Below are 110992 nucleotides of genomic sequence, written 5' to 3' on the forward strand. Positions count from 1 at the left end.
GTGCATCAGGATCCGCCAAAGGTTCAAGAGGCTGGTTCGGATCGATCGTACCGGTCACGGTCGGGTCGGGCGTCGTCGTGGTCGTTGAGTTGGGATCCAGTGTGCCCGAGGTCGAAGAGGCCGGCTGGCTCGTTCCAACAGTTTGCGTGCCGCTCGACTGGCTCGACTGTAGCGGCGTTGTCTGCTGAGCCGCCAGAAGGGCAGGGTGGGCACAGATGGAGAGCGCCAGGGCGCCTGCAAAGGCGCGCAGCCCGAGGCGGCACTTGCCGCGCATATCCCGATTATCGACTGAACTCATTCCTGCGCCCGGCAAACTGCAATGCTTACCCAAACGTAAAGCCTGATGGTTAATGTTTGGTTGTCATCACTCTCCCTGAGAAGGACAGTCCTCCGGCCTGCCCGGGGCAAAGGAGAATTTACAGCGACCGGCAAACGCAGTATGGGACGGCATGATCAAGCGCGCAGTGAACCTCGTCGAAGCCAGTGCCACCGAATCCGCTCTGAAGGTCATCTCGACCGAGCGGGAGGGACTTCGCGTCCTGGAAGAAGCGCTGGCGGGGCCGCTGGCGGCTCCCTTCTGCAATGCCGTCAAGATGATCGGCGATATCGGCGGGCGCGTCATCGTGACCGGCGTCGGCAAGAGCGGCCATATCGGCTCGAAGATTGCGGCGACATTCGCCTCCACCGGCACGCCGGCATTCTTCGTGCATCCGGCCGAAGCCAATCATGGCGATCTCGGCATGATCGCGCAGGATGATGCGATCCTCGCGATCTCCTGGGGTGGTGAAACCGCGGAACTGCAGGGCATTCTCGCCTTTTCCCGCCGCTTCTCGATCCCGCTGATCGCTATCACGGCGGGCGTGAATTCCACGCTTGCGCGCAATGCCGACGTGGTTCTGCTGATGCCGAAGGTCCAGGAGGCCTGCCCGCACGGGCTCGCACCGACGACGTCCGCCGTGCTGCAGCTCGCGATCGGCGATGCCATCGCGATTGCGCTTCTCGAGGCGCGCGGCTTTTCGCCATCCGATTTCCGGACCTTCCACCCCGGCGGCAAGCTGGGCGCTGCCCTGACGCATGTGCGCGACATCATGCATACCGGCGACCGTCTTCCGCTGGTCGCGGTGGGCACGTCGATGCCTGACGCGGTGAAAACCCTGTCGCACAAGCATTTCGGTTGCGTTGGCATCACGGACGAGGCCGGCAAGCTCTGCGGCATTGTTACCGAAGGCGATATGGCCCGCAATCTCGCCCGGGACCTGTCGATCCTCAATGTCGAGGACGTGATGACCCGCAACCCCAAGGTCATCAAAGGTGACGCGCTTGCCACCACCGCAGCCGCCATGATCAACAAGCATGGAATTGGGGCGCTGATCGTGGTGGACGACGAGAACACGCCGATCGGCCTTATCCACTTCCACGACCTGCTTCGCATCGGCGTGGCGTAAAAGTTACGCCTCTTCCACCCTGAGGTCTTGGCCGTTTGCGGAGACGATCCGGACGCGTGCGCCGCCGGGCAGGTCGGGGCCTGAAACCAGCCAGAATGTGTCGTCCAGACGGATCCGGCCGCGCCCTTCGCGGATGGGCTCTGCCAGCACCGCCGTGCGGCCGACGAGACTGGCGCCTCGCTGGTTGAGGAGCGGCTGGTCGCTCTCGGTTTCCAGGCGCGAGAAATAGCGCCGGCCGGCGAGGGTGAAGACGATGGCGCTTGCGGCAAAGACCAGCGCTTGCAGCTGCCATGTCCAGAACCCTGTCTCCCACAGCAGGAGCGAGATTGCCCCGGTCAGGATCGCCCCGAGCCCGATCCAGACCAGAAAGACTCCGGGCATGACGAGTTCGGCCGCGAGAAGCAGCATGCCAAGCACCCACCAGCTCCAGGGGCCGAGTTCGGCAATGATGCGACCGATCATGTCGCTCACTCGCCGTTCGGATTGAAGGAGGAGATCGGCGGGGTGGTGCGGGGCGGGGTGGCCGGGCGCGGCGGGGTCGGGCGCTTTTCGTCACCGAAGACTTCGCGGGCAATGGCCCCGATGCCTCCGAGCGAGCCGATGAGCGAGGTGGCTTCCATGGGCATCAGCACGACCTTGGAATTGCTGGAGGTGCCGATCGAGGCCATCGCTTCAGTGTATTTCTGCGCGACGAAGTAGTTGATAGCGTTGACGTCACCAGCGGCGATCGCTTCCGAAACGAGCCGGGTTGCCTTGGCCTCGGCTTCCGCCAGACGTTCGCGCGCCTCTGCCTCGCGATAGGCGGCTTCGCGCTGGCCCTCCGCCTCGAGGATCGCCGACTGCTTGGCCCCTTCGGCGCGCAGAATCTGGGCATTGCGGAAGCCTTCCGCTTCCAGCACCTGGGCGCGCTTTTCGCGCTCTGCCTTCATCTGGCGACCCATGGCGTCGACGAGATCTGCCGGAGGCTGGATGTCCTTGATCTCCACGCGGGTGACCTTGATGCCCCAGGGACGCACGGCTTCATCCACCACCCGCAGCAGGCGGTCATTGATGACCTCGCGGTTGGAGAGAAGTTCGTCGAGATCCATCGAGCCCATGACCGAGCGGATATTGGTCATGGTGAGGTTGAGGATCGCATTTTCGAGATTGGCGACCTGATAGGCGGCCTCTGCGGCGTTCAGGATCTGGTAGAAGGCGACGGCATCGGCGGCGACGGAGGCGTTGTCCTTGGTGATCACCTCCTGGGTGGGCACGTCGAGGACCTGCTCCATGACATTCATCTTGGCGCCGATCTGCTCGAAGAACGGGATGATCAGGTTGAGGCCCGGCTCAAGCGTGCGGGTGTAGCGGCCAAAACGCTCGATGGTGTAGCGATAGCCCTGCGGCACCGTCTTGATCCCGGCGAAGAGGACGAGAATGACGAGCGCGACGAGGACGATGACGACGATATCAGGACCGGTGATGGGCATGACTTCCTCCAGCTCTGGCGCGGCCTACGCCGCACCCCCATGCGCTAACATCGTGGGCTGACAGGGGAATTGCAAGGGTCGGGGATCACAGCCAGCAGGCGCAAACCGTCACGGGGGCGTCGGAAAACAGAAAGGCGGCGGGATTGCTCCCACCGCCTTTGGTCTGACTTCAAGGCAGAGTTCTCAGAACTCCTCCCAGTTGTCCTGAGCAACTGCCGCGTTGCCATGGCTGCGCGGAGCAGGGGCGGCGTGGCGGGCGGGTTCGGCTGCACGCGGTGCCGGAGCGCGGGCTGCTGCAGGCTGGGCCATGGTGCGCGCGGTTTCGCGAAGCGCCGAGGCCTGGGCCTGCTGGACCCCATCGATGGTGAAGTGGGCAATGAGCTCGCGGAGCTTGGCGGCTTCGGTTGCCAGAGCGCCCGAGGCAGCGTTCGATTCTTCCACCATCGCGGCGTTCTGCTGGGTCGTCTGGTCCATCGCGTTGACGGCGTGGTTGACTTCCGAAAGACCGGTCGCCTGTTCCTTGGCCGACAGAGCGATTGCGTCCATGTGCGTGTTCATCTCGGTGATGAAACCGCCGATGGTGCGCAGCGCTTCGCCGGTCTTGCGAACCAGATCCACACCGCCCGCAACTTCCGTCGAGGAGTTCTGGATAAGCGCCTTGATTTCCTTCGCCGCATTGGCCGAACGCTGGGCGAGTTCGCGGACTTCCTGGGCGACGACGGCGAAGCCCTTACCGGCTTCACCGGCGCGTGCCGCCTCGACGCCTGCGTTCAGCGCCAGCAGGTTGGTCTGGAAGGCGATTTCGTCGATCACGCCGATGATGTTGGAGATCTGCTGCGAGGCCCCCTCGATGCGACGCATGGCGTCTTCGGCGCGGGACACGACTTCCGACGACTGGTTCGCCGACGTGTTGGCCTGAGCCGCGACCGAGCGTGCTTCTTCGGTGCGCTTGGTGGAGTTGACGACGTTGGCGGTGATTTCCTCCACCGCTGCTGCCGTTTCTTCGAGGGCCGCAGCCTGCTGTTCCGTACGCTTCGAAAGATGGTCGGTGCCCGACGCAATCTCGCGGGTGCCAGTTTCCATGGTCGCAACGCTGTTAGTGATCGCGGCCATGGTCTGGTTCAACTGGCGGATGGACTGGTTGAAGTCGTGGCGCAGGGCCTCGAAATCCGGAGCAAAGGCTTCGTTGATCTGGAAGGCGAGGTCGCCGGAAGCGAGGCGCTTCAGGCCGGCCGCAAGACCCGAGGTGGCAGCCTGCAGGCGGGCGGCCGCATCGGCTTCGGCGCGCTGCTGGGCGGCGATGCGTTCAGCTTCGGCGCGCTGGCGGTTGCCTTCAGCTTCGGCTTCGAGCCGCTTGTTGGCGATGGCTGCCTCACGGAAGATCTGCATCGATGCCGCCATCTGGCCGATTTCGTCCTTGCCGCCAGAGACAATCGAGATGTCGAGGTCGCCATTTGCAAGTCGGTCCGTTGCGGTTGCCAGCCTGGAGAGCGGACGGGAGACGAGGCGATAGTTCAAAAAGCCCATGAGTGCCGCAACGATTGCGACAGCGATCGCCGCGCCCAAAGCGATCCGTTCAACCATCAACAGCGCGGCGCCTTGCTGCGCTTTCGCTGCAGTGCTGCGCGTTGCGAATTGCTGCGTGACCAGCTGAAGGCTCTGCTGGGCTTGCTCAACCAGAGCCTCGCCGACGCCACCGACCTCGATCGCACGGGCGAGTTCGACCGTATCCGGCGAGCGCATCAGGTCTAACTGGCGCTGCACGATTTCCGTCTGCCACTGCGCAAGGGTTGCGAAGCTCGCCTGCAATGCTGGCAATTCCGCCGGGGCCTGCTCACTGAAGAGCTTTGTGAGGGCGGTCACGTCTTGCGCCATTTCGTCAAGGCGCGCCTGCGTCGTTTCGGCGAAGTCGCGGTTGCCCGTCAGCAGATAGGTTTTCAGCTTGAGGTCGGCGACATAGACGTCATCGCTGAATTCGGTGACCGCATCTGCCAGTGCCGTGATGTTGTCGGTCTCTTCGACAAGGTGATTGGCAACAATAGCACGATTGTAAATGAATACGGAACTTGCGATGGCAATCGCCGCCAGCAGGCTGAAAGCGATCAAGCCTTTCGTGGTGACGGAAATGTTGTTCAGCATGGCGTTCGGCAGCCTCAACGTTTGAAGGTCTCAGTACAAAAAATGTCTAGGCGAACGCCGTCATGGCTCCGCGTCAGGCCGATCAGGATGCGGCCAGCAGTCGTCTTTCGAGTTCGGTCAGGTTGAGCTCGACGGTCACAGCGCCGATCTTCTTCTTCGACGCGTCGAGAAGGGTGAAGCTCACCTGGTTGCGCCAGATCTTCGCTTCGTCATCCCATTCGGGAGCGTCCACGAACATGGCGTCATCTGCAACGTCGAAGGTCTTCTGGAACTTGTCTTCGTCACCCTGCCAGAAGTCGCTGGTAACAGAGCTCTGTCCGACGTTCAGGCCGTTCTGGTCCATCACGAAGATCTCGGCGTAGAGACCGAGCGACTTGCCCTGGATGCGGGCGAGGTAAACCGAGAGCGGGCTGGAAAGTGTCGCTGCGATCAGCGGCTTGTCGGCGGCTTCGCGCTCGGCCTTCCACTGATTGTCGAGTTCATCGATCTTTTCCTGTGACAGGTCGGTGAGACGCTGGTTCTGGGCGTCGACCGAAACCCGTACGATCTCAGTGTCGATGAACGCGCGCATCTCCTCGATGAGAGCCGGCGATACGAGCTTGTTGACATCCGGCTGTGGCGGCTCGGCCTGTGCCGGAAGAATGGATACCGCAAAGAGCGCAGAGGCCAGGGGCAAACGGAAACGATGCATGAGTGATCTCCTTGTATGCCCTAATTCTAGGCATCATTATTAAACGTAACGTTAATATAAGAAATCGCTCCTCTAAAATTGTATTTAAATCCAATAATTTAGTTCAAAAGAGAACAGGTTGGCGCAGCTGCATAATCACGTCGCGGTTGCCGCCACAAGAGGCGCAGTGTCTTCGCGACCGGCTTAAGCAAATGAAATCACATCGCTAATCTTCAATGTATCGCGAGCGTCGGAAGCCGTCTTATTCAAGTTGATGTGACTAAAAACGTTATGGTTGCATACTTTTATTCGGCCGATTCCGGATCGGTCGATCTGCAACCCGTCGCACGGGATAGTGGTGTTGATTGGGGTGGCCCAAAATGAAAACGGCCGCCCGAGGGCGACCGTGTAAAAAGTTCTGGGAGTTGGCTCTAGGCCCAACCCTGCAATTCGCGGCGCACGACGTTCTCGATCACGCGCATGCCATCCTCGCTGTCGTTCAGGCATGGAATATGGGTGAACTTCTCGCCGCCATTGTGGAGGAAGTCTTCTCCGGCTTCTCCGGCGATCTCTTCGAGGGTCTCGAGGCAGTCGGAAACGAAGCCCGGATTCATGATCGCGATGCGCTTCACGCCCTCCTTAGCCAGTTTCTCCACAGTCTTGTCCGTATAGGGCTGCAGCCATTCTTCCGGCCCGAAACGGGACTGGAAGGTTACCATCAGCTTCTCCTTCTCCCAGCCCAGATGCTCGCGCAGCAGGCGCGTCGTCTTATAGCACTGGCAGTGATAGGGGTCGCCCTTCATGAAGTAGGACTTGGGGATGCCGTGATAGGAGGTGATCACGAGTTCCGGCTCCCAGTCGAGCGTGGCCAGGTGGTTGTTGATCGAATTGGCCAGCGCCTCGATGTAAACGGGATCGTCGGCATATTGCGGGACGGTGCGCAGCGCCGGCTGCCAGCGCATCTTGAGCAAGGCCTTGAAGGCCTCATCATTCACCGTGGCCGTGGTGGCGGCCGCATATTGCGGATAGAGCGGATAGACCAGAATGCGTTCGCATCCGGCCTTCTGCATCTCGTTCATCTTCGCCTGGATCGCCGGCTGGCCGTAACGCATGGCCCAGTCGACATGCACGTTTGGCAGGTCCTTGAGGGCCACGGCGAGTTTTTCGGCCTGGCTGCGGGTATAGGTGCGCAGATAGCTTTCATCGAGATCCTTGTTCCAGATCTCCTCATAGGCCTTGCCGACCTTCTGCGGGCGCTTGTTCAAGACGATGCCGTAAAGGATCGGATACCAGAACCACCGTGACCACTCGATGACGCGCTTGTCCGTCAGGAACTCCTCGAGATACCGGCGCATGGACTTGTAGTCCGTGCCATCAGGTGTGCCGAGGTTGACGAGCAGCACGCCGACCTTGCCGAAATTCACGGGCGGATGGTCGGAGGGCCAATGGGCGGGAAGTGCATTCATCTTGATATCCTGGTGATGAGAACTCGACCGTTACGTCATGAAGGCGTGTTGGGATCATCTGATAAAAGCAAAAGCCGGCCCGGGGAAGCCCGGACCGGCTGTTGGTGTGCGTCACAAGGTCTTACTGTGCCGGAAGCTGCAATTCGCGGCCAATGGCGATCACGTTCGGATTGCGCAGCGCATTCGCTTCGGCAATCTTCACCCACATCGTGCCGTCGCCATAGGTGGCTTCGGCGATCTTCCAGAGGCTGTCGCCTGCAACCACCTTGTAGATGGTCTCTGCGACCGCTGCAGCCGTCTCCGTGGCGGTTGCCGCCGGCGCTTCGGGCGCTGTGGTCTCAGGCGCCGTGGCTGCGGCAGCTGGCGCTTCGGTGGTTGCCGGTGCGGCCGGAGCATCGGCAGTGGTGGCCGCCGGCTCAGCCGCGGCCGGTTCCGCTGCCGCGGAGATCACCGTGATGCGGCCATCCGTGTAGGGCTTGTAGGGGCTGTTCTTGGCGATGTAGTCGGCGACCACGGTTTCGAGGCCAGGCCCGAAGTCATAGGCGTTCTGGCCACCGCTTGCGAAGACGCTGTAGCCGTCACCGCCGGAGCGCATGTAGTTGTTGGTGGCGACACCGTAGACCTTGTTCGGGTCGATGGCGACGAAACCGTCACCTTCCTTCACCTCGACGGAGGTGATGCGGCTGCCGGCCGGCTTGTTGAGATCGGCCGTGTACTTGAGACCCGAGACCTGCGGGAACCGACCGGCGCCTTCTTCCACCTGGCCAACGCCGTTCTCAAGGGCGGCCACGATGTCGGAGCCCTTGAGCTGGAACGAGGCCAGCGAGTTCTGGAACGGCAGAACCGTCAGGACTTCGCCCATGGTCACCGTACCGGCATCGATCGAGGCGCGCAGGCCACCGCCGTTCTGGATGGCGATGGTGATGCCCTGGTCGCTCAGGCGGTCGACCATGGCGTCGGCGACGAGATTGCCCATGGTGCATTCGGTGGCGCGGCAGACTTCACGCGAGCCATCGATGGCTTCTGCGGTTTCGCCGATTTCCTTCTGCTTCAGTTCCTCGATCGGACCTGCCAGTTCAGACACTTTGGCAACGAAGCCCTCGTCCGGCGTGACGGACGCATCGAGCAGCTTTGGCTCGCCGGTGGCACTCGTCACGACGCCGGAATCATCGAAGACAACCGTCAGATCGCCGAGATACTTGGAATAGGCATAGGCCTGCACGATCGGTACATCGGTGCCGGCCGGGTTCTTCACCATGGTCGGGTAGGGGCCGGCAGCCTTCTCGTCGGTGTTGGAGAGCAGCGTGTGGCTATGGCCGCCGACGATCACGTCGATGCCATCAACGGCTGCTGCGATTTCCTTGTCCTTGGCGTAGCCGACATGGGAGAGCAGCACGATCTTGTCGATGCCCTCGGCCTCGATTTCCTTCACCGCTTCCTTCAGATAGCCGATCTCGTCGGCAAAGAGGATGCTGTCACCCGGGGAGGATGTTTCGTCGGTATCGGTTGCGAGGACAGAGACGACAGCCACCTTCTCGTCACCGAATTCCTTGACGATGTAGGGCTTGAACTTGTCGGCCACCGGCGAATCCAAACCCGCCAGCGTGTTGCCGGAGATCATCGGAAACTGGAGGGCGTCGATGAACTTGGCCAGCTCTTCCGGGCCATCGTCGAATTCGTGATTGCCGATCGCCATCGCATCAAAGCCGATGGCGTTCATGAAGTCGGCGATCGGAGCGCTCTTGTAGGTCGTGTAGAAGAGCGAACCCTGGAACTGGTCTCCGGCGTCGAGCGTCAGAACATTCTTTCCCTCAAGTTCCGCGCGACGGCTGTCGATGGCGGACTTCACGCGGGCGATGCCGCCGAAGCACTCGTTGGCTGCCGCATCTTCTGCCGAGCAGGTGGAGTCGGACTTGCTGATCGCCTCGATGCGCGAATGCAGGTCGTTGATATGGAGGATGTTGAGTTCGAAATCGGCCAGGGCGGTCCCGGCCGTGAGGGCCAGCACCGAGGCGCTGAACAAGCCAATCTTCAAATGTCTGAACATCTTATGTCTCCTGTTGCAATCCATCGCCAGCACTCTGGCACGGATTGCGCGCCAGAATTCGGATGGCGGATGTTTTCATCTCGATTGGGGCAGGGCAAGCAAAAATCGCTTGATGTCCGCATGTTAGCGACGCCCAAAACGACAGAAGCGGCCGCTGGGGCCGCTTCCTTGAACTTCATCCGAAGCTGTCTCGTCAGACGTTGCTGCGGGCGAGCGAGAACTGGGCGCCGCTGTCGGAGGTGCAGTTGAGCTGCGTCGGCGTGACGAGCGCGCAGTTGACCTTCTGGCGGGTGTTGCGGACGAGCGACGTCATGTTGATCTCGACGAGCCGGTCGTTGACCAGCATATAGGTGCCGGATGCAAGGATCTGGTTGGTGTCGGTCGTGCGCGTGGTGAACGTGCCGCCCTGGAATGTGGACTGGATGCCGTTCGGGTCGACCCAGGCGCCCTCGATCGACGGGCCCTGTTGGACCGCCGGCAACTGACGGGGCGGGCTGGAATAGCAGGACGAAAGGGCGAGGCTCGCTGCGGCGACGGCGACCAGGGACTTGGTTTTCATTCTTGTCTCCCACCAACTCGGCGGTTTGGCTCAGCCGTCCGCCTTCTGCAATGTCATCGAACCATGCCGCGAAGCCTCGGTCAAAGCAAGGAGATAGCCTTGCTTCCTCAGGGTTATCCCGGCTTGCTCTGCATGGAAAGAGGTCCGCCGCGAGCGACGGACCTCAACTTCGTGCCTTAACCGTTCAGCGGACCAGGATGTTCCGGAACTGCCACGGATCCTTTTCGTCCAGGTCTTCCGGGAAGAGGCCCGGGCGGCCGTCGAGCGGGGTCCAGTCGGTGTAATGGCCTTCGACCGGGCCGAGATAGGGCGACTGCACTTCGAGGCAGCGCTTGTAATCCATCTCGTCGGCTTCGACGATGCCGGCCTTCGGGTTCTCGAGTGCCCAGACCATGCCGGCCAGCACGGCCGAGGTGACCTGCAGGCCAGTGGCGTTCTGGTAAGGGGCGATCTCGCGGGTCTCTTCCAGCGAGAGGCGCGAGCCGTACCAGTAGGCGTTCTTCTCGTGGCCGTAGAGCAGTACGCCGAGTTCATCGACGCCGTCCACCAGCTCGTCTTCGTTCAGAACGTGCAGGACCGGCTGCGGCGTGCCGCCATTGCCGAACATTTCGTGCAGGGAGAGAACGGCGTCATTGGCCGGATGGTAGGCATAGTGGCAGGTCGGGCGATACACGACCTCGCCGTCCTTCTCGACGGTGAAATAGTCGGCGATCGAGATCGACTCGTTGTGGGTGACGAGGAAGCCATATTGCGGGCCGGGTGTCGGGCACCAGGTGCGAACGCGGGTGTTGGCGCCCGGCTGCTCCAGATAGATCGCCGCCTTGCAGCCCTTCTTGTGCTTCTTGGCGTTCTTCGGCATCCAGTTTTCATGCGTGCCCCAGCCGAGTTCGGCCGGCTGCAGACCTTCCGAGATGAAGCCTTCGACCGACCAGGTGTTCCAGAAGACGTTGAGCGGCTTCGGGTTCCTGGTGCGCTGGGTGTCGCGCTCGGCGATATGCACGCCCTTGACGCCGACCTTCTTCATCAGCTTGGCCCAGCCTTCGCGGTCATTCTGGTCCGGCTCGTCGAACTTGATGCCGAGTTCGTTGGCGATGTTGACGAGACCCTGCTTGACGAACCAGGAGACCATGCCCGGATTTGCGCCGCAGGTGGAGACAGCCGTCGTGCCGCCTGGATTCTTCGCCTTTTCCTGGCGCACGGTTTCGCGCAGCGCATAGTTGGTGCGCTCGGAGTTCTTCATGTTCTTGTCGAAGTAGAAGCCGAGCCAGGGCTCGACGACGGTATCAATGTAGAGCACGTCGAGCTTGCGGCAGAGCTTCATCAGGTCGAGCGAGCCGGTGTCGACCGAAAGGTTGACGCAGAAGCCCTGGCCTTCGCCTTCGGTCAGAAGTGGCTTCAGGAGCTTCTTGTAGTTGTCCTTGGTGACATGCGCCTGGATGTGCTTGATGCCGTGCTTGGCCAGGAGATCCGCTTCATCGTTGCGGGGATCGATGACGACCATCCGGCTCTTGTCGAACTTGAAGTGGCGTTCGATCAGCGGCAGTGTGCCGCGGCCGATCGATCCGAAGCCGATCATCACGATCGGGCCGGTGATCTCGCCATAAACCGGGTAGGTCTTTTCGCTCATTCTTGTCTCCTTGGAGGCGCGGGTCTCTTGCCCGGGCCGTGTTTCCGGCCAGTGTGCTGTGGCCAGAGCGATACTGGCGGTTCTAGATCACAAAACTCTGACACAATAAAGGTGGGGGAGCAGGGGCAGACGGTGGCTAATCATGATTTTCCGACGCTGCATCTTGCCGCAGCCGTGCGACGAGGCGGCTGAGCTGGCGATCAAGCCCCTTGTAGCGGAGCTGAGGCTCGGTCAGCCCCTCCAATTGCTCGGCAAGAGCCAGGGCAAGGCGTCTGCCGTCCGGATGCCTTTCGAAGAGGGTCACCGGGTCAAGATAGATGCGGATGGTGAAGACGATCGCGCCGGTTTCCGGCAGTTTGCTCAGGGTCTGGCGCTCGACCCGCACGATCGCTTGCTCCGGCTCCGCGTCGTCGTTGCGGCCGGTCTCCGGGTGGAAGAGCTTTTCCTGCCAGTTGATCGACCAGTTGAAGCGCTCGGCGGCGTGACCGGGTGCAAGATTGTCGAAGATGCGGTTGATCATCGCGGCATTGCGCGTGCCGCCTTCAAAGCCCGGCACATGTTCATGGACTTCTTCCATCGGCCGGTCGAACTTCTCCGCAAGCGACCAGGACGACGGAAAGGAGAGATGGGCTGCGCCGATAGACCAGCCCGCATCACGTTTCATCATGATGACGAGATCGTCCTGCACCAGCAGACCGGCGCGCAGAAGCGGCGGCAGGCCCGGATCGGTCGGGATCGCTTCATCAAGAAGCTGCGGATGGCGAGCCTTCAAATGTGCGACAAGCGCTACAAGACATTCCTCCTGGGCGGGGAGGCTGTCCTCGGTCGCGCGGAAGACGTCGGTCAGGCGGGTGTCCGCCAGCGATCGCTTTTCGCCAAGGTAGCGATCGAGTTCTGCGTCCGGTTCGATCCAGCGGGCGGGATCGAGAGCGGACAGGCCGATGGTGAAGGGCCGGGTCGGGCCTGCATAGGGGGTGTGAGTCAAACCAGATCGAGTGGACATCAAGTTGGTCACGCCGAGCGCTCGATCTCTTTGCGTGCGCAACTCGCCAAGAAGGCTGAACGCGTGAGACCTCGCTGTTTTGCCGCATGGTCGATCGCAGCCAGTGTCCCGGCCTCCATGGTGATGTTGGCTCTGACGGTGCGCGTGTCATCTTCTATGAAAGGCACGCGGATCAGAAACGCGCCGGTCGCCAACTCCGCGCGGACTTCTGGCCTTTCGACTATCTCCTGGTGGGAGGCAGGTGCGGGGAGTTCTCCATCCTCGGCCCAGAGCCTCAGAGCTTCGATGGCATTGCTGACGATATCTTCGTCGCTGTCCGCCGCAGAAAACACGGAGGGCAAGTCGGGGAAGCTGACCCCATAGGCGCTTCCGGGGTCCTTATGAACCAGTGCCACGTAGTATCGCATATGCCCAATTCTCTTGCTCATCAGATCCACCCGGCCTGCTTAGCGATGGCCCGAGCGGTGCCAAGCGGAAGATCCTTCTTCGGGTGTGGCACGATGACCGTCTTGCCATCTTTCCGGAACTTGTGATGGGAGCCGGATACTGACACCAACTCATATCCCTCGACCTTGAGGCGCTGGATAATCTTCCGTGAATCCTTCTCCATACCGGTGTCCGTGCGCCAATATATGCGCATCATGCCTCGGTTTCAACGAGTCGGATATGGCTATTCTTTCAACGCATCGAGTCCAGCTGCAGTGCGGGTCACCGCGACTTCCGTCACCTCGTAGAGAGCCACGCCCCCGACCGTGAAAGGATCGGCCGCGACATAGGCCTCGACCTCGGCCCGCTCGCCCCTGGCGAGGATCAGCCCGCCGGTGCGCGGGTTCTTGCGGCCCGACGCCAGGAACATGCCGCGGTCATAGCCTTCATTCACCCAGTCCATATGCGGCTGCATCAGGCGATCGGCTTCTTCCGTCGGCTTCACATAGGTGAGGGAGAGGATGAACATGGGCTGTCCTATTCGATCAGTTCGGCGCGGATCAGCCCGCGCAGGGAGTTGCCGACGAAGAGCTTGCGGTGGCGCAGGTCATCGAGTTTCAGGACCTCGCCGCGTGCCTTGCGTTCGCGGATCAGTTCGGCGCGCAAGACGCCCGGCAGGAGGCCGCTGGTGAGCGGTGGCGTGAGCAGCATGCCATCGGCGGCTTCGGCGAAAATATTGGTGATCGTGCCCTCGCAGACCTCGTCCCGCTCGTTGAGCAGGATCACTTCGTCGGCCTCTTCCTTCGAGAATTCGGCCCGGGCTGCCTCATAGGGTTCGCGGCGTGTCGTCTTGTGGCGAAACAGGCTGTCTTCGGATTGCAGTTTGGTCTTTGCGACCTTGAGCCGCCAGACGGTTTCCTCCGGCACGGGCTCGAAGGGCGTGGCGGTCACATCCATCTTGCCGCGGTATGTCATGACGAGGCGGACGCGCAGCGGCACGTCGCCCGAGACTTCCTTCTGCAGCTTTCCCTTCGCGTCCTGCGGCTGACGAAAGCCGAGCGCATCGGCCGATCGGGAAAGGCGGCGCAAATGCTGGTCGAGCCGCAGAAAACCTGCGTCCGGCTGCCACCGCAAGGTCTCGATCAGCGAGAAATCCATTCGTCACCCACGGCAAAGCGCGCCTTCAGCAGGCATTCCTCGTATTCGGCCTCGGCCTTCGAATCGAAGACGATGCCGCCACCGACATTGAAGACGGCGCGCCCGCCGTTGAAAAGGGAGATGGTTCGAATTGCCACCGAAAATCGCATTGGGCCGGCGGGATCACACCAGCCGATCGCGCCACAATAGACGTCGCGTGGCCCGGCCTCCAGTTCATGCAGGATGCGCATCGCCCACATCTTTGGCGCACCGGTCACGGATCCGCAGGGGAAGAGGGCGGCCATGATCTCAGGCAGGCCAATTTCGGGCAGGAGCCTGGCCCGCACATAGCTCACCATCTGGTGTACGGTCGGATAGGACTCGATGGCGAAGAGCTTCGGCACCGAAAGCGTGCCGACCTCCGATATGACGGAGACGTCGTTGCGCAGAAGGTCAACGATCATGCGGTTTTCGGCCTGGGTTTTCTCGTCACCCAGCATCGCCTCGATGATCGCTTCGTCCTCTTCCGGTGACGCGCCACGCGGTGCGGTGCCCTTCATCGGACGGGTCTCAATCCAGCCCTCTTCATCGACGGAAAAGAAGAGTTCGGGCGAGCGCGACAGGATAACAGGGCCGGCACCGTAGTCGATCAGGGCGCCATAGTGCACGGGCTGGCGGCCGACGAGCGACCAGAAGGCAGCGCGCGGATCGCCCTCCCATTTTGCCTCGATGGGCATGGTGAGATTGGCCTGATAGCAATCGCCCTTGCGCAGATGATGGTGCAGTCGGTCGAAACGATTGCGATAGGTGTCAAAGTTCCAGGCGGCGCGGGGGGCGCTCAGCAGCGGCGCATTTGGGATGTGGGACGGCGCTTGCGCCAGCGGGTGGTCGTCCGCTGCCGGAGCGGAGAAAACACCCATGGCGATCAAGGGTGTCTCGCGCCCATCCTCGATCAACGGCCGAAGCTTCGGTTCGAAAACGAAACCGGCTTCATAGGACAGATAACCGGCCAGCCACTTGCCGGCCTTCCGGTGCGCTTCCAGCCGCGCAAGCGCGGGCTCCACCTCGTCTGCCGTCCGGGCGACGACAAGCGTCTCCGGTTCGGCAAAGACGAGGCTTGTCCCCGCGCGGTCGTCGCGGAAGAGCGCATAGGGCGCGTGGTCACGCATGGACTTTCGGCTGCTCCGGTTCAGGCTGCCTTATCTAGCGCTTCCAGCTCATCGATCAGCCCCTCGATCATCGACAGACCCTTGGCCCAGAACGACGGATCGGTGGCATCGAGGCCGAACGGAGCGAGAAGCTCCGAATGGTGCTTGGTGCCGCCGGCCTTCAAGAGCTCGAAATACTTGTCCTGGAAGCCCTGATCGGCGTTCTGGTAGACGGCATAGAGCGAGTTCACCAGGCAGTCGCCGAAGGCATAGGCGTAGACGTAGAAGGGCGAATGGATGAAGTGGGGGATATAGGCCCACCACGTCTCGTAGCCCTCGGAGATCTTGATCGCCGGCCCGAGGCTCTCTGACTGGACCGAGAGCCAGAGTTCGCCGATCTGCTCGGCGGTCAGTTCGCCTTCCTTGCGGGCTGTGTGGATCTTGCGCTCGAACTGGTAGAAGGCGATCTGGCGCACGACCGTGTTGATCATGTCCTCAACCTTCTGGGCAAGCATGGCCTTGCGCTCGCGCTTGTCGGTCGTCTTGTCTAGCAGGGCGCGGAAGGTGAGCATTTCGCCGAAGACGGAGGCGGTTTCGGCGAGCGTCAGCGGGGTTTGGCACATCAGCGCACCCTGGCCGCCGGCCAGCACCTGATGCACGCCATGGCCGAGTTCATGGGCGAGCGTCATGACATCCCGCGGCTTGCCGAGATAGTTGACGAGCACGTAGGGGTGGGCAGACGGCACGGTCGGATGGGCAAAGGCGCCTGGCGCTTTGCCGGGGCGGGCCGGGGCATCGATCCAGCCGCCGTCGAAGAAGCGGCCGGCGATCTCGGCCATTTCAGGCGCAAAGCCGCCATAGGCTGACAGTACCATATCCTTCGCTTCTTCCCAGGAGATGAGCCGATCCGGTGTTTCGGCAAGCGGGGCATTGCGATCCCAGAAATTCATCTGGTCCATGCCGAGCCACTTCGCCTTCATCTTGTAATAGCGGTGCGACAGGCGCGGATAGGCCTCGCGCACGGCTTCTGCCAGTGCGTCGACCACTTCGCGCTCCACACGGTTGGCGAGGTGACGACTGTCGGCGATGTCCTCGAAGCCACGCCAGCGGTCGGAGATGTCCTTGTCCTTGGCGAGCGTGTTGGTCACCAGCGTGAAGATGCGGATGTTTTCCTTGAAGATCTTCGACAGGGCTTCGGCGGCAAGCTTGCGCTTGGCGGGATCGGCATCCTGCAGAAGTGTCAGCGTCGGCTCGAGCGGCATCTCGTCCTCGCCGACCTTGAAGCGGAGGGCTGCGAGCGTTTCGTCGAAGAGGCGGTTGAAGGCGGCGGCGCCCGTCTGCGACTTTTCGAGGAAAAGCTGCTCGATCCGGTCGTCCAATTGGAAAGGCTTGTCCTTGCGCAGGTCGACGATCCAGGGGCGGAAATGGCCGAGCGCCGGGTCGCGGTCCATGGCGGCATCGACGGCATCGTCGGGTAGGCGGTTCAGTTCCAGCGGGAAGAAGAGGAGGCGGGCTGACATGTCCGTCAGCTTTGCCTGGATATCACCGAAGAACTTGCCATTCGCCGGATTGGTCATGTCGGAGTAATAGGTGAGGCCGGCAAAAGACGCGATCCGGCCGAGCAAGTCTTCCAGCGCGTCCATCTCGCGCAGCGCCTCGGCAAGCGAGCCGTCGCCGACGGTCTCCAGGGCGGCCGCCAGTTTCCCCTTCCACTTGGTCTCGAAGGCCAGGGCGTCGGTCCCGGCTTTTTCGACAGCTGCGAGGAATTCCGGCGAGGTCTGTCCGGGGTAAAGGTCTTCGAGCTTCCAGACGGGCAATTCACCGAGGTTCTGATCCCGGCTCGCGGATGCCTCGGTGGCGGGGCTGAAAGCAGGGCGACGGTCGATCCTCATGGTGATGTCCTTTCTCTCTTTTGTCCGGGAGATGTAGTCAGTCGGCAGCGGATCGGCAAGCTGCAGCCTGTCTCACGGCGGGGCGAGGCACCAGGCTGCGGTTCGGCGGGCACGTCTGTGGATTGTGCCAGAAACGGTTAAGGACCGTTAAAATGCTAGGCTTTCTCCCAAGAACATCTTCAGGCCTTTCTGGCAGTGTCGCCGCGATAACCCAGGAGCGCGAAGGCGCCGAAACAGCCCCGGGGAGCGCAAGTTGACCGCACAGATTCTACTCATCGATGAAGATGCCGCCGAGCGCCGCAGCATGAAGGCTGCAATCGAAGCGCACGGTCATGCCGTTCACGTCGCCGATACGGCGCATGCAGGTCTTGATGCCTTTCGCCGTCATCGCGATGCCATCAGCGTTGTGCTGATTGATGCAGCATCCGGTGAAGGGCTCGATCCCAGCATCATTCCCATGCTGACGGAGATCAATCCGGCCGTGCCTGTGATCGTCGGCATTGCCGAAGGCGCAACGGAGACGGCGGTCAACGCCATGCGTGCCGGGGCGTTCGATTTTCTCGTCAAACCGATAGCGCAGGAGCGCTTGATCGGCGCGATCGAGTCTGCCCTAAAGATCCACCGTACCAGCTTGCAGGGCCGCACGCCGCGTCGCGCCCGTAGCGGTTCGGTCAGTTTCTCCGATGTGACGGCTGCCAGTGCTGCCATGTCGCGCGTCGTCGAGCTCGGTCGCCGGGCGGCGCAGTCGACCATTCCGGTGATGCTGGAAGGGGAGGCGGGTGTTGGCAAGGAGCTCATCGCACGGGCGATCCACGTCGCCAGCGATCGCTCGTCCCGGCCCTTCGTCGGCGTGAACTGCAACGCCATTTCGCCTGCCCAGATCGAAGAGGTCCTGTTCGGCAGCGACGGGCTGACCGGCAAGCTTTCGGAGGCCGAAGGCGGCACGCTTTTCATCGAGGAAATCAGTGAGTTGCCGCCCGCCGGGCAGATGCGGCTTCTTGAGCTTGTTCAGTCTGGCGAGGTGCATCTTGCAGGGCTGCAGCGTCCCTTGAAGGCCAATGTCCGCCTGATCCTCGCGACCAACAAGGATCTGATCGAAGAGGTCAAGGCCGGACGGTTCCGCGAAGATCTCTATTACCGTCTCAATGTCTTCCCGATCACCATCGCGTCGCTGCGCCGCCGCAAGGAAGACATCCCGCATCTGATTCGCGCATTTGTCGAACGCTTCTCGCTCGAGCAGCGCCTGCCACGAAGCCTGCATGTCGAGCCCTCGGCACTTGCCTTGCTCACATCCTTCGATTGGCCGGGCAACACCCGTCAGCTGGAAAATGCCATCTTCCGTGCCGTGGTTCTGGCCGAAGGGACAAGCCTTCGGGAGGCCGATTTCCCGCAGATCGCCGCGCAGATGAGCGGCCACCGCGGCGCATCCAGTGCCGATTCTCAGGCTGCCGTGCAGGAGCAGAGCCCGATTGCCAGGGTGCAGGCCAGTCTTGCCGAGCGTGCTGCGGCCTTTGCCGGGGGGCAATCTGCTCCATCCACAGGTTTCGGCTCGACCCAATCGGCCAATGTCATCGTCAGCACCGACGAAGCCGGCAATGTGCGCAAACTCGCCGAGATTGAGGAGGAGCTGATCCGCTTCGCGCTGAAGTTCTATCGCGGCCAGATGAGCCAGGTGGCGCGCAAGCTTGGCATTGGTCGTTCGACCCTGTATCGCAAGCTCAAGGACTACGGAATCGATCCCGACGACCCGCAGAAGGACGCTGCTTGATCTGTCTCAACCGTCCGGTGTTAACTCTGGGGTAAGCTTAATCGCCTACCAAGAGCTAAGCATTTGTTAGGCAAGCGTTCACTATAAAGGGACAGCTTGTGCGGATGTGGCAAATTTGCCATGGTATGACCGCATTTGACGTTCATTCGAGTTGGCGTGGGACGTAGTCTTTCGGACGGGGATTGCATTGCAGGCATCGCAGGACATCAGCGCGCTCCATACGCAAAGCGGGCGCAAAACCCGGCTTGCGTCTGCGCAGTTGGCAGCGAAGCTGCTCTTTTCTCTCTTCGCCGTTGTGCTGATGGGGCTGGGAGGTCTGCTGGCCAATCCCGGCGCGGCGCATGCCGAAAGCCGCACGCTCAACATCGAATTCGTCCATACGGGCGAACGGGCCTCGATTACTTTCAAGCGCAATGGCCGCTATGACCCCAAGGGTCTGAAACAGCTCAACTACATTCTGCGCGACTGGCGCCGCAACGAGCCGACGAAGATGGACCCGCGCCTCTTCGACCTCGTCTGGGAAGTCTATCGCCAGTCCCGCGCCAAGGGCTATATCAAGGTCGTTTCTGCCTATCGTTCTCCTGCCACCAACGCCATGCTGCGGTCGCGCTCCAAGGGTGTCGCCAAGGAAAGCCAGCACATGCGTGGCACGGCGATGGACTTCTACATCCCAGGTGTGCCGCTCAAGACCTTGCGCGAAATCGGCGTGAAGATGCAGGCCGGCGGTGTCGGCTATTATCCCAATTCCGGTTCGCCCTTCGTGCATATGGACGTGGCCGGTGTGCGCGCCTGGCCGCGCATGAACCGCCAGGATCTCGTCCGGCTCTTCCCGGATGGCAAGACCGTTCATATCCCGTCCGACGGCAAGCCGCTGCCGGGCTATCAGCAGGCGCTCGCCGAATACAAGCGCCGCGTGGCTTCCGGCAATACCGTCATGATCGCCGAGGAGAAGTCCTCGTCGCGTCCGCGCAACTTCCTCGCCATGCTCTTCGGCGGCGGTGATGAAGACGAAGTCGAGGATGTTCCGGAACCCGCAGAACGTCCTGCCGTCGCTCAGCCGCAGCCGGCTCCCGCCGCACCGCGCCAGCAACCCGTTGGCGCTGCACAAGAGCCGGTCATGGTTGCCAATGCGCTGCCGGGTGTCGATGCCGCCGATGCGCCTGTCCCACAGGCCCGCCCGTCGCTTCGTCCGGCTGACAACAGCCTCGCCGTTGCCCTCTACCAGCCGCCACGCAATGCGGCAGAAGACGCGCTGCAGCAGGTGGCAAGTGGCGTGCCGGTTCCAGCCAATGCGCCAGCCGATGAATTTGCCGATCTTGCCTCGCTCAATGTGCCCGTGCCGACGCTTCTCAATGCGCGTCCCGGTGCAGGACCGACGGAAGGCGTGATGACGGCGTCGATCGATCCGAATTCGGAAGCCATGCTGCTTGCGGAAGGCATGGCCGTTCCGGTTCCTGCTGCTCGTCCGCAGGTCGCCGAAGCGCTGCTCGCTTCCGCCCAGGCAGAAGCCGAGGCCGAAGTCGACGAGGTCGAGCAGGCGATCCTGTCGCCCGAAGCGGCAGCCGCGCTCGAAGACAGCACCATGCCGGAAATGGCAGCACCGATCCCGTCGAGTGCGCCGGCTCAGGCCGAACTTCGCGCAACACCCGAACCTGCTCCTGTCGAGAAGCCGGTCGAGGTTGCCTCCATCCCGCAGGAGACGCCTGCGGTCGAGAGCACCACGCAGTTCGGCGACATGTTCGACGCGCCGTCCGATCCGCTTGCGAATGCCGATGCGGCTCTGCCCAAGAAGGGTGGCCGTCCGGGGCAGGAAGATGCCGAGCGTGCGCATATGGCCATGTATGGCGGTACGAAGCTCACCAAGAACATGATCGAGCAGTGGGCGCTGAACCAGGGCAAGTTCGAATCCGTCGCCAAGCCGGTCAAGGCACCGCGCGTCGTTTCGCGCTCGCTGGTCGCGCCGGCCACCGCCGTGCCGGATGGCTTCCGCCTCGATGCCACGACGGTCGATCCGAGCCGCTTCGGCGCCCCCTGATCTCCGGCGTTCTTGATTGCAGACAAAAAGAAACCCGCCGGATCGGCGGGTTTTTTGTTGGCCAGAAGAGACCGCCTCAGCCTTCCGGCGGGCTCTCGATCATGCCGAGTGCGTGCAGATAGGTGTCGAGGATCAGATCCTCTTCCATGCGCTCCTGATCGTCCTTCTTGCGAAGCGCGATGACCTTCTTGAGGATCTTGGTGTCGAAGCCCATGGCCTTGGCTTCGCCGTAGACGTCCTTGATGTCGTCGGCGATGGTCTTCTTTTCTTCTTCCAGGCGCTCGATGCGTTCGACAAAAGCGCGGAGCTGGTCGCGGGCGACGCCGTGGGCGGCATCAGACATGGGCAATCTCCTTCATTGCGGGGATGGCATTCTCGGGATGGATTTTCGTGGCGACCACGTGCCGCGAAGCGGCCTCCGCGTCAAGCCCCAAAGCTTGAGATGCGCGTCATTCCTTCGGGCGGTTCTGTTCGAAGGCCTGCTGCTGGTCGGTAGTCGCCTCCCGTTGGTGCAGTGCCTTCCACTCGTCATAGGGCATGCCGTAGACGATCTCGCGGCTTTCGTCCTTGGTGAGGTCGAGCCCGTTTTCCTTGGCGGCGTCCAGATACCAGTTGGACAGGCAGTTGCGGCAGAAGCCGGCCAGGTTCATCAGGTCGATGTTCTGCACATCGGTGCGGTTGCGCAGGTGGGATACCAGCCGGCGGAAGGCGGCGGCTTCGAGTTCGGTCTGCTGGTCCTTGCTCGGGAGCGTCATGGTTCTCTCCTTCAGGGTATGATGGCGTCGCCAGGGTGGGGCCCTGTGCGCGAGGCATGGAGCTCATACTCGTGCAGCTTCGGGTCGGCATTGAGGCGCTCGAAGATCGGCGCCAGGCGGTCCGCCCAGGCAGCGACACCGGCTTCATCGGCAATCAGGTCCTGGCGGACTTCCAGAAGCGCGTGTGGAATGCCCGCCATCATGCAATGGCGGTACATGGTGTCGCCCTTGAGCGCTCCGTCATAGGGTTCGTTGTCGCCGACGAGGATGTCACCCGGGGCCTCCAGGCCTTCGATCAGCGGGCGGACGGCGCGCGCATCGGTGTCCCAGAGGGCTGCCGCGTGCCAGGGGCGGGGCACGCCCTTCCAGGCCGGCGTGTAGGAATGCAGCGAAAGCACCAGCGGCGCCTTGCCTGTGGCTTCGGCGACCTTGGCGATCACCTCGGACACTGCCCGGTGGTAAGGGCGGTGATAGGTCTCGATGCGATGCTGCCATTCCTCCGGTGTGATCGGATGATTGCCGGGAATAATCGCGCCGTCGGAGATGCGCATGATGATGGTCGGGTCGTCCTCGCCGCGATTCGGATCGATCAGCAGGCGGGAGAAGCGGGACATGACCGCGGGAACGCCGAGCCGCGCTGCCAGCAGGCGCGTCAGCGGTTCGATGCCGATGTCATAGGCGATGTGCCGCCCGAAGGCGCTGTCGGGCAGGCCGAGCCTGCCATAGGGTTCCGGCACGATATTCGTGGCGTGGTCGGCAAGTATAACGAGCCCGGCGTCGAAACGGCCGTCCAAAATCTCGAAAACAGGGGAAACATTCATCAGTTTGAAGCCATCAGCTGCTACAAGCGCTTGATCGCATGGGGAATGGGGGAGCGCAAGCTTTCATGGCTGTCACGTTTGTGCCAAGATCGGACATATAGGTTTTGAGACTGGCCAAAGACAGAAAATATAATCGATTAGAGTTGCGTTGACATTCTCTGGTCAGCATCGCAAGAAGGCATCCCATGCGCATTTTTGGAGTTCCGGCGGCAATCGTGCATCACCTGATCAGACAGACTTTCGACCGTGCTGCAGCACGTCTTCTGAAGCCCCTCCTGATCGCGGGTGCGCTGTTTTCGCCCATTCTGGCAGCCTCTGCCGCCCATGCCGAGTTCCGTGTCTGCAACGGCACCCAGAACCTCGTCGGCGTCGCCGTCGGCTACCGGGCAGAAGAAGGCTGGATCACGGAAGGCTGGTGGCAGGTTCCTGCCGGCACCTGTGCCACCCTGATCGAGGGCGAACTCCAATCGCGTTACTATTATCTCTATGCTGAGGATGCCGCTCGCGGTGGTCGCTGGACTGGTGACATCAACATGTGTGTTGCCGAAAACGAGTTCAAGATCGTGGGCGTGAAGGACTGCTTCGCACGCGGCTATCAGCAGATGGGATTCAAGGAATACGACACCGGCAGGCAGGGGAGCTGGATGGTCCAGCTGTCCGATACGTCGGGCACCCAGGAAAGCCAGAACTGATGAAGCGCAACCGCAAAGTAAAGATCCTCGCCACGCTTGGTCCCGCCTCTTCCGAAGAGGCGATGATCCGGAAGCTTCACGAAGCCGGGGCCGATCTTTTCCGCATCAACATGAGCCATGCCAGCCATGACCTGATGCGTACGCTGGTTCAACGCATCCGCAATGTCGAAGCTGCCTGTGGCCGCCCGATCGGCATCCTCGCCGACCTCCAGGGCCCGAAGCTTCGCGTCGGCAAATTCGCCAACACCACCGTTGAGCTGCAGCCGGGTCAGACCTTCACGCTCGACAACAGCCAGGAGCCGGGCGACGCGACGCGCGTTCACCTGCCGCATCCAGAAATTCTGGAATCGGTGAAGCCGGGCGACCGTCTTCTGATCGACGACGGCAAGCTGCATCTGAAGGCCGTCAAGTGCGACGGCAAGAGCATCGTCACCGAGGTGGTCTCGGGCACGAAGATCTCCGACCGCAAGGGCGTCAGCCTGCCCGACACCATTCTCGCAACCGGCGTGCTGACCGACAAGGACCGCGCCGACCTCGATGCCGTGCTCGCCGTCAACGATGTCGACTGGGTTGCGCTTTCCTTCATCCAGCGCCCGGAAGATCTGGCGGAAGTCCGCAAGATCGCCAAGGGCCGCGTTGGGCTGATGTCCAAGATCGAGAAGCCGCAGGCCATCGAGCGCATCGACGAAATCATCGAACTGTCGGACGCACTTATGGTCGCCCGTGGTGACCTCGGCGTTGAAATGCCGCTCGAGCGCGTTCCGGGCATCCAGAAGCAGCTGATCCGCGCCTGCCGCCGAGAAGGCAAGCCGGTCGTCGTTGCGACGCAGATGCTGGAATCGATGATCACGGCGCCGGTGCCGACCCGTGCAGAGGTCTCCGACGTCGCGACCGCCGTCTTCGAAGGCGCCGACGCCATCATGCTCTCGGCAGAATCGGCTTCCGGCCAGTATCCGGTCGAAGCGGTTGCGACCATGGCTTCGATCGCCGAAACCGTAGAGCGCGAGCCGCATTACCCCGGCATCATCTACGCCCAGCGCGCGCAGCCGGAAGCGACCGGTGCGGACGCCATTTCGCTTGCTGCCCGCCAGATCGCTGAGACGCTGCGCCTGCAGGCGATCGTCTGCTACACCTCTTCGGGCAATACAGGTCTGCGCGCCTCGCGCGAGCGTCCGGAAGTGCCGATCATCGCGCTGTCGCCGGTCATCCAGACCGCGCGTCGCCTCTCCGTCGTCTGGGGCCTGCACTGTGTTGTCTCGTCGGAACCGACCGATCTCGACGATATGGTCAACCGCGCCTGCCGCATCGTGGTCGAAGAAGGCTTCGGCAAGCCCGGCGACCGCATCATCATGTCGGCCGGTGTTCCGCTCGGCACGCCAGGTTCGACCAATATGCTGCGCATCGCCTATATCGGTTCGGACGGCCAGACCGGGATCTGATCCCAGCGCCTTGACCATGAAGAAGCCGCCCTCGGGCGGCTTTTTTGATGGCCTTACTGACCGGCCTGAAGCGACGGGGCCGAGCCTCCCGGATCGACGCTGGTTGCCGCAAGACGCGGCTCGACAGCCCGCGCCATGGATTGGAGATCGCGCTCCTTGCCCGCGATCTTCTCCAGGGCGGCGATGACGATGTCGGTCACGATGTAATCCGGCTTGTGGCCGAGGCCCTTGATCCAGACGAGTTCGGAGCCTTCGATATCGCGGGCGAGGCCCTTGGAGTGGATTTCCTCCAGCACGATCGTGTCCGCGTCACCGGTGATCACCACCGTCGGCTTGGCGATTTCGCGGTAACGCGGCGCGAAATCGGTCACATAGGCGTGGAGGCCTGCGACGTCCTTCGCGTTTGACCGGAAGGCAGAGGGACGCAGGACAAGCTGAGGACCTGTTTTCTCGACATAATCGACCGGACGCGTATTGGGAGCAAAGACATGCTCGGTCGCGGCGTCGATCCGCATCATCCCGGCATGCAGCGCCAGGGTATGACAGAAGATCGGACCGATCACCGGCGCGGAGGCGAGGTGATAATACCAGTCCACGCCGCCGGGCCAGGGATGGGTGGCGGCCGAGAGGAAGACGAGGCCTTCGACCTTGTCGGGATGCAGCACGCCGAAGCTTGCGGTGATCGCGCCGCCGAAGGAGTGGCCGACGATGATGGCGCGATCGATCCCCTTCTTCTCCATCAGGCGCGCGATGGCATTGGCCTGGCCGTCCGGCGTATCGTTTTCCGGTCCGCCGCGCTCGGAATATCCGTGTCCGGGCCGATCGACGAAGAGGAGCTCAGCACGACCGCGCAGAGGCTCCAGGAAGGCGCCCGTCTGGTCCTGAAGGTTCCCGGAGGCGCCATGGATGAAAACGATCGGCGGCAGGTCTGCGTTCGGGCCTGCAGGCACGTGGAGTGCATTCAGGCTGTAGCCGCCGACATCGGTGCGCTCACCAATGTTTGGGGTCCGCGCCTCGATGCCCCGGGCCCGGATTTCGGTGGCAATGGCGAGCGCGGCCAGCACGGCGACGAGAAGGAGGAAAATGACGAGCAAGAGAAGACCGATGCGAGAGAGGATGAGCAAGAGCAGAGCTTTCGGCGAGGCGACACAGGCAACAAGATCGTGCTGCCGCGCCATTCGTCAAGGTTCAGTCGGTGCGCGAAGCCGGTCGCTCATTTCGAATTGATCGATATACTGGATTTCCGTATACTGCCTCATGGCCGAACGGTTCGATCCGGACAAAGATCAAATCAATCAATCAAAACACGGCGTGTCGCTTGTGTTCGGCGATCGGATTTTCGAGGACCTGGACCATCTTATCGTTCCCTCCCTCCGCGAACAGGATGGTGAGGAGAGGTACAAGGTGATCGGTCTCGTGGAGCAGAAGCTGTTTACCGGCGTCTTCGTGTGGCGAGCGGATCAACCGCGCTTCATTTCCGTTCGGAGGAGCAATCGTGGAGAAGAACGTGCCTATCGAGATAACGGCTGATCCAATGGATGATGAGGACTTCGACGTTTCCGTCGAAGCGCTCGATCGTGCCCAGCGTTCGAGGCTGATCCGCCGGACGCGCACGGCTCTCGGGCTGTCACAGACGGAGTTCGCGTCTCGATTTCGTGTGCCAGTGGGTACGCTTCGCGACTGGGAGCAGGCGCGGGCAACGCCGCCGGACTTCGCGATCGCTTATGTGCGCGTCATCCGCGAACACCCTGACCTCGTCGCCAAGGTGGTTGCCTAGCAACGACCGCTGAAGCCTCTGATCAGGTCCGCTGGCCGGCCAGTTCTTCCGAAAGCTTGGCGACGATCTCCTGGGCCTCGCGGTCGGCAGGGAAGACCTCGAGATACCGTTCCCAGGCCTTCAGGGCTGCGTCCTTGCTGCCGCGCTCGGTGAGGATGCCGGCGAGGCCGGCAATGGCTCCGAAATGGCGGGGTTCAAGATCGAGCACCTTTTCGATGTCGGACACGGATTTCTGATAGTTGCCCATGGTGAAGTGCAGCGTGGCGCGCTGGTTCCAGGCACCGACGAAATCCGGCTTCAGGATGATCGCCTGGTCGATGAAGTCGAGGGCGGCGGCATTGCGCTTTTCGGCGGCCGCCTTTGCCGACCACTGCATCAGGAGATTGATCGTCGGGCTCGACGACTCGCTCCAGGTGGCCATGGCCGCATTCGCTAGCTGCCGGGCGGCTTGCGGATTGCGTTCCCGTTTGAGCTCCGCCAAGAGGTCGTCGACCGTCTTCGGCTTCACCGGCGTATTCATGGGAATTCGCTCGACGGGCGTTTCAGTGGTGGCCGCGCCAACGCCCTCTTCAGGCACCTGCGCGGCAACCGCGCCGGCGAAAAGCAGGGTGGACAGGATGGCGAGACTTGGGGCGAGTCGCAAAGAAAAACGGCGCATGCAGGGAAGTTAGTCCCTCAGCGCCGTCTTTCAAACTCAAATTTCCGATATCAACACGCTGCGATGGCGGCGGGCAGTCCGTCTGGCTCATGGGATCCGGAGATCCCGGGGCATCAGCCCTGGCGAGCCTTGAAGCGCGGGTTCTGCTTGTTGATGATGTAGATGCGACCCTTGCGGCGAACCAGACGGTTGTCGCGATGACGGGCCTTCAGCGCTTTCAGCGAGTTCTTGATCTTCATTTTTCTGGTCCACAACGATTGTCGGGGAATGTGTCATTCACCCACTGTGTTCAAACAATCAAAAGCGCGCCACTGGGCGCGCCCTTGAAGAGTTGGCGGCAATTAGCCCGAGGGAGGCCCGGATGTCAACATGCTCAGCGGAAAATGCCGGACACATCCGGCTAAAAAACCGGGAAAATCAGTCGCGAAACGGCAGGATTTCGGTGACGTGACCCATCTTTCGGCCGGGGCGGGCTTCCGTCTTGCCGTAGAGATGAACGAGCACGTTGGGCTTTGCGAGCCACGTGGGGACAGAATCGATGTCGTCGCCGATCAGATTCGTCATCACGCAATCGGAGTGGCGCACGGTGTCGCCAAGCGGCAGAGAGGCGACCGCGCGGATGTGCTGTTCGAACTGCGAGACGATGCAGGCGGCTTCCGTCCAGTGGCCGGAATTGTGCACGCGCGGGGCGATCTCGTTGGCGATCAGGCGGCCATTTTCGAGGACAAAGAACTCCATGCCGACGACGCCGACATAGGCGAGGCCGTCGAGCAGTTTGGTCGCGGCTTCGCGAGCAGCCCTTGCGGTCTGAGATGTGATTGCGGCCGGCTGCGTCGAGGTGTGCAGGATACCGTTGCGATGCACGTTCTCCGTCGGGTCGTAGCAGCGGACCTCGCCGTCGGCGCCACGGGCCGCGATGATGGAGACTTCACGGACGAAGGGCACGAAGCTTTCGAGGATGAGCGGGACGGAGCCGAGGGCTTCATAACCGCCTGCTGCGCTTTCGCCCTTGCGGTAGACCTTCTGACCCTTGCCGTCATAGCCGAGACGGCGGGTTTTCAAGACACCTTCACCACCGAAATCGGCAAGAGCGGCTTCCAGATCGGCCTGGCTGTCGACGGCGTGGAAGCGGGCCGTCTCGATGCCGGAGGCGTTGAGGAAACGCTTTTCCGTCACGCGGTCTTGGGCCACTTCGAGAGCCTTCGGCGGCGGATAGACGGGCACGCTCGCGGCGAGTGTCTCTGCGGCCGTCACGGGCACGTTTTCAAATTCGTAGGTGACGACATCGCAGAGGCGGGCAAGCTCGCCAAGTGCTGTCGGGTCGTCATAGGCGGCGGTAATCTGGTGGTTGGCCACCTGGGCGGCGGGGCTGTCGGCCTGCGGCTCGAGGATCACCGTGCGGAAGTTCAGGCGGGCTGCGGCCATGGCCAGCATGCGGCCGAGCTGGCCGCCACCGATGATGCCGATCGTGCGGATGGTCATGGGGCCTCGTCCACGGGATATTCGGCAACGGAGGCCGTCTGGCGCTCGACCCATTCCTCAAGACGCTCGGAAAGCTCGTCATCGAAGGCTGCCAGCACACGAGCGGCAAGAAGGGCGGCGTTGACCGCGCCGGCGCGGCCAATGGCGAGCGTGCCGACGGGAATGCCGGCCGGCATCTGGACGATGGAGTAGAGGCTGTCGAGGCCGGACATCGTCTTGGATTGAACGGGAACGCCAAAGACGGGCAGGGTCGTCAGCGATGCGACCATTCCGGGCAGGTGGGCGGCACCGCCGGCGCCAGCAATGACCACTTTGAAGCCCTCGTCGCGGGCGCCCTTGGCGAAGGCATACATGCGGTCTGGCGTGCGATGTGCCGAAACGATGCGGGCTTCATAGGAGACGCCGAGTGCGTCGAGCGTGTCGGCGGCATTCTTCATGGTTTCCCAGTCGGACTGGCTTCCCATGATGATGGCGACGGGCGGGCACTCAGCTGTCATCTCATATCCTTATGCCGTCATGTTGCGCGGTTAGGCGATGATGTCGGGAATGATCTGGTCTTCCAGCGCTGTGATCTTGTCCTTGATGGACAATTTCTTCTTCTTCATGCGCTGGATGCGAAGGGCGTCGCAGCCGACCGTGATCATGGCATTGATGGCCGCATCATAGTCTTCGTGCTCCTGGCGAAGCCGTGCCAACGAGAGCCTGATGTCGGCTTGTTCCTGATCGGCCATGCTCATTCCCCATTATCGCCGTGTGGCCCATCCTTAAAGGATGCCCGGAAGATTCGCGCAAGCTCCTATCACCAAATACCGGTAACGGGAAGTTATCCCTGTCTTCCATTTTGATGGGCCTTTTTGCCCAGTTCGCCTTCGACAAACCGCATTTCTCGTGTCACATTATCTTCGCAAAGCCTGAAACTCCAGCGGATGAGGGCTGGAGGTAGGCGATAAGGAAGGACGCATCAAATGACCATACAGGCTCATCTTGAATCGCTGCAGAAGAAGCATGGAGCTCTCGAGGATCAACTCCATGACGCGCTTGCATCTCCCTCCGTCGATGATCGGCACATTGCCGAACTGAAGCGCCTCAAACTGCGCCTCAAGGATGAAATGGAACGCCTGAGGGCTTCCACCCGCCACTGATACCACCCTTCCGGCTGCGCCGGGATCTGGCGGACCCAAAGACCGCTCCCGATGTATTCATGAAGCAGCCAATACAACACCCTTGGCCCCGGAGTTCACACGACTTCGGGGCTTTTGTTTGCGCACTTTCACGATGTAGGAGGGGTCAGGACCAGAACTGGTCCAGCCACATGTTCATCCGGTCGAAGCCGGGACGATGGATGAAATAGATGCGCCGGGTGCCTTCCGAGCGGACATCCACAAGTCCGCTGTCGAGCAGGGCCTTCAGATGTTGCGACACAGCCGGGCGGCTGATCGGCAGCTGGCCTGCCAGTTCGTTGACGGTCTTTTCCCCCCGGCGCAGATCCTCTAGGATATGCCGTCGGTTCGGATCTGCGATCGCCATGAACGGGTCTGCGTTCGTCATGGATGGAACGTTATGTCAAAGGCCCTTTGGCGGCAAGCGCTGATGTGCGCTGCAGCAAGGCCTGGCGAACACGAATGCGCGTGTTAGAGGCCGGTCAATCCGCGGGTGCCGTCCCACAGCAATTTGCTGCCTGCGATCAGCACCATTCCATACATCAGCGGATAGAAGATCGCGGGCTTCAGGAAGTGCACGAGACGGGCGCCGGCAAGCGTCGAAATCAGGGCGATCGGCAGCAGGGCGGCAGAGAGGCTCAGATTGGTCGCGTCCAGTTCGCCGAGAGCAAAATAGGGGATGACCTTGATTGCGTTCAGGATCGCGAAGAAGCGTGTGGATGCTCCGGTATAGGTGAGCGGATCGAGCTTCAGCGGCAGAACGTAGATCTGGAAGGGTGGCCCGCCGGCATGGGCGACGAAGCTCGCATAACCGGCAAGCGATCCCCAGAAGGAACCCGCGACCGGGCGCTGTCCGGCAGGTGCCGTCTCCCGCCCGTTATAGGCGGCCCAGCTTTCCACGAAATACTTCAGCGCAAAGACGATCGAGATGCCGCCGAGGACAAGGCGCATGACGTCGGCCGACACATAGGTCGAGGTGGCCCAGCCGAGACCGATGCCGATGATGGCGCCCGGCAGCATGGCGATCAGGGTGGCGCGGTCGTTGTGGCGGCGCCAGGCCCAGAGCGCGACGGCGTCCATCACCAGAAGGATCGGCAGGAAGATCGCCGCGGCCTGCATAGGCGGCACGGCGAAGGCCAGAAGAGGCACGCCGATCAGTGCGAAAGCACCACCGAGACCTCCTTTGGAAAGGCCGACAAGGGCAACGGCGGGAATGGCGACGGCATAGAAGTTCGGGTCAGTCAGCATTGCGCGGTTGATCCTTTCGGAAGAGCGGTCTATCGGATTTGTCCAGAGAAAACGAGGACGAAATCCTGAGAAACGGACCTGTCCCGCACACGGAAACACCGCGCATGACCGAAGATCGCTGCCGCCTCGTCCTCATCGTTCCGGATATGCCGGACACGGCGCAATGCGCCGAAATCGTCGGAAACGCGCTGCGTGGCGGTGATGTTGCATCGGTTATCGTGCCGCAATACGGCCTCGACGATACCGCCTTCCAGAAGCATGCAGAGGCAATCGTTCCCGTCATCCAGAAGGCGGGGGCGGCCGCGCTTGTCGTCGACAACAGCCGGGTTGCCGGCCGGGTGAAGGCTGACGGTCTCCATATCTCCGGCAATGCCGAGGCGCTGGCCGAAGCGGTCGAAAAGCATGTGCCGAAGCTGATCGTCGGCGGTGGCAACGCCATGGACCGGCACCATGCGCTGGAGATGGGCGAAATCCAGCCCGACTACATTTTCTTCGGCAAGATCGATGGCGACATCAAGCCGGAGGCGCATTCTAAGAATGTTGCCCTTGGCGAATGGTGGTCGGCGATGATCGAAATCCCGGCCATCGTCATGGGCGGCACGGATCCGGCCTCGGCGCTTGTCGTGGCCGAAAGCGGCGTCGAATTCGTGGCCCTCGGCAAGGCCGTGTTTTCCGATCCGGCACAAGCTGCCGCAATCGTGACCCGGGTGAATGCCGAGCTTGACGAAAAAGCGCCACGGTTTGAGGCTTGAACCGCCTCATGCGTTCAAACCCGTCTCTTCACCGTCTGATTCTTGCCGCACTGACCGGTGTGGGCCTTCTGATCGCCATGCCGGCGGTGGCGCAGGAGAGCGAGGACGGGATCGAGATTGGTGACCAGCCGGCGATCCTGCCGGCCAATCCCAACGATGCCGGCGAAATCGAGCGCGGCGCACGACCGAGCAGCTCGACCGGGGATGCGAGCACATTGGATCGCGGCGAGCGGGACAGCGCACCGCCTGCCACCAAGGGCGCAAAGCCGACCACCGGCGACAAGCCGGACGAGTTGCAGGGCATCAACATCTATCTGCGCATGGGCACGCCCCTGCCGGACGTGCCGCCGGAAAAGCCCTATGAGGGCAAGCCGGACGAAGCTTACGGCGCCTTCCAGCGCGGCCTCTTCCTGACGGCCGTCGACAAGGCGCTGCCTAGGGCGCAGCTTGGGGATCCCGCAGCCCAGACCCTGCTGGCCGAAATCATGTCTCGCGGGCTTGGAGTGAAGCGCGATCCGAAGGGGGCTGCCTTCTGGTATGGCCAGGCCGCCCAAGGTGGCGATCCGGCTGCGATGTTCAAATACGCGCTCCTCCTGATGGAAGGTCGCGAGGTCCCCCAGGACAAGGCGAAGGCGGACGACTACATGCGCCGCGCTGCGGAGGCCGGAAACGCCTCGGCACAGTTCAACTGGGCGCAGATCCTCGTTTCGGCCAATCCGGGCGTGCGTGGTCTCACCATGGCGATGCCGTTTTACGAAAAGGCGGCCGAGCAGGGGATCGCCGATGCGCAATATGCGCTGGCGCAGGTCTATTCGGCGCTGAAGGATGTTCCGCCGGAGAAGAAGGCGCGCGCGCGAGAATGGATGCTGCGCGCGGCCAGAGCGGGCTTCGATACGGCCCAGCTCGACATGGGGCTCTGGCTGGTTAACGGCTATAACGGACCACGGGATTATGAGGCCGGTTACCGCTGGCTCAGCATCGCCGCGGCTCGCGGCAATGTGGTGGCGCAGAACCGGCTGGCGCATCTCTATATCAATGCTCTCGGCACGAAGCCCGATCCCGTCGAAGCGGCCAAGTGGTATGTGCTGTCGCGACGCGCGGGGCTCAAGGATCCGGGGCTTGAGGACTTCTATCTCGGCCTCAACGAAGAGCAGCAGAAGCAGGCCATCGATCTCGCCAACCGGTTCAGACGCACGTAAGTTAGCCGCCTGCCGCTTCGGGGGAGGGCGGCGGTCATGGATCTCATCGACATTTTCCAGCGTCTCGGGCTTGCTTGTGCCATCGGTGCTGCGGTTGGCGTCGAGCGCCATTGGCGAGAACGCGACGAGCCGGAAGGTGCCCGCATTGCCGGCATCCGCACCTTTACCCTGATCAGCATGACCGGCGGCATCGCCGGGCTTCTGGATGGCGTCCTGACGTCGGGCGGTGTCTCCGGGCTGATCGTTGCGAGTTTCGTGCTTACGATTGCGGTCGTTCTTCTGCGTTTCGGTCTGATGGAAGCGCGCGCCGAGGGCTCTTTCAGTGCCACGACGGTCATTGCCGGCATCACCACGTTCGGGCTCGGGGCTCTCGCGGTGATGGGTGACATGGCGGTGGCGTCTGCCACCGGGGCGGCGATGGTCACGCTGCTGGCAAGCCGCGAATTTCTGCATGGTGCGATCCGGCGGCTGACCTGGGTCGAGTTGCGTTCGGCGGTCGTGCTGCTGGCCATGGGCTTCGTCATCCTGCCGCTCATTCCAGCCGATCCCTATGGTCCCTTTGGCGGCGTTTCTCCTCGAAGCCTCGTAATCCTGGTGATCCTGCTCGCCTCCATCTCCTATGTCGGCTATGTCGCCGTGCGGTTGATCGGCGGCGGGCGCGGCGACCTGGTGGCTGGTGCCGTGGGCGGGCTGGTGTCGTCAACGGCGACGACGCTCGCGATGGCGCGCCACAGCCTGACTTCAGCCAATGCTGCCGGCCCCGCTGCCGGTGCGATTGCAGCCGGCAGCGTGTCGCTGATCCGCACGGCGCTGCTCATGCTGGCGCTTGCGCCATCGCTCGGAGAGCGGTTGTTGCCGGGACTGCTCGTCGCCGGTGCTCTCATGCTGGCGATCGCCTTTTCGCTGGTTGCCCGTGGGGTCGTGGCGGCGGAGGCGGAGCTGCCCGGCAATCCGTTCGAACTGGCGCAGGTGGTGAAGATGGCGCTGCTGATCACCGTCATCGCCTTCATCGCGCGGGCGGCCAGCCAGATCTTCGGCGATGGCGGGCTCTACGTCGTGTCGGCTCTGACCGCGCTGGCCGATGTCGATGCCGTCAGTGTGACGGTTGCCGGAATGCTGCTGGCCCTGTCGCTCGATGTGGCCACCATTGCCGTCGGCATCGCCGTTACCGCCAACATGGCGGCCAAGGTCGTCTATGCAGGTGTCGCAGGAAGCGCGGGCTTTGCGCTTCGACTGGGTGCAGCCTCCCTGATTGCGGTTGCGGCAGGCCTGATCGTCACCCTTGGTGCAGGGCACGTCTGACACCCGCGCATGGGCCGGAACCGCCATACCCCTTGAATTCCGGCGGCATTTGTGGTCTTGAACCGGCCAAACATCGCCGCCGTCGCGCGCTCGTCCGTTGCCGCCTTCCGGCGCCTCCCAGTTTCAAGGAATTCGATACATGGCCCGCTCAGCCCTTCTCAATGTCATGGTTCAGGCAGCACTCAAGGCCGGCAAGTCGCTCTCGCGCGATTTCGGTGAGGTGCAGAACCTGCAGGTTTCCGTGAAAGGCCCCGGTGACTTCGTCTCGCAGGCCGACTTCCGCGCCGAGAAGATCGTGCGCGAGGAACTGCTCAAGGCCCGTCCGACCTATGGATTCCTCGGCGAGGAAGGCGAGGAGATCAAGGGCACTGACGGCGCGCATCGCTGGATCGTCGATCCGCTCGACGGCACGACCAACTTCCTGCACGGCATCCCGCAGTTTGCCGTCTCGATCGCGCTGGAGCGCAATGGCGAAATCGTCGCCGGCGTGATCTTCAACCCGGCAACCGATGAACTCTACACGACGGAAAAGGGCGGCGGCGCCTTCCTCAACGATCGCCGCATCCGCGTCGGCGCCCGCAAGGTGCTCTCCGATTGCGTCATCGGTTGCGGCGTGCCGCATCTCGGTCGTGGCCAGCACGGCAAGTTCCTCATCGAACTGCGCCATGTGATGGGCGAAGTCTCCGGCGTTCGGCGCATGGGCGCTGCGGCCCTTGATCTTGCGTATGTCGCGGCCGGTCGTCTCGACGGCTTCTGGGAAGCCCAGCTCAATGCCTGGGACATCGCAGCCGGCATTCTCCTCATCAAGGAGGCCGGTGGCTTCGTTTCCGACATGAAGGGCGGTCAGGAAATGTTCGAGAACGGCACGGTGCTGGCCGGCAACGAATATATCCGCAAGGCGCTCGAAGAGGTCGTCAACCGTCCGGTGCCGCAGGCCTGATTTTTGCCTTCGGGAAAATTTTCCCAAAGTCCGCGGCTTCAATTCGTCTCATTTTTGCACTAGCCTCCGGGTCCAAGATTCCCCGGAGGTCGAGCATACCATGGCGAAAGTGAAGTTGGAGGATCTCGAGGTGGGCGAGACCCGTCCGGGCGTATACGGCCAGAAGCTCTCCAGCCCGATGCCCTTCTTCACAACCATGGTGATCTTCCTGATCATCGTGTGTTTCATCGCGGCCATCCTCTACCGCCAGGCGCATGCGGCCTTCGTCACCAATCCGGGGCTGAACGGGCTGATCCTCGGGGTTCTCGTGGTCGGCATCATTCTTGTCTTCGCCCAGGTGCTGGCCCTTCGTCCGGAAGTGCGCTGGTTCAATTCCTTCCGCGCCGCTGGCGATAATGCGACGCTTGTCGGCCGTGATCCCAAGCTGCTTGCGCCTATGCGCGCGCTCATCGGCGGCCGTCGTTCGATGGCGATCTCGACGACGGCACTGCGGTCGATCCTCGATTCGATCGGCACGCGCCTCGACGAATCGCGCGACACCAGCCGGTATCTGATCGGCCTTCTCGTCTTTCTCGGCCTGCTCGGCACTTTCTGGGGTCTGCTAGGCACCATCGGCTCGATCAACGAGGTGATCGGTTCGCTCGACCCGGCTTCAGGCGACAGCAACGACATTCTCCAGTCGCTCAAGTCGGGACTGACGGCACCGCTTTCCGGCATGGGTACGGCTTTTTCGTCCTCGCTGCTCGGTCTTTCCGGCTCGCTGATCCTCGGTTTCCTCGACCTGCAGGCGGGCCGTGCGCAGAACCGCTTCTATACCGAACTGGAAAACTGGCTTTCCTCCGTCACGGATCTCGATTCGGAGCGTCCGGTGGTCTCGGAAGGCAGTGCCGCCGTTGCCAGCGATGACGTCCGCCTGCTGGTGGAGGAGATCCAGAAGCTTGCCAATCGCGAGGGCAATGACCGCTCGGTGGCGGCGATTGCGGGGCTTGCGGAAGGTATTCAGGGACTGGTCAAGAACATGCGCAACGAGCAGCAGATGCTGCGCGACTGGATCGAAGCGCAGCAGGAGGATGCTCGCGCCATGCGCAAGACGCTCGACCGGCTGAACGACAAGATCAGCGGGAGCAACAAGTAAATGGCGCTGGGGCGCAACCGCCGCCGCGAGCGCGGCGTCGACTACTGGCCGGGCTTCGTCGATGCCCTGTCCACGCTTTTGCTCGCCATCATGTTCCTGCTCACGGTCTTCGTCGTGGCGCAGTTCATCCTGGGCCGCGAGATCTCAGGCAAGGATGAGGTGCTGAACCGGCTGAACAGCCAGATCGCGGAACTGACGCAGCTGCTCGCGCTGGAGAAAAGCGGCAAGCAGGATCTGGAAGATACGCTCGCAGCGCTGCAATCCTCTCTCGCTTCGTCGGAAAGCGAGCGGTCGCGCCTGCAGGAACTGCTCGACAGTGGAGCAGGGACCGCGGATGCCGCCAATGCCAAGGTCGGTCGTCTCACGGAAGAACTCGACGCCGAAAAGCAGGTCAGCGCCCGGGCGATGAGCCAGATCGAGCTGCTCAACCAGCAGATCGCCGCACTCAGGGCGCAGATCGCGGCGGTTGAGGAAGCCCTGCAGGCCTCCGAAGCGAAGGATCAGGCCTCGCAGACACGGATCGCCGACCTCGGTCGTCGCCTCAATGTGGCGCTGGCGCAGCGCGTTCAGGAGCTCAACCGCTATCGCTCCGACTTCTTCGGGCGACTTCGCGAGATCCTCTCGGATCGTGAGAACATCCGCATCGTCGGTGACCGTTTCGTCTTCCAGTCAGAGGTGCTGTTTCCCGTTGGTGGTGCCGATCTCGACGCGGCAGGGCAGGCGGAGATGGACAAGCTCGCCGCTGCGGTTCTCGAGCTGGCGGAGGAGATCCCGTCCGAGATCAACTGGGTGCTGAGGGTCGACGGCCACACGGACGCCTCGCCGCTGACCGGGACGGGTCGCTACCGGGACAATTGGGAGCTCTCGTCCGCCCGCGCTACCTCGGTCGTCAAATATCTGATCTCCCGGGGTGTGCCGGCAAACCGGCTGGTCGCTGCAGGCTTCGGCGAGTTCCAGCCGATTGCCGAAGGGGAGACACCCGAAGTGCTGTCCCAGAACCGCCGCATCGAGCTCAAGCTCACCGAGCGCTGACACGGGCATATCTGTTTGCCTTCCCGACAACTTGCGTGCTGTATTACGTGTGCGTAAAGGTAAGAACATGCGCATGGGGAGGATGGCATGCAGGAATTCGACGTCATCGTCATCGGAGGTGGCCTTGCCGGCCTCGTCGCCGCCACGGAGGCGGTTGATCGCGGCCTGAGCGTCGGGCTGATCGATCAGGAGGGCGAGCAGAACCTGGGTGGTCAGGCTTTCTGGTCCCTTGGCGGGCTCTTCTTCGTCGATAGTCCCGAGCAGCGCCGGATGGGCATTCGCGACAGCCTGGAGCTTGCCCGGCAGGATTGGTTGGGCTCGGCCGCTTTCGATCGCACGGAGGATTTCTGGCCGCGCCAATGGGCCGAAGCCTATTTGCAGTTTGCAGCGGGGGAAAAGCGCAGCTGGCTGAAAAGCCAGGGTGTCGGCTGGTTTCCCGTCGTCGGCTGGGCCGAGCGCGGCGGTGGGCATGCCGACGGGCATGGCAACTCCGTGCCGCGCTTCCATGTGACCTGGGGCACTGGCCCCGGTGTCCTTGCGCCCTTTATCCGGCGTGCCCAGGCTGCTGCCGAGGCGGGCAAGCTGACCTTCCTCTTCCGTCACCAGGTGGACCGGCTGATTACGACCAATGGCGCAATCACGGGCGCTTCCGGTCAGCTACTTGCCGGTGACGCCACGCCCCGCGGTGCCACCAGCTCGCGCAATGTCGTCGGCGAGTTCGAGGTGAGGGCAGGGGCCGTCATCGTGGCTTCCGGCGGTATCGGCGGCAATCACGACCTCGTCCGCAAGAGCTGGCCCACCAATCGCCTCGGACCGGCGCCCAAGCAGATGGTCGCTGGCGTGCCGGCCCATGTCGATGGCCGCATGCTATCAATCACCCAGGCGGCCGGTGGCGAGGTCATCAATGGTGACCGGATGTGGCACTATACCGAGGGGCTCAAGAACTGGGACCCGATCTGGCCGAACCATGGCATCCGTATTCTGCCGGGGCCTTCGTCCTTCTGGTGCGATGCCGATGGCCATCGCTTCCCCGCACCGGCGATGCCGGGCTTCGACACGCTCGGCACGCTGAAGGCCATCCGCGCCCGCGGGCACGACTATTCCTGGTTCATCCTCAACAAGGCGATCATCAAGAAGGAGTTCGCCCTCTCGGGATCTGAGCAGAACCCGGATCTGACCGACAAGAACATTCCGCTGCTCCTGAAACGCCTCGGCAAGAACCCGCCGGGGCCCGTGCAGGCCTTCATGGACAAGGGCGAGGACTTTGTGGTCAGGGACAATCTGGAGGATCTTGTTGCCGGCATGAACGAGCTGACCGGCGAGCATCGGCTGGGCGTGCATCATGTCCGGGCGCAGATCGAGGCGCGTGACCGGGAGATGGAAAACAGCTTCTCCAAGGACGCGCAGGTCGTGGCGATCCGCGGCGCGCGCAACTATCTCGGCGACAAGCTGATGCGCACGGCCAAGCCGCATCGGCTGCTCGATCCGGCGGCCGGTCCGCTGATCGGCGTCAGGCTGCATATCCTGACGCGAAAGACACTGGGTGGCCTGCACACGGATCTCGAAGGGCGCGTGTTGAACCGGGAAAACAAGCCGGTGCCGGGGCTTTATGCGGCCGGCGAAGTCTCGGGCTTCGGCGGTGGCGGCATGCATGGTTACAACGCGCTCGAGGGCACCTTCCTCGGCGGTTGCCTGTTCTCCGGTCGCGTGGCGGGGCGTAGCGTCGGGCGCTGAGCCCGACAGAGCTTACTGTGCGGCGGCGGTAAAGTCGCGGCCGCCGGTCTCGAACTGCAGGCGGGCGAGCTTGGCATAAAGGCCACCCTGCTGGATCAGGCTCTGATGCGTGCCCTCTTCGACGATGCGGCCATCATCGAGTACGAGGATGCGGTCCGCCTTCAGCACGGTCGCCAGGCGATGGGCGATGACGATGGTGGTGCGGTCGCGCATCAGGCCGTCGAGTGCCTTCTGGACGAGCGTTTCGCTCTCGGCGTCGAGGGCCGAGGTCGCCTCGTCGAGCAGCAGTAGCGGTGCATCGCGCAGCAAGGCGCGGGCGATCGCGATGCGCTGACGCTGCCCGCCCGAGAGCGTGACACCGCGTTCGCCGACGATGGTGTCGAAGCCGTTCTCCAGCCGACTGATGAACTCGCTGGCCTGGGCGGCTTCCGCTGCCGCCTCCACCATGCCGCGGCAGGCGTTGGGTGTGCCGAAGGCGATGTTGTCATGAATCGAGGAGGCGAAGATCGTCGTGTCCTGGGGCACGATCGCAATCCGCTGCCGAACGGCGTGGGGATCAGCCTCGCGGATATCGACGCCGTCGAGGCGGATCGTCCCGGAGGCCGGATCGTAGAAGCGGAGGATCAGCGAGAAGATGGTGCTCTTGCCAGCCCCGGAGGGGCCAACGATGGCGACGGTTTCGCCATGGGCAACGGTGAAGGAGAGACCATTGAGCGCCGATTTGGTCTTCGCCGAGGGGTAGGAGAAGTGCACGTCCTGAAAGGCGATGCTGCCCTGAGCCGGGTCCGGCAAGGCCTTGGGATTGGCAGGGGCGGCGATTGCCGGATGCTCGGCGAGAAGCTCATGCAGACGCTCTGCGGCGCCGGCGGCCTGGGAGAGTTCGCCCCAGACTTCCGACAGTGTGCCGAGCGAGCCTGCGGCGATCAGGGAATAGAGGAGGAACTGGCCAAGCGTGCCGCCGCTCATGGTGCCGGCGAGAACACTCTGGGCGCCGTACCAGAGGACGCCGACAACGCTGCCGAAGACGAGCGCAATCGCAACGCCGGTCAAAAGCGCGCGGGAGCGGATGGCAGAACGGGCGGCTTCATAGGCGCTTTCCACGGAACCGAAGTAGCGGCCGCGCGCGGCCTCTTCGGCATTGAAGGCCTGAAGCGTGCGTGCGGCACCGATGACTTCGCCGGCATAGGACGAGGCTTCGGCCAGCGTGTCCTGGGCGGCGCGGGAGCGCTGACGCACCGAGCGGCCGAAGCCGACAAGCGGGAAGACGATGACCGGAATGGCGGCCAGCACCATGATCGACAGCTTCGGGCTCGTCGCGATCATCATGACGACGGCGCCGAGACAGAGGATCGTGTTGCGCAGCGCAAGCGATGCTGTCGCGCCGACGGCGGACTTCAGCTGAGTCGTGTCAGCGGTCAGGCGCGAGACGATTTCGCCCGACTGGTTGATGTCGAAGAAGGAGGGGGAGAGCTTCGTGACATGGGCGAAGACGTCACGGCGCAGGTCGGCGACCACGCGCTCACCGATGGTGATGACGTAGTAGTAGCGAAGGGCGCTGGCGATCGCGAGAACGAGCGCCATGACGATCATCATGGCGAAGTATTTGTTGATGAATTCACTGTCGGAAGCCTGGAAACCGTGGTCCAGCATGCGACGGATGGCAATCGGCAGGGCCAGCGTGGTGGCGGCTGCAAGGCCAAGGAAGATCAGCGCGCCGGCCACTAGACCTCTATAGCGCTTCAGATAGGGAAAGAGACTGGTGAGAGGCTTCAGAGTGCGGCGTTTCTTGTCTGTGTTTTCAGCTTCCGAGGTCACTCTGTCATGCTCCTTCAACGCATACCGGCTTTCACGCCATGGCACTTGTTATCCCTGCGCCCTTCATGTATAGGCACGGCATCGAATTGGGAAGCCGTAGCCCATAAGGACTGCGGCTTCATCTATTGAATAGGTTCTGCCGAGGCAATTGCGGCATATGGACCCCACGGCACAGCAGGAATAGAGCGATGAAGGCTGACATCCATCCCGACTACCACGTCATCAAGGTCGTCATGACCGATGGCACCGAATACGAAACCCGTTCGACCTGGGGTTCCGAGGGCGCAGTGATGAACCTCGAAATCGACCCGAAGTCGCATCCGGCCTGGACCGGTGGTAACCAGCAGCTGCTGGACCGCGGTGGTCGCGTTTCCAAGTTCAACAAGCGCTTCGGCGGCCTCGGCCTCTAATCGCTTCGGACGATCTGCATACAAAAAGCCCGGCTTCGTGCCGGGCTTTTTGCGTTGAGGCTCAGGGAATGAAGCGTCTCAGATGGCGCCCAGCCGGTCAGCGATCTCCTCGAGTGCCAGATCGTGCTTCTCAGCCAGTGTGAGACCAAAGCGCTCGAGTTTGGCTATGTTCTCCGGCGTCGCGTCGTCCAGAGCGTCATTGACGCCGACCAGCGGCGCATCCAGCCGGACATAGTTCAGCCGTTTGCGATTGCCCGTCGTCACCGCTGTTGCCCCGTCGGCAAAACTGGGCGGCTCGGCGTTGAGCAGCTTGTTCAGCTGGTAGGATGTCGTGCTGGACTGTCCCTGCATCAGGACCGAGATCAGCGGTGTGTCGTTTGCCGGACTGATCCAGCCGCCGGCGCCCCAGCCCTTGGCCTGCTGATAGGGGATCGGGCGGTTCGCCGAGCCGGTGCCAAGCGAGAGGATGACGATCTCGTTGCCCTTGTCGAGCCAGCCGAGCTTGCAGCCCTCCACATAGGCCGCCATCGCCGGATCATTGGCGAACACGCCGCCATCGATCAGCGGCAGCGCCGGGATCTGTCCGTGGCTTTCCTTGGCGAGATTCTCGACCAGTGCGGGTTCGAAGTAAGTTGGCGCTGCCGAGGAGCCGCGCACCGCCTGCCAGAAGCGGAAACGTTCGTGATCCTTGTCGGCATTGGTCATGAAGACCGCCCGGCGCGCCTGGATGTCGTAAGCCGTGATCAGCACTTTGGTCAGCGCGTCTTTGATCTCGCTCTTTTCACCCAGCATCTGTCGCAGGATCTTCTCCAGCGGTGCTGCGTCATAGCGTTCCTCGAACAGTCCGCCGAAGTTCGCGAGTTTGCGGAAAAGGCCGATGTTGAAGATCTCGGCGCCCTTGCGCTTGTAAAGGTCGAGCAGTGTCGTCGGGTCGGCGGCCGGCTCGTCTGGTTTCCCTGGCTTCGGACAGGTCAAACCCGCGGCGATGATCGCACCGGTCGATGTACCGGCGATCATGTGGAAGTAGCGATGCAGTGGCAGTCGCTTGTCACGCTTTTCAAGTTTGTTTTTCAGCACCGTGAGTATGGCTGCCGGGATGGTGCCCCTGATCCCGCCGCCATCAATCGAAAGAATGAACCGTGTCATGCTCAACTCCCCCTTTTAAGAGAATTGTTGCATATTATTCAGGGTTGTAAATGCTCTTCTTGCAACCTTTTGAAAGCGCACATGAAAAACCCGGCTCAGCTTGCGCTGGCCGGGCTAAAATGGTGCTTTTTTAGATCAATCAGCCTGCGTTGAAGGCGGTGCGCAGCAGGTTGAGCTGTGCCTGGACGCTGTTTTCGTTGTCCGGCTGGAACTCTTCCTCGGATGGGCGGTAGATTTCACGGTCGAGCAGGGCGATGCGGTTCTGCAGGCGGAGCGAACGCTCGACGAGATCACGGAAGGCTTCCGGCAGGTCGTTCCAACCTGGAGCGGCACGGTCGACGTTGAAGCCGTCGAGGCGGACCTTGCTCTTTTCGGAGATCACCTGGTCGCGGCTCATCTCGCCGTTGTTGACGGCGCGCTGCAGAAGAAGCCAGGAGGCCATCTGCATCAGGCGGGTCGTCAGGCGCATCGACTCGGCAGCATAAAGCACAGAGGCCTGGCGCGGCAGAACCTTGGCGGCTGCGCGGCCGGGGCCGTCGAGATAAGCGGCAGTTTCTTCAACCAGTCCCATGCCTTCAGCATAGGTCGACTTGAACTGGCTGGACGCTGCCACACGACCGGCAAAGCTAACCGTATTCACACCGAGTTCAGACATGGATGTTTCCCTGTAAACGCATCACTTAGGCATGTAACGACAGCGCTACGAACTTGTTCCTGCCGCATTTTGTGAGGCTACGATGCTACCAATAGCCCAAATCCGCAAGGCGAAACTTAAGGAAGGGTTAATTCCCACAATTTCGTGAAACCTTTGGCCGTTTGGACAAAAAAAGAGCCGCAAATGCGGCTCTCAAGGTAAAACAGGGAGAAAAATCAGACCACGCCCAAAGAGGAAATCGCCTGAATCCAGGAGCTCTGGATGAGGGCAGATTAGGCTAAAATGCTTAACGGCAAGTAAACGGAAAATTGAAAGATGGTTCTTTCGGGAGCGGTTCTGTAGAATTCACCCTCTATACTTTGGGGCTGAACAGGCTGTCTGCCGCCTTCCGGCCCGCCTCCTTGAGGTCGATCTCGCGACTCAGTCGCGCGATCTCGTCTTGCAGAAGCGTGATTCGATGCCGCAACTCGTCGGCGGAGATGCTGGACAGGTCACAGCCCAGCTCGTGGCTGGTGCTGCGTTTGCGAGGGTCTTCATCGATGATCATGCGCGTGCCTCCATCGGCTCATTCTCGTCGATCTCTTCCTGATCAGGCAAGGGGGCAGCACGCGGGTCGAGGCTCAAGCCCTCCGGTGTGCTGCTGATCGGCGAGGCGGTGATGGGCAGGTTCGGCAGGTTTTCGCGATCGGCTGCCGGGATCGCGGCACGGGTACGACTGCGATAGATGGCATAGGCCGATATCAGAAGGTGCGAGACCGCGGTGACGGCAAAGAGCGCATAAGGTCCGGCTGCGGTCATGACCGGGCCGCCCAGCGTCGGGCCGATGATCGTGCCGATGCCGAAGAGCAGCAGCAGGCCGCCGGAGACTTTGACGAATTCATCGGCCTTCGCGAAGTCGTTGGCATGGGCGACGGCGATCGGATAGAGCGCATTGGCGGCGGCGCCATAGGTGCCGACCAGCACGAAGATCCAGAGCGGGTCGCTGGGCGTGAAGAACAGAAGTCCAAGTGCGGCGAAGGCTGCCAGGCTGGAAAGCGCTGCCAGCACGTAGCGGCGGTCGATGCGGTCGGAGAGCTTGCCCGCGGGGAACTGCATCACCGCACCGAGGAAAATTGTCACCGACAGGAGGATCGCGATCGTCGTGGCATCGAGGCCGGCGCGGGAGCCGAAGACGGCGACGAGCGTGCCATAGGCACCGTTCGCAATGCCGATCAGCAGAATGCCGACGAAGGAAACGGGCGAGTTGCGATAGAGCAGGGGCAGATCGAGCTTGATCGAGCGAAGCGGCTGCGGTGAGGCGGCCGTCGACATCAGCGTCGGCAGCACGGCAAAGCCGTAGACGATCCCGCAGATCATGAACAGGATGGTCGTTGCCGGATCGAAGACGCCCACCAGCATCTGGCCGCCGACGACGCCGATCAGCGTGATCGAAATGTAGAACGAGAAGATCATGCCGCGGCTCTCGTTCGTCGCCCGCTCGTTCAGCCAGCTTTCGATGATCATCGAGGTGCCGGCGGTGCAGAAGCCGGTGATGACGCGCAAGGCGACCCACCAGGTGGCATCGACGATGATGCCGGTGAGCAGGGCGTTGACCGAGATCAGAGAGACGAAGGTGGAGAAGGCGCGGACATGGCCGACCCGCATGACCAGTTTCGGCGCCACGAAGCAGCCAAGCACGAAGCCTGCCGCCCAGGTGGTGCCGAGCAGGCCGAGCACCTCGTTGGAGTAGCCCTCTGCGGCACCTCGGACCGGCAGCAGGAGGCCGTGCAGGCCGTTTCCGAGGAATAGGAAGAGCGTGCCCAGAAGCAGGGCCATTACCGGCAGAAGATTACGTCTCATGGCATTCTTGTCGATTGGTGTTTTGAGGACACCCGCGGACGGGCGACGCTGTTCAGGCACAGTAGACCGATCTTCCTACTGTTGTCTGAATGCGACCTTGGAGCTTGCAGGATTCTCTTCTGGCGGGCAAAAGTGACAGTCGTGTGGCTGCGTCGCCGCTATCAAAGCTTCTGCGCGTTCACGCGCGCACGCTCCACAGGGAATACGAATGACCAAGGCCATCTCCGCCTTTCTGATCCTCGCGATGATCGTCCAGCTGATCAAGCCCCTCGGCCTGCCGGGACTGAGGCGCCGCAGCGACTTCTGGAAACTCGCCGTGGTCGCCTTCGTCACCTGGTCGATCACGCTCCTGATCCGGCCGTGATCGGCCGACGCCTCACTTCGCAGCCGCAGCCTTCTCCGTCTGCCATTCAGGCAGGGGGAAGAGCCTGTCATAGGCCCAGTTGAAGATGAAGGCATAGACCAGGTAGAACAGGGCGAAGGCCACGTCCATGACGAAGGCCTGCCAGAGGCTGATCCCGAGATACCAGGCGATGAACGGCATGAGCACCATGAGCAGGCCAACCTCAAAGAGGATGGCGTGAATGATGCGCATGGGCACGGTCTTCAGCGTCGTGCCGGTATAGCGGCGCAACATGTGGTCGAAGCCGAGATTGTAGAGATAGTTCCAGCCGGTCGCGAGCGTCGCGCTGACAATGCCGACAATGCCGATGTCGGTGGGCGGGACCGAGAACGCCCAGCTGCCGATCGGAATAATCAGGGCAAGGCCGATCAATTCAAAGCTGATGGCGTGGCGAATACGGTCTGCGGCGGTGCGCATGTTCTTCCCTCCGGGAAAACAGGCGGGTCGTCCCGCAGTGATCATCATACCCTATATGGGGAGGTCGTCCTCACCCGCGGATATAGTCAGCCAAGCCCGCTGCGGCAAGATAGTCTTGCTGAAGTTTTCGGCATTTGCGCAAGGATTGAGCGAGAGGGTTCCGTTCAGATCAGCAGTTCGCCGCGCGAGACCAGAACAGAGCTTCCGCTGATCTCGACGGAGTTGAAGGCTGCGTTCCGTGTCCGGACGGACAGCCGGATCAGGCTTCGGCGGCCCATCTCGACGCCTTGCTCGATGAGGAGGTGGCGCTCGTCGGGTGGCGCCTTGAGCGTCGTCAGGAACGCGCCAAGTGCTGCGGATGCGCTGCCCGTTGCCGGATCCTCGGTGACATTGTCGAAGGGGGCGAACATGCGGGCGCGCAGATGATCCTGACCGACCCAGGTGTAGAGGAAGGTCGCGCAATCGCAGTCTTCCGCGGCGTATTCCTGTCTGAGGGCCGTCAATGGTTCCAGACGAGAGGCGGCGCGGGCCAATGCGTCGAGGTCCTTCACTTCGATCAGGATGAACTTCAATCCGACGGACGCAAAGGTTGGCTGGTGCCGACTGGTCTCGATGTCCCTGGACGAGAGCCCCACGCAGGGTGCCATCATCCCCGGCGGGATCGAGGCGCCGATCGTCAGCGGGCCGGGCGCCCGGATCGTCGTTGCGCTGACGTCGCCAGTGTCTTTGCGGGAAACCGAGACCTCAACCAGCCCAGCCTTTTCCTCAAAACGGATCCGGTCGCTCACAGGGTTGCCGAAGATCGTTCCTTGGCTTGCGAGCACATAGGCGGTGCCGACATTCGGGTGACCGGCGAAGGGCACCTCCGTCACGGGGGTGAAGATCCGTACCTCGGCGGTGTTGCCAGGCTCCTTGGGCGGGAGGGCAAAAGTCGTTTCGGAGTAGCCGAATTCAGCCGCGATCTGCTGCATCTCCTTGTCGCTCAGGCCCCGTGCATCGGTGATCACGGCCAGCGGGTTGCCGGCAAAGCGCGTTTCGGTGAAGACGTCGACGGTGACGAAGGGGATGGTACGAGACGAGTTCGGCATGATTGCTCCAGAGGCTTTCCCTGGTCCCCTGATAACGCAAGAAGCCCGGCACGTGGCCGGGCTTTCGTGTCCTGATGACAAGTTTGCCGTTCTGTGGTCCGTCGCAGCGCTTATTCGGCGGCCATGGCGCCGGCCTTGTTGACGCTGGCGGCGTAGATCTGATCGATCGTCTCGGCAATGCTGGCGTTGAACTCGGCATCGCTCATCGACACGCGCAGCTTTTCCGCAAGCGCGCGGGAGAAGCTCGCGATCACGCCGTGGTTGTGGCTGAGCTTCTCGCAGGCATCGACCGTGCTGTAGCCGCCAGACAAAGCGACAACCCGGATGACCGACGGGTGGGAGACGAGCGGTGCGTAGAAGTCATCGACCGTCGGAATGGTCAGTTTCAGCATGACCTTGTCACCTGCCGGCAGCCGGTCGAGTTCCGCGGCAATCTCGTCACGGAGAATGGCTTCGGCTTCCCGCTTCGTGGGGCTCTTGATGGAGACTTCCGGCTCGACGATCGGAACGAGGCCCTGGGCGATGATCTGGCGCGCCACCTCGAACTGCTGCTTGACCACCGCAGCGATGCCACCCTTGTCGGCATGGGCGATCACGGAGCGCATCTTGGTGCCGAAAATGCCTTTCTCCCGGCCGCGGACGAGCAGCGCGTCGAGGTCCGGCATCGGCTTCATCAGCTGCACGCCGTTCTCTTCCTCCAGCAGGCCCTTGTCGATCTTCAGGAAGGGGACAACGCCGCGCTTTTCCCAGAGGAAGGTTGGAACCGGCTCGCCGTCGACATCGCCGTCCATGGTGCGTTCAAAGAGGATGGCGCCGATCACCTTGTCGCCGGTAAAGGCGGGTGCCTTCATGATGCGTGCGCGCATGGCGTGGATCAGGCGATACATCTCGTCGTCACCCTGGTAGTCGCTCTCGGAGACGCCGTAGAGACGCAATGCACCCGGTGTCGAGCCGCCACTCTGGTCCAGCGCGGCGATGAAGCCAGGTGCCGAGGTCATTTTGTCCAACATCTTCGCGTCCACCATATTTCACTCCTATCCCTGAACATGGCGCGCAACGCGCCCAACTGAATTCCTGTTGTGGCACCTGGCCGCCTGCGCTGTGCCGGTCACTCCCGGACCGTCTCGGTCCTGCGGGACCGGTCTGTCTTCGGCGATAACAGAACTTCCACGGAGGGAAAATGGTCCGCTAAGCTATTGAAACGATTGAAATCATTTCAATCGTTTGAAAATTCAAAGATTTTTAAACGCGTTTCAAACGGCATGGAAATTGCGGTTTTCGCAGTCGAGGTGCAGGGAATTTCAGTGGGGCAAAATAACGTGTGTCGCCGACCGAGGTTCCGCTGGCTCATGGTAACGCAAAGACTGAGACGGCCAAATGACTGTCGACAACAAAAAAGACCGCGCGCCGGAGGGGCGCGCGGTCGATCGGTTTCAAGTTTTGATAAAGACAGCTCAGCCCTTGGTCAGGACCGCGACGCCCGGCAGTTCCTTGCCCTCCATCCATTCGAGGAAGGCGCCGCCGGCCGTCGAGACATAGGAGAAGTCGTCGGCGACTTCGGCATGGTTCAGCGCCGATACGGTGTCGCCACCACCGGCGACGGACACGAGCTTGCCGGCCTTGGTCTGTTCGGCCGCATGTTCGGCCGCCGAGACGGTCGCCTTGTCGAAGGGGGCGATCTCGAAGGCGCCGAGCGGGCCGTTCCAGACGAGGGTCGCTGCCTTTTCGATCCAGCCGTTGATCAGTTCGACCGACTTCGGGCCAACGTCGAGCATCATTGCGTCGGCGGGGATGGCATTGATGTCGACCGTTTCGTTTTCGGCATTGGCCTTGAACTCGCGGGCAACCACGCCGTCGACTGGCAGCACGATCGAGCAGCCTGCCTTCTTGGCCGTTTCCATGATCGAGCGGGCGGTGTCGGCCAGATCATGCTCGCAGAGCGACTTGCCGACATTGATGCCCTGAGCGGCGATGAAGGTGTTCGCCATGCCGCCGCCGATGACGAGGGCGTCGACCTTGGTCACGAGGTTGGAGAGCAGGTCGATCTTGGTCGAGACCTTGGCGCCGCCAACGATGGCAACGACCGGGCGGGTCGGCTGGCCGAGGCCTTTTTCCAGCGCTTCCAGCTCGGCCTGCATGGTGCGACCGGCATAGGCGGGCAGGTGATGGGCGAGGCCCTCGGTCGAGGCATGGGCGCGATGGGCGGCGGAGAAGGCGTCGTTGACGTAGATGTCGCCGTTCTTGGCAAGTTCTGCGGTGAATTCCGGTGTGTTCTTCTCTTCGCCCTTATGGAAGCGGGTGTTTTCGAGAAGCAGGATATCGCCGTTTTCCATCTTGGCGATGGCGTCGGCGACGGGTGCTCCGATGCAGTCCGAAGCGAAGGCGACGCTCTGGTCGAGCACTTCCTCGACGGCCGGTGCGATCAGCGAGAGCGACTGGTCGGGGACCGGCTCACCTTTCGGGCGGCCGAAATGGGCGAGCAGAATGACCTTGGCACCCTTTTCCGACAGCTCATGGATCGTCGGCGCCACGCGCTCGATGCGCGTCGTGTCGGAAACCTTGCCGTCCGTGACGGGAACGTTGAGATCGACGCGGACAAGCACACGCTTGCCTGCGATGTCGGTGAGATCGTCGAGTGTCTTGAAAGCCGGCATGAAACTACCCGTCTTGAATGCTGTTGAACTGGGCTGACGGGCCGGACCTTACACCGCTCAGATGACGGCGCAAGGCGCGAGGTTTCATTTTTCGCCGGTTTGATCCAGCCTCGTCTCGCCGCGTTTGCGACGCAGATAATCGCGGCTCGCCAGAACGAGTTCGCGGATATTGAGGAAGATTGGCCAGGTGGTGGCGGGCTCGACCGGCTCCATGGACACGCCGACGGATGCGATATGTCCGTGTTCGTCGATGTCGCGGACGATCAGCACAATGGCACCGAGACGGACCCGGTCGGCATAATCGCCGCGACCGCCGAGGCGTTGGGTGATCATCTCGGCGACGGTCTTGCCGCGCTCGCTGTCGGTGATCGAGAGGGGGCCATAGGCTTCGTCGAGGTCGCGCACATGGGTTGCGGGCGAGATCGCGAAGGTGCCGAAGAACTCACCGTCGTCTTCTTCCACCGGGGCTTCGGTGGCGAAGAGGCGATCGAGCAGCTTGGAATAGCTCGGCGCGATGAAGAGGTAGACCTGGTCGTTTTCGCGCAGCCGGCCGGCATACTGGTAACGCATCGACTTGCCGTCGCGGATGACCAGCGAGGGCATAGCCCAACGCGGAATACGCTCGCCGCGAAGAACAGGGCTGCCGGCAACGACGCGGTAGGCGAGGAGTTCGTGATTGGCCGAGCCCGGCAGGTCAAGCTCGACCTTGTCGATTGCGCCAATACGTGGCGGAATGATCAGCCCGAGGCGCTTTGCGAGCGGCTTGATGGTCCAACCCTGCAGCACCAGCGAGATCATCACGACGATGAAGGCCGTGTTGAAGAAGAGCTGGCCGTTGTCCATGTTGCCGATGACCGGCACGATCCCGAGCAGGATGGAGACGGCGCCGCGCAGGCCGACCCAGGCGATGAAGCCCGTTTCACGCTGAGTGAAATCGAAGGGCAGCAGGCAGAGCCAGACGGCGAGGGGGCGCGCAATGAAGACGAGGAAGAGGGCGAGCAGGACGGCCGGCAGCAGGATCTGCGGAAACTCGGAAGGGGTCGCGAGGAGGCCGAGCACGAGGAACATGATGATCTGGGAGAGCCAGGTCATGCCGTCCTGGAAACGCTTGATCGACACCGTCGAGGGCAGCTTGCGCGACCCGGCATAGATGCCGGCGACATAGACGGCGAGGAAGCCACTGCCGCCGATCAGGCCGGTGAAGGCGAAGATCATCAGGGCCATGGCGAGCATGAAGATCGGTGCCAGACCCTGCTCGATCTGGAGCCGGCGCAGGATGAAGGCAATCGACGCCCCGCCGATGAGACCGAGGATGAGGCCTATCCCCATCTGCTCGACGAAGAGCCTCAGCAGATCGAAAGAGAGAGCGTCTGCGCCGCTGCCGTTCGAGATCAATTCGACCAGCGCGATGGCGAGGAAGATCGCCATGGGGTCGTTGGTGCCGGATTCGACTTCGAGCGCCGAGCGAACCCGGTCACGAATGTTGATGCCGCCGATGCGCAGCAGGAAGAACACGGCCGCCGCGTCCGTGGATGCGAGGATCGCGCCGAGCAGCATGCCTTCGAGATAGCTGAAGCCGAAGAGGAAATGGGCGGCAAAGCCAAGAAGCAGGGTGGTGAGCAGGACGCCTGCCGTCGCGAGCGTCAGCGCCGGGGCCGCAGACAGCCTGAAGGACTGCAGGGAGGTGCCAAAACCGGAATCGAAAAGGACGACCGCTAGCGCCAGCGAACCGACCACGTAAGCCAGTCCGAAATTGGAGAAGTCGATGCCGAGACCATCGACGCCGGCACCCAGGCCGATCGTCAGAAAGAGAAGAAGGAGGGGCGCACCGAAGCGGAAGGCGATGAGGCTCGAAAAGGCGGCCAGGAAGACGAGGGCCGTTGCAACCAGCGTGACCGCATAGAACTCACTCAATCCTCTTCCCCTTTCCCATCACCTGTCGACCGGTCGCACCCACCACTGTCCGTTTCCGCGATCCGGCTGTCAAACCGAAACGTGGTCGCTTCCCGTCGTCATGACGGGCACTTCTTGCAAGGCGGAAGTTCAATGGCTTGCCGAACGGCTTCAGCAAGCTGGAGCAAGATCATGATGATTATGGGGCGGATTTAAATATTTTAATCCGCCCCACGTCATTTTTTATCTCGGCTCGGACATCAGTCCTCGGATGAGCGCGTAACACGCGCCGAGGAGGACAACCGCGAAGGGCAAGCCGGTGGACACGGCCATGGCCTGGAGTGCCACGAGACCGCCGCCGAGAAGCAGGGCGACTGCAACCAGACCCTCGAAGCTTGCCCAGAAGACACGCTGCGGGACCGGTGCATTGACCTTGCCGCCTGCCGAGATCGTGTCGATGACCAGCGAACCGGAGTCGGAGGAGGTCACGAAGAAGACCACGACCAGGATGATCCCGATGAAGGAGGTCACCGCGGTGATCGGCAGATGGGCCAGCATTTCGAAGAGCTGCAGTTCCAGAGCCGCATCCTGCACGCTGGTCAGGCCGTCATTGACGAGCTGGCTGATCGCGGTGCCGCCAAGAGCCGTCATCCACAGGACCGAGACGAGCGACGGGATCAGCAGAACGGCCGTCAGCAGTTCGCGTACGCTACGACCGCGGCTGACGCGGGCGATGAACATGCCGACGAAGGGCGACCAGCTGATCCACCAGGCCCAGTAGAAGGCCGTCCAGCCCTGGGAGAAGTTGGTGTCTTCACGACCGAAGGGATTGGCAAGTGCCGGCAGATAGGTCGCATAGGCCGAGAGGTTCAGGAAGAAGCCCTTGAGGATCTGCATTGTCGGTCCGACCGCGATGATGAAGACGAGCAGCAAGGCTGCAAGGCCGAGATTGACCTCCGACAGAAGCTTCACACCCTTGTCCATGCCCGCGACGACTGAGGCGATGGCGATGCAGGTGATGGCCAGCACGAGCAGGATCATCGTGGTTTCGGTCGCGGGAATGCCGAAGAGGAATTCCAGACCGGCGCTGGCCTGCTGGGCACCGATGCCGAGCGAGGTCGAGAGACCGAAGATGGTCGCGAAGACCGCCAGGATGTCGATGACGTGACCCGGCCAGCCCCAGACGCGCTCACCGAAGATCGGGTAGAAGATCGAACGCAGTGTCAGCGGCAGGCCCTTGTTGAAGGAGAAGAGGGCCAGAGCGAGGGCAACGACGGCATAGATCGCCCAGGGGTGCAGACCCCAGTGGAAGATGGTTGCCGCCATGGCGAGGCGCCGGGCTCCTTCGGGATCGCCGACCGCGCCGTTGAGCGGTGCCCAGTCCGTGCGGACGCCGTCTTCGACAACGGGACCGCCAAGTGCGGCCGTGAAGTGACCCATGGGTTCGGAGACGCCATAGAACATCAGGCCAATGCCCATGCCGGCGGCAAACAGCATCGCGAACCAGGCGAGGTTGCCAAAGTCGGGACGGGCGTCAGGGCCGCCGAGGCGGATGCGCCCGAGCGGCGAGAGGATCAAGCCGATGCAGACGAGGACGAAGACATTGCCGGTCAGCAGGAAGAACCAGTCCAGATTGCTGGTCAGGAAGTTCCTGAGGCCTGTGAAGGCCGGCTCGAGCGTCGTCTGGAACGCCAGCGTCAGGAAGGTGAAAAGTACGATCGACAAAGCCGAGACGCTGAAGACAACATTGTGGATGTCGAGTTCAAAGACGAAACGGCGGCGGAAGTTGATGTTGTCCTGACCGATCTCATAGCTGGTATCGATGATCTCGGTCCGCCCCTCTGGCGCCGGGATCGCATCTTCCGCGACAGCTTCATGGGGATCGGTCGTTGTGAGAGCCAATGTTCCGGTATCCTTTCAATGTGAGGTCGAGGCTTCAAGCCTCAGATCGGCGCGCAAGGGCGCCATCGGGTGGCGCGGGCTGTCCAAAGAAGCCGCATTTGCGCCACAATTCGAAGAGGCAACTAGTGGGCCGCCTGATTGTTCCATGGTCGGAACCAATTTTTTCTCAGGCGAGGCCGGCATCTTCGAAAACGAAAAAGGCGGGCCATTGCTGACCCGCCTTCATGCGAGACTGATCTTAATGGATCAGATGAGCTTTGCCATCGCCACTGCCGTGTCCGACATGCGGTTCGAGAAGCCCCACTCGTTGTCGTACCAGGTCAGGATGCGCACGAAGTTGCCTTCGAGAACCTTGGTCTGGTCGAGTGCGAAGATCGACGAATGGCTGTCGTGGTTGAAATCGCGCGAAACCAGCGGCTCGTCGGTGTAGCCGAGGATGCCCTTCAGGGCGCCGTTGGAGGCTGCGATGATGGCTTCGTTGATCTCTTCCTTGGTCGTGTCCTTCTTGGCGACGAACTTGAAGTCGACGACCGAGACGTTCGGGGTCGGGACGCGGATCGAGGTGCCGTCCAGCTTGCCCTTCAGGTGCGGCAGAACCAGACCAACGGCCTTGGCTGCGCCCGTCGAGGTCGGGATCATGGAGAGCGCTGCCGCGCGGGCGCGGTAGAGATCCTTGTGCATGGTGTCGAGCGTCGGCTGGTCACCGGTGTAGGAGTGGATCGTGGTCATGAAGCCGTGGTCGATGCCAACGGCATCGTCGAGCGTCTTGACGACCGGCACCAGGCAGTTGGTCGTGCAGGAGGCGTTCGAGATGACCAGGTGGTCCTTGGTCAGCTTGTCGTGGTTGACGCCGAAGACGACCGTCAGGTCGGCGCCATCGGCCGGAGCCGAAACGATGACGCGCTTGGCGCCGGCCTGCAGATGCAGGGCGGCCTTTTCACGCGAGGTGAAGATGCCGGTGCATTCCATGGCGATGTCAACGCCGAGTTCCTTGTGCGGCAGGGTTGCCGGATCCTTGATCGCGGTAACCTTGATCGGCTTGCCGCCGCCAACGATGATCGTGTCGCCTTCGACCTTCACATCGGCCGGGAACTTGCCGTGGATCGAGTCGTAGCGCAGCAGGTGGGCGTTAGTCTCGACCGGGCCCAGATCGTTGATGGCGACGACTTCGATGTCGGTGCGGCCGGATTCGACGATGGCGCGGAGAACGTTACGTCCGATACGGCCGAAGCCGTTGATGGCAACTTTCACAGTCATTGGTGCACTCCCGATTGAATATTGAGCTCTTGGGCAATGTCAGGGCGCAGCACGCGCGCCCTGGCGGGATGGTGTCAGGCAAGCTTCTCTTCAGCCGCGGCGACAACTGCGTCAGCCGTGATGCCGAAGTGCTTGTAGAGTTCCTTGGCCGGGCCGGAGGCGCCGAAGGACTTCATGCCGATGAAGGTGCCAGTGGAGCCGATGATCGCGTCCCAGCCCTGGCGAATGCCGGCTTCGACGGCGATCTTTACCGGCGCATGGCCGATGATCGCTTCCTGGTAGGCGGCGTCCTGTTCGAAGAAGAGTTCGAAGCAGGGGACCGAGACGACGCGGGCGGAGATGCCCTTGGCTTCCAGCTGCTGCTGCGCCTTGATCGCGATCTCGACTTCCGAACCGGAGGCAAAGATCGAGACCTGTGCGTCGCTGGCCGAGATCAGCTCATAGGCGCCCTGGGCGCAGAGGTTGCGTTCTTCGTATTCCGTACGGGCCGGGATGAGATTCTGACGGGTCAGCGCCAGACCGGACGGACGGTCCTTGTGCTCCAGCGCCACCTGCCAGCATTCCACGGTTTCCGTGGCGTCTGCCGGGCGGAACATCAGGAGGTTCGGGATGGCGCGCAAGGCGGCCATGTGCTCGACCGGCTGGTGAGTCGGGCCATCTTCGCCGAGACCGATGGAATCATGGGTCAGGACGTGGATGACGCGGATGCCCATGAGAGCAGCGAGGCGGATCGACGGACGGCAGTAGTCCGAGAAAATCAGGAAGCCGCCGGAATAGGGGATCAGACCGCCATGCAGGGCGATGCCGTTCATGGCCGCGGCCATGCCGTGCTCGCGGATGCCGTAGTGGATGTAGCGGCCGGAGAAGTCGGTCGGGGTGATCGACTTGGTCTGGCTGGTCTTGGTGTTGTTCGAGCCGGTCAGGTCGGCGGAGCCGCCGAGCGTTTCGGTGACGACGCCGTTGATGACTTCGAGCGCGTCTTCCGAAGCCTTGCGGGTGGCGACGGTCGGCTTGGTCTCGGCGAGCTTCTTCTTGTAGGCGTCGACGGCGCCGGCGAGCGTGCCGGGCAGTTCGCCTGCGAAGCGGCGGTTGAACTCGGCGCGCTTCTCAGCGTCTGCAGCAGCGAGGCGTGCTTCCCATTCCTTGCGGGTCTTGGTCGAGCGCAGGCCAGCCAGACGCCAGGCGTCCAGCACGTCTGCCGGGATCGAGAAGGCTTCTTCTTCCCAGCCAAGCGCCTTGCGGGTGGCGGCGATTTCGTCGGCGCCGAGCGGCGAGCCGTGAACCTTGTGCGTGCCGGCCTTGTTCGGGGCGCCGAAGCCGATGACGGTCTTGGCGGCGATCATGGTCGGCTTGTCGGATGCCTTGGCGGTTTCGATCGCAGCCGCGATCGCTTCCGGATCATGGCCGTCGATGGCGATGGTGTTCCAGCCGGCCGAGCGGAAGCGGGCATGCTGGTCGGTCGAGTCGGCGAGCGAGATCGCGCCGTCGATCGAGATGCCGTTATCGTCCCAGAAGACGATCAGCTTGTTGAGCTTGAGGTGGCCGGCCAGCGTGATCGCTTCCTGGCTGATGCCTTCCATGAGGCAGCCGTCGCCTGCGAGCACATAGGTGTAGTGGTCCTGCAGGTCCGAGCCGAACTCGTTCGACAGCTTCTTTTCGGCGAGTGCCATGCCGACAGCCGTGGCAATGCCCTGGCCGAGCGGGCCGGTGGTCGTTTCGATGCCGGAGGCATGACCATATTCCGGGTGACCTGCGGTCTTGGCGCCGAGCTGGCGGAAAGACTTGATGTCTTCGATCGTCATGTCCTCGTATCCGGTGAGATAGAGGAGCGAGTAGATCAGCATGGAGCCGTGGCCGGCCGACAGCACGAAACGGTCGCGGTCAGGCCAGAGCGGGTTCTTCGGGTCGAAGCTCAGGTAGCGGGTGAAGAGAACGGTCGCGACATCGGCGCAGCCCATGGGCATGCCGGGGTGGCCGGAATTGGCCTTTTCCACTGCATCCATGGCGAGGAAACGGATCGCATTCGCCATCCGCTGATGTTTTTCGGGAGAAATCATGGCTTATCCGCTTGTTCCGGGGCTTCGAGATACGGCCCGCCGGGACGGGCCGCCTGAACGGGGCTGATCCTTATCAGGTGCATCGCGCAAGTCAACAAAAGGGCCGGCCCGGGGCGTTTCCTGAGCCAATAAAACATCTCTTTGCCTCTTTCCTGTGCGACTTGTCCGGATGACTTCCGCAGCGGCAATAAGCGGCAGTCTTCCACAGAATTGGCTTCTTCCAAGGGGCCGCGCTTTATTGACGCGCGGCAAGACCGGGGCTTACTGTCCCGGCACACAGGATCGGGGCGGCCACAACGATTCGTGTAGCGAACAGACATCACTGAGGCAGGGGCGAAATAATGCCGGCGGAAAATTCGGTTGATGCCGCGCTCGCAGCGCTACGGCAGGCTGTCGCCGGGCTCGAGAACGCCGTCGACATGCGCTTCGAGGCGGAACGGGAGAGCACGGAGATCGATGGCGAAGTTCGCCGCGTCCATGCAGATCGTGCGCGCCTCGCCCAGGAACTGGATCAGTCGGAGTTTCGCGCCAACCGGCTTGAAGAGGTCAATCGCGAGGTTTCGCGCCGACTGGTGACCGCGATGGAGACGATCCGGGCGGTTCTCGACCGCTGAACGGTCGGCTAAAGGCGTTTGTGTGCTTCCGGCGCGATGGCGTCGTGCGTAAGAAAGAGTTGGATGGCCGATGTCGCAGGTGACAGTCACGATCGACGGAAAAGCCTATCGCATGGCTTGCGAGGAGGGGCAGGAAGCCCATCTGACCGAGCTTGCGAGCCAGTTCGATCGGTATGTCGGCCATCTCAAGGGACAATTCGGCGAAATCGGTGATCTCAGGATCACGGTGATGGCCGGCATCATGGTCATGGACGAGATGGCCGAGATCAATCGCCGCCTCGCCACCGCCGAAGCCGAACTCAAGGGCTTCCGCGAGGGACGCGACACGGTCCTCTCAGGCGTCCATCAGCGCGAAGAAGCCGTGGCGCATGCGATTGCCGATCTCGCCGAGCGGCTGAACGGCATCACCCGCAAGCTCACCCAGCGCCCCGCGCCCCAGCCCCAGGCTTAAGGACTATTTGCTGAGCCCACTGGCGCAGTCAGGGCGAAGCGCCTATATCTGAATTGCGATCTGCGCCTCACGACAGGAACCACAATCCCTGGGGCCATACTCGATCCAAAGGGAGCTGTCCCTGACCGGGCCCGTGGGCTCGGACATATGGCGCCCACCTACGTTTGTAGGCACCCAGGATCGTAAATCTCCATCGGTTGCCGTGGATCGCACCTCACTCTTCAAGAGATGACATGCAAAAAGCCGCCGCGATTGCTCGCGACGGCTTTTCTTGTTTTTTGGCTCCTGGGATCAGAATTCTTCCCAGTTGTCCTGCGAGGCCGCAGCGGCCGTGTTGCCGCCGCCGAAGGCCTTGGCGAGGCCGCCCATCATCTTGCGGGCCGGAGAGGCGACCGGCCGGGTCTCGGCTGCGGCGGCTGCCGGACGCGAGGCGGCGCGGGGAGCCGGTGCCGCAGGCGCCGTATAGGCCGGGGTTGAGACGGTGCGTGCCGGGGCCGCAGCGTTGCCGGCCATCCGGAACTGGGCGACGAGGCCACCGAGATTGCGGGCGCTGTCGGCGAGGCGGTGCGTGACAGCCGTTGCCTCTTCCACCATGGCGGCGTTCTTCTGCGTGAACTGGTCCATGTGGTTGACCGAGCCGTTGATCTCGTGCAGCGCCGTGGACTGTTCGCGGGCCGCCGATGCGATCGCCGTGATGTGGTCGTTGATAACGGCCACCTGGTTGGAGATCTCGCCGAGCGCGCTGCCGGTCTGCTGGACCAGCGAGACACCGCCGGCGACGGCTTCGCCCGACTTGTTGATCAGCGCCTTGATGTCCTTGGCGGCATTGGCCGAACGCTGGGCAAGTTCGCGAACTTCCTGGGCAACGACGGCAAAGCCCTTGCCGGCTTCACCGGCGCGTGCGGCTTCTACGCCTGCGTTCAGGGCAAGCAGGTTGGTCTGGAAGGCGATCTCGTCGATGACGTTGATGATCTTGGAGATCTCGCTCGATGCCTGTTCGATCCGGCTCATGGCTTCGATCGCGTCGGAGACGACCTTGCTGGAGCTTTCGGTGCTCTGGCGCGCCTTGGTTGCCATGTGGGCCGCTTCATCCGCCTTGGCCGAGGAGCCGCGAACGGTCGAGGTGATTTCCTCGAGTGCCGCGGAGGTTTCCTCGAGGGAGGCTGCCTGCTGCTCGGTGCGCTTCGAAAGGTCGTCCGTTGCCGAGCGCATTTCGGCAGAGCTTGCCTCGATGCCGGAGGTTTCGGCGCGGATTTCCGACAGCGTGCTGCTCAGCTTCTCGACCGAAGCGTTGAAGTCGACGCGCAGACGATCGAGGTCGCCGGTGAAGGGACGATCGATGCGAACCGTCAGGTCGCCGTCGCTCAGGCGGTTGAGACAGCCAGCGAGAACGTCGACGGCTTCCTGTACCATGCGGGAGTCTTCGGCCTTGGCGCGTTCGCGCTCAGCACGTTCCTGGTCACCCTGGGCTGCGGCTTCTGCTGCCTGGCGCTCGATCTCGATCTTCTGGATGGCGCTTTCGCGGAAGACGTTGATCGCGCGAGCAAGGGCCCCGACTTCGTTCTTCAGGTCCTGGTCGGGAACCGAGGTGTCGAGCTGGCCGGCTGCCAGGCTTTCGGCCACGGCGGTGAGGCGCGGCAGCGAGCCGACGATGCGGCGCACGAGAAGGGCGATCAGGGTGGCGGCAATCAGCAGGACGATCAGCGCGGTTGTCCCGATCGCATAGGTCATCTCGGTGGCGATGCCGTTGATTTCAGCCTTGCGCACACCGGCATAGAGGATGCCGATGACGTCGCCGGCAGGCGAGAAGATCGGCTGATAGATGGTGTAGTAAGGCGTTTCCAGGATCACGGCCTCGCCGCGATAGACCTGACCCTTGACGGAATAGGGGTAGACGGCGCCGGTCTGGCCGAGTGCCGTGCCAACGGCACGGTTGCCGTCAGGCTTGATGATGTTGGTCGTGCGGCGCCAGAAGTCCTTGCTCTCGGCATCCCAGGCAAAGATCGTCGCGGTCTGGCCGGTCATGCGGCCGATCGTGTCGATCATGCCATGCTCGGTAAATTCGGTAGGGATCGACTCCATGACGACCCGTTCAACGTTGCCGTCCTTGGCCCAGGTGATCTGGGTGCCGGGAAGGTCGCGCTCGATGATCGTCGCGGCGGTGCGCAGGCTTGCATCCTGGCCGGCGATGGCCTGTTGCTGAATGCGCGTCTCGATGCTGCCAGAAATGACCCAGGCCACCGCTCCGAGGGACGCGACGAGGATCAGAACTGTCGTTGCCGTGATCGTTTTCGTGATGCCGAAGCGTGAAAATAGCTGCATGAAGCGATGCCCCTTGTACATTAACTCGAACCTTAGTCTAAGCTCTTCGGGTTAATCCTTGGTTTTCCAAGGGAATTGCTAAGGCACTTGATAAAGGGCAATTGCTCGATTTTTTGGCTTTTGTCACCCCATATTTGGGGTGGCCCGTTCAGGATCAGCGTTTCATGATGTCAAAACGCCAATTAAAGGCAAATCTTAGAGGTGAGCGGCTTGCCGCCCGTGACGCCATCCCCGCCGAGCTTCGGCTCGAGTTCAGCCTGCGCATGGCCGAGCTTGCCGGCGATGATCTCAGCATCGAGCCGGGTACCATCGTCTCCGGCTTCTTTCCCATCCGCTCAGAGGCCGACATCCGGCCTCTGATGGCGCGGCTGAAGGCGCGCGGCGCGCGTCTCTGCCTGCCCGTGGTCATGGACAAGGAGACCATCGTCTTCCGCGAACTGGTGGCCGGGGCGGAGCTCGTCGACACCGGCTTCGGCACGCGTGGGCCCGGGCCTGAGGCGGCCGTTCTCGATCCGGATCTGCTGCTTGTGCCGCTGTCGGCCTTCGATGCCCAAGGCAACCGCGTCGGCTATGGCGCCGGTCACTACGACCGCGCGATTGCACGTCTCAGGGAAAAAGGCCGGCATCCGCGTCTGATCGGCATTGCATTCGACTGTCAGGAGGTGGCAGAAGTGCCCTATGAAGCCCATGACGTCCGGCTGGAGGCCGTGCTGACAGAGAGCGGCCTCAGAACATTCATGGAGTGATTGGACGAAATGCGACTTCTGTTCCTCGGAGATATGGTGGGCAAGACCGGACGTACGGCTGTTTGGGAGCGGTTGCCGGGCCTCATCTCCGACCTGAAGCTCGATTTCGTCATCGTCAACGGTGAGAACGCCGCCGGCGGCTTCGGCATCACCGAAGATATCTATCTCGAGACCATCAATGCCGGGGCCGATGTCGTCACGACCGGTAACCATGTCTGGGACCAGAAGGAGGCCGTCTCCTTCTGCACGCGGCATGACCAGTTCCTTCGTCCGGCAAATTATCCCGCCGGAACGCCCGGCAAGGGCTCGGGCCTCTACTACGCCCGCAATGGCGCTCGTGTGCTCGTTGCCAACATCATGGGCCGCGTCTTCATGCATCCGGAACTCGACGATCCCTTCAAGTCCGCCGAGGCCATCCTGGCAGCCTGCCCGCTGAAGGAGCAGGCGGATGTGATCGTCTTCGATTTCCACGCGGAGGCGACGAGCGAGAAGCAGTGTTTCGGCCATTTCGTCGATGGCCGTGCGAGCTTTGTCGTCGGGACGCACACGCATGTTCCGACCGCTGACCATCAGATCCTGAACGGCGGCACGGCTTATATGTCGGATGCCGGCATGTGCGGCGACTACGATTCCTCGCTCGGCATGGAGAAGGAGGAGCCGCTCAACCGCTTCATCTCGAAGATGCCCAAAGGCCGCTTCGAGGCGGCCAGCGGGCCTGCCACCATCTGCGGCGTCGGTGTCGAGATCTCCGACAGCACGGGGCTTGCCGAAAAGATCGCACCGCTCAGGCTCGGGCCGCGGCTTGCCGAAACGATCCCGTCCTTCTGGGCCTGACAGACCAGCGATAACGCCATTGTGACGCCTTGCCACCGGGAGGGCGCTTTACGCTTTCCCGGCGCTCCCGCATTCTCTAATGCACGATCTGGATACGGTGCAGGGAGCGGCATGATGCTGAGACTGATGTTGTCCACGATGGCGCTTGCCGTGTTGACCGGCAGCGCCTTTGCGCAAGAGGCACCGCGACCGCAGGTCAGCCAGTGCCAGCTGATCGCCGAGAAAATCCCCGACGTTCAATATGCCAACTTCACGCCGCCCGCATCGGGGGCTCCGGCCTTGACGCTGGCGCAGGTGCAAGAGGACGTCGTGATCACTTTCGTGGGTCACTCCACGTTCCAGATCGACACCCCTGGGGGTATCTCGATTGCCACCGATTTCAATGGCTGGCTGCGCACGTCGCGCACCCCCGACGTGGTGACGATGAACAAGGCCCATTCGAGCCATTACACGCTCAATCCTGACCCGGCGATCGGCGCCGTTCTGCATGGCTGGAACGAAGCGGAGCCCGGGCAGCCGATCGAGCACAGGCTGGTCGTTGGCGACGCCTATGTGCGCAACGTCCCGACGGATATCAGAAGCTGGGGTGGGGAGATGGAGCCGAACGGCAATTCCATCTTCATCTTCGAGGTGGCGGGGCTTTGCATCGGGCATCTCGGGCACCTGCATCACGAGCTGACCGATACTCACTACGGCGAGATCGGACGTCTCGATATCCTGATGGTCCCGGTGGATGGCGGATTGACGCTCGGGGCCGACAGCATGAGCCGGATCGTCAAACGGCTGCGCTCTGCCGTGATCCTGCCCATGCATCGCCGTGGTCCGCCGATCGAAACCTTCCTGTCGATGTTCGACGACAGTTTCGATACGCAGATTTCCGAGAACCGCGGCTTCACCGTGTCCATGCGGACACTGCCGAGAAAGCCGCTGATCCTCGTTCTTCAAGGGGTCTAGGACCCCTTGACACCTCAGGCGAAGCGGACTTCGCGGTGAACGCCGACATCCGGCATCTTCTCGTCGCTCATATTGGCCTTGGCGATCTCCCAGCCGAACTTGAGCGAGCTGTCGGTCGAGGCCCAGATTTCGCCGTCATCCAGCTTGAGTTCCAGAAGCGTCAGCTTCGGATCGGACTTGCCGCCTTCGTACCAGGCAGCCACGACCGAGTTCCAGTACTCGTCGATCTTCGCCGGGTCCTTGTTTTCGGTCAGCGTGCCAGCGAGGCATGCGTGATAGTCGTGATCCTTGCCGACGACACAGAAATGCGCGCGGCTGCCCGGACGCAGCGCCTGCACCAGATGGCTGTCGGTCTTGGTGAAGAACCAGATGGCGTTGCGCTTGCGATCCGCATTCGGAGCCATGGGCTGCATGTGCATGTTGCCACCCATCAGGCCGAGCATGCCGGCATGGATGTCGTCGATCTCGTCCCAGAGCTGTTCTACGGGATTTTCCTTGGCTTCGGTGAAGCTTGCCATGTTTTGTCTCCTACGGGTTTTGCCGTGGAGGCAACGAACTCAAGGGTGAGATGTTCCTCACTCATCACGGGCTTCGCAGAGGTCTCATGACTCTTGAACCGGGCCGGTTTCGCCCGTATAAGGCGGCCATTCCCAATATAGAGACCTGATCAGGGGTGCCATGGCTGGCCATTCACAGTTTAAAAACATCATGCACCGCAAGGGGAAGCAGGACGGTATCCGTTCGAAGATGTTCTCCAAGCTTGCACGCGAAATCACGGTTGCCGCAAAGACCGGTCTGCCCGACCCTGCGATGAATGCGGCACTTCGCCTCGCCGTCCAGAACGCCAAGGCACAGTCGATGCCGAAGGACAACATCGAGCGCGCGATCAAGAAGGCATCCGGTGCCGATGCCGAGTCCTATGACGCGATCCGCTACGAAGGTTACGGTCCGGGCGGCGTTGCCGTCATCGTCGAGACGCTGACCGACAACCGCAACCGCACCGCATCTTCCGTACGGTCCACCTTCTCGAAGGCCGGCGGCGCGCTTGGCGAAACCGGTTCGGTTTCCTTCTCCTTCGACCATGTCGGTGAGATCACCTACAAGGCTTCGGTCGGCGACGCGGACAAGGTGATGGAAGCGGCGATCGAAGCCGGAGCCGAAGACGTCGTCTCCGACGAAGAAGGCCACACCATCTACTGCGCTTTCGAGGACATCAACGACGTGTCCAAGGCGCTCGAAGCGGTTCTTGGCGAAGCCAGCTCCGTTAAGGCGATCTGGAAGCCGCAGAACACGATCGAAGTGGACGAAGAAAAGGCGCAGTCGCTGATGAAGCTCATCGACACGCTGGAAGACGATGACGACGTGCAGAACGTCTATTCGAACTTCGAAATCTCCGACGAGGTCATGGCCAAGCTTTCGGCCTGATCCGCGGTCAGACACCAGACATCAAAAAAGCCCGGCTGCAGACCAGCCGGGCTTTTTCGTTTCCAGCAATCGATCGGCGATCAGGCAGCCGCGCTGCGCACGCTGCCGATCACGTCGACGAGTTCGTTGACGATGCGCTCGACCTGCTCGCGGTCATCGCCTTCGGCCATAACACGGATCAGCGGCTCAGTGCCCGAAGGGCGGATGACAAGACGGCCGGACTTGGCAAGTTCGGCTTCCGCATCGGCGATCGCCTGCTTGACCACGGCGTCTTCCAATGGCTTGCCGCCGGAGAAGCGGACATTGCGCAGGAGCTGCGGCACCGGCTCGAAGCGATGGCAGAGTTCGCTCACCGTACGGCCTGTGCGCTTGACGGCTGCCAGGATCTGCAGGGCTGCCACGAGGCCATCGCCGGTCGTGCCATGGTCTGACAGCACGATGTGCCCAGACTGCTCGCCACCCACGTTGAAGTCGTGATTGCGCATGTGTTCGACCACATAGCGGTCGCCGACCTTGGTGCGGGCAAGGGTCAGGCCCTTGTCGCCGAGGAAGCGTTCGAGGCCGAGATTGGACATGACAGTTGCGACGATGCCGCCACCACGCAGGGTCTGGTCCTGAGCCCAGGTCTCGGCGATGACCGCCATCAACTGGTCGCCGTCGACCACCGTGCCGTTCTCGTCGACGATGATGACACGGTCGGCGTCGCCATCGAGCGCGATGCCGATATCGGCGCGGGTCTCGTGCACCTTCTTCTGCAGCGTCTCCGGATGCGTCGAGCCGCATTCGAGATTGATATTGGTGCCGTTGGGCTCGTTACCGATCGTGACGACCTCGGCGCCGAGTTCCCAAAGAGCCGCAGGGGCAACCTTGTAGGCCGCACCATTGGCACAGTCGATCGCGACGCGCAGGCCATGAAGGGTGACGTCGCGGGGCAGGGTGCGCTTGGCGAATTCGACGTAGCGGTCATGCACGCCGTCGATACGCTTGGCGCGGCCGATGTCGTTCGGGGATGCGAGCTGACCGTACAGGTCCTTTTCGAGCAGTTCCTCGATCTGCATCTCGAGTTCGTCGGAGAGCTTGTAGCCGTCAGGGCCGAAGAGCTTGATGCCATTGTCGGCGAAGGGATTGTGGGAGGCGGAGATCATGACGCCGAGATCGCAGCGGAGCGAACGCGTCAGCATGGCGACGGCAGGCGTCGGGATCGGGCCGAGAACGAAGGCATCGAGACCGGCCGCTGTGAAGCCTGCCACCATGGCGTTTTCCAGCATATAGCCGGAAAGGCGCGTATCCTTGCCGATCACCACGCGGTGGCGATGGCCGCCGCGGCGGAAGATGGTGCCTGCGGCGATGCCGACCCGCATGGCGAGATCCGGGGTCATGGGAAAGCGGTTGGAAAGGCCGCGAATGCCGTCCGTGCCGAAGTAGCGACGTGTCATCAGGTGTTCCTTCAAGTCCTTTTCAACTCCGCGGCTGCGAGACGTCATTCGTCTCGAGCGATCGCGCGGAGATCCCTTGGTTGGCTGCTCATGCCACAGAACGCGGTACAGGACACGTAAAATAGCGCTAAAAACGATTACACGGCGTTACCTCTGCCACGCTCGTCCACTGGAATCTGACGAACACTGCAACTGAAACCAAAAAGGCCACCCCGAAGGATGGCCTTTCTCGTGTCTTGATCTGGGCGCGCACTCAGTGCGGCTGCGGCTCCAGGCCACCTTCCGGCTCGCCGCCCTTCGGGGCGTCCTTGCGGCCGGTGGAGGGCACGGCAGAGCCACGGCTCGGCGGGGTGTCGTCGCCGCTGTCACGGGACGGCTTCTCGCCACGCAGCAGCGCCTTGATCTCGTCGCCCGAGAGCGTCTCGTATTCGAGAAGACCTTCGGCGATCGCGACGAACTCGTCATGGTGCTCCGTCAGGATGCGGCGGGCCTCGGTATAGGCCTCGTCGATCAGGCGGCGTACTTCGGTGTCGATCTTCTGGGCGGTCGATTCCGAGACGTTCTTCGACTGCGAAACCGAGTGACCGAGGAAGACTTCCTGCTGGTTTTCACCATAGGCGACCTGGCCGAGGACATCGGAGAAGCCCCATTGGGTGACCATGGCGCGGGCAAGCTTGGTCGCCTGCTCGATGTCAGAGGATGCGCCGGAGGTGATGTTTTCCTTGCCGAAGGTCAGTTCTTCCGCCACGCGGCCGCCCATCATGATGACGAGGCGAGAGACCATCCACTTGTAGCTCATCGAGTAGCGGTCGCCCTCAGGCAACTGCATGACCATGCCAAGCGCACGGCCACGCGGGATGATGGTTGCCTTGTGCAGCGGATCCGCCACCGGCACCTGCAAGGCCGTGATGGCATGGCCGGCTTCGTGATAGGCGGTCAGCTTCTTCTCGGCTTCGGTCATGGCGGACGAGCGGCGCTCCGCACCCATCATGATCTTGTCCTTGGCGTCTTCGAATTCGGCCATGGTGACGACGCGCTTGTTGCGGCGGGCGGCCATCAGGGCGGCTTCGTTGACGAGGTTCATCAAGTCCGCACCGGAGAAGCCGGGCGTGCCGCGTGCCAGAACCTTAAGGTCGACATTCGGAGCGAGCGGCACGTTGCGGGCATGCACCTTGAGGATGCGCTCGCGGCCGACGATGTCGGGGTTCGGGACAACGACCTGACGGTCGAAACGGCCCGGACGAAGAAGAGCGGGGTCGAGAACGTCGGGACGGTTGGTCGCGGCGATCAGGATGATGCCTTCATTGGCTTCGAAGCCGTCCATCTCGACGAGCAGCTGGTTCAGCGTCTGCTCGCGTTCGTCGTTACCGCCGCCGAGGCCTGCGCCACGATGGCGACCGACGGCGTCGATTTCGTCGATGAAGATGATGCAGGGCGCGTTCTTTTTCGCCTGTTCGAACATGTCACGGACGCGGCTTGCACCGACGCCGACGAACATTTCAACGAAGTCCGAACCGGAAATGGTGAAGAAGGGGACGTTGGCTTCGCCGGCAACGGAGCGGGCGAGCAGCGTCTTACCCGTGCCCGGAGGGCCGACGAGCAGAACGCCGCGCGGGATCTTGCCGCCGAGGCGCTGGAATTTCTGCGGGTCGCGCAGGAATTCGACGATTTCTTCCAGATCCTGCTTGGCTTCGTCCACACCGGCAACGTCGTCGAAGGTGACACGGCCATGCGCTTCGGTGAGCAGCTTCGCCTTGGACTTGCCGAAGCCCATGGCACCGCGGGAGCCACCCTGCATCTGACGCATGAAGAAGAGCCAGACGCCGAGGATCAGCAGCATGGGGAGAAGCGTGCCGATATAGCTCAGGAAGCCGGAGGAGCCGTCCGTTTCCGGGCGGGCCACGATCATCACGTTCTTGGCTTCCAGCTTGCTCAACAGGTTGTCGTCAACGACAGGCGCATAGGTCTGGAAGGCGGTTCCCGATTCGACATACTTGCCGAGAACGCGGTTGCCGGTGACCGTGACCTCACGAACGCGCCCGGCATCGACCTCCCGAAGGAACTGCGAATATGGCACTTCGCTCGAAGCCGTCTGCGACGGCGAGGTCTGGAACATGCTGAACAGCGCGATCAGCAGCAGCGCGATGATCGCCCAGAGCGCGAAATTGCGAAAATTTGGGTTCATTGAACTCCCCGAACCTGTGGTGCGGGACGGAGCCCCGCAGAATTATCCTCTAACATAGGATCGCGCCGCACCCTTGCCAAGGCAATCGGGCCTTCGCAGATCGTTTTCCGTCAATAAGTCTTAAATGGGGACGGCGGGCGACGGTTCCGTGCCGATCAGCCGACCGATCGCGTCGGCCAGGGGTCGGTCGAAACCCGGCATGAATTCGGCAAAGAGCGAAAGCCGCGGCGTGATGGCGACGGCGTCTGCAGAAGAACCCGAAAATGCTTCAGCTGCAATGACTTGTGGTGCGTTTCCGGAGAGTGCTGACCGCACGGCACCCGGCAGGTGTTCATCAATCTCTGCCGCAGGACCGGCCGTGATGGTCACTTCCTGTGCGCTGCTGTTTTTGATGACGAAGCGTCCATCCCAGGTTGCCGATGCGAAGGCTGGCACCGACAGCGGCAAAAAACCGCGCCTCTCGCGCAGCAGAAAGAGGTGTTTTCCCCTGCGCAGGGCGAGAGTGCCGGACAGCGTCAGGCGAAAATCTCCTCCTGACTCTAATGCAGAGCCAAGGCGCGCGAGGCTTTCCGTTGCCGGTCGATGCGACCTGCCGCCCAGGATTGCTACTAGGCTGGCCAGGGCGTGGTCGCGTGTTTCGGGCGCCGGCGGCGGAGCGTTGTCGAGATCGATCTTCACGACCGGCCCCGGGAGACATGTCGCGGCTGCATCCAACCATTTTGCGGCGGCGCTCGACAGAGTTGCCCGAAGGTCAGCCGCTTGCCGGATCGCGTCGGGGTCGACCGCCGGCGCTGCCTGGCGAATGCGGACGCGCTCGTACCGGGGATCCTCGTTGCTCGGGTCGTCGATCCAGGGTTGGCCGAGGTCGGTGAGATAGGTGCGGATTGCGGTGCGTCGGGTCCGCAGGAATGGACGCAGGATCCAGAGGCGGCCGGCGTAGAGCGTGGCCGGTGCCATGCCCGCGAGGCCGAGAGCGCCCTCGGAGGAGCGATCGGCACGCATGGCCACCGTCTCGATCTGATCGTCCAGGGTGTGGCCGGTCACGATGACGTCGGCGCCGAGATTGTCCGCGGCGCTTGCAAGCAGGCGATAGCGCGCCTGGCGGGCTGCTGCAGAGAGCCCGTGTCGCGGTTTTTCATCTGTCCAGCACTCGATGCTATGGGGAATGCCGAGGCTTTTGCAAAGGATGGCGACCTGTTGCGCTTCTTTGGCCGAGCCCGGCCGGAGATCGTGGTCGACGGTCGCTGCCGTCAGACTGTGGCGGTGGGGGAAGCGCTGCGTCTTGATCGCGCGCTGAAGAGCCAGCAGAAGACCGGTCGAATCGCTGCCACCGGAGATGGCGACGAGCAGAGTGGTGGGGCGACGGAGGGAATGAAGGAATGCTTCGATCGCCGCTTCGGGCGAGAGGTCGGGCAGTGAAGAGCCTGCCGCGAGCGGGGCCGGCATCAGCAGCCGAGGCGCTTCTGTTCGCTCGCGACCTTGGAAACGACGGCGCGGGAAGCCTTGGGGTAGCGCTTGGAGACTTCGCGCAGCGTGGCGCAGGCGGTCTCGGTGTTGTCGAGGGCGGCAAGCGACATGCCGAGCTTCAGCAGCATTTCCGGCGCCTTCGGCGATGTGTTGTAGGTCTGGTGGGCGTTGAGGAAGGTCTTGGCCGCCTCATTGTAGTTGCCCTGCGAATAGAGCGCTTCGCCGAGCCAGAAGTTGGCATCCGCGATCTTGGCGCTGCTCGGATAGGCGGCGATGAAGTCGCGGAATTCGCTCTCCGCTAGCGAATAGTCGCCGGAGAGAACATGGGCATAGGCGACCTGATAGACATCGCTTTCGGAATTCAGCGAGGCGGTCTGTTGCGGGGCGGACTGAGGGGTCGTCGAGGGGGCCGTCACGCCGGTATCGACACCGGGCAGGGCGGTCGAGCCATTGTCGATGGCACCTTCGTTCAGCGTGGCCGTGACCGGCATGCCGCTTTCGTCGAGCGCAATCGAGCCAAGCGTCTGCTCGCCGGGGGCGGTGCCTGGCGTGCCGACACCAGAAGCGTCGGCGGTTGCGCCGACGTCCGGGGTTTCGGTGATGATTTCAGCGACCGAGTCCTGCTGCTGGCCACCGTCAACGGGGCGGGTCAGCGAGCCGCTCTTCTTTTCGAGATCCTGGAAGCGGAACTCGTTGTCTTCCTGCTGCTTGCGGATAGTTTCCTGCATCTGGAGAAGCTGGAAGCTCATCTCCTCGATCCGACCATTCAGCGCGCGGATCTCTTCCTCGAGCTGCTGGACGCGCAGCGTCGGGTCCGTGGCCTGGACCATCTGAACCTCAGCCTTCGGGGCCGGCGCAGGCTGAGCCCTCTGGCCGAACTGGACATTCGGAAACAGCTGGAAAGCGTGGGCGCTGCCGTGCAGGCCCGTCAGCGAGGCCGTCGCTAGCAGAGCGGCCATCACAAGTTTGTTCATGTTCCTTCTTCCTGTTTTCGCGACGATTTGCGCCGAACCAGCGCCGACAGGAGTTTTCTCAATTGCCTGCAAAAAGCAACCAAGTTCGGCCAAAGTGTGGAGAAAAGTAAAAGGCGGCCCTGAGGCCGCCTTCACGTGATGGTGAGTGCCGGTTGGACCGGATCACATGCCGGCGCCACCGAGAACGGTGACGGCGCGGCGGTTCTGCGACCAGCAGGAGATGTCGTCGCAGACGGCGACCGGACGTTCCTTGCCGTAGGAGATGGTCTTCATGCGCTGCGCCGGTACACCGCGCTGAGCGAGGTAGTCGCGGGTGGCAGCGGCACGACGGGCGCCGAGCGCGAGGTTGTATTCGCGCGTGCCGCGTTCGTCGGCATGGCCTTCGATCGTGATGGCGTAGTTCGGATAACGCTGCAGCCACTGAGCCTGACGGTCGAGCGTCTGGGCGGCGTCGGCGCGGATCGCGGTGGAGTCGGTGTCGAAGAAGATGCGGTCGCCGACATTGACCGTGAAGTCCTGCGAAGAGCCCGGCGTTGCTGCACCTGCGCCACCGGCACCGAGGCCAAGTTCGCCGGCGCTGTTGGGCAGGTTCTTCTTGTTGGCGCAGCCTGCCAGGGCGAGGGCCACGGCAAATGCGACCATGGCGGGGTTGGTTGCCATTTTCTGCAGACGGCTCTTGGCCGGGGATTGAATGCGGCTCATCGCCGGTCTCCTTGAATTCTCTGTTAGGGTTGCCGGACCATAACCAATCGCGGTTAACCGGCTTCAAACAATCGTGGTTAACAAACCGTCAAATCACGTGCCGGATAGGGCGATTGACCGCCCTTTGCGGCGAGAAAGAGGCGCAAATGCGCCTCTTTTCGATCACTATTCCATCAACGGCGACCAGGCCGGGTCGGAGGCGAAGGATGGCGTGCGGACCAGCTGCTCGTTGTAACCGGTGAGGTCGATCGAGTAGAGCTGCGGACCACCGGCACCGGCGTTCTGACGGAAGAACATCAAGACGCGGCCGTTCGGCGCCCAGGTCGGGCCTTCATTATGGAAGCCCGTAGTCAGGATGCGCTCACCCGAACCGTCGGTTTTCATCACGCCGATCGAGAACTTGCCGCCCGACTGCTTGGTGAAGGCGATCAGGTCGCCGCGCGGAGACCAGACCGGGGTGGAGTAGGAGCCGTCGCCGAAGGAGATGCGGCGCTGGCCGGAACCGTCGGCTCCCATCACGTAGAGCTGCTGGCGACCGCCGCGATCGCTTTCGAATACGATCTGGCTGCCATCGGGGGAGTAGGACGGCGAGGTGTCGATTGCTGCCGTGTTGGTGAGCCTTGTCGTCGTGCGCGAACGCAGGTCCATCGTGTAGATGTTGGCATTACCGTCCTGCTGGAGGCTCATGATGACGCGCTGGCCATCCGGCGAGAAGCGCGGCGCAAAGGTCATGCCGGGGAAATTGCCAACGACTTCGCGTGCGCCGGTTTCCAGCTGCAGGAGATAGACGCGCGGCTGCTGGCCTTCGAACGACATGTAGGTGATTTCCTGACGGCTCGGCGAGAAACGCGGCGTCAGAACGATGTCGTTGCTGTTGGTCAGCATGCGGATGTTCTCGCCGTCCTGGTCCATGATGGCCAGCTGGCGCTTGCGGTCGGTCTTCGGGCCGGACTCGGAAACGAAGACGATGCGGGTGTCGAAGTAACCCTTTTCGCCGGTGATGCGCTCATAGATCGCGTCGGCGATCATGTGCGCGACGCGGCGCCAGTTCTTCGGGTCGGTGAAGAACTGCTGGCCGGTCATCTGCTGGCCACCAAAGGTGTCCCAGAGGCGGAATTCGGCGCGCAGGCGACCATCGGGCTCGCGAGCGATGCGACCGACGACGAGGGCTTCCGCCTTCAGCGCGGTCCAGTCGGGGAAGCGCGGTGCCTGATCGGGGTTCTGGATCTTCTCGATGAAGGCGGCGCGATTGACCGGCGCGAAGAGGCCCGAACGCTTCAGGTCGGCTTCGACCACGGCGGAGATCTGAGCGCCGATGCCATCGGCAGAGACGAAGTCGGTGATCGCGATCGGGAGCGGCTGAACGTTGCCGCGGTTGATGTTGATTTCAACGGCTGCGTTTGCGGGTGCCACGAAGGCACCTGCCATGCCGGCACAGACCAGCAGAATGCGGAGGAGGAGAGTTTTCATGCTTACCAAGCCTTTCAGCTCTTACATCAGTTCGCTGGGGTCGAAATTGACGACAACTTCAGACCAAGCGTCGTATTTGTCCGGGGGCAGATTGGTGAAGGGGGCGGACTTGCGGACGGCGCGCACGGCACCGCTCATGAGAACCTGCTGGGCAGACGGCGAGCCCCCGGTGGCAGTTGCTTCGGGTTCGCCGACGAGCGCGCCGTTCTGATCGAGGCGGAAGGTCACGCGGATACGAACATCAGCAGCATCCGCCATGCCCGGCGTGATCAGCCAGTTTTCCTGGATGACACCGCGAAGCGCGTCGAGTTCGCTCTGGCTGAGCTTCGAGCCGCCGGTATTGGTGCTGCCGCCAAGCGATTCGGGCGCCGTCGAGCGCTTCGCGCCGCCGCCGGCCGCATCCGTCTTGTTAAGAAGGGCCGCCACTTCATCGGCGTTGAAGTCGCTTTCCATCTGCGGCTTCGACTTCGCCGTTTCCTGGGCCTTGGTGTCCTTCTTGGCATCCGGCTTCGGAGCGGGCTTCTTTTCGGCCGGCTTGGCAATCTCGGGCTGCGGGCGGGCAGCCGGGATCGGCGCCTGCTCGGGCAGGGGGATTTCTTCGGCAACCGTCTCTTCCGGCGGCGCCTCTTCGGCTGGCGGTGTCTCCGGCTCTGGCGGTGGGGCCGTGTCTTCCTTGACGATCTCCTTCACCTCGTTGGCCTGCGGATCAGGCTCGGGCGCGGGTGTCTCCACCTTCTTCGGTGCGGCGGCGACTTCCTGCTCGACCGGGCGCTGCGACGGTGTCGGGGGCGATTTCAGATCGACTTCGTTGTCGCCGAAGTTTTCGGCCGGCTCGGCGATCGGCGGCTTCTTCGTCGGGACGGGGGCGGATGTCTCCGCCAGGGGAGCGGTCTTGGAGCCCTGCTGGATCTGGGTGAACTCTTCGATCGGGACGATGTCCACCGGAAGGGTTTCCATCGGGGCGATCTCGAGTTTTTCAGGCGAGCCGAGGCTCACCAGCGCCGCCGAGAGCGCCAGTGTGTGCAGAAACGAGGATGTGAAGAGGCTGCCCTTCATGTCCGTCCGATCAGTTCTGCTGTTCCTGCAAGGTCACGAGACCGATATTGGTGAAACCGGCGGACGAGATCCGCGCCATGACCTGCATGACGATGCCATAGGTGGCGGCGGTATCGGCCCGCACGAAAATGCGTTCGTTGTAGCCGGTGGTGGCGATCGCCTGCAGCTTCGGCACGACTTCCTCGATCGGGATCGCCGTTTCCTGCAGGTAGATTTCGCCTTCCGGATTGACCGAGACGGTGATGGGCTGGTTTTCGCTGCTCATCGCCTTGGCCTGGGTCTGCGGCAGATCGATCGGCACGCCGACAGTCATCATCGGGGCGGCGACCATGAAGATGATCAGCAGCACGAGAACGACGTCGACGAAGGGCGTCACGTTGATTTCGCTGACAAGGGCCTTCTTGCCGCCACGGCGACCGCGGCGTCCGCCACCCTTGCTTCCTGATCCGACCGACATACCCATGATGCGTCTCCTGCTCTCCGGGCCTTACTGCGCCGCCTGGCGGGGCTGCAGCTTCTCGTCGATCTGGCGCGACAGGATGGCCGAGAATTCGTCTGCGAAGCCTTCCATACGGGCCGAAAGCTTGCCAGCTTCACCGGAGAACTTGTTGTAGGCGATAACCGCGGGAATAGCGGCGATCAGGCCGATGGCGGTTGCGAGCAGCGCTTCCGCGATACCCGGTGCGACGACTGCGAGGCTGGCATTGTTCGAGCCGGCGATCGCCTGGAAGGACGTCATGATGCCGACGACGGTGCCGAAGAGGCCGATGAAGGGGCCGGCCGAGCCGATGGTCGCAAGCGACGACAGGCGCGATTCGAGCGTCTCGGACTCGCGGGCCATGGTCACATCCATGGCGCGGTCGATACGCATCTGCAGGCCGATCGGCGAGCGGGCGCCGCGTTCGAAGCTCTTCTTCCATTCGCGCATGGCGGCGACGAAGATGGCGGCAAGGCCGGTATTGTTGCGTTCGGCGAGCGTGCGATAGAGCTCCTCGAGCGACTGGCCGGACCAGAAGACCTGTTCGAACTGGTCGAACTGGCGGCGCGCACGGGCGTAGCTCAGGTATTTGTCGATGACGATGGCCCAGGTCCAGACGGAGGCGGCCAAAAGACCGATCATGACGAGCTTGACGATCAGGCCTGCCTGCATGAACAGGCCCCAGAGGCTCACGTCATGCGTCGCTGCAGCCATTCCAACTTGTTCCATCGCCTTCAATTCCCCGAAATCCAAACGCCCGGTGGGTTGGACCGGGCGGCGACATGAGCTCTACTGGTGGAAAACTTGTGCGGTCGCAGCCGCCGAAACCCTTTTCCCGCCTTAGCTCCCAGTGTGCTTCTGGGATGAAAATTTGGTCAAAGGAAGGCGTGCGCTGCACAATCTTCCAAGCGTCGAGTAAGACCCGATTAAGGTTAAAAAGGGGTTACCGGAGGCGGAGATCAGGGCTTTGTGAAGTCAGGCGAGGAACTGTCTTGCGAGATCTTCGGGAAGGCGACGCGGCCTGCCATGGCGGTTGACGACGGCGATGATGACCTTCGCTGCAATCAGCAACTGGTCGCCTCGGCGTATCTCCTGCTGAAGGATCATCTTGGCACCGCCGGCCTTCTCGGTGCGGGTCGAAACCGTGACGATGTCGTCCATGCGGGCAGGGGCCTTGAAGTCGATCTCCATGCGGTGGACCATGAAGGCGAGGCCTTCGTCCGAACTTGCGAAGAGATTGGACTGTTCGACGCCGAGGCAGCGCAGATAATCCGTGCGGGCGCGCTCCATGAAATGCAGATAGCGGGCGTGATAGACGGCGCCGGAGAAGTCGGTGTCTTCATAGTAGACGCGCTGGATGAGGTGGTGCACGCCGTCGATGATTTCGCCCGCGAGCGGGTGCTGGAGTGTCGTCATGCCTCGTCCTGCCGATCGATCTTCATTTGCTGAGGCCCGGTGGCTAGCCCAGGTCAGGTTGATCTGTCCAGCCTCATCAGCTCGGCCTCGGTGATCGCAAGCCGCTGCATTTCTAAGGACCGAGACCCGGCATCGTCGGCCACGATGAATTCGTCGAGTTGCGGAGGGGAGACGCTGGTGCCGGACAGCATCGCATGGACCTGGCCCCGATGATGCGTCTGATGCTGGAAGAGATGGCTCAAGACATCGTCCATCCGTTCTGTCTGAATGCGGGTGCTCCTGTGGATCTGAACCTCGCTCGCCAGGGCGTCGATATCAAGCGAGAGACAGAAGTTCAGGAGCCGCTGATCCACGGCCGCCTGCGCCTTACGCAGGTCTTCGGGATGGGGGAACGGGATTTGATTGGCCCAGGCTTTCGGTCCCAGTCTGCCGCCTTCGAGGGCATCCACGTAGAACCAGTCAATGACCAGGATGTGATTGAGGCTCGCCTGGATCGACGGAAAGAAGCCAGCGCGCGCTGCTTCGAATTCGCCCGGCTGGAGCATGGAGACCGCTTGGTGCAGCCGTTCATTGGCGAGCCTGTTGTTGTAGGCAAGTTTGATGAAGCTGCGGCGCGGGTCGGTCATTTGTTGTCCAGATCTCCATCGTGCCAGACGATATGCTTCGGCGAGGTCGGCAGGGATTCGATCTCGTCGGCGATGAAATAGGGCGGGATGTCGAGCGCCATCAGCGCTTCCTGCGTTGCCGGGACCCATTTGAACTCGAGGCTGTTCTTGCCATCCTCGTTGCGGTGGATGATTTCGCTTTCATGAAAAGGGAAGGAGACAGGGATCTCCATGCGATAGTACAGGCCGAGCTCATGCCAGGCCTTGCCCTCGTAGTCGAAGAAGTTCTCGACGATCCAGAGGAGGGGGCCGATCACGGCGTCGACGCCTAGTTCCTCCTGCATCTCGCGGACCAGCGTTTCCGTCGAGGTCTCGCCGATTTCGGCGCGGCCACCGGGGAAGGTCCAGAAGGTCTCATGGGTCGCGCGGTGCACCAGTACATGACCGTCGCGGAAGGCAAGGCCGGCGATGCGATGGTTGAACCGCCGCTTGCCGTCCTTGATGGTGATGAGGGTGCGTTTGGACACGGCCTTATTCGTCCTCGAGCGTCAGCCGGAATTGGGCAGCTTCCAGATCCTTGGGCGGCGTCATGCCGAGATGCTTCCAGGCGGTCGCCGTGAGCACGCGGCCACGGGGGGTGCGCTGGATGAAGCCCTGCTGGATCATGTAGGGTTCGATGATGTCCTCGATCGCGTCGCGCGGCTCCGAGAGGCCCGCAGCGATGGTTTCTATGCCGACAGGGCCGCCGCCGAAATTGACGGCGATCATCGAGAGGTAGCGCATGTCGAGCTGGTCGAGACCCATGTTGTCGACATTCAGCCTTGTAAGCGCCTTATCGGCGATCTCGCGGGTTACTGCTTCGGCGCGGGCCACCTCTGCGAAATCGCGGACGCGGCGGAGCAGTCGTCCGGCGATGCGCGGCGTGCCGCGGGCGCGGCGGGCGACTTCGCGGGCGCCGTCTTCGGTCATCGGCAGGTTCAAGAGTCGCGCGCCTCGGCGGACGATCGATTCCAGCTCCTCGACGGTATAGAAGTTGAGCCGGACCGGAATGCCGAAGCGATCGCGCAATGGCGTCGTCAGCAGGCCGAGACGGGTGGTGGCGGCGACCAGCGTAAACTTGGAGAGGTCGATCTTGACGGAGCGGGCGGCAGGGCCTTCACCGATGATCAGGTCGAGCTGGAAATCCTCCATGGCCGGATAGAGGATTTCCTCGACGGCGGGGCTCAAGCGATGGATTTCGTCGATGAAGAGCACGTCGCGCTCTTCGAGATTGGTCAGAAGTGCGGCGAGATCACCGGCCTTGGCGATCACCGGGCCCGAGGTCGAGCGGAAGTTGACGCCGAGCTCCTTGGCCATGATCTGGGCAAGCGTCGTCTTGCCGAGCCCCGGCGGGCCGACGAAGAGCACGTGATCGAGTGCTTCCCCCCGGTTCTTCGCAGCCTCGATGAAGATCTTCAGATTGGCGCGCGCCTCCGCTTGGCCGGTGAAGTCGTCAAGCGTCTGCGGGCGCAGTGCTGCATCGAGATCTTCCCCGCGCTTTTCCGGCGTCAGGATCGGGTTGTTGGTCATCATGCGAGAAGTTCCATGCCGGGTATTGCTGCAGCCGCAGTCTTGTCGAAGGTTACAGTTTTCTGGCAGCCTCCCCGCGTCGCGGACCAGGCAATCAGGTAATCCGCGATATCCGTTTCGGGCAAGTCTCCAGAAAGGAGCGCATCTAGTTCTTCGGTAAACTCCACCACGAGGCGATCTGCTGCTAGTAGATTTTGGACGAGGTTGCTAACGGTCGACGCGGACAGCTTCAAGTTCCGACGCAACACCCATACCGTCTCTGCGATAACAATCGCGCTGACAAAGGCCGGGTCCTCTGCGCTTCGTTTTGAGAAGAAGTCGCGCGCAAGACCATGTTGCAGCGGATCGTCCTCGACAAGAAATCGGACGAGAACGTTGGTGTCGACCCCGATCACTTCAACCGCTCTGTAGTTTCGCGGCGGATGCGCTGGTCATCCTCGGCCACAGCCTCCGCAACGGCGGTCTCCATGTCGTCGATGCTCAAGCTCGTACCTGGAGGCATTTTGAACATGCCAGCGAGATCCATCAGGTTCTTGTTCTTGGGGATCGCGACGACATGACCGTTGCGGGCGGCCACATAGAACCGGGTGCCCGGTGCCAAATTCAATGAGTCTCTCACTTCACTCGGGATCGTGATCTGACCCTTGGAGGTCATGACGGTCATTGCACCCATTTCTTACCTCCTCAAGTAATTCCTACGATAAGTGTAGCAGTATTCTGATGTCGCACCAATTCCTACCGCGACAGCTCCTTCAGCCCCAGCCGGATGAGCTTGGCGCTGTCTGCCCCCTCGCCGCCGTTCTTCAGCGCTGCGGCCACGGCATTGGCGGCCTGATCGCGGGAATAGCCGAGATTGGTAAGGGCCGAGACGGCATCGGCGACCGGGGCGGAGGCGACGCCTTCGCCGAGTTCCTGCTTGAGGCCGATATTGGCGGAGGCCTCGCCGGCAAAGGCAGGAGCCTTGTTCTTCAATTCGGTGACAAGACGAAGTGCCACTTTCGGACCCACGCCGGGTGCGCGCGAGATCGCCGCCTTGTCCTGGAGCGCGATGGCATTGGCCAGTTCCGACGGGGTGAGCGTCGAAAGCACTGCTAGCGCCACCTTGGCGCCAACACCCTGCACGCTTTGCAAGAGGTTGAACCATTCTCGCTCCAGCGCGCTCATGAAGCCGAAGAGCTTCAACTGGTCTTCGCGGACATAGGTCTCGATGAAGAGGACGACGGCCTCACCGGCCGAGCCGATGCGCGACAGCGTTCGCGCCGAGCAGTGCGCGACATAACAGACGCCGTGGACGTCAACGAGGACGTAGTCATCGCCGATTTCGTCGATGGTGCCTTTGAGTTTGCCGATCATGGGAAGGTCCGTGGCTGTCGCGTTACAGCGGATGGGTTTCGGGGGAGATGATGTCGAGGTCGGCGAAGTAGCTGCGATAGCGCGCTGGATCCCGCGTCAGGAGTCGGTGCGATCTAAATGTGGCATGGGCGCCAATAAAGAAATCCGGCAAGGTTCTCTCTCGCTGTCCACCATTGCGCCTGTACTGAAGATGGGCTTTGCCCGCTCGGAAGGCGATCTCGTAAGAGAATTGCTCCTTCTTCAGATTCAGCCAGTCGAGCGTTGCCGAGAGTTGCTGTTCACTGAGCGGCGAGGCGGCAAGCTCAGCCCAGATGATTGGGTTAATCACCAGTTCGCCTTCCTCAAAGCATTGCTTCAGTGCCTGGAGCGACCAAGCCCGCGTGGAGCTGTTCGGGCCGAGCACGTCAATCAGCGTATTTGTATCAACGAGGGTCGAGGTCATCGCGGGGGCCTCGCAGCCAGTCGACATATTCGTCGGCCGTCATGCCATCTGTATCGAAAGTGCCTTCAACACTTTGTGCCCACTCGTCAAAGTCCCGGAAGGTGTCCTTTGCGTCGGCATTTTTAACGAGCATCACGCCCGCATCGACCACAACGAAATCAACGTCTGATCCTGGCGCTATGCCCAGACGATCGCGGACTTGCTTAGGGATTGTAACTTGGCCTTTTTCGGTGACACGCATTGTAATACCTCTCAAGTATTACTTACCGGCCGCCCCGGAACAAGTCAAGAACAAATCACGCTGACGCCAGAACCTGGCGCATACGTTCGCCGCCTCTGTTGTGGGCGTGGCAAATGGCGATGGCGAGCGCATCGGCGGCGTCGTTGCCCTTGAATTCGGCCTTCGGCATCAGGATCTTCAGCATCATGTGGATCTGCTGTTTCTCGCCGTGGCCGACGCCGATTACGGCCTTCTTCACGGCGTTGGGCGCGTATTCGGCGACCCGGAGGCCTGCGCGGGCCGGCACCAGCATGGCGATGCCACGGGCCTGACCAAGCTTCAGTGTGGCGACCGCGTCCTTGTTGACGAAAGTCTGCTCGACCGCCGCCTCATCCGGCTTATAACTGTGGACGACCTCTGCGAGGCCATCGTGAAGCTGGCAAAGACGCGAGGCGAGGTCCATGTCGCCGTCCGAGGTTACGGTACCGGAGGCGACAAAGCGCAGCGAGTTTCCGAGCGTCTCGATGATGCCCCAGCCGCAGCGGCGGAGGCCCGGATCTATGCCGATGATGCGAATCGTGGAAGTCATGGGAAATCCTAATTCAGTTCCCGGCAGGTGTGCCAGTCAAATGTGAACAAAGCAAAAACATCCGCGGTGATTATATTTTATTACAATGGCCTCTTGGGTGCCCCTCCAGGGCTGACTACATAAGGTGCAAGCATCGAACAGGACCGCCGCCATGATACCGTTTTCCATTCTCGACCTTTCTCCAATTGCCGAGGGACACTCCGTGCGCGAGGCGCTGGACGCGTCGCGCAGCCTTGCGCAGGCCGCCGAGAAGAATGGCTATCGCCGGTTCTGGTTGGCCGAGCATCACGGTATGCCCGGCATTGCCAGCGCCGCAACCTCGCTCGTCATTTCACATGTCGCAGCCGGGACGGAGGGCATCCGTGTGGGATCCGGCGGCATCATGCTGCCCAACCACTCGCCGCTCGTGATCGCCGAGCAGTTCGGGACGCTGGAGGCGCTTTATCCCGGGCGCATCGAACTTGGTCTTGGCCGCGCGCCAGGGACCGACATGCGGACCGCTCGTGCCCTTAGGCGTAATATGGAAGCGGGCGCTGAAAGCTTCCCTCACGACATCCTCGAACTGCAGCGGCTGATGGGCGAGCCGGACGAGGAGGGCGGCCTGATTGCCGTACCTGGCATGAACAGTCATGTGCCGATCTGGCTTCTGGGTTCCAGCCTCTATAGCGCTCACCTCGCGGCTGCGCTTGGTCTGCCTTATGCCTTCGCTTCGCATTTCGCGCCCGATCAGCTTCTCGATGCTGTAGCCATCTATCGCGAGCGCTTCCAGCCGTCGGCGGCGCTACAGAAGCCCTATGTCATGGTGGGCACGATGGCGGCGATTGCCGACACAGATCGGGAGGCCGAGCATCTCTTCACGTCGGCGCAGCAGCAGTTCGTCAATCTGCGGCGCAATATCCGCCGACAGTTCCCGAGACCGGTCGAGACGATGGACGGCTTCTGGACGGAAATGGAGCGTATCGGTGTCGAGCACACACTGCGCTACGCGATCGTCGGATCGCCGGAGACCGCAGCCGACAAGCTGTCCCGCTTCATCGCCGAGGTGCGGCCCGATGAGATCATCGTATCGACACCGGTGCATGATCTAGAGGCCCGCATCCGGTCTGTCGAGCTCTTTGCCGGCTTGCGAGAAGGCGTCAGGGAGGCGGTCTGAGGCCCCCTCATATTACGGGGTTTCGCCGGAATTTTTTACGAGCGCTTAAGAGCTGAGGGTGATTGTTTCCGCATAATTGGGGAATCCGTCGTGATTTGCGATGGATCGATAATGTGACGGAGGCCGGGCTCTGCCGGGTCATCCGGGGGAACAGTCATGACAGCTCGCATCCATTCGCTTTCTTTCAAGGTCATCGCCGTCTTCTTGGTACTGACCTTCGTCACCGTGGCGCTTCTCAACGTCTTTGCCTATCGCAGTTCGAACCAGCTGTTCGGCGAGCAGACCGAGAAGGCCATGGCCAGCACGCTGATCTTCCGCGGCGACCTTCTGACCGAGAAACTGCAGGCTTTGGAGAACCAGGCGGCCTCGATCGCCAAGATCGAAACGCTGCAGCAGTCGCTGACCGGCCTGAAAAGCGGCTGGAATACGATCACGAAAAGCACCGGTGACGCCAAAGCGGAATTGCAGCGGATTTTCGTCACCGAAAACCCCAATCCGGCTGGTGAACGCGAGAAGCTGATCAAGCCTGAAGGGCCGAGCGGCTTTTATTACTCCACGCATGAGACGACGCAGACCCAGGTCGCGGCCTATCTTGCCGGGACCAGTTTCAGCGACATGCTGATTGCCGATCAGAACGGCAACGTCATCTATTCCTACAAGAAGGGCCCTGCCTTCGGCGAAAATATCACCGGAGGCACTCTGGCAGAGACAGGGCTCGGCCGCGTCTACCAGAAATCCGCCGAGGCGGCCGCAAACTCCGTCGATGATGTCGTCGGCGTGAACTTCTCCGGCCTTTCCGTGGGGGCGGATGCCAACGCGCCGGACATCTATTTTGCCGTCCCGCTGGTCAAGCTCGGGGGCTTCAAGGGCAGCCTGATGTTCCAGGTGAAGGCGGAGGTCTTCGTCAACCTTCTGTCCAAGGGCATTGTCGCCGGCAGCAGCCAGCAGGCCGCCATTCTCTCTGGCGAAGGAACCGGCATCGCGCTCGACGCTTCCGGAAAGCTCACCGATATCCGTGCCGATTTCGCAGCCTCGGGTGACGGTGTTGCCGTACAGCCGGGTGAGAGGGTCGAGGGGCCGGCGCTCATTTATGGTCGACAGATCGGCTTCGGTGACCAGACATTCATTGTCACCGAGAGCCTCACGCAAGCGGAATTGGCCCAGGGTTCGGTTCGCATCGCCACCATTCTCTTCATGGCCGGTCTCGTTGCACTCTGCGTGCTTGCTGCTGCCACCTGGGCCTTTACGCGCCGGCTCTTTGCACCGCTCGAGCGCCTTGTCGCCTTCACGGGAGCCGTGGCCGACGGCAAGATCGATCAGTCTGTCGAAAACCAGGAGCGTCGCGACGAGATCGGCAGCATGGCTCGCGCGCTCGAGCGCTTCCGTCAGGCGCTCATCGAGCAGCAGAGACTATCGGTCGAGCGCCGGGAGGAACGCGCCCGTGCGGAAGACGAGCGCCGGCAGAGGATGGAAGAGCGGGATCAGGAGGCACGGACCCTGCAGGAGGTCGTCGAGACGCTCGATCTGGGGCTCGACAGGCTTGCCGCCGGGGATCTGGCGTTCCGGATCGAGCAGCGTTTCCCCGCCGATCTGGAGGGGCTGCGTTCGAACTTCAACAAGGCAATCGAGACGCTGAGTGCCACCCTTGGCGGCATCGGCGGGAATTCCGTTGCGGTGCGCGAAGGGTCCGAGGAGATGCGGGCCGGGGCAGATCAGCTTGCGGAGCGGACCGAGCGTCAGGCTGCGGCGATCTCCCAGGCGGCAACGGCGATCCAGGAGATTACCAGTGCTGTGAAGACGCAGATCGCGCGCGCCGAAGAAGCCGAGCGCATTGCACGCGCGGCCAAAGACGACACTGCCATGTCAGGCCATATCATGCGCGACACGATCGCTGCCATGGAGGCGATCCAGGGCTCGTCGCAGGAGATCAACAAGATCGTTTCCGTCATCGATGAGATCGCCTTCCAGACCAATCTGCTCGCGCTGAATGCCGGTGTCGAAGCGGCCCGGGCAGGCGAAAGTGGCAAGGGTTTTGCAGTGGTTGCGCAAGAGGTTCGGGAGCTTGCACAGCGCTCCTCGAATGCGGCGAAGGAGATCGCCAATCTGCTGTCCAAGTCGCGCGGCGAAGTGGATCACGGCGTCAAGCTCGTTGAAAAAGCAGGGCATGCGCTTGATGGTATCGGCTCGCATGTGTTGTCGATCAACAGCCATATCGGCGAGATCATGGAGTCGACACGCGAGGAGGCGCAGACCCTCGTTGACATCAATACTTCGGTGAACCAGCTCGACGCGATGACACAGCAGAATGCGGCGATGGTCGAGGAAACGACCGCGGCCATTCACCGGCTTGCCGGAGAGGCGGCCGAGATGGATCAGCGGCTGGGGCTGTTCAATCTGGGCAGCGAGCGAGGCCAGGCCGACCAGCGGGCCGCCTGAGGCGGAAACACGCATTCGGTTTGATATAGAGGGCGCGGTTCCTTTGGAGCCGCGCCCTTTCCTTTTGATCTCCAGGAGATGCAAGTATCAAGGTAAGCAAATGGATAAAGGTTAGAGTTAAGAACTGTAGTTAATCCCAACTTAACCTTTCCGCTCCATTATCTGTGCCAATTCAGGATGTCGGGCGTGGACACCCTGACGCCACAACGCTGGGACTTGGAGTATCCTGTCATGACGAAAACCATTCTTGCCGCGGCGACGCTTGCCCTGCTTGCCAGCTCGGCCGCCTATGCTGCAGATGTTTATCAGCCCGAACCGCAGCCCGTTTATGTCGACGCTCCGGAAGTCGCCGTGGCGGAAGCCTCCGGCTGGTACCTGCGCGGCGATCTTGGCTACAGCTTCAACAAGATGCGCGGTGCCAAGTTCTTCCAAGGCGGTAACAGTGGTGATGAGGCTAATTTCACCACTGCCTCGATCAAGGACAGCTTCTGGGTCGGCGGCGGTGTCGGCTATCAGGTCAACAACTACCTGCGCACCGATTTGACGTTCGACTATATGTTCAAGTCTGACTTTAAGGGTTCCACTACGGGGGAATGCGGTTTCGCGGTAACGCCATGCACCTCAAGTGATCTGGCTGCCATGAAGGCGTATACACTTATGGCGAATGCTTATGTCGACCTTGGAACCTACGCCTACTTCACGCCCTACATTGGTGGCGGTATTGGTGGCTCCTACGTTAAGTGGGACAAGCTTCGCAACACGTCTTGCGCGGACGATGGTTCTGGTTGCGATCCCACAATCGAACATGGCGGCAAGGGCAGCTGGCGCTTCGCCTACCAGCTGATGGCTGGTGCCTCGATCGACGTGACCTGCAACGTCAAGGCCGATCTCGGCTACCGCTTCCGCCACACCATGGGCGGCGACATGTTCGGCTATGCCTCGAACGGCGGCCCGGGCTATGACAAGGGCTTCTACAGCCACAGCGTTCACGCTGGTGCGCGTTATGTCTTCGGTGGTTGCGAAACCCCCGTTGCCTATGAGCCGCCGCCGGAACTGCCGGTCTACAAGTAATTCGCCATCGAAGATCTCGGTGACGCATGCCGAAAGGGCCCCCTGGGGCCCTTTCTTGCGTCATGCCTACAGGATGCCTGTTCGCCGCAGGATCCACCATGACAGGATCACGGATATCAGAATGAAGCCAAAGGCATAGGCCGTGCCGTGCAGTCCTTCGGCGAACGGGAGGGCGGTGGTGTTCATGCCGAAAAAGCCTGTCACAAGCGATGGCGGCAGCAACAGGGCGGTCATCAGCGACAGGATGTAGAGGTGCCGGTTCGTCTCGGCACTCTGTTTGCTGTCCAATTCCTCATGCAACAGGCGTGCCCGGTCGGCGAGCGCGTAGACATCCTGGTCGACCGCTTCGAGACGCGCTGCGAGTCTCGCCAAACTGTCCTCCATATCTTCAGATAGATCCTCGTCGTCGGCCGCCGCCGCGCGGCGCATGACAAGCAGCATTGTGCGGAGGTGCCGATGCAGCCTCACAATCAAACGACGGACGGGTGTGAGCCGTCGCCGCTCGTCACGCAATTCGCTGCCATAGACCTGATCCTCGATCTGGTTGAGTTCTTCCGTCAACTCCAGCACCACGGCGATGAGCCCCCGTTGAAACTCGGCCACCAGGAGTTCGAAGACCTGCAAGGGCGAGCCATATCGGGTGGCGTTCTTGTCGACGGCCGCCCGCACCTTGTCGACGGACCGGATCGGCTGGAGCCTGGTGGTGATGATGAACCGCTCAGAGAGCGCGAAATGCAGCCAGCCGATGTCGCGGGTGGTCGAGTCGAATTCGCGCTGGAAGTCGATCAGCGTGCCGAAGAGCAGGCCCTCATCAACCGAAAGCGCTGCATGGGTGTCATGCGTCGTGAGCGCCGCGATTGCCGGTGGCGTCAGCCCGTCGAACTGTTCGAGAAAGGCACCGACGCGTCCATCCGCCAGGTTGAGGTGAAGCCAGATGAAGCCATCGCCGGGCTCAGCTTCTGCAAGCGAACATTCCGCGGGCAGTCGTTCGCTCCTCTCGCCGGGCCTGATCCGATAGGCCCAGACGAGACCTGGAATGGTGCTGCTCAGGGGAAACATCGAAGAAGGACTCCATGGCGGCTGCGGAATCTGGCCGTTCGTCTGGCTGATGCGCCAGCTGTGTGAAGGATTGATGACAGCTGCAGATGGTGAGGACCTCGATGTCTGGCGCGGACGGAACAAAAATTTTGCTGCCCGCGACGCAGGTCCGCTTGACTGAATGAGGCGACAGGAGTAGTTCCGATGGCGGGACACCTCTCCCCAACGAGAGGCTAATTACCTGGAAGGGTATCTATATGGCTGATATCGTCGCCCCCGCCGCGCGTCCGGCGAATGCTCACTTTTCTTCTGGCCCCTGCTCGAAACGCCCCGGTTGGTCGCTCGATGCGCTTTCCGATGCCCCGCTCGGTCGTTCGCACCGCGCCAAGGTTGGCAAGGAAAAGCTGAAGCTGGCCATCGACCTTACCCGCGAAATTCTGAACGTTCCCGCTGACTATCGCATCGGCATCGTTCCGGCCTCGGATACGGGCGCTGTCGAAATGGCCATGTGGTCGCTGCTCGGCGAGCGTGGCGTGGACATGCTCTCCTGGGAAAGCTTCGGCGCCGGCTGGGTCACCGATGTGGTGAAGCAGCTGAAGCTTGCCGATGTTCGCAAGTTCAATGCCGACTACGGCCTTCTTCCGGACCTGGCGCAGGTCGATTTCGACCGTGACGTCGTCTTCACCTGGAACGGCACCACCTCTGGCGTCCGCGTTCCGAACGCCGATTTCATTCCTGATGATCGCAAGGGTCTCACCATCTGTGACGCAACGTCTGCCGCCTTCGCGCAGGACCTCGACTTCTCCAAGCTCGATGTCACCACCTTCTCCTGGCAGAAGGTTCTGGGCGGCGAAGGCGGTCATGGCGTGATCATCCTCAGCCCCCGCGCCGTCGAGCGCCTGACGACCTATGTGCCGGCCTGGCCGCTGCCGAAGATCTTCCGCATGACCTCGGGTGGCAAGTTGATCGAAGGCATCTTCGTCGGTGAGACGATCAACACGCCGTCGATGCTCTGCGTCGAGGACTATATCGATGCCTTGAAGTGGGCGAAGTCGATCGGCGGCCTGGAAGCCTTGATCGCGCGTGCCGATGCCAATGCCAAGGTGATCTTCGACTTCATCGAGAAGAACGACTGGATCGCCAATCTCGCAGTTGACGATGCGACGCGCTCCAACACCTCGGTCTGCGTCAAGATTGTCGACCCTGAGGTGACGGCACTCGATGCCGATGCCCAGGCGGCGTTCGCCAAGGGCATTGCCAGCCTTCTCGAGAAGCAGGGTGTCGCCTATGACATCGGCGCTTACCGCGATGCGCCGGCCGGTCTTCGCATCTGGGCTGGCGCCACGATCGAGACCGCCGATATGGAAGCTCTGATGCCGTGGCTGTCTTTCGCTTACGAGACGCAGAAGGCGTCTCTGGCCAAGGCTGCCGCCTGATCCTTGGTTAATTTGGCTCCGCCTGACCGGCGGAGCCCCGCAATTCTCATCATTTCATTCAAACGAACTCTCTCAAGGAGGCCTCGTCATGGCACCTCGCGTTCTCGTATCCGACGAACTCTCGGAAACCGCCGTTCAGATCTTCCGTGATCGCGGCGTTAAAGTGGACTTCCAGCCGAAGCTCGGCAAGGACAAGGAAAAGCTCGCCGAAATCATCGGCAACTACGATGGTCTCGCCATCCGCTCGGCCACCAAGGCGACGGAAAAGCTGATCGCCGCTGCGACCAACCTCAAGGTCATCGGCCGCGCCGGCATCGGTGTCGACAATGTCGACATTCCCGCCGCTTCCAAGCGCGGTATCATCGTGATGAACACGCCTTTCGGCAACTCGATCACGACCGCCGAACATGCCATAGCCCTAATGTTTGCCGTTGCCCGCCAGCTGCCGCAGGCCGATGCCTCGACCCAGGCCGGCAAGTGGGAAAAGTCGAAGTTCATGGGTGTTGAAATCACCGGCAAGACGCTCGGTGTCATCGGCGCGGGCAATATCGGCGGGATCGTCTGCAAGAAGGCTATCGGCCTTGGCATGCATGTCATCGCCTACGACCCCTTCCTCTCGGCCGAACGCGCCCAGGAAATGGGTGTCGAGAAGGTCGAGCTGGACGAGCTGCTGCCGCGCGCCGACTTCATCACCCTGCATGTGCCGATGACCGACAAGACCCGCGGCATTCTCGGCAAGGAAAACATCGCCAAGACGAAGCCCGGCGTACGCATCATCAACTGCGCCCGCGGCGGTCTCGTTGACGAGGCAGCGCTCGCCGAAGCCATCAAGTCCGGCCATGTCGCCGGTGCCGGCTTCGACGTCTTCGAAGTCGAGCCCGCAACCGAGAGCCCGCTCTTCGGTCTGCCGAACGTCGTCTGCACGCCGCATCTCGGCGCCTCGACCACGGAAGCCCAGGAAAATGTCGCCCTGCAGGTCGCCGAGCAGATGTCGGACTACCTCATCAAGGGTGCCGTCTCGAACGCCATCAACATGCCGTCGATCACCGCTGAAGAAGCGCCGATCCTGAAGCCCTTCATCCGTCTTGCCGACGTGCTTGGTTCGTTTGCTGGCCAGATGACCGAGAACCCGATCAAGGAAATCGAGATCCTCTATGACGGTGTCACCGCCGGCATGAACACCAAGGCGCTGACCTCGGCACTGCTCGCCGGTCTCATCCGCCCGCTGGTTGCCGACGTCAACATGGTTTCGGCACCGATTATGGTGAAGGAGAAGGGCATCATCGTCTCCGAGGTCAAGCGCGACAAGACCGGTGTCTATGACGGCTATATCAAGCTTACCGTCACCACCGAGAAGCAGACCCGCTCGGTTGCAGGTACCGTCTTCTCCGACGGCAAGCCGCGCTTCATCCAGATCAAGGGCATCAACATGGATGCCGATGTCGGTCCGAACATGATCTACATCTCGAACACCGACGTGCCAGGCATGATCGGCTTCATGGGCTCCACGCTCGGCAATGCCAAGGTCAACATCGCGAACTTCCAGCTCGGCCGCGACAAGGAAGGTGGCGACGCCATCGCACTGCTCTACGTCGATGGACCGGTCGATCAGGCCGTGCTCGACCAGTTGACGGCAAACCCGGCCATCAAGCAGGCCAAGCCGCTGGTCTTCAACGTCGATTGATCGACGGTCGAATAGGAAATAGAAACGGCGCGGGACCCAACCCGCGCCGTTTTCGTTTGGGCCATAACCCGATCGGACTGCTTTTATATATGGAAAATAATATGCGTTGAACTGACGCATGGCGGGTTGTCGCATTGCTTCTGCGATGCGAGTGTATAGTTGATGTTTATCATCTCCGGGAGGAGAGAAGGAAAGGACATCCGATGTTCGAAAACTTCGACGCCCAACTCCTGGCACGCATACAGTTTGCCTTTACCGTATCGTTCCACATCATATTTCCCGCCTTTTCCATCGGGCTTGCGAGCTATCTCGCCGTGCTCGAAGGCCTCTATCTCTGGAAAAAGGACAAGGTCTATCTGGAGCTCTTCGACTTCTGGAAGACGATCTTTGCGGTCGCCTTCGGCATGGGGGTCGTTTCTGGCATCGTGATGTCCTACCAGTTCGGCACCAATTGGTCGGTGTTCTCGGACAAGGCCGGACCGGTCATCGGGCCGTTGATGGGCTATGAGGTGCTCACCGCCTTCTTCCTGGAAGCGGGCTTCCTCGGCGTCATGCTCTTCGGGCGCAACCGGGTCGGGCCGGGGCTGCATTTCTTCGCAACGCTGATGGTCGCCTTCGGCACGCTGATCTCGGCGACCTGGATCCTTTCGGTGAATTCCTGGATGCAGACGCCTGCAGGTTTCGCCATGAACGATGTGGGCCAGTTCGTGCCGACGGACTGGTGGGCGATCGTCTTCAACCCGTCCTTCCCCTATCGCCTCGTGCATATGGTGATCGCAGCCTATCTCACCACGGCTTTCGTGGTCGGTGCTGTCGGGGCCTGGCATCTCCTGAGGGGCACGGCACCACGGCGTGCGGGCAAGATGTTTTCGATGGCGATGTGGATGGCGGCAATCGTTGCGCCGATCCAGATCTTCGCCGGCGACATGCATGGCCTCAACACGCTGGAGCACCAGCCGGTCAAGGTCATGGCCATGGAAGGCCATTTCGACAGCCATCCGGATGGCGCGCCGCTGATCCTGTTCGGCATCCCGAACACGGAAGAGAAGAGGGTCGACTACGCGCTTGAAATCCCGAAGCTTTCGAGCCTCATCCTCAAGCATGACCTGAACGCGCCGCTGGCTGGTCTCGACACGATCCCCGACGACAAGGAGCCGCCGGTCGCGATCGTCTTCTGGTCGTTCCGTGTGATGGTGGCGATCGGCTTTGCCATGCTCGGCGTGGGCGTGTTCTCGCTCTGGTGTCGCTGGAAGGGCACGCTGCATTCCAATCACTGGCTGCATCGTGTCGCTCTGGTCATGGGACCGTCCGGCTTCGTTGCGGTGCTGGCGGGGTGGATCACGACCGAGGTGGGCCGCCAGCCCTATACGGTCTATGGACACCTGTTGACCGCCGACTCCATCTCGCCGATCGCAGCCCCCGCAGTGGCCGCCTCGCTGATTGCCTTCATTATCGTCTATTTCATCGTCTTCGGGGCCGGCACCTTCTACATCCTGCGCCTGATGGGCCGCCTCCCGCGCGATCCGATGCCGGATCTCGACGATGGTCCGATCCGCACATCCGGCACCACTCCGGCGTCTCAGACTGGTCATCATGGAGGTAAGCATGCCCATTGATCTTCCCTTCATCTGGGCCGGCATCATCGCCTTTGCCGTGCTTGCCTATGTCATCCTCGACGGCTTCGATCTGGGGGTCGGGATCCTCTTTCCCTTCTTTCCGGAGAAGCACGAGAAGGACCTGATGATGAATTCTGTGGCGCCCGTCTGGGACGGCAACGAGACCTGGCTGGTGCTCGGCGGGGGAGGGCTGCTTGCCGTCTTCCCGCTCGCTTACGCGACGATCCTGCCGGCACTCTATGCGCCGATCATCCTGATGCTGCTCGGCCTCATCTTCCGCGGCGTCGCCTTCGAATATCGCTGGCGCACGCAAAGGGCGGAGCATTTGTGGAACTGGGCCTTCACCGGCGGGTCGGTCGTCGCGGCCTTCTTCCAAGGCGTGGCACTCGGGGCACTGGTGCAGGGCATTCCGGTCACCGACCGCGCCTATTCCGGCGGCTGGTGGGACTGGTTGACGCCGTTTTCGCTGGCAACAGGCGTGGCACTCGTGATCGGCTATGCGCTGCTCGGTGCCACCTGGCTCGTGATGAAGACCGAGGGCGACATTTCCGAACGCGCCCGGGGCCTTGCCCTGCCACTCGCCTTCGCGACCGTGGGTGCCATGGGCGTCTTCAGCCTCTGGACGCCGTTCCTGGAGGCACCCTATTTCGAGCGCTGGTTCGGTTATCCCACGATGATCTTCTCGATCATTGTCCCGGCATTGGTGCTTGGCTGCCTCTATGTGATCGTGAGGGGGCTGAAGAACGGGCATGATGCGCGGCCATTCATCGCCGCGCTCGGCCTCTTCGTGCTCGGCTATGCCGGCATCGGCATCAGCTTCTATCCCTATATCGTGCCGTCCTCGCTGACGATTTGGGAGGCTGCCGCGCCCGACGAGAGCCTTGCCTTCCTCCTGGTCGGGGCGGTCGTCCTGGTGCCGATGATCCTCGGCTACACGGCCTATGCCTATTGGGTCTTCCGCGGAAAGCTCAAGCCAGACGAGGGCTATCACTGATGGACAAGCGCCTGCTTCTCAGCCGTCTCCTGTGGTTCGTCGGCCTCTGGGCCGGCGGCGTTGTGGCCATTTCCATCGTCGGTCTGATCATCAAGTTCTGGCTCAACGGCTGAGCTTGATCACCTGAAATTCAATGGAATTTCCAGGGCTCACTCTTCAAAAGAGGGTGAGCTCTCTCCATATGGGAGCCAAGCTCCTAAAGGAGCACAGAGACTGTTTCGAGGAGGACAGGAAACACCTATGCGTCAATACGCAAAAACATTCGCGACGCTCGCGCTCGGCATGATGGTCACGCTCGTGGCCGTCGATTTCGCCGAAGCCCGTCGCGCTTCAGGCGGCTTCGGCAGCCGTGGCACGCGCACGTTCAATCAGCCGGCCATTACGCGTACGGCACCGACCCCGGCTGCTCCGATCGAGCGGACGATGACGCCGCGCACGAATGCGACCCAGCCGGGTGCGGCCCAGTCGACGGCGGCCAACCAGGCAGCGCGTCCGGGCGGCCTGTTCGGCGGTCTCGCCGGTGGCCTGATGGGCGGTCTTTTGCTCGGCGGCCTGTTCGGCATGCTGATGGGCACGGGCTTCGGCGGCGGCTTCGGCTTCCTCGGCCTGCTCCTGCAGGGCCTGCTGATCTTTTTCCTCATCCGCTTTGCCATGCGCATGTTCGCCAATCGTCAGGCGCCGGCATCGGGCCCAAGCGGCGGCCCCGGCTTTGGCGGCTTCGGTGGCATGGCGCGCGATAACCAGAGCGGTGACCAGCCGCGTCCGAGCTTCCAGATCCCGAAGATCGGCGGCGGTGCTGCGCCAAGCGCTGCAGCCTCGCGCTCCGGTCCGGCCGACGAACTCGGCATCACGCCGAAGGATCTCGCGCGCTTCGAGGAACTTCTGAAGGAGATGCAGCGGGCCTATGCTGCGGAAGACTACGGTGCACTGCGCCGGATCACGACGCCGGAAGCCATGTCCTATCTCGCCGAAGAGCTCAGCGAAAACGCCACCAAGGGTGTCAAGAACGAGGTGCGCGACGTGCATCTGGTACAGGGCGACGTGGCTGAAAGCTGGACCGAAGACAAGATGGAATATGCGACCGTCGCCATGCGCTACGAGGCCATCGACTATGTGGTCGACCGCCAGAGCGGCGCCGTGGTCGAGGGCGATCCGAACACGCCGGCCGAGTCGGTCGAAATCTGGACCTTCGCCCGTCGTCCGTCCACCCAGTGGCAGATCGCGGCGATCCAGAGCGCGAACTGATCTCCAGCTGTATGGCTAAAATAACCTCCCCGTGGGGTTCGGCGGGGAGGTTTTTTGTTGGCAGCTGGTGTCTATTGTTCGGCGTCGAGCTAGCTCGCCCCCCTCTGTCCTGCCGGACATCTCCCCCACTAGGGGGGAGAGTGGGGTGCAGATGCGCCTCGGCTCAATCAAACGAAATCCCACCGGATAGGCAGCTATTCCGTAAGGTGGCCAAAAGCGCTAGCGGCCACTCTCCCCCCGTGTGGGGGAGATGTCACGAAGTGACAGAGGGGGGTATCCCACGCACTCCGCTCAATGATCCACAGAATGCACGCTCAACCCGGGCACTGCTGCAGCTGCTTGGCGTAAGTATAGGTAATCTCGGTGAAACGCTTCGCACCCCGCAAGGCTTCCGGGCGCTTGTTGTAGGCGCCGCGGAGGTAGCCGGTGTGGCCGGAGTGATAGGCGAGGTAGAGCTTGTAGGGGTCGTTGAGCGGGATGTTGACCTTCGTCGCGCTCTCGCGGTGATACCAGCCGATGAAGCGGATGGCGTCGGCGAAGTCGGTGCGGCGGGCGCCCCAGCGGCCGGTTTCGCGCTGGTAACGTTCCCAGGTGCCGTCGAGGGCCTGCGAATAGCCATAGGCCGTTGACGGGCGCTTGCCGGGGATGAAACCGAGATACCATTTGCGCGGCGGCTTGGCGTTATGGCGGAAGCTCGATTCCGTATAGATCGTCGCCATCAGGATCGGCACCGGCACGCCGTATTCGCGCTCGGCGGCGATGGCGGCCTTGCGCCAGTTGTTGAACAGCCCGTCGCGCTGCTCGAAGATCGCGCAGGCGTTGCGGGTCTGGGATGGCGGCTTGGCACAGGCCGACAGCATCAGCATGACGCCGAGGGCGGAATAGAGAGCGGTACGCATGACAAAACCTCGCTACAGGCCCTCCATCCTATTCATTAAAATTTAACGAAAGGTTTTCTTAACCGCCCCCGGATCTCGCATCCCCGATCCGGGGTGGGGAACACTGCGCGCGACATCAGGTTTCCTTCCCGTGACCAACAGCAGAAGGAGGCGAAGCCGATGTCCATTCGAGCCATGATCGAAACCCATCCCCATATGGACGGGGAAGCGAACGAGGCGCTCATCGCCTGCATCAAGGCCTGCTTCGACTGCGCCCAGACCTGTATCTCCTGCGCCGACGCCTGCCTGGGCGAGACCATGGTGGATGAGCTACGCCAGTGCATTCGCTTGAACGAGGATTGTGCCGATATCTGCCTGGCCACGGGGCAGGCCGCCATCCGCCGCACGGGGCGCAACGCCCAGGTGCTGCAGGGTCTTGTCGAAGCCTGCGCCCGCGCCTGTGCAGCCTGTGCGGAGGAGTGTGGCCGCCATGCCGAGATGCATGCCCATTGCCGCATCTGCGCCGAGGCCTGCCGCGCCTGTGAAGATGCCTGTCGACAGACAATCAACCCCATACAATGAGGCGTTGACGTCGGTCGCATTTGCACCCAGTCTGCCGGGCGATCGCGGGGCAGCGAGGAGGGACGCATCAGTCCTTGTCCGGCGATCGCAGGTGGACATTCGTCCGGGAGTGAGGAAATCAAAGCATGCAGCAGGTCGGCATCGGCATCATCGGATGCGGCAATATTTCAGGCGCTTATCTCAAGGCGCTCCAGCATTTTCCTATCCTGAAGGTCTGCGGCATCGCCGATCTGAACAGCGAGCTTGCCGCAAGCCGGGCTGCGGAGTTCGGGGTTCCGGCACGCACGATCGACGAGCTTCATGCCGATCCCGAGGTTGCCATCATCGTCAACCTGACGATCCCCAAGGCGCATGTCGAGGTGGGGCTTAAGGCGCTTGCCGCCGGCAAACATGTCTATTCGGAAAAGCCGCTCGGCGTGACCTTCGCCGAAGGCAAGCGGCTCGTCGAGACAGCAAAGTCTCTCGATCTCCGCGTCGGCTCAGCGCCCGATACCTTTCTCGGCGGCGCGCATCAGACGGCGCGCGGGCTGATCGACCAGGGCGTCATCGGCCAGCCGATCGGCGGCACGGCTTACTTCATGTGTCCCGGCCATGAGCGATGGCATCCCAATCCGGAATTCTACTACGAGGCCGGTGGCGGGCCGATGCTCGACATGGGCCCCTATTACATCACCGATCTCGTCAATCTCTTCGGTCCGGTCGAGAACGTCGCGGGCTTTGCCACCAAGGTGCGCGACACCAGAAAGATCGGCAGCGAGCCGCGCCGGGGCGAGACGATCCCCGTGCATGTGCCGACGCATGTCGCGGGGCTGATGTCCTTCGCCAATGGCGCGGTGGTGCAGATATCCATGAGCTTCGATGTCGCCGCCCACTGGCACAAGCCGCTGGAGGTCTATGGCACGGAGGGCACGCTGATTGTGCCCGATCCCAATCATTTCGGCGGCGATGTCTTCGTCCTGCCGCTGACGGGCGAGGCGCAGGGCAAGCCCGTGACGCTGCCCTATTCCGAAGGGAATTGGCGCTCGCTCGGCGTGGCCGACATGGCGCATGCCATTCTCTCCGACCGCCCGCATCGGGCAAACGGCGATCTGGCGCTGCATGTGCTCGAAGTCATGGAAGCCTTCCAGACGGCTTCCGACCGGGGCGAAACCGTCAAGATTACCACCAGCTTGGAGCGGCCGGCGCCGCTCGAACAATCGCTCGTCGATGGCCTGATCGGCCGCTGAGTTCATTTTCAGAAGGATATTTTCATGCGCCAGGTTCTGATTTGCTGGGGCGGCTGGGATGGTCACCAGCCCGACCAATGCGCCGCCATCGTGTCCGACATGCTGCAGGCAGAAGGTTTCACCGTCCGCGTCGAAGCGGGCACGGAGGCCTTTGCCGATCCCGCCATCCGCGACTACAGCCTCATCGTGCCGATGCTGACGATGACCAAGATCGAGAAGCCCGAGATCGAGAACCTGGAACTCGCCATTCGCGGCGGCGTCGGCCTCGGCGGCTTTCACGGCCAGGCGGGCGACAGTTTTCGCGATTGCGTGCAGTATCAATACATGATCGGCGGCCAGTGGGTCGCCCATCCCGGCAATATCTATGATTACACGGTCAATATCGTGAAGCCCGAGGACCCGCTCGTGTCTGGTATCGGCGATTTCCCCTATCGCTCCGAGCAGTATTACATGCATGTCGACCCGAACAACGAAGTGCTGGCGACGACCACCTTTACCGGCGAGCACGATGCCTGGATCGACGGGCATGTGATCCCGGTCGTCTGGAAGCGCCGCCACGGGCAGGGCAGGGTGTTCTACTCCTCGCTCGGCCACCAGGCGGCGGAGTTCGAGGTGCCGCAGATGCGGGAGATTGTGCGGCGGGGGCTGGTCTGGGCGGCGCGGTGAGGGCGGACTAGCCGATCAGCCAACCGCGAATTGCGGCCCAGTTGTTCAGGATGACGATCACGGCGGTCGCAATCGACAGCATGGCGGTGGCCTTGCCCATGGTTGGAAGGCTGTTGACGCGGCCTTTCAGCTCGCCGAACTCGATCGCCGAAGGTGCTGCGCGCAGCATGCCCTTGATCTCGGCGGTATCCTGCAGGACCCGCTTCATATCGTCTTCGAGGGCTTTGACACGCTGTTCCATGGCATCAAATGTGCCACCGCCATCACCCTCTTTCAAGGCGGCTGCCGTCGCTATGCGGCGCTTCGGCGTTTCGTTTGCCATGGCGTATCATCCAATCACGGAGTCACTGCGACTGGCTGCAATCTTTGCGGGAAATTGGTTGGGCGTCAAGAAGCGCCTATGGTCAGCAGAACCGTGGGACTGCCCTGATTCAATTCATTCTACCAAGTCAATTAGAACTAGGAAGTTTTGGTAGCGGGGGGCGGACTTGAACCGCCGACCTTGGGGTTATGAATCCCACGCTCTAACCACCTGAGCTACCCCGCCACACATCGAACATTCGGGCCTTGAGGCCGTCGCCGTCCGAAGCGATGGGCGGCTTATAAGGCGAGGGTCCGATCAAAGTCAAGCGCGGTTTGGGCAAAAACAGCGTGGCTTTCCACCGGCTTGCGCGAAGACCTTGAGAGCGGCCCGAAAGCCTTGGGCTCAGGCCGCCACGGGGCTGGCGAGAAGCGCCTTCAGCGCGCTTTCGGCCGTGCCTGAGCGTTCCGAGCGCTCGATGAAGCCGCCGCCATAGACGCGGGCGTCGGCGCCCGGTGCCGAATAGAGCACGCAAGCCTGGCCGGGGGCGACACCGGCTTCGCCGATTTCAAGATCGACATAGACGCCCTTGTCGTCGGCATGCAGCACGGCCGGCGTCGGCGGGCGGGTTGAGCGTACCTTGGCGAAGCAGGCGAAACCGTCTGCGGCTTCTTCCGTGATCGGACGATCGCCCAGCCAGTTGATGTCGCGCAGATAGACGCGGTGGGTTTCCAGCGCTTCCTTCGGGCCGACGATAACGCGCCGCGAGCGGGCATCGAGGTAGATGACATAGAGCGGTTCGCCGGTGGCGACGCCCAAACCCTTCCGCTGGCCGATGGTGTAATGCAGGATGCCTTCGTGATTGCCGAGCACGCGGCCATCGAGATGGACGATCTCGCCTGCTAGCGCCGCATTCGGCTTCAGCTTGTTGATCACATCGGCATATTTGCCCTGCGGCACGAAACAGATGTCCTGGCTGTCGGCCTTCTGGGCGACGACGAGGCCCATCTCTTCGGCGAGCACGCGGACTTCCGCCTTCGACATGGCCCCGAGGGGGAAGCGCAGATAGTCGATCTGCTCCTGCGTGGTGGCAAAGAGGAAATAGCTCTGGTCGCGCTCGCTGTCGATCGGGCGGAAGAGGGCGCGGTGGCCGGGATCGTTGGCGAGCGGCACGGACTTCGAGCGGATGTAATGGCCGGTCGCCAGCGCATCGGCGCCGAGCTCCTTGGCGGTCGCGAGCAGATCGGCGAACTTGACCGTCTGGTTGCAGGCAACGCAGGGGATCGGCGTTTCGCCGGCGACATAGCTTTCCATGAACGGGTTGATCACGGTGTCGCGGAAGCGCTGTTCGTAGTCGAGCACATAATGGGGAATGCCGAGCGTTTCGCAGACGCGACGGGCATCGTCGATGTCCTGGCCGGCGCAGCAGGAGCCGGCGCGATGGACGGCGGCGCCATGGTCGTAGAGCTGCAGCGTAATGCCGAGGACGTCATAGCCCTCGCGCTTCAGGATGCCGGCGACGACGGACGAGTCCACGCCGCCCGACATGGCGACGACAACGCGCGTATCTTCCGGTCTCTTGTCAAAATCCAGCGTGTTCACGGGCTTCGTCTCTGTGCTTCATGCGACCGGTCAGCCCGCAATGCGCGGGGATGTGGCTTCAGGCATTGCGGGCTTTTTCGCCCGCGGCCGGTACCGGTCCGATTGTTGACGGATATAGAAAGGATTGCTTCTTCGTGCAAGAGCAGCGATTCGCAGGGGCTTGCCCCAGGGAGGTCCAGAATGCCCGTCCAGATGACCGTCACGCCCGAGAGCTTTCCCATTGCCGGGACGTTCACGATTTCGCGCGGGTCGAAGACAGAGGCCAAGGTGGTCACGGTGCGGCTGACGGATGGCGCGTTTGTGGGCCAAGGCGAATGCGTGCCTTATGCGCGTTATGGGGAGACGGTGGAAAGCGTCGTCGAGGTGCTGACCGGGCTGGTGCCTGAGGTGGCCCAGGGGCTGGACCGGGCCGGGCTGCAGAGCAGGCTGACGCCGGGGGCTGCGCGCAATGCGCTGGACTGCGCCTTCTGGGATCTCGACGCCAAGCGGGCAGGGCTGCCGGTCTGGCAACTTGGGAAGTTACAAGAGCCGAAGCCGCTGTCGGTCACCTATACGCTGTCGCTCGGCACGCCCGAAAGCATGCGGGCAGCGGCGGAGAAGGAGGCTCACCGGCCGCTTCTGAAGGTCAAGCTCGGCGGCGCTGATGATATCGAGCGCATCCGGGCCGTCAGGGCGGGCGCGCCGAACGCCGCTGTTATCGTCGATGCCAATGAGGGATGGAGCCTGGATCAATACAAGGCGCTGGCACCTGTCTTTCTCGATCTCGGCGTGAAGCTGGTCGAGCAGCCGTTTCCGGCGGGTTCTGATGATGCGCTTCTCGGCTTGGACCGTGTCCTGCCTGTTTGCGCCGACGAGAGCTGCCATGACACGGCGTCGCTGGCGAGCCTCAAGGGCAAGTATGATGCCGTCAACATCAAGCTCGACAAGACGGGCGGGCTGACGGAAGCGCTATTGATGCGCGATGCGGCTGTTGAAGCCGGCTTCGAGATCATGGTCGGCTGCATGGTCGGCACATCGCTTGCCATGGCACCTGCCTTTCTGATCGGCCAGGGTGCCGCCTTTGTCGATCTCGACGGGCCGCTGCTTCTGGCGCGGGATCGGGAGCCGGCGATTGCCTATGACGGCGCGGTGATGCCGCTGCCGCCGCGTGGGTTGTGGGGGTAGATTGCCCGGCCGCGTTTCGCCGCACGACACCCCCCTCTGTCACTGCGTGACATCTCCCCCACAAGGGGGGAGAGCGGGGCGTCGCGTTTGCCGCTGCATCTACGTCGCCAAAGGGGACAAGCTAGCGGAGTAGCCAGTCTCCCCCCTTGTGGGGGAGATGCCCGGCAGGGCAGAGGGGGGTATCGGCCAGGTCGAAGCGCTGCCGTCGGATTAAGCCTTTCAGCTCTTCGCCATCCAGATCATGTGCTTCTTGCCGCGACCGGTTCGGCCAGCTCTCACCGGAATCTCTTCCACCCCATAGCCGCAGTCCTTCAAGCGGCGTGTGAACCTGGGGTCCGGTCCCTGCGACCAGACGCCGAGCACGCCGTCGCGGGTCAGCGCGCTCTTCGATTTGCGAATCCCTTCATGGGAATAGAGCCCGTCGTTCTCTTCGCGGGTGAGGCCGTCGGGGCCGTTGTCGACGTCGAGCAGGATGGCGTCGAAAACGCCCTTCGACCTCGCAATCAGCGCGCCGACGTCGCCGATGTGGATTGCCACGCGCGGGTCGTCGAGGCTGCCGGCATAGATTTCGGCCATGGGGCCGCGCGCCCAGTCGACGACGGCGGGCACGAGTTCGGCGACGGTCACTGTCGAATCCTCAGGCAGCACGGCAAGCGCGGCGCGCAGCGTGAAGCCCATGCCGAGGCCGCCGATCAGGATATGCGGGCGCTTGTGGGTGGCGATCCTTTCGTAAGCCAAAGTGGCGAGCGCTTCCTCGGATCCGCTGAGGCGGCTGTTCATCAGCTCGTTGGTGCCGAGCATGATCGAGAATTCCGTGCCGCGTTGCTTCAGGCGCAATTCGCCGCCGCCGGGTATCTTGGCCGTGTCGAGCTGGATCCAGGGGAGCATAGGTGACGTCCTGATGATGATGGTGGCTGCCCGTATCACGAGGCGGCACCGGCGTTCAATGTCGCAGGCGTACCGCTCGTCGTCTTCGAGGCTTGCGGGAAGGGCTGCTTCCGGGGATAGCTTCTTTCTCCCGGCCATCGCGCCGGTCGATTGATACCCGAGGAGACTGTCCATGCCCGCCCCCGTGAACCCCTTCAAGCAAGCGCTCCGCGAAGACACAGGCCTGCTCACCGGCCTTTGGGTGGCGCTTGCCAATCCGCATTCGGCGGAAATCTGCGCCGGGGCCGGCTTCGACTGGATCCTCATCGATGCCGAACACGGGCCGAACGACATTCCGCTGATCGCCGCCCAGCTTGCCGCCGTCACCCGCCATCCCTCTCATCCGGTCGTGCGGCTGCCGATGGGCGAGCCATGGCTGATCAAGCAGGCGCTCGATATCGGCGCGCAGACGCTGATGATCCCGATGGTCGAGACGGCGGAGCAGGCGAAGTTGCTGGCCAAGGCGCTGCGTTATCCTCCCGATGGTATCAGAGGCATGGGCGCGAGCCTCGGGCGCGCCTCGAATTTCGGCCGGATCGCCGACTATGCCGAGACGGCCAATGCTGAGGTCTGCCTGATTGCCCAGATCGAAAGCCGGCTCGGTGTCGAGAATGTCGATGCCATCGTCGCCACGGAGGGTGTCGATGCAATCCTGATCGGCCCTGCCGATCTCTCGGCCGACATGGGTTATGGCGGCAAGGCGACCGTGCCGGAGGTGATGGAGACGGTCGAGATGCTGATCGGCAAGATCAAGGCTGCCGGCAAGCCGGCAGGCATCATGACCGGCGACCCGGAGATGATCGCGCTGGCGCGCCGCGCCGGCGTGCGCTTCATGGCGAATGGGACGGATACCTGGTTGTTGGCCAATGCGGCTGCGGCCATGGCCGAGAAGATGCGCGGCGCTGAAGCGGCCGACCCGTCTGCGGCTCCCAAGACGGGCGGCTATTCGTAACCTGTGGTGTTACCTGTCCAGATGACGTCCGGGCTCCGCTCGGGGGCTCGCGTCCCTACCTCGTCACTCCGCAGCGATGATGTGGAATTCCTGCGGCTCGGTCGGGTTCTGCGCCTTGCTCATCAGGTAGATCAGACAGCTCGTCCTCAAGAGTGACGCAAAATTCGAGACCGAGCCGTTGATCTCGAGCGCCTCGTCGTAAAGCGTCGAGAGAAAGCGAGATGTCGAGAAATTCTGGCTGGCTGCGATCTCGTCGATCAGCACCCAGAAGGCGGCTTCGAGCTGGATGCTGGTGGAATGACCACCGATGCGGACGGAGCGGTTGACGGCGCGATAGCGGGCCGGGTCCTGTCCTGCGAAGACTTCACACATGGCATGCTCCTCCCTGATTTTCAGTTTTTTCGATCTTAGGTCTTTTGAGGCATTATGTTGCCAGCGGCTGTTCTGGTCAATTTCGCTCTTCGCTAAACTGCCTCGCTCTGTCGTGAAGAATCGATCCGCCAGCGACGAAAAAAATCGGCTGCGGTAATGGGCTGCTACCAGCCTAGCGGCAAATCGCGACATCCTCCCGACATGACATCAGTCAGCATGCGAGGAGCAGCCCATTGGCCAAAATGATACATTCGATGATCCGCGTTCTTGAGGAGGAGCGCTCGGTCTCGTTCTACACCCAGGCTTTCGGCCTCGACATCGCCGATCGTCTCGATTTCGAGACCTTCACGCTGATCTATCTCAGCAATCCTGAGAGCGAATTCGAGCTGGAACTGACCGTCAACAAGGGGCGGGAGGATGCCTATGACCTCGGCAATGGCTATGGCCATCTTGCCGTCAGCGTCTCGGATCTCGACAGCGAGCATCAGCGACTGACGGGTCTTGGCATGACCCCGGGCAAGATCGTCGAATTCAACCGCGACGGTGCGCTTCTCGCGCGCTTCTTCTTCATCACGGATCCGGACGGCTACAAGATCGAGGTTCTGCAGCGCCACGGTCGGTTCAAGTGATGGTGGGGCCGGGAGCAAGGCGGTGCTCCCGGCCTCACTCGTTTCGAGCATGGCGGGCGCGGTCGCCGGGCCTGCCGAGAACAACGGCAAGATGCCGTTGCGCATCAATCTCATGGGAGGAGAATGACGTGGTTACGATACTCGACAAGACCGGCGGCATGTCGCGCCGGCAGCTTCTGAAGACCGGTGCGGCAAGTGCCGTGCTGATGGTCACGGGCACTGCCGTGATCTGTCCCGAACAGGCTTGGGGCCTGGAGGCGACCGCACTCAAGCCCGACACGCTCGCGACGCTCATCAAGATGGCGCGGGACATCTATCCGCATGACCAACTCGCCGACCGCTTCTATGCAGCCGCGGTCAAAGGTCAGGACACGATGGCTGCCAAGGACGAGAAGCACAAGATGCTGATCGAAGACGGCATCGCCGATCTCGACAAACGCGCCGGTGCAGGCGGCTATCGCGGTCTCGGCTGGGAGGACGATCGCGTGGCGATCCTGCGCGACATCGAGACGACGCCCTTCTTCCAGGCGGTGCGCGGCGACCTCGTGGTCAGCCTCTATAACCAGAAGGAGATCTGGCCGATCTTCGGCTACGAGGGCGAGTCCTATTCCAAGGGCGGCTATATCGAGCGCGGGTTCGACGACATCACCTGGCTCTGAGCGAACCTTAAGACACGCATTCATCGTCGCCGGAAGGAGGCCCATCGCGGATGGGAACGGCGGCGCTTACCCAAATTGACCGATTTCCCGGGAGGAAAACATGGCAGCGCCCTATGATCTCAACGACGACAGCGTGGTCGTCATCATCGGCTCCGGTGCAGGCGGCGGAACGCTTGCCAACGAGCTTGCCCAGAAGGGCATCGACGTCGTCGTGCTCGAAGCCGGTGCCCGCATCGAACATGAGGACTTCATCAACGACGAGTGGGACAGTTTCGCCCAGCTCGCCTGGCTCGATCACCGCACGACCGGTGGCGGCTGGCGGGTGTCCAAGGACTTTCCGAACCTGCCCGCCTGGATCGTCAAGGCGGTCGGCGGCACCACCACCCACTGGGCCGGCGCCTCGCTGCGCTTCCAGGAGCACGAGTTCAAGACGCTGACCCATTACGGCAAAGTGGAAGGCGCCAACCTTCTCGACTGGCCGATCACGCTCGCCGATCTCGAGCCTTACTATGCCAAGGCCGAAGACAAGATGGGTGTCACCCGCACCAACGGCATCGAGGGGCTCCCCGGCAACAACAACTTCAAGATCCTGAAGGCCGGTGCCGACAAGCTCGGCTACAAGGACTGTCACACCGGCAATATGGCGATCAACTCGGCCGATCGCGATGATCGCATGAGCTGTCAACAGACCGGCTTCTGCTTCCAGGGCTGCAAATGGGGCGCCAAGTGGTCGACGCTCTACACGGAAATCCCGAAGGGCGAGGCGACGGGCAAGCTGGAAGTCAGGCCGCAGTCACATGTCATCAAGATCGAACATGACGATACCGGCAAGGTGACTGCCGTCGTCTATGCCGACAAGGACGGCAATCTGCAGAGCCAGAAGGCACGCATCATCTGCGTTGCCGGCAATTCGATCGAAAGCCCGCGGCTCTTGCTCAATTCAGCCTCGTCGAAGTACCCAGATGGTCTTGCCAACTCGTCCGGCCAGGTCGGCAAGAACTACATGCGTCACACGACGGGCTCGGTCTATGCCGTCTTCGAAAAGCCGGTGCATTTCTACCGCGGCACGACCATGGCCGGCATCATCCGTGACGAAGCGCGGCATGATCCGTCGCGTGGCTTCGTCGGTGGCTACGAGCTGGAAACGCTGGCGCTCGGTCTGCCCTTCATGGCAGCGTTCCTTGACCCGGGCGGCTGGGGCCGGTCCTTCACCTCGGCGCTCGACAATTACGCCAACATGGCCGGTCTCTGGATCGTCGGCGAAGACATGCCGCAGGAGCAGAATGCCGTGAAGTTGCATGGCGAGCTCAAGGACAAATACGGCATGCCGATCCCGGATGTCTGGTTCACCGACCACCCGAATGACGAGGCAATGCGCAATCATGCTTACAAGCAGGGAATGGCTCTCTATGAAGCCGTCGGCGCCAACAGAGCCTTCCCGACGCCGCCTTATCCGTCGACCCACAATCTCGGCACGAACCGCATGAGCGAGAAGGCGCAGGACGGCGTCGTCAACAAGTGGGGCCAGACCCACGACATCAGCAATCTCTTTGTCTCAGACGGCAGCCAGTTCACCACGGGTGCCGCGGAAAATCCGACCCTGACGATCGTTTCTCTTGCGATCCGCCAGGCGGATTACATCGCCGAACAGATGGGCCAAGGCACGATCTGAGCGGTTTAAACTACCTCCCTCTTGCGGGCAGCGATCGCAACATGCGGTCCTGCCCGCTTTTTTTCTCTGAGAAAGCCTAGTGGCTGCGCGCCGCAACCAGGGCTCGGGCCTTGTCGCGGGTCTTCACGACGGCCTTGCGAAGCCGCGCGGTGCGTCCGTTGTCATTGTCGGCAACCGTCATGGCGTTGCCGCGCCATTCGAACCCGCTGCCGAACCAGGCGGCGACAAAGAGACCCGGCAAGAGCAGGTCACGGGTCACCATGGCGGGAAGGATGCGCCAGCCGGCCGGCCAGCCATAGGCGCGGGCGAGCAGAACTTCGCCACCGTACCAGGCCGCGAGGTAGGCGATGGGCGCGATCGGCGAGACGATACCCGTGGCGGCCAGCGCGACCATCGCAGCACCGGGAAGGGCAGCACCCGTGAAGATCTCCGGCAGGAAATAGAGCGGGAAGGAGGCGCGACGCAGGCGGGCCCAGCGCAGCTGGCGCTTCCACACGGCCAGCATGTTGCGCGAGCCGAGCGGCTGCGGGAAGGGCTCGTGGACGAGGCGCACCTTGAGACCGCCATTGCGGATCAAGAGGGTGGCGGCCGCATCTTCGGCCACTTCGTCACCGAGACGCTCGAAGCCGCCGAGCTGTGTGATCAGTTGGCGGTTGAAGAGCATGGACTTGCCCTGGGCAAAGCCGAAGCCGACGGCATCGGCAAACAGCTGCCAGCGAGCCTGGAAGCTGTCGAGCCAGGCGCTCTCGAGGAAGGCGCCGAAATTCTCCGGTTCGGTGCCGGCCGGCGGCGAGCAGACGAGACCGGTTTGATCGTCCCAGCGGCCCATCATGCGCGCGATGTTGTCGGGTGGCATCAGGACATTGCTGTCCGTCATCACGATCCAATCATGGCGAGCGGAGCGCCAGCCCTTGACGACGTTGTTGAGCTTCGGATTGGCGCTGAACAGATCCTCGCCGACCAGCAGCCTCGCGGGAATGTCCGGATGCTCGGCCATCAGCCGGCGGGCGAGGGCTGCGGCCGGATCGTCTTCTCTCGCGACACAGAAGAGGATCTCGTAGCTCGGCCAGTCGAGGCGGAAGGAGGAGGCGAGGCAACGCTCGAGATTGTTTTCCAGCCCGCAGATCGGCCGGATCAGGGTCACCGGCGGGCGCGGCATCACTGCCATGTCCCGCTTGCGGTGCCGCAGCTTCACGGAGAGAACGAAGGCGATGCTTGCGAGCTGGACCAGAAGCGCGAGCGCGGCAAACCAGATCAGAACAGTCATGGCGAGTCTCCGGATTTTCACCTCCGGATAACATTGCTCTGTGACAGTTCGGCGAAGCCCTGGCCGGGCGCGGCCGGGGCTTTCAGTCCTTTGCCCGCAGCGCCTGCAAGAGTTTGTATCCCAAGAAGGCTGCGACCGCGCCGGCGGCGAGGAAGCCGCTGATGCTGCCACTGATTTCGGCGATTTCGGTCACGCTTTCGCTGAAGGTCGCGCCAAGGCCTGTATAGAGACCGACCCAGACGGTTTCACCGAGCATGCCGGCCATGGTGAAGCGCAGCCAGGAGAAGCCCGAGGCACCGGCCAGCAGGTTGAGATAAGGCCCCAGTGGTGAAAGAAGCCAGCGGGTGAGGAAGACGGCGATATTGCCGCGCGCGTCCATTTCGCGCTGTGCCCGTTCCAGTGCCTTGCGGCGGTCGGGATTCCGCTCGACGATCGGAACCAGGCGCTGTCCGGCAAGGCGGCCCAGCATGTAACCCACCTGATCGCCTGCGATGGCCGAGGCCAGCGCCACCACGACGACGATCCAGAGCGTGAAGTCGCCCGCTGTCGCGAAGGCGCCCATGAGCATCATGACGATCGATGCCGGCAAGGGGGCGCCGAGGCAGCTGATGCCGACGACAAGGCCGAGAAGGGGAAGGCCATAGGACGGCAGCGAGGCGAGCAGCGTCTCGGTCAAACTCATCTCGGCGGGCCCTGCCGCCGCAGGTCCATAATAGACGCCTCGATCTCGGCCTTGAAGGCCTCGAAAGTCACTCCACGGTCTTCTGCGAGCCGCTCCAGGGAGGGGCGTGGGCCATCCTTGGGCGGGGGCGGGAGATCAAGGTCGCGTGCCAGCTTCTCGACCGGGACATGCCAGGAATGGGCGACGTAGCCGATCGTCATCCAAGGCTCTGGCGGCAGGTCCTGGCGCGCCGGATCGGCCCAGTAGACCACGAAAAAGATCGTTCTCCCGGCGAAGAAGATGGCAAGCGCCATGGCCAGCACGAAGGCCGATGTCAGGATGCGGTGGCGTTGCCAGAGTCTGAGGAAGGGCTTCACGGTTCTCTTGTGTGCTCCGTTCGGCTGAAGGTTGACAGACCCGGTCGCGGGCCCTCTATCGTCGAGACCATGTAAGACAGAAGAGGGGTGAGCGGCAATGGCGGATGCGGGAGTAAAGCTCGAAGACAGCTGGAAGGCCGCACTGGGCAAGGAGTTCGCCAGCCCCTACATGGCCGCTCTCAAGGCCTTCCTGCAAAACGAAAAGGCGGCCGGCAAGACCATCTTCCCCAAGGGGGCGGAGTATTTCCGGGCGCTCGATCTGACGCCGCTCGATGAGGTGAAGGTCGTCATCCTCGGTCAGGATCCCTATCACGGGGCGGGACAGGCCCACGGGCTCTGCTTCAGCGTCAGGCCGGGCGTTCGCATTCCGCCGTCGCTCGTCAATATCTACAAGGAATTGCAGAGCGATCTCGGCATCGCGCCGGCGCGGCACGGTTTCCTCGAACATTGGGCGCGCCAGGGTGTGCTCCTGCTGAACAGCGTTCTGACGGTCGAAGAATCCCGCGCGGCGTCTCATCAGGGCCAGGGCTGGGAGCAATTCACTGATGCCGTGATCCGGGCCGTCAACGAGGATTGCGAGCATGTCGTCTTCATGCTCTGGGGCTCCTATGCGCAGAAAAAGGCCGCCTTCGTCGACCGGTCCCGGCATCTCGTCTTGAAAGCGCCGCACCCATCGCCGCTTTCGGCGCATAACGGTTTTTTCGGCAGCCGGCACTTCTCGCAGGCGAATGAATATCTCGTCGCGCAGGGCAGAAATGCGATTGATTGGCAATTGCCCGATACGCCATGATTTGAACGCGCACAGTCCTTATCGCGATTTCCTTAAGTAAGGGATCCGTCATTCTACCTGTGCGCCAAAATACATCCTGACGTTTATTGTCACGTATCTTCCGGCGCGTCAGATTGCGACCCAATTCATCGATCGCGTCTCGGGTCTCACCTTCATGCAGCGCCAATCCATGGTTTCGCCGGTCTGGCGGCGACCCTCCTCGTCGATCGTCTGTCGGTTCTTCGACGGTGATGTCGATCTGGTGGTGATCGGCGCGGGCTATCAGGGGCTTTCAACCGCACTTCATGCGGCTCGGGCCGGGCTTTCGGTGCAGGTCATCGAAGCGGGCGAGATCGGCGCCGGCGCTTCCGGGTTGAACGGCGGGCAGGTCATCCCGGGGCTCAAGCAGGACCCGGAGACCTTGCTGGCCGTCTTCGGCGCGGATCTTGGCGAGCGGCTGACGAAGTTTTCGGCGGAGACAGCGGATGCCGTCTTCAACCTGATCGCAAGCGAGGGCCTCGACGTCGAGCATGCACGTACCGGCTGGGTCCAGGCGGCGCATACTGAGACGGCCATGGAAGCCGCCGTGCGGCGCAATCGGCAATGGCGGGCACAGGGTGCCGATGTGGCTTTGCTCAATCAGGCCGAGGTCGGGCTTCTGACAGGTGCGGATGGTTATCGCGGCGGTTTTCTCGATCGGCGGGCAGGGGTCGTCAATCCCCTGGCGCTGGTTCATGAGCTTGCGCGTATTGCCACGGAAGCCGGCGCTGGGCTGGTGCTGAAGGATGGCGTTGCCTCGCTCCGAAAAGTAGGCGCTGGCTGGGAGGTCACGACCGCGAGCGGGCGTTCGATCAGGGCCAGGAAGGTCCTGGTTGCGACGAATGCCTATTCGGGCGCCCTTGTGCCGAAGCTTGCCGAGAGCCTCGTCTGGCTACATTCCTTCCAGATCGCCACCGAACCGCTGCCGGCCGGACTAGACTTCATCCTTCCCGGTGGTCAGGCCGTCTCCGACAGCCGCCGGATCGTCGTCTACTATCGTCGCAGTCCTGATGGTCGCCTCGTGCTGGGTGGCCGCGGGCCGATGCGCGAGCCGCGTTCGGTGGAGGATTGGGCACATCTGGAGCGGGCGCTGCAACGGCTCTTTCCCATGCTCGCCTCGCTGCGCATCGATCACCGCTGGTTCGGACGCGTCGCCATGACGCCGGATCATCTCCCGCATCTGCATGAGCCGGAGCCGGGGCTGGTCATGGTGGCCGGCTGTCAGGGGCGCGGTATCGGGCTGATGACGGCGCTCGGCGCACCGCTTGCGCGTTACCTCGCCGACGGTGATCCGGACGTGCTTCCCTTGCCGATCACACCGCTGCGGCGCATCCCCTTGCATCGCTTCAGACGCCTTGGTGTGGCGGGCCATATCGCCTGGTATCGATTGCTCGATGGTCTGGAACGCTGATCTCCCCATTCTGGTTGGGGAAAGGTGGTCTGTCGCCTCTTGCGTGCTTGCCGAGTTCAGGCGTGTGGCGAATAGTGCCGATCTCATTTCATCTTCTCCGCTGGAGCCAGTATGTCCAAGCATTTGAAGTTCTTCATCGACGGTGCATGGGTCGATCCGGTGGAGCCGGCATTGCTCGATGTCATCGACCCCTCGACGGAAGAGCCCTTCACGACGATCTCCATCGGCAGCCGGGCCGATGTCGATCGCGCCGTCGCTGCGGCCAAGGCAGCCTTCGCCACCTTCTCCGTCACCGACCGGGCCGAGCGGCTTGCGCTGCTGGAACGGATCCTTACGGTCTACAACGAACGCTTCGAGGACATTGCGCAGGCTGTCAGCCGCGAGATGGGCGCACCACTGGCTTTTGCGCGGGACTCGCAGGCCTGGGTCGGACGGGCGCATCTGGAGGCGACGATCTTAGCCTTCAAGAATTTCGAGTTCTCCGAGCAGCGCGGCACGACGCGCATCGTCAAGGAGCCGATCGGCGTCTGCGCGCTCATCACCCCCTGGAACTGGCCGCTCAATCAGATCGTCTGCAAGGTCGCGCCGGCCATCGCCGCCGGCTGCACCGTAGTTCTGAAGCCTTCGGAGATCGCGCCGATCTCGGGTCTCATCTTTGCCGAGGTGATGGAAGCGGCGGGAACCCCGAAGGGAGTGTTCAATCTCGTCAACGGGCGCGGTCCCGAGGTCGGGCAGGTGATGGCCGGTCATCCCGATGTCGACATGGTGTCCTTCACGGGTTCGACCCGGGCCGGCATCATCGTTGCCAAGACCGCGGCCGATACGGTCAAGCGCGTGGCACAGGAACTGGGCGGCAAGTCCGCCAATATCATCCTGCCAGATGCGGATTTCGAAACCGCGGTGCGCAAGGGGGTCGAAGGGTGTTTCGGCAATTCCGGCCAGTCCTGCGATGCGCCGACCCGGATGCTGGTGCCGGCTGCCCGGCACGACGAAGCGCTGCACATTGCGCGTGAAACTGCCGAATTGCACAAGGTCGGCGATCCCGGCGCCGAGGACACGGTGCTCGGTCCCGTGGTCAGCGATGTGCAGTACAACAAGATCCAGCGGTTGATCGAATTGGGGATCGAGGAGGGGGCTCTGCTGGTTACCGGCGGTCCGGGCCGACCGGATGGGCTCAATCGCGGCTATTACGTGCGCCCGACGATCTTCGGTCATGTCACGCCGGACATGACCATCGCCCGCGAGGAAATCTTCGGGCCGGTCCTGTCGATCCTGTCCTATGAGACGGAAGAGGAGGCGATCACCATCGCCAACGACACCGTCTACGGCCTGGCGGCCTATGTTCAGTCGCAAGATATCGATCACGCCCGGCGTGTCGCGGCACAGCTGCGCGCAGGCTCTGTCTATCTCAACTATCCCGACTGGGACACGTCCGCACCCTTCGGTGGCTACAAGCAGTCCGGCAATGGGCGAGAATATGCCGATTGGGGCATCCATGATTTTCTGGAGATCAAGGGCATCGTCGGCTGGGGCAGCTGAAGCTCAAACGCCGACATGAACTCACCAGATCGCAGCTGATCTTTGGCGAGTTTCAGCTGACATTTGCCGGTTGCTGGCGCCGCTCGGCGTGCGCTTCCTTTTCTGCTACTTCCAGTATTTATTGCCTCAAATACTACGCCGCTGCCTAAATTCCGCCAATTTTTCCAAGGGCTTGCAGTAGAGGCTTCTGATGAGTTCGCGGAACAATTTCGCGTGATGGCCGTTCTTTCCGCCAATGGCAGTCAACGGAAAGGAAGAAGCCATGAATACGAAGATTATCGCTCTTGGAGCTGTAGTACTTGGTGTCGTCTCCACGCCCGTTCTGGCGCAGGAAAGCACTGTCACCGGTGCTGCCGGTGGTGCCGTAACCGGCGCGATCGTCGGTGGTCCCGTGGGTGCCGCAGTAGGCGGCGTGGTCGGTGCCATTGCTGGCACGGCCGTTGATCCGCCGCCGGCCCCGGTCGTTACCTATGTTCGCGAACAGCCGCTGCCGGCTCAGCCGATCGTCATCGAACAGCAGGTCGCCGTCGGTGAGCCGCTGCCGCAGCAGGTCGTTCTGACGCCGGTCCCGGAAAATCCGACCTATGCCTATGCCGTCGTCAACAATCAGCGCGTGATCGTTGACCCTGAGACCTACGTCGTCGTCGGCGTGGTGCAGTAACCACTGGCTTGATCCAATGATAAGGCCGGGCAGGTGACCTTCACGATGCTCGGCCTCCCAACCAGGAGGAATATCCCATGGACCAACGTCCTGATCCCCGCCTCGACCAGCGTCCCCATGTTACGCAGCAGACCGCCACCGGTGGCGGCGCAACCTGGGGCATC

At 62.3% G+C, this 110992-nt stretch carries 115 protein-coding genes, 1 tRNA gene and 1 other RNA gene (2 of these 117 running past the window's edge); 46 read left to right on the forward strand and 71 right to left on the reverse strand.

The window, feature by feature from the left end:
- Window positions 1-298, reverse strand: the 5' end (the start) of a protein-coding gene (locus FAA86_RS02110) for an outer membrane beta-barrel protein (RefSeq protein ID WP_136538142.1). 1220 nt of this gene lie to the left of the window's left edge; 298 of the gene's 1518 nt are visible here — the first part of the coding sequence; it begins with the start codon at window positions 296-298; its stop codon lies off the left edge, out of view.
- A gap of 151 nt (window positions 299-449) precedes the next feature.
- Between FAA86_RS02110 and FAA86_RS02115 the strand changes: the two genes are divergently transcribed.
- Entirely contained in the window at window positions 450-1445 is a 996-nt protein-coding gene (locus FAA86_RS02115; RefSeq protein ID WP_136538143.1) for a KpsF/GutQ family sugar-phosphate isomerase, read from the forward strand.
- A gap of 3 nt (window positions 1446-1448) precedes the next feature.
- On the opposite strand, the gene FAA86_RS02120 is transcribed toward FAA86_RS02115, so the two are convergent.
- From FAA86_RS02120 to FAA86_RS02190, 15 genes are all read right to left on the reverse strand, one after another.
- Complete coding sequence (locus FAA86_RS02120; protein ID WP_136538144.1) at window positions 1449-1907, reverse strand: NfeD family protein; 459 nt, start codon at window positions 1905-1907, stop codon at window positions 1449-1451.
- Window positions 1908-1912: 5 nt separating this feature from the next.
- On the reverse strand, window positions 1913-2914 hold the full coding sequence (locus FAA86_RS02125) for an SPFH domain-containing protein (RefSeq protein WP_136538145.1): 1002 nt from the start codon (window positions 2912-2914) through the stop codon (window positions 1913-1915).
- Window positions 2915-3097: 183 nt separating this feature from the next.
- Entirely contained in the window at window positions 3098-5053 is a 1956-nt protein-coding gene (locus FAA86_RS02130; protein WP_136538146.1) for a methyl-accepting chemotaxis protein, read from the reverse strand.
- A gap of 82 nt (window positions 5054-5135) precedes the next feature.
- Window positions 5136-5744, reverse strand: a complete 609-nt coding sequence (locus tag FAA86_RS02135; protein ID WP_136538147.1) for a hypothetical protein — start codon at window positions 5742-5744, stop codon at window positions 5136-5138.
- A gap of 410 nt (window positions 5745-6154) precedes the next feature.
- Window positions 6155-7189 carry a ferrochelatase gene (gene hemH / locus FAA86_RS02140; protein ID WP_136538148.1) on the reverse strand — a complete coding sequence of 345 codons (1035 nt, stop codon included), beginning with the start codon at window positions 7187-7189 and terminating at the stop codon, window positions 6155-6157.
- A 121-nt stretch (window positions 7190-7310) separates the two neighbouring features.
- Window positions 7311-9236, reverse strand: a complete 1926-nt coding sequence (locus tag FAA86_RS02145) for a 5'-nucleotidase C-terminal domain-containing protein (RefSeq protein WP_136538149.1) — start codon at window positions 9234-9236, stop codon at window positions 7311-7313.
- Between the two features lie 193 nt (window positions 9237-9429).
- Window positions 9430-9795, reverse strand: coding sequence for an outer membrane lipoprotein Omp10 (gene omp10, locus FAA86_RS02150; protein ID WP_136538150.1), 366 nt, complete (start codon window positions 9793-9795; stop codon window positions 9430-9432).
- 184 nt (window positions 9796-9979) lie between these two features.
- A complete protein-coding gene (locus FAA86_RS02155; RefSeq protein WP_136538151.1) occupies window positions 9980-11422 on the reverse strand; it encodes a homospermidine synthase in 1443 nt (480 codons plus the stop codon).
- Between the two features lie 136 nt (window positions 11423-11558).
- Window positions 11559-12425 (reverse strand): heme-dependent oxidative N-demethylase family protein, encoded by an 867-nt coding sequence (locus FAA86_RS02160; RefSeq protein WP_136538152.1) that lies wholly within the window; start codon window positions 12423-12425, stop codon window positions 11559-11561.
- An 8-nt stretch (window positions 12426-12433) separates the two neighbouring features.
- On the reverse strand, window positions 12434-12832 hold the full coding sequence (locus FAA86_RS02165; RefSeq protein WP_136538335.1) for a type II toxin-antitoxin system HicB family antitoxin: 399 nt from the start codon (window positions 12830-12832) through the stop codon (window positions 12434-12436).
- 20 nt (window positions 12833-12852) lie between these two features.
- Window positions 12853-13035 carry a type II toxin-antitoxin system HicA family toxin gene (locus tag FAA86_RS02170; RefSeq protein WP_136538153.1) on the reverse strand — a complete coding sequence of 61 codons (183 nt, stop codon included), beginning with the start codon at window positions 13033-13035 and terminating at the stop codon, window positions 12853-12855.
- 60 nt (window positions 13036-13095) lie between these two features.
- Window positions 13096-13380, reverse strand: coding sequence for a YciI family protein (locus FAA86_RS02175; RefSeq protein ID WP_136538154.1), 285 nt, complete (start codon window positions 13378-13380; stop codon window positions 13096-13098).
- Window positions 13381-13388: 8 nt separating this feature from the next.
- Window positions 13389-14009 (reverse strand): aminotransferase class IV family protein, encoded by a 621-nt coding sequence (locus FAA86_RS02180; protein WP_136538155.1) that lies wholly within the window; start codon window positions 14007-14009, stop codon window positions 13389-13391.
- Window positions 13994-15157 (reverse strand): aminodeoxychorismate synthase component I, encoded by a 1164-nt coding sequence (locus FAA86_RS02185; protein ID WP_136538156.1) that lies wholly within the window; start codon window positions 15155-15157, stop codon window positions 13994-13996. Before FAA86_RS02185 ends, FAA86_RS02180 begins: the two co-directional genes overlap by 16 nt.
- Before the next feature lie 20 nt (window positions 15158-15177).
- Window positions 15178-17028, reverse strand: a complete 1851-nt coding sequence (locus tag FAA86_RS02190; protein ID WP_136538157.1) for a M3 family oligoendopeptidase — start codon at window positions 17026-17028, stop codon at window positions 15178-15180.
- A 253-nt stretch (window positions 17029-17281) separates the two neighbouring features.
- On the opposite strand from FAA86_RS02190, the gene FAA86_RS02195 reads away from it, so the two are divergent.
- Entirely contained in the window at window positions 17282-18796 is a 1515-nt protein-coding gene (locus FAA86_RS02195) for a sigma-54-dependent transcriptional regulator (protein WP_136538158.1), read from the forward strand.
- 187 nt (window positions 18797-18983) lie between these two features.
- Window positions 18984-20831 (forward strand): peptidoglycan L,D-endopeptidase MepK, encoded by a 1848-nt coding sequence (locus tag FAA86_RS02200; RefSeq protein ID WP_136538159.1) that lies wholly within the window; start codon window positions 18984-18986, stop codon window positions 20829-20831.
- A 76-nt stretch (window positions 20832-20907) separates the two neighbouring features.
- On the opposite strand, the gene FAA86_RS02205 is transcribed toward FAA86_RS02200, so the two are convergent.
- From FAA86_RS02205 to FAA86_RS02215, 3 genes are all read right to left on the reverse strand, one after another.
- A complete protein-coding gene (locus FAA86_RS02205) occupies window positions 20908-21174 on the reverse strand; it encodes a DUF2312 domain-containing protein (RefSeq protein ID WP_136538160.1) in 267 nt (88 codons plus the stop codon).
- A 106-nt stretch (window positions 21175-21280) separates the two neighbouring features.
- Window positions 21281-21586 (reverse strand): DUF1244 domain-containing protein, encoded by a 306-nt coding sequence (locus FAA86_RS02210; RefSeq protein WP_136538161.1) that lies wholly within the window; start codon window positions 21584-21586, stop codon window positions 21281-21283.
- A gap of 11 nt (window positions 21587-21597) precedes the next feature.
- Entirely contained in the window at window positions 21598-22407 is an 810-nt protein-coding gene (locus FAA86_RS02215) for an N-formylglutamate amidohydrolase (protein WP_136538162.1), read from the reverse strand.
- A 185-nt stretch (window positions 22408-22592) separates the two neighbouring features.
- Between FAA86_RS02215 and FAA86_RS02220 the strand changes: the two genes are divergently transcribed.
- Window positions 22593-23099, forward strand: coding sequence for a DUF1036 domain-containing protein (locus FAA86_RS02220; RefSeq protein WP_167494858.1), 507 nt, complete (start codon window positions 22593-22595; stop codon window positions 23097-23099).
- Entirely contained in the window at window positions 23099-24538 is a 1440-nt protein-coding gene (gene pyk / locus FAA86_RS02225; protein WP_113458521.1) for a pyruvate kinase, read from the forward strand. Before FAA86_RS02220 ends, pyk begins: the two co-directional genes overlap by 1 nt.
- Window positions 24539-24591: 53 nt before the next feature.
- Here pyk and FAA86_RS02230 read toward each other — a convergent pair whose 3' ends face one another.
- On the reverse strand, window positions 24592-25716 hold the full coding sequence (locus FAA86_RS02230) for an alpha/beta fold hydrolase (RefSeq protein WP_136538163.1): 1125 nt from the start codon (window positions 25714-25716) through the stop codon (window positions 24592-24594).
- A 79-nt stretch (window positions 25717-25795) separates the two neighbouring features.
- Here FAA86_RS02230 and FAA86_RS02235 point away from each other — a divergent pair, with 79 nt between their 5' ends.
- Together FAA86_RS02235 and FAA86_RS02240 are read left to right on the forward strand one after the other, a co-directional pair.
- Window positions 25796-26068 carry a BrnT family toxin gene (locus tag FAA86_RS02235; RefSeq protein WP_136538164.1) on the forward strand — a complete coding sequence of 91 codons (273 nt, stop codon included), beginning with the start codon at window positions 25796-25798 and terminating at the stop codon, window positions 26066-26068.
- The gene (locus tag FAA86_RS02240; protein ID WP_246034979.1) at window positions 26046-26315 is read left to right on the forward strand and encodes a helix-turn-helix domain-containing protein; all 270 of its coding nucleotides are present in this window, start codon (window positions 26046-26048) and stop codon (window positions 26313-26315) included. Before FAA86_RS02235 ends, FAA86_RS02240 begins: the two co-directional genes overlap by 23 nt.
- A 22-nt stretch (window positions 26316-26337) precedes the next feature.
- Here the strand turns inward: FAA86_RS02240 and FAA86_RS02245 are convergent, their stop codons facing one another.
- From FAA86_RS02245 to FAA86_RS02265, 5 genes are all read right to left on the reverse strand, one after another.
- Window positions 26338-26973, reverse strand: coding sequence for a tetratricopeptide repeat protein (locus FAA86_RS02245; protein WP_136538165.1), 636 nt, complete (start codon window positions 26971-26973; stop codon window positions 26338-26340).
- Between the two features lie 113 nt (window positions 26974-27086).
- Window positions 27087-27212: a type B 50S ribosomal protein L36 gene (gene ykgO / locus FAA86_RS02250; RefSeq protein WP_006726873.1), complete on the reverse strand. Its 126-nt coding sequence runs from the start codon at window positions 27210-27212 to the stop codon at window positions 27087-27089.
- 178 nt (window positions 27213-27390) lie between these two features.
- Window positions 27391-28455: a 5-(carboxyamino)imidazole ribonucleotide synthase gene (locus FAA86_RS02255; RefSeq protein ID WP_136538166.1), complete on the reverse strand. Its 1065-nt coding sequence runs from the start codon at window positions 28453-28455 to the stop codon at window positions 27391-27393.
- Window positions 28452-28952, reverse strand: a complete 501-nt coding sequence (purE, locus tag FAA86_RS02260; RefSeq protein WP_113458515.1) for a 5-(carboxyamino)imidazole ribonucleotide mutase — start codon at window positions 28950-28952, stop codon at window positions 28452-28454. The genes FAA86_RS02255 and purE overlap by 4 nt, the downstream gene beginning before the upstream one ends.
- 30 nt (window positions 28953-28982) lie before the next feature.
- Window positions 28983-29186 carry a YdcH family protein gene (locus FAA86_RS02265; RefSeq protein WP_113458565.1) on the reverse strand — a complete coding sequence of 68 codons (204 nt, stop codon included), beginning with the start codon at window positions 29184-29186 and terminating at the stop codon, window positions 28983-28985.
- A 234-nt stretch (window positions 29187-29420) separates the two neighbouring features.
- On the opposite strand from FAA86_RS02265, the gene FAA86_RS02270 reads away from it, so the two are divergent.
- On the forward strand, window positions 29421-29597 hold the full coding sequence (locus tag FAA86_RS02270; protein WP_006726869.1) for a YdcH family protein: 177 nt from the start codon (window positions 29421-29423) through the stop codon (window positions 29595-29597).
- A gap of 145 nt (window positions 29598-29742) precedes the next feature.
- Here the strand turns inward: FAA86_RS02270 and FAA86_RS02275 are convergent, their stop codons facing one another.
- Both FAA86_RS02275 and FAA86_RS02280 read right to left on the reverse strand, forming a co-directional pair.
- Window positions 29743-30003 carry an ArsR/SmtB family transcription factor gene (locus FAA86_RS02275; protein WP_113458514.1) on the reverse strand — a complete coding sequence of 87 codons (261 nt, stop codon included), beginning with the start codon at window positions 30001-30003 and terminating at the stop codon, window positions 29743-29745.
- 83 nt (window positions 30004-30086) lie between these two features.
- Complete coding sequence (locus FAA86_RS02280) at window positions 30087-30863, reverse strand: sulfite exporter TauE/SafE family protein (protein ID WP_136538167.1); 777 nt, start codon at window positions 30861-30863, stop codon at window positions 30087-30089.
- A 104-nt stretch (window positions 30864-30967) separates the two neighbouring features.
- Here FAA86_RS02280 and FAA86_RS02285 point away from each other — a divergent pair, with 104 nt between their 5' ends.
- The 7 genes from FAA86_RS02285 (at window position 30968) to FAA86_RS02315 (ending at window position 38957) form a co-directional block, all read left to right on the forward strand.
- A complete protein-coding gene (locus FAA86_RS02285) occupies window positions 30968-31615 on the forward strand; it encodes a thiamine phosphate synthase (RefSeq protein WP_136538168.1) in 648 nt (215 codons plus the stop codon).
- Between the two features lie 8 nt (window positions 31616-31623).
- Window positions 31624-32814 (forward strand): tetratricopeptide repeat protein, encoded by a 1191-nt coding sequence (locus FAA86_RS02290; RefSeq protein WP_136538169.1) that lies wholly within the window; start codon window positions 31624-31626, stop codon window positions 32812-32814.
- Between the two features lie 36 nt (window positions 32815-32850).
- Entirely contained in the window at window positions 32851-34116 is a 1266-nt protein-coding gene (locus tag FAA86_RS02295; protein ID WP_136538170.1) for an MgtC/SapB family protein, read from the forward strand.
- Between the two features lie 139 nt (window positions 34117-34255).
- Window positions 34256-35056 carry an inositol monophosphatase family protein gene (locus tag FAA86_RS02300; RefSeq protein ID WP_113458510.1) on the forward strand — a complete coding sequence of 267 codons (801 nt, stop codon included), beginning with the start codon at window positions 34256-34258 and terminating at the stop codon, window positions 35054-35056.
- 100 nt (window positions 35057-35156) lie between these two features.
- Complete coding sequence (locus FAA86_RS02305; protein WP_136538171.1) at window positions 35157-36191, forward strand: flagellar motor protein MotA; 1035 nt, start codon at window positions 35157-35159, stop codon at window positions 36189-36191.
- Window positions 36192-37223, forward strand: coding sequence for a peptidoglycan -binding protein (locus tag FAA86_RS02310; RefSeq protein WP_136538172.1), 1032 nt, complete (start codon window positions 36192-36194; stop codon window positions 37221-37223). It abuts the gene before it with no gap.
- A gap of 87 nt (window positions 37224-37310) precedes the next feature.
- Window positions 37311-38957, forward strand: a complete 1647-nt coding sequence (locus FAA86_RS02315; protein WP_136538173.1) for an FAD-binding dehydrogenase — start codon at window positions 37311-37313, stop codon at window positions 38955-38957.
- Window positions 38958-38969: 12 nt separating this feature from the next.
- On the opposite strand, the gene FAA86_RS02320 is transcribed toward FAA86_RS02315, so the two are convergent.
- A complete protein-coding gene (locus FAA86_RS02320) occupies window positions 38970-40772 on the reverse strand; it encodes an ABC transporter transmembrane domain-containing protein (protein WP_136538174.1) in 1803 nt (600 codons plus the stop codon).
- 188 nt (window positions 40773-40960) lie between these two features.
- On the opposite strand from FAA86_RS02320, the gene rpmE reads away from it, so the two are divergent.
- Complete coding sequence (gene rpmE, locus FAA86_RS02325) at window positions 40961-41182, forward strand: 50S ribosomal protein L31 (RefSeq protein WP_113376335.1); 222 nt, start codon at window positions 40961-40963, stop codon at window positions 41180-41182.
- A gap of 78 nt (window positions 41183-41260) precedes the next feature.
- On the opposite strand, the gene FAA86_RS02330 is transcribed toward rpmE, so the two are convergent.
- From FAA86_RS02330 to FAA86_RS02345, 4 genes are all read right to left on the reverse strand, one after another.
- Window positions 41261-42328 carry a patatin-like phospholipase family protein gene (locus FAA86_RS02330; RefSeq protein WP_136538175.1) on the reverse strand — a complete coding sequence of 356 codons (1068 nt, stop codon included), beginning with the start codon at window positions 42326-42328 and terminating at the stop codon, window positions 41261-41263.
- A gap of 139 nt (window positions 42329-42467) precedes the next feature.
- Complete coding sequence (gene rcdA / locus FAA86_RS02335; RefSeq protein WP_113458504.1) at window positions 42468-42983, reverse strand: protease adaptor protein RcdA; 516 nt, start codon at window positions 42981-42983, stop codon at window positions 42468-42470.
- Window positions 42984-43335: 352 nt separating this feature from the next.
- Window positions 43336-43530 carry a DUF1192 domain-containing protein gene (locus FAA86_RS02340; RefSeq protein ID WP_136538176.1) on the reverse strand — a complete coding sequence of 65 codons (195 nt, stop codon included), beginning with the start codon at window positions 43528-43530 and terminating at the stop codon, window positions 43336-43338.
- Complete coding sequence (locus tag FAA86_RS02345) at window positions 43527-44822, reverse strand: MFS transporter (protein ID WP_136538177.1); 1296 nt, start codon at window positions 44820-44822, stop codon at window positions 43527-43529. The genes FAA86_RS02340 and FAA86_RS02345 overlap by 4 nt, the downstream gene beginning before the upstream one ends.
- A gap of 208 nt (window positions 44823-45030) precedes the next feature.
- Between FAA86_RS02345 and FAA86_RS24480 the strand changes: the two genes are divergently transcribed.
- Complete coding sequence (locus tag FAA86_RS24480; protein ID WP_166600938.1) at window positions 45031-45186, forward strand: hypothetical protein; 156 nt, start codon at window positions 45031-45033, stop codon at window positions 45184-45186.
- Window positions 45187-45198: 12 nt separating this feature from the next.
- Here FAA86_RS24480 and FAA86_RS02350 read toward each other — a convergent pair whose 3' ends face one another.
- The 8 genes from FAA86_RS02350 to tkt all read right to left on the reverse strand — a co-directional run bounded on the left by FAA86_RS02350 (window position 45199) and on the right by tkt (window position 56493).
- A complete protein-coding gene (locus FAA86_RS02350) occupies window positions 45199-45642 on the reverse strand; it encodes a PACE efflux transporter (protein ID WP_136538178.1) in 444 nt (147 codons plus the stop codon).
- Between the two features lie 164 nt (window positions 45643-45806).
- Complete coding sequence (locus FAA86_RS02355) at window positions 45807-46730, reverse strand: PhzF family phenazine biosynthesis protein (protein ID WP_136538179.1); 924 nt, start codon at window positions 46728-46730, stop codon at window positions 45807-45809.
- A gap of 110 nt (window positions 46731-46840) precedes the next feature.
- Window positions 46841-47755 (reverse strand): fructose bisphosphate aldolase, encoded by a 915-nt coding sequence (locus FAA86_RS02360; protein WP_136538180.1) that lies wholly within the window; start codon window positions 47753-47755, stop codon window positions 46841-46843.
- A gap of 429 nt (window positions 47756-48184) precedes the next feature.
- Window positions 48185-49384, reverse strand: a complete 1200-nt coding sequence (locus FAA86_RS02365; RefSeq protein WP_136538181.1) for a phosphoglycerate kinase — start codon at window positions 49382-49384, stop codon at window positions 48185-48187.
- A gap of 84 nt (window positions 49385-49468) precedes the next feature.
- The gene (locus tag FAA86_RS02370; RefSeq protein ID WP_136538182.1) at window positions 49469-51298 is read right to left on the reverse strand and encodes a potassium/proton antiporter; all 1830 of its coding nucleotides are present in this window, start codon (window positions 51296-51298) and stop codon (window positions 49469-49471) included.
- 222 nt (window positions 51299-51520) lie between these two features.
- On the reverse strand, window positions 51521-53179 hold the full coding sequence (locus FAA86_RS02375) for a BCCT family transporter (RefSeq protein ID WP_136538183.1): 1659 nt from the start codon (window positions 53177-53179) through the stop codon (window positions 51521-51523).
- Between the two features lie 246 nt (window positions 53180-53425).
- Window positions 53426-54436, reverse strand: coding sequence for a type I glyceraldehyde-3-phosphate dehydrogenase (gene gap, locus FAA86_RS02380; protein ID WP_113458495.1), 1011 nt, complete (start codon window positions 54434-54436; stop codon window positions 53426-53428).
- Between the two features lie 74 nt (window positions 54437-54510).
- Window positions 54511-56493, reverse strand: coding sequence for a transketolase (gene tkt, locus FAA86_RS02385; RefSeq protein ID WP_136538184.1), 1983 nt, complete (start codon window positions 56491-56493; stop codon window positions 54511-54513).
- Between the two features lie 341 nt (window positions 56494-56834).
- Here tkt and FAA86_RS02390 point away from each other — a divergent pair, with 341 nt between their 5' ends.
- From FAA86_RS02390 to ssrS, 3 genes are all read left to right on the forward strand, one after another.
- A complete protein-coding gene (locus tag FAA86_RS02390; RefSeq protein ID WP_076394074.1) occupies window positions 56835-57107 on the forward strand; it encodes a DUF4164 domain-containing protein in 273 nt (90 codons plus the stop codon).
- Window positions 57108-57177: 70 nt separating this feature from the next.
- Window positions 57178-57558, forward strand: coding sequence for a cell division protein ZapA (locus FAA86_RS02395; RefSeq protein ID WP_136538185.1), 381 nt, complete (start codon window positions 57178-57180; stop codon window positions 57556-57558).
- A gap of 54 nt (window positions 57559-57612) precedes the next feature.
- A non-coding RNA gene (ssrS, locus tag FAA86_RS02400) (6S RNA) lies at window positions 57613-57771 on the forward strand.
- A gap of 78 nt (window positions 57772-57849) precedes the next feature.
- On the opposite strand, the gene FAA86_RS02405 is transcribed toward ssrS, so the two are convergent.
- Complete coding sequence (locus FAA86_RS02405) at window positions 57850-59880, reverse strand: methyl-accepting chemotaxis protein (RefSeq protein ID WP_136538186.1); 2031 nt, start codon at window positions 59878-59880, stop codon at window positions 57850-57852.
- A gap of 167 nt (window positions 59881-60047) precedes the next feature.
- On the opposite strand from FAA86_RS02405, the gene FAA86_RS02410 reads away from it, so the two are divergent.
- The 3 genes from FAA86_RS02410 (at window position 60048) to FAA86_RS02420 (ending at window position 62414) form a co-directional block, all read left to right on the forward strand.
- A complete protein-coding gene (locus FAA86_RS02410) occupies window positions 60048-60626 on the forward strand; it encodes a 5-formyltetrahydrofolate cyclo-ligase (RefSeq protein WP_136538338.1) in 579 nt (192 codons plus the stop codon).
- A 9-nt stretch (window positions 60627-60635) separates the two neighbouring features.
- Window positions 60636-61460 (forward strand): TIGR00282 family metallophosphoesterase, encoded by an 825-nt coding sequence (locus FAA86_RS02415; RefSeq protein ID WP_113458561.1) that lies wholly within the window; start codon window positions 60636-60638, stop codon window positions 61458-61460.
- 111 nt (window positions 61461-61571) lie between these two features.
- On the forward strand, window positions 61572-62414 hold the full coding sequence (locus FAA86_RS02420) for an MBL fold metallo-hydrolase (RefSeq protein WP_136538187.1): 843 nt from the start codon (window positions 61572-61574) through the stop codon (window positions 62412-62414).
- A gap of 14 nt (window positions 62415-62428) precedes the next feature.
- Here FAA86_RS02420 and FAA86_RS02425 read toward each other — a convergent pair whose 3' ends face one another.
- Entirely contained in the window at window positions 62429-62932 is a 504-nt protein-coding gene (locus tag FAA86_RS02425; RefSeq protein WP_113458491.1) for a pyridoxamine 5'-phosphate oxidase family protein, read from the reverse strand.
- Window positions 62933-63092: 160 nt separating this feature from the next.
- Here FAA86_RS02425 and FAA86_RS02430 point away from each other — a divergent pair, with 160 nt between their 5' ends.
- On the forward strand, window positions 63093-63839 hold the full coding sequence (locus FAA86_RS02430; RefSeq protein ID WP_136538188.1) for a YebC/PmpR family DNA-binding transcriptional regulator: 747 nt from the start codon (window positions 63093-63095) through the stop codon (window positions 63837-63839).
- 80 nt (window positions 63840-63919) lie between these two features.
- Here FAA86_RS02430 and glmM read toward each other — a convergent pair whose 3' ends face one another.
- The 19 genes from glmM to ruvC all read right to left on the reverse strand — a co-directional run bounded on the left by glmM (window position 63920) and on the right by ruvC (window position 79801).
- Complete coding sequence (gene glmM / locus FAA86_RS02435; protein ID WP_136538189.1) at window positions 63920-65275, reverse strand: phosphoglucosamine mutase; 1356 nt, start codon at window positions 65273-65275, stop codon at window positions 63920-63922.
- Between the two features lie 253 nt (window positions 65276-65528).
- Window positions 65529-67460 carry an ATP-dependent zinc metalloprotease FtsH gene (gene ftsH / locus FAA86_RS02440; RefSeq protein ID WP_113458489.1) on the reverse strand — a complete coding sequence of 644 codons (1932 nt, stop codon included), beginning with the start codon at window positions 67458-67460 and terminating at the stop codon, window positions 65529-65531.
- A 120-nt stretch (window positions 67461-67580) separates the two neighbouring features.
- Complete coding sequence (gene tilS / locus FAA86_RS02445) at window positions 67581-68906, reverse strand: tRNA lysidine(34) synthetase TilS (RefSeq protein ID WP_136538190.1); 1326 nt, start codon at window positions 68904-68906, stop codon at window positions 67581-67583.
- Window positions 68906-69901, reverse strand: coding sequence for a tol-pal system protein YbgF (gene ybgF, locus FAA86_RS02450; RefSeq protein WP_136538191.1), 996 nt, complete (start codon window positions 69899-69901; stop codon window positions 68906-68908). The genes tilS and ybgF overlap by 1 nt, the downstream gene beginning before the upstream one ends.
- Before the next feature lie 162 nt (window positions 69902-70063).
- Window positions 70064-70603 carry a peptidoglycan-associated lipoprotein Pal gene (gene pal / locus FAA86_RS02455; RefSeq protein ID WP_113458486.1) on the reverse strand — a complete coding sequence of 180 codons (540 nt, stop codon included), beginning with the start codon at window positions 70601-70603 and terminating at the stop codon, window positions 70064-70066.
- Window positions 70604-70768: 165 nt separating this feature from the next.
- Complete coding sequence (tolB, locus tag FAA86_RS02460) at window positions 70769-72073, reverse strand: Tol-Pal system beta propeller repeat protein TolB (protein WP_113458485.1); 1305 nt, start codon at window positions 72071-72073, stop codon at window positions 70769-70771.
- A 21-nt stretch (window positions 72074-72094) separates the two neighbouring features.
- Entirely contained in the window at window positions 72095-73129 is a 1035-nt protein-coding gene (locus tag FAA86_RS02465) for a cell envelope integrity TolA family protein (RefSeq protein ID WP_113458484.1), read from the reverse strand.
- Between the two features lie 10 nt (window positions 73130-73139).
- Window positions 73140-73592 carry a protein TolR gene (gene tolR, locus FAA86_RS02470; protein WP_113458483.1) on the reverse strand — a complete coding sequence of 151 codons (453 nt, stop codon included), beginning with the start codon at window positions 73590-73592 and terminating at the stop codon, window positions 73140-73142.
- A gap of 24 nt (window positions 73593-73616) precedes the next feature.
- Complete coding sequence (tolQ, locus tag FAA86_RS02475; RefSeq protein WP_113458482.1) at window positions 73617-74336, reverse strand: protein TolQ; 720 nt, start codon at window positions 74334-74336, stop codon at window positions 73617-73619.
- A gap of 246 nt (window positions 74337-74582) precedes the next feature.
- A complete protein-coding gene (ybgC, locus tag FAA86_RS02480; protein WP_136538192.1) occupies window positions 74583-75023 on the reverse strand; it encodes a tol-pal system-associated acyl-CoA thioesterase in 441 nt (146 codons plus the stop codon).
- A 53-nt stretch (window positions 75024-75076) separates the two neighbouring features.
- Window positions 75077-75649, reverse strand: a complete 573-nt coding sequence (locus tag FAA86_RS02485) for a DinB family protein (protein WP_136538193.1) — start codon at window positions 75647-75649, stop codon at window positions 75077-75079.
- The gene (locus FAA86_RS02490) at window positions 75646-76155 is read right to left on the reverse strand and encodes an NUDIX hydrolase (protein WP_136538194.1); all 510 of its coding nucleotides are present in this window, start codon (window positions 76153-76155) and stop codon (window positions 75646-75648) included. Before FAA86_RS02490 ends, FAA86_RS02485 begins: the two co-directional genes overlap by 4 nt.
- Before the next feature lie 4 nt (window positions 76156-76159).
- Window positions 76160-77200, reverse strand: a complete 1041-nt coding sequence (gene ruvB, locus FAA86_RS02495) for a Holliday junction branch migration DNA helicase RuvB (RefSeq protein WP_136538195.1) — start codon at window positions 77198-77200, stop codon at window positions 76160-76162.
- Window positions 77197-77592, reverse strand: a complete 396-nt coding sequence (locus FAA86_RS02500; protein ID WP_136538196.1) for a type II toxin-antitoxin system VapC family toxin — start codon at window positions 77590-77592, stop codon at window positions 77197-77199. The genes ruvB and FAA86_RS02500 overlap by 4 nt, the downstream gene beginning before the upstream one ends.
- A complete protein-coding gene (locus FAA86_RS02505) occupies window positions 77589-77870 on the reverse strand; it encodes an AbrB/MazE/SpoVT family DNA-binding domain-containing protein (protein ID WP_136538197.1) in 282 nt (93 codons plus the stop codon). The genes FAA86_RS02500 and FAA86_RS02505 overlap by 4 nt, the downstream gene beginning before the upstream one ends.
- A 62-nt stretch (window positions 77871-77932) precedes the next feature.
- Window positions 77933-78550, reverse strand: a complete 618-nt coding sequence (gene ruvA / locus FAA86_RS02510) for a Holliday junction branch migration protein RuvA (protein ID WP_136538198.1) — start codon at window positions 78548-78550, stop codon at window positions 77933-77935.
- 22 nt (window positions 78551-78572) lie between these two features.
- Window positions 78573-78992: a type II toxin-antitoxin system VapC family toxin gene (locus tag FAA86_RS02515; protein ID WP_136538199.1), complete on the reverse strand. Its 420-nt coding sequence runs from the start codon at window positions 78990-78992 to the stop codon at window positions 78573-78575.
- On the reverse strand, window positions 78973-79233 hold the full coding sequence (locus FAA86_RS02520) for an AbrB/MazE/SpoVT family DNA-binding domain-containing protein (RefSeq protein WP_136538200.1): 261 nt from the start codon (window positions 79231-79233) through the stop codon (window positions 78973-78975). Before FAA86_RS02520 ends, FAA86_RS02515 begins: the two co-directional genes overlap by 20 nt.
- A 55-nt stretch (window positions 79234-79288) precedes the next feature.
- On the reverse strand, window positions 79289-79801 hold the full coding sequence (gene ruvC / locus FAA86_RS02525; protein WP_136538201.1) for a crossover junction endodeoxyribonuclease RuvC: 513 nt from the start codon (window positions 79799-79801) through the stop codon (window positions 79289-79291).
- A 151-nt stretch (window positions 79802-79952) separates the two neighbouring features.
- Here ruvC and FAA86_RS02530 point away from each other — a divergent pair, with 151 nt between their 5' ends.
- The 3 genes from FAA86_RS02530 to FAA86_RS02540 all read left to right on the forward strand — a co-directional run bounded on the left by FAA86_RS02530 (window position 79953) and on the right by FAA86_RS02540 (window position 84461).
- Window positions 79953-80954, forward strand: coding sequence for an LLM class flavin-dependent oxidoreductase (locus tag FAA86_RS02530; RefSeq protein WP_136538202.1), 1002 nt, complete (start codon window positions 79953-79955; stop codon window positions 80952-80954).
- A gap of 156 nt (window positions 80955-81110) precedes the next feature.
- Window positions 81111-83390: a methyl-accepting chemotaxis protein gene (locus FAA86_RS02535; protein WP_136538203.1), complete on the forward strand. Its 2280-nt coding sequence runs from the start codon at window positions 81111-81113 to the stop codon at window positions 83388-83390.
- A 231-nt stretch (window positions 83391-83621) separates the two neighbouring features.
- Entirely contained in the window at window positions 83622-84461 is an 840-nt protein-coding gene (locus tag FAA86_RS02540) for an outer membrane protein (protein ID WP_136538204.1), read from the forward strand.
- A 66-nt stretch (window positions 84462-84527) separates the two neighbouring features.
- Here FAA86_RS02540 and FAA86_RS02545 read toward each other — a convergent pair whose 3' ends face one another.
- Complete coding sequence (locus tag FAA86_RS02545; protein WP_136538205.1) at window positions 84528-85520, reverse strand: transporter; 993 nt, start codon at window positions 85518-85520, stop codon at window positions 84528-84530.
- Between FAA86_RS02545 and FAA86_RS02550 the strand changes: the two genes are divergently transcribed.
- The 6 genes from FAA86_RS02550 to FAA86_RS02575 all read left to right on the forward strand — a co-directional run bounded on the left by FAA86_RS02550 (window position 85498) and on the right by FAA86_RS02575 (window position 92474).
- Complete coding sequence (locus FAA86_RS02550) at window positions 85498-85680, forward strand: hypothetical protein (protein WP_136538206.1); 183 nt, start codon at window positions 85498-85500, stop codon at window positions 85678-85680. The genes FAA86_RS02545 and FAA86_RS02550 overlap by 23 nt on opposite strands.
- A gap of 76 nt (window positions 85681-85756) precedes the next feature.
- Window positions 85757-86935, forward strand: a complete 1179-nt coding sequence (locus FAA86_RS02555) for a phosphoserine transaminase (RefSeq protein ID WP_136538207.1) — start codon at window positions 85757-85759, stop codon at window positions 86933-86935.
- 88 nt (window positions 86936-87023) lie between these two features.
- Window positions 87024-88619 carry a phosphoglycerate dehydrogenase gene (gene serA, locus FAA86_RS02560; protein ID WP_136538208.1) on the forward strand — a complete coding sequence of 532 codons (1596 nt, stop codon included), beginning with the start codon at window positions 87024-87026 and terminating at the stop codon, window positions 88617-88619.
- A 203-nt stretch (window positions 88620-88822) separates the two neighbouring features.
- Window positions 88823-90235: a cytochrome ubiquinol oxidase subunit I gene (locus FAA86_RS02565; RefSeq protein WP_136538209.1), complete on the forward strand. Its 1413-nt coding sequence runs from the start codon at window positions 88823-88825 to the stop codon at window positions 90233-90235.
- Window positions 90225-91229, forward strand: coding sequence for a cytochrome d ubiquinol oxidase subunit II (cydB, locus tag FAA86_RS02570; protein ID WP_136538210.1), 1005 nt, complete (start codon window positions 90225-90227; stop codon window positions 91227-91229). Before FAA86_RS02565 ends, cydB begins: the two co-directional genes overlap by 11 nt.
- Window positions 91230-91469: 240 nt before the next feature.
- The gene (locus FAA86_RS02575; protein WP_136538211.1) at window positions 91470-92474 is read left to right on the forward strand and encodes a Tim44 domain-containing protein; all 1005 of its coding nucleotides are present in this window, start codon (window positions 91470-91472) and stop codon (window positions 92472-92474) included.
- 314 nt (window positions 92475-92788) lie between these two features.
- Here the strand turns inward: FAA86_RS02575 and FAA86_RS02580 are convergent, their stop codons facing one another.
- Window positions 92789-93373 carry a transglycosylase SLT domain-containing protein gene (locus tag FAA86_RS02580; RefSeq protein ID WP_113458462.1) on the reverse strand — a complete coding sequence of 195 codons (585 nt, stop codon included), beginning with the start codon at window positions 93371-93373 and terminating at the stop codon, window positions 92789-92791.
- Between the two features lie 159 nt (window positions 93374-93532).
- On the opposite strand from FAA86_RS02580, the gene FAA86_RS02585 reads away from it, so the two are divergent.
- The 3 genes from FAA86_RS02585 (at window position 93533) to FAA86_RS02595 (ending at window position 95826) form a co-directional block, all read left to right on the forward strand.
- Window positions 93533-93934, forward strand: a complete 402-nt coding sequence (locus FAA86_RS02585; protein WP_136538212.1) for a four-helix bundle copper-binding protein — start codon at window positions 93533-93535, stop codon at window positions 93932-93934.
- Between the two features lie 125 nt (window positions 93935-94059).
- Complete coding sequence (locus FAA86_RS02590) at window positions 94060-95160, forward strand: Gfo/Idh/MocA family protein (protein ID WP_136538213.1); 1101 nt, start codon at window positions 94060-94062, stop codon at window positions 95158-95160.
- 24 nt (window positions 95161-95184) lie between these two features.
- On the forward strand, window positions 95185-95826 hold the full coding sequence (locus tag FAA86_RS02595; RefSeq protein WP_136538214.1) for a ThuA domain-containing protein: 642 nt from the start codon (window positions 95185-95187) through the stop codon (window positions 95824-95826).
- Window positions 95827-95833: 7 nt separating this feature from the next.
- Here FAA86_RS02595 and FAA86_RS02600 read toward each other — a convergent pair whose 3' ends face one another.
- The 3 genes from FAA86_RS02600 to mnmA form a co-directional block, all read right to left on the reverse strand.
- Window positions 95834-96148, reverse strand: a complete 315-nt coding sequence (locus FAA86_RS02600; RefSeq protein ID WP_136538215.1) for a hypothetical protein — start codon at window positions 96146-96148, stop codon at window positions 95834-95836.
- A 148-nt stretch (window positions 96149-96296) separates the two neighbouring features.
- A tRNA-Met gene (locus tag FAA86_RS02605) sits at window positions 96297-96373 on the reverse strand.
- 159 nt (window positions 96374-96532) lie between these two features.
- Window positions 96533-97729 carry a tRNA 2-thiouridine(34) synthase MnmA gene (gene mnmA, locus FAA86_RS02610; protein ID WP_136538216.1) on the reverse strand — a complete coding sequence of 399 codons (1197 nt, stop codon included), beginning with the start codon at window positions 97727-97729 and terminating at the stop codon, window positions 96533-96535.
- 180 nt (window positions 97730-97909) lie between these two features.
- Here mnmA and dgcA point away from each other — a divergent pair, with 180 nt between their 5' ends.
- Window positions 97910-98893, forward strand: a complete 984-nt coding sequence (dgcA, locus tag FAA86_RS02615) for an N-acetyl-D-Glu racemase DgcA (protein WP_136538217.1) — start codon at window positions 97910-97912, stop codon at window positions 98891-98893.
- A 219-nt stretch (window positions 98894-99112) separates the two neighbouring features.
- Here dgcA and FAA86_RS02620 read toward each other — a convergent pair whose 3' ends face one another.
- Window positions 99113-99781 (reverse strand): spermidine synthase, encoded by a 669-nt coding sequence (locus tag FAA86_RS02620; RefSeq protein ID WP_136538339.1) that lies wholly within the window; start codon window positions 99779-99781, stop codon window positions 99113-99115.
- Window positions 99782-99953: 172 nt separating this feature from the next.
- Here FAA86_RS02620 and FAA86_RS02625 point away from each other — a divergent pair, with 172 nt between their 5' ends.
- Complete coding sequence (locus tag FAA86_RS02625) at window positions 99954-100772, forward strand: HpcH/HpaI aldolase family protein (RefSeq protein ID WP_136538218.1); 819 nt, start codon at window positions 99954-99956, stop codon at window positions 100770-100772.
- Window positions 100773-100835: 63 nt separating this feature from the next.
- On the opposite strand, the gene FAA86_RS02630 is transcribed toward FAA86_RS02625, so the two are convergent.
- Entirely contained in the window at window positions 100836-101144 is a 309-nt protein-coding gene (locus FAA86_RS02630) for a ribbon-helix-helix domain-containing protein (protein ID WP_113458452.1), read from the reverse strand.
- Window positions 101145-101377: 233 nt separating this feature from the next.
- Here FAA86_RS02630 and FAA86_RS02635 point away from each other — a divergent pair, with 233 nt between their 5' ends.
- From FAA86_RS02635 to FAA86_RS02645, 3 genes are all read left to right on the forward strand, one after another.
- Window positions 101378-101773, forward strand: a complete 396-nt coding sequence (locus tag FAA86_RS02635) for a VOC family protein (RefSeq protein ID WP_136538219.1) — start codon at window positions 101378-101380, stop codon at window positions 101771-101773.
- 128 nt (window positions 101774-101901) lie between these two features.
- Window positions 101902-102432 (forward strand): twin-arginine translocation signal domain-containing protein, encoded by a 531-nt coding sequence (locus tag FAA86_RS02640; RefSeq protein ID WP_136538220.1) that lies wholly within the window; start codon window positions 101902-101904, stop codon window positions 102430-102432.
- Between the two features lie 100 nt (window positions 102433-102532).
- Window positions 102533-104104 (forward strand): GMC family oxidoreductase, encoded by a 1572-nt coding sequence (locus tag FAA86_RS02645; protein ID WP_136538221.1) that lies wholly within the window; start codon window positions 102533-102535, stop codon window positions 104102-104104.
- 76 nt (window positions 104105-104180) lie between these two features.
- On the opposite strand, the gene FAA86_RS02650 is transcribed toward FAA86_RS02645, so the two are convergent.
- The 3 genes from FAA86_RS02650 to FAA86_RS02660 all read right to left on the reverse strand — a co-directional run bounded on the left by FAA86_RS02650 (window position 104181) and on the right by FAA86_RS02660 (window position 106409).
- Window positions 104181-105371, reverse strand: coding sequence for a ceramide glucosyltransferase (locus FAA86_RS02650; protein ID WP_136538222.1), 1191 nt, complete (start codon window positions 105369-105371; stop codon window positions 104181-104183).
- A gap of 82 nt (window positions 105372-105453) precedes the next feature.
- The gene (locus FAA86_RS02655; protein WP_136538223.1) at window positions 105454-106053 is read right to left on the reverse strand and encodes a DedA family protein; all 600 of its coding nucleotides are present in this window, start codon (window positions 106051-106053) and stop codon (window positions 105454-105456) included.
- Complete coding sequence (locus tag FAA86_RS02660) at window positions 106050-106409, reverse strand: hypothetical protein (protein WP_136538224.1); 360 nt, start codon at window positions 106407-106409, stop codon at window positions 106050-106052. Before FAA86_RS02660 ends, FAA86_RS02655 begins: the two co-directional genes overlap by 4 nt.
- 97 nt (window positions 106410-106506) lie before the next feature.
- On the opposite strand from FAA86_RS02660, the gene ung reads away from it, so the two are divergent.
- From ung to FAA86_RS24485, 5 genes are all read left to right on the forward strand, one after another.
- Window positions 106507-107199 (forward strand): uracil-DNA glycosylase, encoded by a 693-nt coding sequence (ung, locus tag FAA86_RS02665; protein WP_136538225.1) that lies wholly within the window; start codon window positions 106507-106509, stop codon window positions 107197-107199.
- Window positions 107200-107353: 154 nt separating this feature from the next.
- Complete coding sequence (locus FAA86_RS02670; RefSeq protein ID WP_136538226.1) at window positions 107354-108628, forward strand: NAD(P)/FAD-dependent oxidoreductase; 1275 nt, start codon at window positions 107354-107356, stop codon at window positions 108626-108628.
- A 111-nt stretch (window positions 108629-108739) separates the two neighbouring features.
- On the forward strand, window positions 108740-110167 hold the full coding sequence (locus FAA86_RS02675; protein ID WP_136538227.1) for an aldehyde dehydrogenase family protein: 1428 nt from the start codon (window positions 108740-108742) through the stop codon (window positions 110165-110167).
- A gap of 262 nt (window positions 110168-110429) precedes the next feature.
- Entirely contained in the window at window positions 110430-110828 is a 399-nt protein-coding gene (locus FAA86_RS02680; RefSeq protein ID WP_136538228.1) for a DUF1236 domain-containing protein, read from the forward strand.
- 77 nt (window positions 110829-110905) lie between these two features.
- Window positions 110906-110992 carry the 5' portion of a hypothetical protein gene (locus FAA86_RS24485; RefSeq protein ID WP_167494859.1) on the forward strand. It continues 315 nt past the right edge of the window, so 87 of the gene's 402 nt are visible here — the first part of the coding sequence; its start codon is at window positions 110906-110908; the stop codon falls past the right edge of the window.

It is taken from the genome of Rhizobium rosettiformans W3, from assembly GCF_004912135.1.
Lineage (GTDB): Bacteria > Pseudomonadota > Alphaproteobacteria > Rhizobiales > Rhizobiaceae > Allorhizobium > Allorhizobium rosettiformans.

Bases quoted from the DNA above. Each gene is read 5' to 3' on its own strand.
- FAA86_RS02215 (WP_136538162.1), bottom strand. From the start codon at position 22,407: ATGAATGTTTCCCCTGTTTTCGAGATTTTGGACGGCCGTTTCGACGCC.
- FAA86_RS02565 (WP_136538209.1), top strand. From the start codon at position 88,823: ATGTTCGAAAACTTCGACGCCCAACTCCTGGCACGCATACAGTTTGCC.
- FAA86_RS02210 (WP_136538161.1), bottom strand. From the start codon at position 21,586: ATGACGCTCCCGAGCAAGGACCAGCAGACCGAACTCGAAGCCGCCGCC.
- FAA86_RS02165 (WP_136538335.1), bottom strand. From the start codon at position 12,832: ATGCGATACTACGTGGCACTGGTTCATAAGGACCCCGGAAGCGCCTAT.
- FAA86_RS02270 (WP_006726869.1), top strand. From the start codon at position 29,421: ATGACCATACAGGCTCATCTTGAATCGCTGCAGAAGAAGCATGGAGCT.
- FAA86_RS02595 (WP_136538214.1), top strand. From the start codon at position 95,185: ATGCGCCAGGTTCTGATTTGCTGGGGCGGCTGGGATGGTCACCAGCCC.
- FAA86_RS02520 (WP_136538200.1), bottom strand. From the start codon at position 79,233: ATGCGTGTCACCGAAAAAGGCCAAGTTACAATCCCTAAGCAAGTCCGC.
- rcdA (WP_113458504.1), bottom strand. From the start codon at position 42,983: ATGTCTGAACTCGGTGTGAATACGGTTAGCTTTGCCGGTCGTGTGGCA.
- serA (WP_136538208.1), top strand. From the start codon at position 87,024: ATGGCACCTCGCGTTCTCGTATCCGACGAACTCTCGGAAACCGCCGTT.
- tilS (WP_136538190.1), bottom strand. From the start codon at position 68,906: ATGCCGGCCCCGCTCGCGGCAGGCTCTTCACTGCCCGACCTCTCGCCC.
- FAA86_RS02340 (WP_136538176.1), bottom strand. From the start codon at position 43,530: ATGATCATCGATGAAGACCCTCGCAAACGCAGCACCAGCCACGAGCTG.
- FAA86_RS02675 (WP_136538227.1), top strand. From the start codon at position 108,740: ATGTCCAAGCATTTGAAGTTCTTCATCGACGGTGCATGGGTCGATCCG.
- FAA86_RS02145 (WP_136538149.1), bottom strand. From the start codon at position 9,236: ATGTTCAGACATTTGAAGATTGGCTTGTTCAGCGCCTCGGTGCTGGCC.
- glmM (WP_136538189.1), bottom strand. From the start codon at position 65,275: ATGACACGTCGCTACTTCGGCACGGACGGCATTCGCGGCCTTTCCAAC.
- FAA86_RS02395 (WP_136538185.1), top strand. From the start codon at position 57,178: ATGTCGCAGGTGACAGTCACGATCGACGGAAAAGCCTATCGCATGGCT.
- FAA86_RS02305 (WP_136538171.1), top strand. From the start codon at position 35,157: ATGGCGAAAGTGAAGTTGGAGGATCTCGAGGTGGGCGAGACCCGTCCG.
- FAA86_RS02680 (WP_136538228.1), top strand. From the start codon at position 110,430: ATGAATACGAAGATTATCGCTCTTGGAGCTGTAGTACTTGGTGTCGTC.
- FAA86_RS02505 (WP_136538197.1), bottom strand. From the start codon at position 77,870: ATGGGTGCAATGACCGTCATGACCTCCAAGGGTCAGATCACGATCCCG.
- ruvA (WP_136538198.1), bottom strand. From the start codon at position 78,550: ATGATCGGCAAACTCAAAGGCACCATCGACGAAATCGGCGATGACTAC.
- FAA86_RS02365 (WP_136538181.1), bottom strand. From the start codon at position 49,384: ATGCCGGCTTTCAAGACACTCGACGATCTCACCGACATCGCAGGCAAG.
- rpmE (WP_113376335.1), top strand. From the start codon at position 40,961: ATGAAGGCTGACATCCATCCCGACTACCACGTCATCAAGGTCGTCATG.
- ybgF (WP_136538191.1), bottom strand. From the start codon at position 69,901: ATGAACAAACTTGTGATGGCCGCTCTGCTAGCGACGGCCTCGCTGACG.
- FAA86_RS02415 (WP_113458561.1), top strand. From the start codon at position 60,636: ATGCGACTTCTGTTCCTCGGAGATATGGTGGGCAAGACCGGACGTACG.
- FAA86_RS02175 (WP_136538154.1), bottom strand. From the start codon at position 13,380: ATGTTCATCCTCTCCCTCACCTATGTGAAGCCGACGGAAGAAGCCGAT.
- FAA86_RS02285 (WP_136538168.1), top strand. From the start codon at position 30,968: ATGACCGAAGATCGCTGCCGCCTCGTCCTCATCGTTCCGGATATGCCG.
- FAA86_RS02530 (WP_136538202.1), top strand. From the start codon at position 79,953: ATGATACCGTTTTCCATTCTCGACCTTTCTCCAATTGCCGAGGGACAC.
- FAA86_RS02255 (WP_136538166.1), bottom strand. From the start codon at position 28,455: ATGACCATCCGCACGATCGGCATCATCGGTGGCGGCCAGCTCGGCCGC.
- FAA86_RS02220 (WP_167494858.1), top strand. From the start codon at position 22,593: ATGCGCATTTTTGGAGTTCCGGCGGCAATCGTGCATCACCTGATCAGA.
- FAA86_RS02600 (WP_136538215.1), bottom strand. From the start codon at position 96,148: ATGGCAAACGAAACGCCGAAGCGCCGCATAGCGACGGCAGCCGCCTTG.
- FAA86_RS02620 (WP_136538339.1), bottom strand. From the start codon at position 99,781: ATGCTCCCCTGGATCCAGCTCGACACGGCCAAGATACCCGGCGGCGGC.
- pal (WP_113458486.1), bottom strand. From the start codon at position 70,603: ATGAGCCGCATTCAATCCCCGGCCAAGAGCCGTCTGCAGAAAATGGCA.
- FAA86_RS02205 (WP_136538160.1), bottom strand. From the start codon at position 21,174: ATGTCTGATGCCGCCCACGGCGTCGCCCGCGACCAGCTCCGCGCTTTT.
- FAA86_RS02300 (WP_113458510.1), top strand. From the start codon at position 34,256: ATGGCCCGCTCAGCCCTTCTCAATGTCATGGTTCAGGCAGCACTCAAG.
- ruvC (WP_136538201.1), bottom strand. From the start codon at position 79,801: ATGACTTCCACGATTCGCATCATCGGCATAGATCCGGGCCTCCGCCGC.
- FAA86_RS02280 (WP_136538167.1), bottom strand. From the start codon at position 30,863: ATGCTGACTGACCCGAACTTCTATGCCGTCGCCATTCCCGCCGTTGCC.
- FAA86_RS02655 (WP_136538223.1), bottom strand. From the start codon at position 106,053: ATGAGTTTGACCGAGACGCTGCTCGCCTCGCTGCCGTCCTATGGCCTT.
- FAA86_RS02430 (WP_136538188.1), top strand. From the start codon at position 63,093: ATGGCTGGCCATTCACAGTTTAAAAACATCATGCACCGCAAGGGGAAG.
- FAA86_RS02350 (WP_136538178.1), bottom strand. From the start codon at position 45,642: ATGCGCACCGCCGCAGACCGTATTCGCCACGCCATCAGCTTTGAATTG.
- FAA86_RS02160 (WP_136538152.1), bottom strand. From the start codon at position 12,425: ATGTCCACTCGATCTGGTTTGACTCACACCCCCTATGCAGGCCCGACC.
- FAA86_RS02360 (WP_136538180.1), bottom strand. From the start codon at position 47,755: ATGGTGGACGCGAAGATGTTGGACAAAATGACCTCGGCACCTGGCTTC.
- FAA86_RS02425 (WP_113458491.1), bottom strand. From the start codon at position 62,932: ATGGCAAGCTTCACCGAAGCCAAGGAAAATCCCGTAGAACAGCTCTGG.
- FAA86_RS02545 (WP_136538205.1), bottom strand. From the start codon at position 85,520: ATGTTTCCCCTGAGCAGCACCATTCCAGGTCTCGTCTGGGCCTATCGG.
- FAA86_RS02245 (WP_136538165.1), bottom strand. From the start codon at position 26,973: ATGCGCCGTTTTTCTTTGCGACTCGCCCCAAGTCTCGCCATCCTGTCC.
- tkt (WP_136538184.1), bottom strand. From the start codon at position 56,493: ATGATTTCTCCCGAAAAACATCAGCGGATGGCGAATGCGATCCGTTTC.
- FAA86_RS02585 (WP_136538212.1), top strand. From the start codon at position 93,533: ATGTCCATTCGAGCCATGATCGAAACCCATCCCCATATGGACGGGGAA.
- dgcA (WP_136538217.1), top strand. From the start codon at position 97,910: ATGCCCGTCCAGATGACCGTCACGCCCGAGAGCTTTCCCATTGCCGGG.
- FAA86_RS02645 (WP_136538221.1), top strand. From the start codon at position 102,533: ATGGCAGCGCCCTATGATCTCAACGACGACAGCGTGGTCGTCATCATC.
- FAA86_RS02515 (WP_136538199.1), bottom strand. From the start codon at position 78,992: ATGACCTCGACCCTCGTTGATACAAATACGCTGATTGACGTGCTCGGC.
- FAA86_RS02575 (WP_136538211.1), top strand. From the start codon at position 91,470: ATGCGTCAATACGCAAAAACATTCGCGACGCTCGCGCTCGGCATGATG.
- FAA86_RS02230 (WP_136538163.1), bottom strand. From the start codon at position 25,716: ATGGCGCGGCAGCACGATCTTGTTGCCTGTGTCGCCTCGCCGAAAGCT.
- FAA86_RS02235 (WP_136538164.1), top strand. From the start codon at position 25,796: ATGGCCGAACGGTTCGATCCGGACAAAGATCAAATCAATCAATCAAAA.
- FAA86_RS02120 (WP_136538144.1), bottom strand. From the start codon at position 1,907: ATGATCGGTCGCATCATTGCCGAACTCGGCCCCTGGAGCTGGTGGGTG.
- FAA86_RS02405 (WP_136538186.1), bottom strand. From the start codon at position 59,880: ATGCAGCTATTTTCACGCTTCGGCATCACGAAAACGATCACGGCAACG.
- FAA86_RS02420 (WP_136538187.1), top strand. From the start codon at position 61,572: ATGATGCTGAGACTGATGTTGTCCACGATGGCGCTTGCCGTGTTGACC.
- FAA86_RS24480 (WP_166600938.1), top strand. From the start codon at position 45,031: ATGACCAAGGCCATCTCCGCCTTTCTGATCCTCGCGATGATCGTCCAG.
- FAA86_RS02185 (WP_136538156.1), bottom strand. From the start codon at position 15,157: ATGCGTGACCACGCGCCCTATGCGCTCTTCCGCGACGACCGCGCGGGG.
- ybgC (WP_136538192.1), bottom strand. From the start codon at position 75,023: ATGACGACACTCCAGCACCCGCTCGCGGGCGAAATCATCGACGGCGTG.
- FAA86_RS02555 (WP_136538207.1), top strand. From the start codon at position 85,757: ATGGCTGATATCGTCGCCCCCGCCGCGCGTCCGGCGAATGCTCACTTT.
- FAA86_RS02345 (WP_136538177.1), bottom strand. From the start codon at position 44,822: ATGAGACGTAATCTTCTGCCGGTAATGGCCCTGCTTCTGGGCACGCTC.
- FAA86_RS02295 (WP_136538170.1), top strand. From the start codon at position 32,851: ATGGATCTCATCGACATTTTCCAGCGTCTCGGGCTTGCTTGTGCCATC.
- pyk (WP_113458521.1), top strand. From the start codon at position 23,099: ATGAAGCGCAACCGCAAAGTAAAGATCCTCGCCACGCTTGGTCCCGCC.
- FAA86_RS02310 (WP_136538172.1), top strand. From the start codon at position 36,192: ATGGCGCTGGGGCGCAACCGCCGCCGCGAGCGCGGCGTCGACTACTGG.
- FAA86_RS02485 (WP_136538193.1), bottom strand. From the start codon at position 75,649: ATGACCGACCCGCGCCGCAGCTTCATCAAACTTGCCTACAACAACAGG.
- FAA86_RS02650 (WP_136538222.1), bottom strand. From the start codon at position 105,371: ATGACTGTTCTGATCTGGTTTGCCGCGCTCGCGCTTCTGGTCCAGCTC.
- FAA86_RS02410 (WP_136538338.1), top strand. From the start codon at position 60,048: ATGTCAAAACGCCAATTAAAGGCAAATCTTAGAGGTGAGCGGCTTGCC.
- cydB (WP_136538210.1), top strand. From the start codon at position 90,225: ATGCCCATTGATCTTCCCTTCATCTGGGCCGGCATCATCGCCTTTGCC.
- ung (WP_136538225.1), top strand. From the start codon at position 106,507: ATGGCGGATGCGGGAGTAAAGCTCGAAGACAGCTGGAAGGCCGCACTG.
- FAA86_RS02115 (WP_136538143.1), top strand. From the start codon at position 450: ATGATCAAGCGCGCAGTGAACCTCGTCGAAGCCAGTGCCACCGAATCC.
- FAA86_RS02355 (WP_136538179.1), bottom strand. From the start codon at position 46,730: ATGCCGAACTCGTCTCGTACCATCCCCTTCGTCACCGTCGACGTCTTC.
- FAA86_RS02315 (WP_136538173.1), top strand. From the start codon at position 37,311: ATGCAGGAATTCGACGTCATCGTCATCGGAGGTGGCCTTGCCGGCCTC.
- gap (WP_113458495.1), bottom strand. From the start codon at position 54,436: ATGACTGTGAAAGTTGCCATCAACGGCTTCGGCCGTATCGGACGTAAC.
- FAA86_RS02630 (WP_113458452.1), bottom strand. From the start codon at position 101,144: ATGTGTGAAGTCTTCGCAGGACAGGACCCGGCCCGCTATCGCGCCGTC.
- FAA86_RS02580 (WP_113458462.1), bottom strand. From the start codon at position 93,373: ATGCGTACCGCTCTCTATTCCGCCCTCGGCGTCATGCTGATGCTGTCG.
- FAA86_RS02625 (WP_136538218.1), top strand. From the start codon at position 99,954: ATGCCCGCCCCCGTGAACCCCTTCAAGCAAGCGCTCCGCGAAGACACA.
- FAA86_RS02190 (WP_136538157.1), bottom strand. From the start codon at position 17,028: ATGAGGATCGACCGTCGCCCTGCTTTCAGCCCCGCCACCGAGGCATCC.
- FAA86_RS02265 (WP_113458565.1), bottom strand. From the start codon at position 29,186: ATGGCCGATCAGGAACAAGCCGACATCAGGCTCTCGTTGGCACGGCTT.
- FAA86_RS02275 (WP_113458514.1), bottom strand. From the start codon at position 30,003: ATGACGAACGCAGACCCGTTCATGGCGATCGCAGATCCGAACCGACGG.
- FAA86_RS02135 (WP_136538147.1), bottom strand. From the start codon at position 5,744: ATGCATCGTTTCCGTTTGCCCCTGGCCTCTGCGCTCTTTGCGGTATCC.
- omp10 (WP_136538150.1), bottom strand. From the start codon at position 9,795: ATGAAAACCAAGTCCCTGGTCGCCGTCGCCGCAGCGAGCCTCGCCCTT.
- FAA86_RS02670 (WP_136538226.1), top strand. From the start codon at position 107,354: ATGCAGCGCCAATCCATGGTTTCGCCGGTCTGGCGGCGACCCTCCTCG.
- FAA86_RS02130 (WP_136538146.1), bottom strand. From the start codon at position 5,053: ATGCTGAACAACATTTCCGTCACCACGAAAGGCTTGATCGCTTTCAGC.
- tolQ (WP_113458482.1), bottom strand. From the start codon at position 74,336: ATGGAACAAGTTGGAATGGCTGCAGCGACGCATGACGTGAGCCTCTGG.
- tolR (WP_113458483.1), bottom strand. From the start codon at position 73,592: ATGGGTATGTCGGTCGGATCAGGAAGCAAGGGTGGCGGACGCCGCGGT.
- ruvB (WP_136538195.1), bottom strand. From the start codon at position 77,200: ATGATGACCAACAACCCGATCCTGACGCCGGAAAAGCGCGGGGAAGAT.
- FAA86_RS02155 (WP_136538151.1), bottom strand. From the start codon at position 11,422: ATGAGCGAAAAGACCTACCCGGTTTATGGCGAGATCACCGGCCCGATC.
- FAA86_RS02540 (WP_136538204.1), top strand. From the start codon at position 83,622: ATGACGAAAACCATTCTTGCCGCGGCGACGCTTGCCCTGCTTGCCAGC.
- FAA86_RS02590 (WP_136538213.1), top strand. From the start codon at position 94,060: ATGCAGCAGGTCGGCATCGGCATCATCGGATGCGGCAATATTTCAGGC.
- tolB (WP_113458485.1), bottom strand. From the start codon at position 72,073: ATGAAAACTCTCCTCCTCCGCATTCTGCTGGTCTGTGCCGGCATGGCA.
- FAA86_RS02535 (WP_136538203.1), top strand. From the start codon at position 81,111: ATGACAGCTCGCATCCATTCGCTTTCTTTCAAGGTCATCGCCGTCTTC.
- FAA86_RS02125 (WP_136538145.1), bottom strand. From the start codon at position 2,914: ATGCCCATCACCGGTCCTGATATCGTCGTCATCGTCCTCGTCGCGCTC.
- FAA86_RS02550 (WP_136538206.1), top strand. From the start codon at position 85,498: ATGGTGCTGCTCAGGGGAAACATCGAAGAAGGACTCCATGGCGGCTGC.
- FAA86_RS02290 (WP_136538169.1), top strand. From the start codon at position 31,624: ATGCGTTCAAACCCGTCTCTTCACCGTCTGATTCTTGCCGCACTGACC.
- FAA86_RS02465 (WP_113458484.1), bottom strand. From the start codon at position 73,129: ATGAAGGGCAGCCTCTTCACATCCTCGTTTCTGCACACACTGGCGCTC.
- ykgO (WP_006726873.1), bottom strand. From the start codon at position 27,212: ATGAAGATCAAGAACTCGCTGAAAGCGCTGAAGGCCCGTCATCGCGAC.
- hemH (WP_136538148.1), bottom strand. From the start codon at position 7,189: ATGAATGCACTTCCCGCCCATTGGCCCTCCGACCATCCGCCCGTGAAT.
- FAA86_RS02170 (WP_136538153.1), bottom strand. From the start codon at position 13,035: ATGGAGAAGGATTCACGGAAGATTATCCAGCGCCTCAAGGTCGAGGGA.
- FAA86_RS02330 (WP_136538175.1), bottom strand. From the start codon at position 42,328: ATGACACGGTTCATTCTTTCGATTGATGGCGGCGGGATCAGGGGCACC.
- FAA86_RS02180 (WP_136538155.1), bottom strand. From the start codon at position 14,009: ATGGATTTCTCGCTGATCGAGACCTTGCGGTGGCAGCCGGACGCAGGT.
- ftsH (WP_113458489.1), bottom strand. From the start codon at position 67,460: ATGAACCCAAATTTTCGCAATTTCGCGCTCTGGGCGATCATCGCGCTG.
- FAA86_RS02390 (WP_076394074.1), top strand. From the start codon at position 56,835: ATGCCGGCGGAAAATTCGGTTGATGCCGCGCTCGCAGCGCTACGGCAG.
- purE (WP_113458515.1), bottom strand. From the start codon at position 28,952: ATGACAGCTGAGTGCCCGCCCGTCGCCATCATCATGGGAAGCCAGTCC.